Origin of the sequence: Morganella morganii H1r, from assembly GCF_000633515.1 — a bacterium.
Taxonomy (GTDB): Bacteria; Pseudomonadota; Gammaproteobacteria; order Enterobacterales; family Enterobacteriaceae; genus Morganella; species Morganella morganii_B.
This window is the reverse complement of sequence record NZ_AYMP01000029.1, coordinates 1-115,343: the sequence shown is the minus strand read 5'-3', so window position 1 is coordinate 115,343 and position 115,343 is coordinate 1. Positions and strand designations below refer to the sequence as shown.

The following is a 115,343-nucleotide window of genomic DNA, read 5'->3' as shown; positions in this document are numbered from 1 at the left end:
GCTATCTCCGCATACTGATTATCCGGTGCGGTACGGATAAGCCGTTCGCCGTTTTCCGGAGGGATTTGACAGTCATGACCACCCTGAATAATCAGTCCCGGAACGGTCACTTTTGCCAGCTCTTCTGCCGGGTCATACTGCATCCACGCCATAAAATAGCGTTGTAATTCCGGGGCGAACAGAATATTGAGAGACGGCGGCACATTCTCCGCGGTTTTCTCTGCTTTCAGCCGGTCAATCACATCGTTGATATAGGTCAGTGCTTCCGGCGGGAATGGCTGAGTACGCATTTGTTTTTTCAGGATAATATCGATGGTATATCCTGCGGGTGAAACCAGGATAATCCCTGCCGGTTTATGCTGTTGTGCCATCAGGGTGGCAAATAACGCCCCTTCGCTGTGGCCGAGCAGATACACCGGGGTGTCCGGATAGCGCTTTTGCAGAAAATCAAACCACGCCTGATAATCACTCAGATAACCGGCAAAGGTGATATCTGCCGGGTTAACGGCTGCCGCACCGGCACCCGTTCCGGCTTTGTCTGTCCGCAGTGTGATATAACCGGCATCACTCAGGGCATCGCCCAGCATCCGCAGATTATCGGTCTGACTGCCCGGGCTGTTACCGTCCCGGTCCACCGGGCCGGAACCGGCAATAAACAGGATGACACCTTTCGGCGTGCTGTTGTCCGGCAGTGTCAGTGTGCCTTTAAGGCCGTTTATTTCAGCCGGGATATCTTTCCCGGCGACAGCCGTTTGCAATGAAATAAAAATAATCAGCAGGGCGGTAAAACAATGGCGTAAAACAGCAGTCACGTTAATATCCTGATTAAGTTAGGGCGTGCTTTTAAATGTCATATGAATAATTTTCAGTCCGACCATACCGAGAATAATACCGGCGGTTTTATCAATCCAGAAGGCACAGCGATTAAATTGCTGACGTACTGCGGGACGGGTCAGAAGATACATAATCAGACTGTCCCAGATTAATACGGCCATCACCATCCAGAGTGCAATACCGGTTTTAAATAGTGCGGAATTATCCTGACTTTCCAGCACAACAGTAAACAAACTTAAATAGAATAATAAATTCTTGGGATTTAACAGGCCGGAGGATAAGCCGATCAGAAATTCTTTGGTGAACGTACTCTGCGGATGCGTATTTTTATCTTCTGCTGCCTGTGCCATCAGAAAACGGTAATCAGATTTCCTGGCCTGTAATGCCTGCCATGCGATAAAGAGCAGGAATACTCCGCCAAACAATTTAATCAGAATCATCAGTGTGACAGATTGTGCGAGGATAGCGCCTGCTCCGGCCAGACAGAGTACAATATACAGCGCATTGGCAGTGGCAATACCGGAGACAACACCGAATGCCACCCGTCTGCTGTTACGCAGGGTACTTTTTATAATCAGCAGAAAATCAGGCCCGGGGCTTATCAGAGCGATAAAGTGAGCGAGCGCCACAGCAAAAAAAATTATCATGATGATTATCCGGCACAGAAATAAAGTAATAAAAAAAACATATCACTGAACCGGGGATTGTCATACAGAAATATTGTCAGGGTGCACATAATGCGCGATAACATCACCGGATGACGAATAGTTAAATATTAATAACGAATTAAAATAATCTGCTTTTTTACTATTCTTCTGTTTGTGACAGTAATAATGCAGATTGGTGATAATAAAAAAGAAACGTCGGAAAATACATGTTATTCCCCGGCCGTATAAATCATCATTCTGTTATTTTCCGGCTTTGCCTGATTATTGTGTTTTTCTGCCCCGGCGTTTGCCGGTAATTTATCCTATGCCGGGTAAATAAGGATTGATAACATCGGGACTGTGTTCAGAACAATATGATGAGACCGATTATGAAAACCGCATTAAAACTAAGTGTATTAGGTTCTGCCGTATTATTAATGGCCGCCTGTGACAGCCTGGATCCGGACAGCACGAAAAATGAATTCTGGTACAGCAACCCGGCTGACACCACACTGACCTTTAAAGTGGATGATAAAGAATACACCACCGAACCGGGTACCACCGGGAAACTGACATTATCACCGGGTATGCACAGCATTGAGAATGCGAAGGGTGAGAAACAGAATTTTATGGTGTATGACAATAACAGCGGCGGCATTATTAACCCGGATAATCACGTCTATTATATGCTGTCTGAGATCTATGCGGTGGAAGGGCAGAGCGATCGCTTTAAACCGGCGCTGTATGATGTCACCATTAACGGCCATGATTTGCAGATGCCGGTACGCAGCAGCAATGCCACCCTGATTGACCACAATCTGTTTAATTGCAGTTACCCTGTCGGTACGGCGTTCCCGGCAGAGATTACCACCAGTAACCGCCAGTCTGCCGGCAATATTAAAACCAAGTGTTTTGATAAAGCAGAACTGATGGCCTATATCGAATCGGATTACGGCGAAAAATTACAGCCGGTTGCGCCGGGTGATGAGCTGAAAGACTCGGTGAATATGACCTTCGATTACACTATTCCGGAGCCGCAGTTTAAAGATGCGGAAACGCAGAAACAGGCCCTGAAATTAACCGGGCTGCTGAAGCAGATTAAAGAATCGGATAATCCGGATATTCATGACGATCTGAAAAAAGAGATCCACCAGACCATGATGGATCTGGTGTCTGCTTCCGCCGGGTCCGCGTCATCCAATACGGTGGCGGAAAATGAATACTACAATACCTTTATCACACAGACCGGTAATTTCAGCGGTTTTGGTATTCAGCCGAAATAAGTGTTTTTTCACCGGAGATGTTAAAGGCGGCATGTGATGCCGCCTTTAACATTAATTTTTTTAATGAAAAATAATAAAGTGATGATTTTATCAGCAACAAAAAATTAAACAATAAAAGAGAGGGACATCAAATAAAAAAAGAGTATGATTTCAGGAGAGCCGTATTTTTCATCTGAAAACCGGCCGGTAGTATAAAAAAACAACATCATTGTTAATGTGATGTAAAAAATGGTTTAAAATACACTTTATTACGTAACATCTGTTACGGAATCCTTTATCTGCAACAAAGTAATGGCGGAATAATGTACGGTCCGCCCAGTAAAATAACACATCACTATGTCAATAGCGGTGTATTTTATTGTTCATTTTGTTAAAGGCAGATGTCAGTTTTGTTCTGAACTCCCTCACTTTCTGCTCATGATTTTTTCTGCGGCTGTCAGGCTCAGAAGAAATTAATCAGATTTTTTAAAGTCTCCGGGGGATTAAGTACATCAGCATTATGGAGATAGTATGAAGTCAAGAAGTTTAACAACCTGGATTGTGGCTGCGTTATTTATCGGGGTGATTGTCGGCTTTGCGCTGAATAAACTGGCCACACCCGGGTTTAATCAGCAATATTCCGCTGATATCTCAGTGGTGACGGATATTTTCCTGCGATTGATTAAAATGATTATCGCGCCGCTGATCGTCTCCACGCTGGTGGTGGGTATTGCGAAAATGGGGGATGCGCGGACACTCGGCCGGGTCTTCTCCAAGACACTGTTTTTGTTTGTCTGCGCTTCTTTTATTTCGATTACACTCGGGCTGGTGATTGTTAACCTGCTTAAACCGGGTGCGGGAATTAACTTTGTGGCACCGGCGGATACGGTGGTGGACAATGTGGCGACCGCCGCGTTTTCGGTGAAAAATTTTATCGCCCATCTGATCCCGACCAGTATCGTTGATGCTATGGCCCGTAATGAGATTTTGCAGATTGTTGTTTTCTCTATTTTTATGGGAATAGCGCTTTCCGCAATCGGTGAGAAAGGCAGACCGATTCTGACATTGCTGGAGTCCGTCGTCAGCCTGATGCTGAAACTGACCGGCTATGTCATGTTGTTTGCCCCGCTGACGGTGTTTGCCGCCATTTCCGGTATGATCGCCGAGCGCGGGCTGGTGGTGCTGCTGGAAGCCGGTATTTTTATGGGTGAATTCTACCTGACACTGGCAACATTATGGCTGGTGTTAATCGGCCTGGCGGTACTGATCACCGGGCGCTGTATTCTGCGGCTGACCAAAGGGATTACCGAACCGGCGCTGCTGGCATTTACCACCTCCAGTTCCGAAGCGGCTTTCCCGGGCACACTGAAGCAGCTCGAGCAGTTCGGTGTTTCCAATAAAATTGCCAGCTTTGTGCTGCCGATTGGTTATTCCTTTAACCTCGTCGGTTCTATGGCGTACTGCTCTTTCGCGGTTATCTTTATCGCCCAGGCCTGTAATATTGAGATTTCCATGGGGGATCAGATAACCATGCTGCTGATCCTGATGCTGACATCCAAAGGTATGGCCGGTGTGCCACGTGCCTCGCTGGTGGTGATTGCCGCCACACTGACACAGTTTAATATTCCGGAAGCCGGATTAATTCTGCTGATGGGCGTCGATCCGTTCCTCGATATGGGCCGCTCCGCAACTAACGTGATGAGTAACGCCATGGGCGCCGCGATTGTCGGACGCTGGGAAGGCGAACATTACGGGGAAGGTTGCCACGGAAAAGCGCCGGTAACGGTTGTTGATATGGCAGAGCCGGAGCTGCTGAAAAAAGCAGGCTGAAAACGTATTTCAGGTATGAAAAAAACACAGGTGCGGGTTTTCACCTGTGTTTTTTTATATCTGACGTTTGTATCTCATGACCCGCTTAACACTTTTACATTTTCATTGATCTGTATTTCTGTATTAAGATCTCACTTTTTATAAAATAAACTTTAGGTTTTTATTTTATAAATTTAATCCAATCATCAAATGTAACGACAATATGTTATTTTCTCATTTTAAAATCGTTAATTAATAGTTTATCTGGTTGTTTTGACATTGATTTTTTAATTGTTAAACAGTGGTGTTATACCGGTCTGTTCCTTCATGAAATTCACCAACTTCTTCATTTTAATCATTTGTTTTCGTGCACAATAAGCCACCATAATCGGGACAGGTAATTTTATTTTTTAAATTATGAGTCAATAGGTTCTTCATTTTTCTGATTTAATACGAGTGAATATAATGACAAATAAAACTTTTGAGTATCAGGAGCCATTCCCGTTATCGGAAGATAAAACGGACTATTATTTGCTGAGCAGGGAGCATGTTTCCACGGCGACATTTGAAGGCCGTGAGATGCTTAAGGTTGAACCTGAAGCGCTGACGCTGATTGCTCAGCAGGCCGTGCATGATGCTTCCTATTTCCTCCGTCCGGCACACCAGAAACAGGTGGCGCAGATTTTAAGCGATCCTGACGCCAGCGAAAACGACAAATATGTCGCGCTGCAACTGCTGCGCAATGCGGAAATTTCTGCCAAAGGGGTTCTGCCGAACTGTCAGGATACCGGTACCGCGACTATCGTGGCGAAAAAAGGCCAGCAGGTGTGGACCGGTGTCAATGATGCGGAATGCTTATCCCGTGGTATCTACAACACATTCCAGCGTGAGAACCTGCGTTACTCACAGAATGCGGCGCTGGATATGTACACGGAAGTGAATACCGGCACTAACTTACCGGCACAGATTGATATCCTGGCCACCGAAGGCGCGGAATATCACTTCCTGTTTATCAACAAAGGCGGCGGCTCTGCCAACAAAACCGCGCTGTATCAGGAAACCAAAGCGATTCTGGAACATGATCGCCTGAAAGCATTCCTGATCGACAAAATGAAGTATCTCGGCACCACTGCCTGCCCGCCGTACCATATTGCGTTCTGTATCGGCGGCACCTCACCGGAAATGAACCTGAAAACGGTGAAACTGGCATCAACCAAATATTATGACAATCTGCCGGATACCGGTAATGAGCTGGGACGTGCCTTCCGTGATCGTGAGCTGGAGCAGGAACTGCTGGAAGCCACCCGTGAGTTCGGTTTCGGTGCTCAGTTCGGCGGTAAATATTTTGCCCACGATATCCGTGTGATCCGCCTGCCGCGTCACGGCGGTTCCTGCCCGATTGGTCTGGCATTGTCCTGTTCGTCTGACCGTAATATCAAAGGGAAGATCACCAAAGACGGGATCTGGCTGGAGAAACTGGAATACAACCCGGCAAGCTACATTCCGGAATCGATGCGCAAAGAGAATGAAAGCGACATGGTCAGCATCGACCTGAACCGGCCGATGGCGGAAATCCTGAAAGAGCTGAGCAAATATCCGGTCTCCACCCGTGTCTCTCTCAGCGGCCCGCTCATCATTGCCCGTGATATCGCGCATATGAAACTGAAAGAGCGTCTGGACAGCGGACAGGGATTACCGCAGTATTTCAAAGATCATATGGTGTACTATGCAGGTCCGGCGAAAAAACCGGAAGACCTGGTTTCCGGCTCTCTCGGCCCGACCACCGGTAACCGGATGGATCCGTATGTGGACTTGTTCCAGTCGCAGGGCGGCAGTATGCTTATGCTGGCAAAAGGAAACCGCAGTCAGGCGGTGACCGATTCCTGTAAAGCACACGGCGGCTTCTATCTGGGCAGCATCGGCGGTTCTGCGGCGATTCTGGCTCAGGAATATGTGAAGAGCCTGGACATTCTGGAATACCCTGAACTGGGTATGGAAGCGGTCTGGAAAATGGAAGTGGAAGGGCTCCCGGCCTTTATCCTGGTGGATGATAAAGGGAACAACTTCTTCGAACAGGTTCAGACGAAAAAATGTGAGAAATGCGTGGCAGGCCAGCCTGCCTGAGCCAACACTTTCCCTGAGGAGTTTGCATGAGCGACGAACGTTATCAACAACGGCAACAGAAACTGAAAGAGCATGTCGACGGGCGCGTTGCCGCGGCTCAGAAGACCGGCGGGGTCCTGATGGTCTTCACCGGTAACGGGAAAGGGAAATCCACAGCGGCCTTTGGTACCGCGACACGCGCCGCCGGACACGGTATGAAAGTGGGCGTGGTGCAGTTTATCAAAGGCCAGTGGGAGTGCGGCGAGCGCAATGTGCTGGAAAAACTGGGGGTTGAATTTCATATTATGGCCACCGGTTTTACCTGGAACACGCAGGATAAAGAAGGCGACACCAAAGCGGCACAGGAAGTATGGCAGTTCGGTAAAGCAATGTTACAGGATCCGTCTTATGACCTTGTGGTGCTGGACGAACTGACTTATATGGTGCGCTACGGTTATATCGACCTGGATGAGATTATCAGTTACCTGAAAAACCGCCCTGAAAACCAGAGCGTGATTATTACCGGCCGGGGATGTCACCGGGATATCACAGATCTGGCAGACACCGTCAGTGAACTGCGTCCGGTTAAACACGCATTTGACAGCGGCATTCAGGCACAGAAAGGTATCGACTGGTAATTCATCCCGTAAATACAGTTTGTCATTACAATCGCTCCGTTGATACGGGGCGATTTTTTTTGCCGGTACGGCAGTGTTATGGCTGTTTTTCAGAATAGACTGCTGGTGCCGGATAAACCTGTATTGATATTTTCAAAGGCAGGAGATATACCCTGTAAAAAACGGAAACGAATATAATGAAATTAAAGACACTCTCTGCTCTCGCGGTATCTGCTGTTGTTCTGGCCGGTTGCCAGAATATGAATTACGACTCGCTGGCACAGTCCGGTGGTCAGTTATTTCAGGCCGCAACCCTGACCGATGCGGATATGGTGAAACTGACTGACGGCGCCTGTAAAGAGATGGATGCCCAAAACCAGGTCGCACCGGCATCAAGCCAGTATACTGCCCGTATGAATAAAATTGCCAAATCATTGGGCTCTGACGTTAACGGCACCAAAGTGAATTACAAAGTGTATATGACCAATGAGCCGAATGCCTGGGCGATGGCGAACGGCTGTGTCCGTGTTTACAGCGGCCTGATGGACATGATGAATGACAATGAAATCGAAGGTGTTCTCGGGCATGAATTAGGACATGTCGGTCTCGGCCATACTAAGAAAGCCATGCAGGTGGCTTATGCTGCCGTGGCGGCAAAAACCGCAGCAGGTTCAGCGGGCGGTATTGCATCCCAGCTGAGTAATTCTCAGTTTGCTGATATGGGGGTAAAACTGGTGAATGCCCAGTTCTCTCAGCATCAGGAAACGGAGGCCGACAATTACTCTTATGATTTGCTGAAAAAACGCGGCATTTCCACTGAAGGTCTGGCGACCAGTTTTGAAAAACTCGCGAAAATGGATAAAGGGCAGAACAGCATGTTTGATTCTCACCCGCCGACCACAGAGCGCGCAGAGAATATCCGTAAGCGTATCGCGGAAGATAAAAAGTAATTATTCCTCATAATAAAGACGTGATACTGTTTGGTATCACGTCTTCACAAAATAAGATTCCGGTTAATCATAAATATCGCCGCGCCAGCCAACTTTTACTATTAAAACAACAAGTTCATCATCAATAATATCATATATGGCACGGATATCTCCCATCCGGTAACGATAGCGGTTAGTTGTTCCCTGCATTGATTTTATATTAGGTCCTGAACGCGGACTCTCTTTTAAAAGAACTAATTTGTTTAACAGCCGCTTCCGGTATACATTATCCAGTTTTTTTAATTCTTTTTCAGCTTTCGGGGAGAATTTAACGTTATACATTATTTATTCTCCTCTAATAACTGCTCCAGCGTTTTAAAATTTTTGATACTTTGTCTGGTAAAACTCAGCCTTTCCATTTCGGCCTGCTCTGCCAGTTTTTTATCAATTTCGTTGTCGTTGCGTTCATCCGTAAACTCAGGGTTATCCATTGTTATTCCTTTAATAGATCATCCAGTGATATGGTGTCTGAATCATGGCTGTAACTGACAGCACTATCTTCAGCATCTTCAATTTCGTTTATCTTATTAATGATAAACTGATAAAGTTTGGGTTGGATTATGACACCCGCTAACTCATTATTATCATCATAAATAAGGATATCCTCACCTTCTGATAAATCCGGATTTTTTATCATTGAAATGATGTTTTGATTAAAATTGTTTATGCTGACTTTCATGTTTGCCTCGTAAAATAATGTGATATGAGATAAGTATATCAGATTGTCAGTTTGGCAATGAAATAAATAATGATAAAAACAGGCTTGTACATAATTTATCTGCGCGGGTAATATAGCAGGCGATATATGACGGGTTCAAATATATCTTTTTGTGAAGTATTTATATTTATTTTGATATTATATTTTTATATTAAAAAACAGAGGTGACGTATTGTTATCCGGATAATGCAGACAACAAAAAGCACGCCCTCTGTATCAGCAGAGGACGTATTGATTAAGACAAAATCAGTTCTTTTTCCCGTGATTTCTCATGGATCCAGTCACTGAATTTCCGCAGATTGAGTGATCCTTTTTTGTCCTCTTTATAAGTAAGGACAAAGCGGTTACCGGTACTCATCGGCAGGTCGCACGGGATCACCAGATCGCCGTTTTCCAGATCTTTCTGGATAGCAAAACGCGGCAGTAATGCCACGCCGAGATTTGAGCGGATAGCGGAGATCAGCATCGAAAGCAGATCAAAGCGCGGGCCGACCCGGGTTTTCGGATTGTGAATGCCGGAGAGCTGGAACCAGTCACTCCAGGCATCGAGGCGGGTGGTCTGATGCAGCAGGGTAAACTCTTCCAGCACCTGGCTGGTGGTGAGTTTGATACTGTCATCCCGCCACAGCATGCGGCTGCAGACCGGTACCAGCTCTTCCTCAAACAGATATTCAAAATCCGGCCACGGATTACAGAAATCCTCACGCATGATCGCCGCATCGTATTTCAGGCTGGTAAAGTCTGCCGGGGTGGTTAATGCGCTGATACTTAATGCGATTTCCGGGTGTTTCTCCCGGAAGCTTTGTAAGTTCGGGATCAGCCAGTGTGTACTGAAGGTCGGCGTTACCGCCAGTTCAAACAGCTGCTGTGATGACTGCCAGGACATAATATCCCGGGTGTCTTTCTCCAGCTTATCCAGCGTGTCATGCACCAGTCCGAGGTAATGTTTTCCGGCATCACTGAGGAAAATGCGTTTGCGGACATGATGAAACAGCGACACATTCAGAAATTCTTCCAGCGCGGCTATCTGACGGAAAACCGCGCTCTGGGTCAGTGATAACTCTTCCGCTGCCCGGGTGTAGCTCTCATACTGTGCAACAGCTTCGAAGGTGATCAGTAAATCCGTTTTCGGGATCTTCTTTCGCATGGCGTTTTACTCCCTAAAAATATAATCCATTTTACCGGGTGGGGGATGGCGGCAGAGTGAAACCACTCCCGGCCTGATGCCCCATATGACAATACATGCTGCATGCGGCATTAATAACGGACATGGCTAATGCCGCACCGCTGCCTTCACCCAGCCGGAGATCCAAATATAAGAAAGGTTTCAGACCGAGCTGTTCAAGCGCGATACCCGCGCCTTTCTCGGCAGAAAAGTGGGACGGGATCAGATAGTCCCGGACAGCAGGCGCCAGACGGCAGGCCGCGATGGCGCAGGCGTAAGATAAAAAGCCGTCGAGCACGACAGGAATACCGCAGACGGCGGCACCCAGAATCACACCGGTCATGCCGGTCAGATCATACCCGCCGACTTTGGCAAGCACATCAATAGCATCTGCAGGATCCGGCTTGTTCACCGCGATAGCCTGTCTGACGATCGCTTCTTTGTGCGAGACGCGATCCAGCGGCAGATTGGCGCCGATACCGACGGTATCATGCGGATCAAGCCCGCACAGGACGCTGATCATCGCAGACGCCGGGGTGGTATTGGCGATCCCCAGTTCCCCGGTGCCGACAACGCGGATCCCGGCGGCAACCCGCTGTTTTACCAGCTCTGCACTGGCAACCAGCAGATGCTCTGCATCGGCATAAGACATTGCCGGGCCTTTGGCGATATTGCCGCAGCCGCGTGCCAGTTTCAGGGAAATCATGTTATCGATCGGATCGCAGTCAATGCCGATATCCACCGGCAGTACGCTGGTGCCGCTGCTGCGGGCAACCGCGCAGACACCGGTCAGCTGTTTCTGGATATTGCGCGCCTGGATAGCAGTGACTTCCTGCGGGGTAACGGCGACACCTTCTGCAAATACGCCGTGATCCGCACACATTACAATAATTTCTTTCGGCAGATTATCCGGATGGTCAATCCCCGGCATGCCGGCAAGATGCACCGCCAGATCTTCCAGGCGGCCGAGACTGCGCGGCGGCTTGGCCAACCCGTTGATATGCTGCTCTGCCGCCTGCATGGCCGCGTGATTCAGAGGCGGGATCGCGCGGATCAGGTCTTTCAGTGTTGTCATTGTTTTTATGCTCACATTCTGTTTTTATAATCAAACAACAGGCGTAAAACGTGATCGCCCGTTAAACACAGCTAACGTCATAAATCCGTCGCGGCATTCCGCCACACTGTAACTGTCCTGTTCACAGGGGAATTGCCACATGGCCTCTGCGGGCAGGCCGAACCAGCGGGTGATGATAAGCCCGAGCACGCCCTTGTGGGCGACAATCAGCCGGGTTGCCGGGGTGTCTGATGCCTCCCGGCGCAGTTCATCCGCCAGCGCCTGAACCCTCGCCGCAAACTGCGGGAACGGCTCGCCGCCGGTCGGCGCGGCATGCAGCCAGTCATTCATCCAGGTCTCCCAGTCCGCCGGGAAACGGGCGGCAATCTCACGGTAATGCTGCATTTCCCACTCGCCGAAGTGCATCTCATTGAGGCGCGGGTCGCAGTGATAGTGATGATTTTCCGGGGCGCGGATGTATTCCGCTGTCTGTCTTGCCCGCTGTAATTCACTGATCAGTATAGTATCTATATGAATATCATGCAGATAAGCGGCCACTGCGGCTGCCTGGCGGTGGCCGTGTTCCGTCAGCGGCAAATCGGTGCTGCCGTAGAACAAGCCGTCTTTGTTCCCGGCGGTTTCCCCGTGGCGGACAAGAATAAAGCGGCTGATACTCATCCGCTTACACCCAGAACAGCGCGAGCAGGAAGATAATTTCCCCGCACTCTTCAGCGGCACCAAGTGTGTCCCCGGTTTGTCCGCCGAGGTGGTGGCGGAAATAACGCCCCAGCCCGTAAATAATAAAGGCGGTGATAATCAGTGCGCCGAGGGCTTTCATTCCGCCTGCAACCGTGACAATCACCGCGCCGGTGGCGAGAGTGATGACAAACCGGTGCAGAGTGATACGGCCGATATAAATATTGCCCATGCCTTCCCCTTCACGGGCGTAGCGCTGGTTGTACATCACCAGTGACATACAGGTGCGGCCTGCGACCGGGGCGCAAATCAGCAATCCGGCAGCGGCGGTCAGGGAAAGGGAAGAGGAGGCGAGAAGCTCATACGCGGCAGCGGATTTCGCCATCAGGGCAAAAATCAGTGCCAGACAGCCATGTGTACCGATGCGGCTGTCGCGCATGATCTCCAGCATTCTTTCGCGTTTGCGGGCGGAGAAAATACCATCACAGGTATCTGCCAGGCCATCGAGGTGAAAACCGCCGGTGATCAGGATCAGTGCCAGTACATAGGCCAGCGCGGCGATCAGCGGACTGTGAGTCGCCTGCGCAATCCACACCGTCAGCAGTGTTGCAATGATCCCGGCAATCAGTCCGACCACCGGAAAAAACGGCACACCGCGGCCGTACTGCTGAAACTCCGTACCTTCACTCCAGCGCTGCGGCACCGGAATACGGGTAATAAACTGGAGTGTCGCCCACAGGTATTTCAGGTTCATTTGATCTGAACTCCGATCCCGGAGACCACCAGCCAGACCTGTTCGGCCTGACGGGCGAGTTTTTGGTTAATACGCCCGGCGATATCGACAAAATGGCGTGCCAGCCGGTTTTCCGGTGTGATGCTCATTCCCAGTTCGTTGGTGACGATATACACCGGGCATTCACTCTCTTTGCAGGCATCAATAATATGGTCGATTTCGCTGTTGATGCCGATCTCCAGTTTTGCATAATCCAGCGTGTCCGGGTCCGCACCGCCCGAGGCATCATAAAGCAGATTGGCAATCAGCGTGGTGATACATTCCAGCATCACCCCCTCGCCGGGTTTGCGTTCATAGCGGATAGCATGAGCAATGTTTTTAAAACCTTCCCTGGTGCGCCAGTGCTGCGGACGATCAGCCTGATGTCGCGCCACGCGGGCGGCCATTTCATCATCCGTGATAACGGACGTGGCGATATAGAGCGCACTGTGACAGCGGTTATCCACCAGTTCTTCGGCAAAACTGCTTTTACCGCTCCTGGCTCCGCCGGTGATTAAAATCATGCTGTTTTCTCCTTGTGTGCATACATCAGACGGCAGATTTCATCAATATTGAGGTGTTCCCGCATCTGCTGCGCCAGAATATTAAACTGCTGCTCTTTGTGCAATGCATAGTCAAAGATGCTTTCCGGCAGCGGCTCCAGCCCTTTCTTTTCCCGCAGCTGATTAAGCAGCGGACGGGTGAAATTGTTGCGGTCAAAAATACCGTGCAGATAAGAGCCCATCACACTGCCGTCCGGGCTGACCGCGCCGTCAGCATGGTTGCACGGCTCGCGGTTTTTCTCATGCATCTGTGCAAACGGGATGGCATCCGCACCGGTTTCGGACACACCCATGTGGATCTCGTAACCGCTGATCGGTTCACCCTGACAGGCAGACCAGATCCCCGGCAGTGCGCCGCACACGGTTCCGGCGGTTTGGGTGGTATTTTTTTCCGGTGAGAAGCGGGTGGTGATATCGAGCAGTCCCAGTCCCGGCAGATCGGATAATCCGGATTCGACATCATCATAAATATGTTTGCCGAGGATCTGATAGCCGCCGCAGATCCCGGCAACCGGTGTGCCCTGTGCATGGCGGGTGAGAATGGCTTTATCCATTCCTTTCTGGCGCAGCCACAGCAGGTCACCGAGGGTATTTTTGCTGCCGGGGATAATCAGCAGATCCGGCTCACCAACCAGCAGCGGATCGGATTCATAACGCAGACGGACATCCGGCTGGGCGGCAAGGGCATTGAAATCGGTAAAGTTGGCAATGTGCGGCAGCTGAACCACCACAATATCCAGCACTTCTTCGGTTTTGCCGTCATATTTGCCGACCTGTAACGCGACACCGTCCTCATCTTCCAGATCCACATCCAGCCACGGCAGCACGCCGAGCACCGGTACGCCGGTCAGATCTTCGATTTGTTTTATGCCCGGCATCAGCAGGGCGACATCACCGCGGAATTTATTGATGATCACGCCGATCACACGGGCGCGTTCGTCGTCTGTCAGCAGGGCGAGTGTGCCGTAAATGGAGGCGAACACACCACCGCGATCGATATCCGCTACCAGGATCACCGGCGCGTCTATCATCTCCGCCATGCCCATATTCACAATGTCGCCGTCGCGCAGATTGATCTCCGCCGGGCTGCCCGCGCCTTCCAGCACAATGATATCGTGCTCAGAAGCCAGGTCATTGTAAACATCGCGGATCATGGCTTTCAGCTGCGGTTTGTAGAGGTGATACTCCGCAGCATCCATATTCTGCGCGACTTTTCCCATCAAAATAACCTGGGATTTACGGTCAGAGGTCGGTTTGAGCAGAACCGGGTTCATGCGCACATCCGGTTCGGTACCGGCAGCTTCCGCCTGAAAGATCTGAGCACGGCCCATCTCTTTGCCGTCACGGGTGATCCCCGAGTTCAGTGCCATATTCTGTGATTTGAACGGCGCACAATGATACCCGTCCTGAGAAAAAATCCGGCAGAATCCGGCGACTAATACACTTTTTCCGACATCGGAAGCCGTACCCTGGATCATCAGTGAAAATGTCATGCCATTACCTCGTGTGTTCCGGCGGCGGGGGTTGTCTGCTGCTGCAATTGTGCAAACAGCGCCTGTTCAGTTTTGCACAGCGGCAGTCCGGTTTCGCAGTGGAGTTTGACCAGCCACGGCTGTTCCAGCCCGGCGGCAGTGATCATCTCTTTTTGCAGGAAAACGGATTCCGGCGTGCCGTGGCCGCACACTTCGCCGTGCGACATCACATAAATACCATCACAGACCTGATAAATCAGATCAATGTCATGGCTGGAAATCACAATGTGTTTACCGGCCGCGGCAATACGGGCCAGCAGATCGATCATCTGCTGACGTCCGGCCGGATCCAGCCCCGCCGTCGGTTCATCGAGCAGCAGATAGTCTGACTGCATCACCAGCGCCCCGGCAATTGCCACACGTTTTTTCTGACCGAAACTCAGGTGCTGCACCGGTTTGTCGCGGAAGGCGAGCGCATCCACCAGATGCAGTGCCTCATCGGTACGGCGTTTGATTTCATCCTCTTCCGCCCCGAGATTGCGCAGGGCGAAAGCGATATCACTGTCCACATCCGTATAGAAAATCTGCATATCCGGATCCTGAAAAACGGTCACCACATGCTGACGCAATTCCAGCAGGGATTTTTTGTCGTATTTCAGCGGATTACCCCGCCAGTTCACCTGACCGTCCTGCGGTTTCAGAATACCGGACAGGTTCATAAACAGGGTGGATTTTCCGCAGCCATTGGCACCGATAATCCCGGTGACCTGGTGTGCGCTGAAATCCATTGTCAGGTTTTTCAGGATATTATCGTCCTGATAGCGGAATGTGAGACCGCTGACTGATAATTGCGGGTGATGATTCATAGGTGGAAATCTCCCTGATAGAGCTTCACATTCAGTGCGACAGACATTTGCTGATAGCGCATCATCACGCGGGAAAACAGCATGGTGACCAGCATCGCCAGTGAGCGGTAGCCGGTGCGCAGGTTGCGGTAGCCGAAGCGCAGGGATTGTGCGTGGTAAATGGTGGCGGCTTCTTCCAGAAAGATAAAGATAAAGCGCCAGGTCAGCAGGATCTGCTCAATCAGCACCAGCGGCAGACGACCGCGTTTCATCAGTTTAATCAACTGCTCAAACGGCATATTGAGCATAAACCAGAAGGTGGCAGCGAGAGCCGCCATGCTGCGCCAGAAGGTCTGATTGGCGGTGGTGAGACCGGCGGGATCGAGGCCCACCCAGTAGTGACCAATCTGAACACCCCACAACAGCGTATCCGGTGTGCGGGCAAAAGAGATAATAATGGCCACCAGTCCCACCGCCAGAAAACTGAACGGGATCAGCAGCCATTTAAGATAGCGGAGCGGCGATACCCGCAGTAACCAGCAGGTAAACGCCGCAATACACAGCAACAAAGCCGCCTGGCCGGCTGGTGGCAGGCTCATCGCCAGAACCATCATCACGACCCAGAAGGCGAATTTCACCCCCGGGTCACGCTGACGCCAGCGGCTTTGATAACTCAGTGCATCAAGGCTTTGCATTTTTCCGGCCGCTGCGGTAGTAACCGAGCACGTAGAAAATCACTGCAGTGCCCAGACAGCCCTGTAATGTAAACAGCAGACTCTCGATTTCACCGCTGGCCGGTTCGTACAGAGACTCAAACCAGGGTTCATAATCCGGCGCGATAGCCAGGATCTGCTGTTCTGCCTGATCGTCTGAACCGCCGTATTCACCGCCATGATCGATAAAGAACGGGATGATAAAAATTGCGACAGTCAGAAACAGTAAAATCAGTGTCTTTTTCATGAATGCACCTCGTTACCCACCAGGTTACGTTTCACCAGCTGATCATAAACCAGTACCGTCAGCAGACCTTCCGCAATCGCAATCGGTACCTGGGTCAGACAGAAGATACCCATGAATTTCAGGATCGCTGCACCCATCCCCATCTGCGGATCCGGGAAAGCAACCCCGAGCTGTACTGAAGTGACAAAATAGGTGGTTAAATCCGCTATCACCGCGACAAGGAAGACGCAGATATCCTTACGCCAGCCCAGTTTGGTGGTAAAACGCCAGACCAGATAACCGGCGATCGGTCCGATAACCGCCATCGACATGCCGTTGGCACCGAGGGTGGTCAGGCCGCCGTGTGCCAGCAGTAACGCCTGGAACAGCAGCACGATGGAGCCGAGCACAGCCACCACGGATGGCCCGAACAGGATCACCGCCAGCGCCACCCCGGTAGGATGAGAGCAGCTGCCGGTCACTGACGGGATCTTCAGCGCGGAAAGTACAAAGATAAAGGCGCCGCACAGTGCCAGCAGAACTTTCTGGTTGGCATCTTCCTGAACAATCGCTTTAAGGCGGACAATCCCCGCGCCGAGGAACGGCAGGAAAATCAGCCACCAGGCAATCGCCCACATCGGCGGTAAAAAGCCCTCCATGATATGCATGGCAAAGGCTTCCTGGGGTGCAATCATCAGCAGAATAGTGACGGCGGCACCGGTTAACGAGAACTGCGTGAGTTTCTGTTGCATAACAACCTCACCGAATTATTTCCGGGTTTTATTAATTAATACCGTTGAGAAATAAGGCAGTGTCTGTTCGTCGTCGATCTCATCCAGGCGCCGCCAGCACTGTTCAGTTTCCAGTGTGGCATCGGCCATCAGGATGGCATGATCAAACAAATCATGGCGGCGGAGCAGATCGCGTACCTGTTGTAAACGACCATAGACTTTCATTAACACAATGCATTCATGATGTGTAATCGCATGTTCCAGCTCTTCAGGAGATGCGGTACACGACATGACAGCAAGGCTCTGGTTTTCCATTGCCAGCGGGACAACGGCCCGTGACGCGATAGCCGCAAACGAGGTCACGCCCGGAATCACTTCCAGCCATGGCTGATTGCCGATACGCTCCAGCAGGGAAACCCAGGTACTGAACAGCATGGAATCCCCCAGGGTGATAAAGCCGACTTTTTTACCGTCAGCCACATCCTCCTGAATCGCTTGTGCGACGTCATCCCAGACTGCTTCTTTCGCTTCCTGCGAGGCTTTCATCAGGAAGTGATAGGTTTTCACCGTAGTGTTACCGGTGATATACGGGGTGACAATGGTATGCGCCAGGCTCGGGGCATCTTTTTTACCGGCCGGGGCATACAGGATATCCAGCTCACTGATAATCCGTGCACCGCGCACCGTGATAAGATCGCTTGCGCCGGGACCGGTGCCGATAGCGTAAAGTCTGCCCTGTGGTTTTTCTGTTTGCTGACTCATGTGCGGATCTTACTCCCCGTTATCCATTGTCTGCGCCAGGTGTTCGACAAACATCTGACGGATCATATTGTTTTCACCCATGCCCTGTAACCACGTGGTGGTTTCAATACCGGCCCGTTCCAGCTGTGTTTTCCAGGAATCTTCCTCATCGGAGGCCATATCATTGATGGCATGATCACCGGCGACCAGCATCAGCGGCATCAGGTGTACTTTGCGGATGTTTTCGGCTTTCAGGCCTTTAATAATCAGGTCGATTTCCGGATAACTTTCCACCGCACCGACACGTCCCGGGAAGTCGCTGTTGGTCATCATGTGATCCAGACAGGCATAGGCAGAGAAGGCGTGGTGAGTGGCGCCGTGACCCATAAAGACCACACGCTCGCCGGCTTTCAGTTCCGGCATCTGGAAGTGCAGGGCATCAATCAGCTGTGAGTAATCCTCAAAACTGCTCAGCAGCGGCTTGCCCACGCGCAGATAGCGGAAGAACGGACGGTATTTTTCGACCTGGCTGACGATCTTTTCGTACTCGTCCCCGTTAATCACATGCAGTGACTGGATAGCCACATCCTCATAACCCTGCTCGTGCAGATGGCGTAATGCCTCTTCCGGGTTACTGATATGCAGGTTATCGCGCTCTTTTAACCTGCGGATAATCATGCCGGAGGTGAAGGCGCGGAAAAAATCACGGCCGGGGAACGCTGCCGCAAGCTGCTTTTCACAGCTTTCGATATTTTTTTCACGGGTTTCCGCGTAACTGGTGCCGAAACTAATCACTAATAACGCTTTTTTCATCTCATAACCTCAGTAAATCAACAGACAGAAAAACGGGATGCCAGATACTGCTCTATCCCGCAAAGATCCTGCAATTCAGTCACATCACCGGACACCCGGGTCTGCGGGCGTACCACGACAATGCAGGGAATTCCCAGCGCCAGACAGGGGGCGACTTTCTCACTGAATCCGCCCCGGGTGCCGGACTCTTTGGTGATCACCACATCCGCACCGCAGTAGCGGTAAAACGCTTCATTAAACTCCGCCGGAAAGGGCCCTTTGAGGGCAAAAATCTGGTCAATGGTCATCCCGTAAGATTCGCACTGCGCCAGCACCTCCTGTGTCGGCAGTACCCGCGCCAGCACGGTTTTTCCCGGCAGACGGGCAAGATAATCCGCCAGCTGTTTGCTGCCGGTGGTCAGCAGGATACGCTGACCGAGTGTCATGGCAATCTCACAGGCGCTGTCGATGGAGTCCGTTTTGTAAATCAGCGGGTTATCAACCGCATCAATATCACTCGGACGGTTATAACGCACCAGCGGAATACCCAGCTCACGCTGCACCTGCAAAATAGTGTCGCTGAGCACGGCGGCGTAAGGATGCGAGAGATCCGCCAGCAGGCGGATCCCGTGGCGGCGGCAGTATTCCGCCATCGCCTGTGCATCCATGCGGCCTTCCCGGATCTCACCCTGTAATCCGGCTGCCTGCTGACGGCCTGCAGCGGTGGCGACCGAGAGCCGGTAGCGGACTCCCTGTGCATCCAGGCGCTCACAAAGCAGACGGGCATCACTGGTCCCGCCGAAAATCAGCAGTCTGCCGTCATTCACAGTTTATATCCCCGCGGTGTGATCATCAGGTCATCACTGATATAGGTGGATTTATTACCGACAATCACCAGGCTGGTCATATCGACACGCTCATATTCCATCTCACCGAAGGTGGTGATCCATTTCTCTTCTTTTTTACGGGCAGCGGCTTTCACCACGCCGACCGGGGTGGTGGCGGCTTTGAACGGTGCCATCAGTTCAAAGGCACGGGCCAGATGACCTTCGCGGCCCAGGCTGCGCGGGTTATAGAAACAGATAACAAAATCGGCTTCGGCGGCGGCTTTGATGCGTTTCTCAATCACTTCCCACGGCGTGAGCAGGTCGCTCAGGCTGATGTGGCAGAAGTCGTGCATCAGCGGGGCACCCAGCAGGGAGGCGGCGGCGATACTGGCGGTAATGCCCGGCACCACACGCACCTGAATATCGCGCTTCTCTTTGGTGACGATTTCGAGGATAAGCCCGGCCATACCGTAAATCCCGGCATCACCGCTGCACACCATCGCCACGTTTTTACCTTCCTGTGCAAGCTCAATGGCCAGATGGCAGCGTTCGATCTCTTTGCGCATACCGGTTTTGATGACTTCTTTGTCGCCCACCAGAGGTTTCACCAGATGGGTATAGGTTTTATACCCGACGACCACTTCCGCTTCTTTCAGTGCGGTGACGGCTTCTTCGGTCATCATGGCTTCACTGCCGGGGCCAATGCCTATAACGGTTAACATACTGTTTCTGCTCCTAACGTAATGGTGATCCCCCGGGTCTTACAGGTTTGCCCTATCAGACAGCCTTTGCTCATCAGCCAGGCGACCGGCCGGGAGACACTCCCGACACCCGTGGTTTTTTTAACAAATTCCGATTCCGGGAACTGTGCCGCCACAGGGGCCAGCTCCTCAGCACTGAATACGGTAAACGGCACCTGATAACGGGCAGCGAGCGCCAGCAGGGCGGGCTCCTGCGCTTTCAGGGTAATACTGCCGATAGCACGGACGGCTTCCGGCAGCAGATTGTTCTCAGCCAGTTGTTCAGCAAACAACTGCTGAACCTCGTCTGCCCCGGTATCTCTGCGGCAGCCCATACCGGCAATAATCCGGCGCGGGATCAGTTTATACACCGGCACCGGCAGCATAATTTCCTCGCGGCGGTAACTGACACACACCAGCGCATCCAGTTCCGGCAGAGTACGCAGATCCGCCACCGGGATAAGTCCCGGTAAGGCGTATTTATCCTGCTCCGCCGCCATATCCGGATGCCACCAGATGCCGATACGATCCCCGCTGACCATCATCTGGTTCAGGGTTTTGACAGTAGCGCGGAAATTGGTGAACGTGGCATTCATCTCCTGCGCCAGCAGATCAAAACTGGTGACCTGATTGACATCGGTGGCGGTGGTGATCACCGCCTGACCGCCGATCCGGCCCGCCAGCCAGGTGGCCAGTTCATTAGCCCCGCCGAGATGGCCGGAGAGCAGACTGATCACATGCTGTCCTTTCTCATCCATCACGATCACGGCCGGGTCACTCATTTTGTCCTGAATCACCGGTGCCAGTACCCGCACGGTAATGCCGGTTGCGCCGATGACAATCAGAGCGTCATTCTCTGCAAATGCCTGCTGTAAGGTGGCGGCAAAGCCGTCACGGAACGGTTCAAAGCCGTCGGACACCAGTTTTTCACTGGTGTAACAGGTCACCGGCAGCAACGGGCGGATTTTTTCCGCCAGCGCTTTGCCGCCCGGTGTCAGGCAAAACAGCGCAATGCGCTTACCGCGAGGCTTTGCGGTACTCATGGCTGAAGCCTGCGTCATACAGTTTTGAATAGTGATACTCGCCGCCGAGGAACGGCCCGACCAGAATCAGCGCGGTTTTGCGGATTTTTGCTTCGCGCACGGCGACGGTGATCTCCGCCAGTGTGCTGCGCAGCACCTGACAATCCGGCCAGGTCGCCTTATACACCACGGCGACCGGGGTGGTTTCCGGATATCCGCCTTCGGTCAGTTGTTCCACCACGCCTTTGATATCCTGAACTGACAGGAAAATCGCCATTGAGGTCTGGTGAGCGGCAAAGCTGCGCAGACTCTCTTTCGGCGGCATCGGCGTACGGCCTTCGATACGGGTGATGATCAGGCTCTGGGATACTTCCGGTACGGTGTATTCCACGCCCAGTTCGGCTGCGGCACCGAGGAAGGAACTGACGCCCGGGATCGCGCTGAAGCCGATATTGTGTTCCGCCAGTACTTCGCCCTGTTCACGGATAGAGCCGTACAGGGAGAGGTCGCCGGTCTGCAGGCGAACCACCAGTTTGTGGCTTTTCACGCCGTCAACCATCACAGTGATGATGTCGTCGAGGGTCATGGCGGCGCTGTCGTAGCTTTCGACACCGTCTTTGCAGTAGTCCAGCAGATCAGTATTGATAAGCGAACCGGCATAAATGACGATGTCAGCCTGTTGTAAAATACGGTAGCCTTTCAGGGTGATAAGACTGATATCCCCGGGACCGGCTCCGACAAACCAGACTTTCTGACGGTCAAACTGTTCAGCCACAACGCGCCTCCTTACGGCAGGAAATAAGATAGGTAGGATTATTCGGTTTAAAATAATAACTGTGTCCCAGCGCGGTCATATTTCCGGCCTGTAATTCACAGCAGTCCAGTTCGCTCACCGCACACTGTTTCAGGTGCGCAATGGCTTGTGTCAGGTTATCCAGCAGGATAAAGGTCATCACCAGGGTGCCGTCGCTGTGCAGATGATCGAGAGACCAGTCGATAATCTCCGTGAGATTGCCGCCGGTGCCGCCGACAAACACGGCATCTGCTTTTCCGGCCAGTTCCACCGGCGCATATGCGTCAATCACGCGGATCTGCGGGCAGCGGAAATGGAGGCAGTTCTCTTTGATAAGCGCAATCGCTTCCGGTTTTTTCTCAATGGCGATAATCTCAAGCGCCGGGTGGCTGAGTGCCGCCTCAATTGAAACACTGCCGGTGCCCGCACCCACATCAATCAGGCGCTGTGCGCCCTGTAAATCCAGCCGCGACAGGGCAAGTGCCCGCACCGGTTCTTTGGTCATCGGGATCTGTTGTCCGCGCAGAAACAGTTCGTCTTTCATCAGGCCACACTGCCTTGTTTATCAATTAACACCACATTCATGTCGTAATCCCCGCTGACATCGTCCGCATTGAGGATGGTGATCCGTTCATTGCGGCCGGAGAGGTTTTCTCCGATGATCATCCGCCGGGTCTGGCCGCGCTGACGGATTTCGGCGGCGATTTCTTTCGGGCCGATCTTACTGTCCGTCACCATGCCGATACGCTCATGGGCGAGCAGCCAGTCAAAATCCGGGCTGCGGTTGTGGCTGCTGGTGAGATAAATATCATTCATATCCATCCCTGCCCGGGAACACAGATATTGTACGGAGCTGATGCCCGGCACTATCTGAACCTGATCCGGGGCGAAGGTTTCACTGATGCGTTTGCCGATACCGAAAAACATCGGGTCACCGGAAGCCAGAATGACAATGCGGCGATCAAGACGCTCTGCTATCCAGTTCATCAGGCCGCTGATATCCGCATCAATAACACGGGTTTCGGTGGTCAGCCCGGCAAATTCATCCAGATGGCGCTGACCGCCGATTAAAATGTCTGCGCCGGAAATCACATCCGCTGCCCGCCGGGTCAGATACGCTTCTGAGCCGGGGCCCACACCGGTCACATAAATCATCGGAATCCCTCCGTTATGGCGCTGAGCGGCCGGTTGGTCCCCAGCACCTGATTATCAAACGAGAACAGAATGGCATCACAGTGCGGCGGCTCATCGGAGAAACGCAGCATCTGATTAATCCGGTCACAGATTTTTTCCGCGATCCGCGGATAGACCGCCTGCCAGCCCTGCGCATTGATCAGTTCAATCGCCGCTTCGGTGGTGGTGCAGCCGTCCACTTCCTGTAATAAGGAGAGCGGGGCGCCGATCAGGGCCAGATTGGCGATCAGGGTTTCCATCCGTGCATCCGCAATATGGCTGTGGGTATGGAAAATGCCTGCCGCGATTTTTACCAGCTTGCCGAAGTGCCCGAGGATCACCACCTGCTCAAACTTCAGCCGCGTGGCCTCCTGTAACATATAGCCGACAAAGTTACTCATGGTGACGACATAGGAGCCGTCCAGCCCGAGCTGTTCGCTGACAAACCGTTCGCCGTGGTTGCCCGGCACCAGGAAAACGCGGGTCATGCCCAGGGCGCGTTTCATTTCCAGTTCGATGGACAGGGAGCGTTTCCAGCTCTCTTCCGACATCGGCGTGACAATACCGCTGGTACCGATTACGGAAATCCCGCCGAGAATACCGAGACGACCGTTATAGGTTTTCTTCGCCCGCTCTTCCCCTTCCGGGGCAAAGATGGTGATATCCGCCCCCCGGTTCGGGCCGATGACTTCGCGGACCGCCGCTTCAATGGTCTGACGCGGCGTTTTGTTGATCGCCGCGTCACCGATCGGCAGGCCAACACCAACCTTCGTCACCCGGCCGACACCTTCGCCGCCGTCAAGGGTGATAATGCCGCTGTCATTGACCGCGACACGGGCGAAAATCAGCATGCCGTGGGTGGCATCAATATCATCCCCGCCATCTTTGCGGATGGCAGCGGTGGCGGATTGTCCGCAAATCAGCGGCTCTTCCACATTCAGGTTCAGTGTCACGCCGGACGGCGTGACAATCGAAACCTGCTGAATCACTTCCTGACGCAACACCATCAGCGCAGCCACTTTGGCGGCGGCAGTGGCACAGGAGCCGGTGGTATACCCCTTTCTCAGTGCTTTGCCTTTGTGCCAGACGACGCCGGTGCCGTTATCGTCAGGTGCTGTGGTGTTTTCCTGCGTCATGATTACGCCTCCGGCATCCGGTAGAGGATGGCGTTAATAATCGCGGCGGCCACGTTACTGCCGCCTTTGCGGCCGAGTGCGGCGATACACGGCAGAGAACTCTCCGCCAGGGCATCTTTGGATTCTGCCGCGCCGACAAAACCGACCGGCACACCGACAACAGCAACCGGTTTTTCAGTATGTTCCAGCACACGGAACAGGGCTGTCGGCGCATTCCCGAAAACAAAAATTTTCTCACCCGGCTCCTGCATGGCGATATCCACAGCGGCCATAGAGCGGGTCATCTGCTGTTCTTTGGCGGCAGCGACCACTCGCGGGTCACTGACATAGCAGCGGCACTCTGAGCCGTATTTCGCCAGGCGGGTTTTGTTAATCCCGGACAGTGCCATCGTGGTATCGGTATAAATGGTGCAGCCGCGCAGAATGCCGTCACGGAGGATTTCAATCACACCGTCAGAAAAATGCAGGATATCCAGCCAGTCAAAATCGGCAGTGGTATGAATAGCGCGTTTGATAATCGCCGCGTGATCATCACTGGCGAAACGGTATTCCGGCCGCGTTTCGCGGATAATGTCATCAATGATCAGAAAACTGTTTTTTTCGATTTCCTGCGGCTGTTGTATGTAACTCATAATTTTCCCTTACAAAATCCACTGTGCCAGAAGATGAATGACGGCAAATAACGCCAGTGCGGCTGAAGAGGCAACCCACATCAGCCGGATGGTGCTGAGAATATCGTCTGTATTGATGTCGCGGGTGTTGTCACCGATCCACGGTTTATCAACCAGCTGCCCGAAATAGGTATTCGGTCCGCCCAGCTGCACACCGAGTGCCCCGGCGACCGTCGCTTCGGACCAGCCGCTGTTCGGGCTGCGGTGATTGGCGTGATCACGTAACCCGGTGCGGAAAGCGTCCCGGTAACGGTATTTCAGAACAAAGGCGGCGAAGGTGAACAGCAGCCAGCTCAGACGCGCCGGAATATAGTTGGCAACATCATCCGCACGGGCGGAAAACATGCCGATATCGCCGTACTTTTCATTTTTATAGCCGACCATCGAGTCCAGGGTATTCACCGCTTTATAGGCCATTGCCAGCGGCGCACCGCCCAGTAATAAAAAGAACAGCGGGGCGATGACCCCGTCGGTGGTATTTTCCGCCACGGTTTCGGTTACCGCGCGGGTGATTTGCGGTGGCGTCAGCTCCCGGGTATCACGCCCGACGATCCACGATAATTTTTCACGGCTCTCAGCCGGATCATTCGCTTTCAGCGCGTCATATACCCGCATTGCCGCATCCTGCAAACAGCGGGTGGCAAGAACGGTGTAGGTCATCCAGATGGTGACGAGCCAGCCGAGACTGGTTTCCAGATAAAACGCCAGCGCCAGCACACCGTAACTTACCGCCCAGGTGCCGCCGACGATCACTATCCACAACACGGCTCCGCCCCAGCGCAATGCCGCACCGCTCTGACAGCGGCGGCGGATCACGCCTTCGGTTTTGCGGATGGCGTTGCCAATCCAGCGGATCGGGTGCGGCCAGTGCTCCGGGTCACCGAGGCGCCAGTCAAGCAGGAAAGCTGCCAGCCAGCTGAGCAGTGTCATAACACACTCCGTGCAAGGGCAAACCAGTGATCCAGTAATCCCGGACGCTGGGCAAAATGCACATGCAGATAACCGGCAAAGGTGTTACCGATCTGATAACCGCCGTGCCAGCGTTTGAGGATTTCGCCGTCGCGCTCTTTGATAAACTCAAAAGCAGGCGGCAGATCAGTGGCAAAATCAGAATAATGAAACTCATGGCCGCGCAGGCGTTCACCGGCACAAACCAGTGTGGTGTCTGTCAGTGCGGTGCCCTCACAGTAGCCAAAGCGTTTCAGGCGGTTACCCATAGTGCTGTGCCCGGCAATGATGCCGGTCATCGGGAAGGTGTTGCCGCTGCTGTCTGTCAGGGTTTCACCGAGATACATCAGCCCGCCGCACTCCGCATAAACAGGAACACCGCGCTGATGCGCCGCCAGCAGTGCGTCCCGCATCGCGGTGTTAAATGAAAGTTTTTCAGCATAGACTTCCGGATAACCGCCGCCGATGTAAATCATATGGCACGGATCCGGCAGGGTGCTGTCATTGAGCGGGCTGAATGTGGCAATCTCCGCGCCGCTCCGGCGCAGTAAATCGAGATTATCGGGATAATAGAAGTTAAAAGCGGCATCATCCGCTACGGCGACAGTCAGCCCGCGTCCGGCACCCGGTGTGGCGAGCTGTATTGGAGTGCTGTCTGCCGGCGCCTGCCAGTGTGTCAGAGAAAGCAGCTTATCCACATCAACGGTTTTTTCTATCTGATCAGCCAGATGCTGCCAGCGTTCTGTTTGTTGTGCCTGCTCCTGCGGCGGGATCAGTCCCAGATGACGGGAAGGAAGTTCAATATCGTTCATTACCGGCACGTAACCGATTACCGGCACATGGCAGTAGTGTTCAATGGCGTGTTTCAGGAGCTGAAAATGGCTGTCACTGTTAACACGGTTAATCAGTACCCCGGCGATATTCAGTGACGGATCAAAATGCTGAAATCCCATCACCGTGGCAGCAACAGAAGTGGACACCGCTTTACCGTCGACCAGCATAATGACCGGGCAGTCCAGCTGTTTTGCCATCGCTGCGGTGCTGCAATAGTGCAGGTCGGTGCCGAAGCCGTCATACAGTCCCATCACGCCCTCAATCACACCGGCGTCCTTGTCCTGCATATAATGGCGGAATTGCGGGGTCAGAACAGACTCCGGCAGCATAAAGGCATCCAGGTTACGGGAAGGTACGCCGGTGACGGCGGTATGCCAGCTGCTGTCGAGGTAATCAGGGCCGACTTTGCAGGGCTGGACACGCAATCCGCGGGCACTGAGTGCCCGCATGATCCCGAGGGTGATGGTGGTTTTTCCGCAGCCGCTGCTGGTGCCCGCGACCACGAAGACCTGTTTTTGTGCCTTATCCATACGCTACCTTTGACACGGTGTTGTTGCCAAAAAAACGTCCTGATACCAGGAAAGCAAAAAAGGTTAAATAAATTAACCCGGTGAACTGTCTTTTTATTTTCATGATCATAAGCAATACGGAATATTGCTGAACAGCGATGTAAAAATGTAATGATCATTTAATTAACATTGCCGATTTTTGATATAGTGATTTTTTTACGGCTATTTATATTCAGGTTTAATAAAACATAAAATGCTGTTTTTATATATCTGCTTATTACAATTTGTGATTCTCTTCACACAAATACTTGATTTGTGATCAAGATGAATAAAATGCAACTATTTTATTTTTATAAACATATGCAAATATGTTAATTAAATGATCTTGTTTTTATTATTTGTTAATGATAATTTCATAAATAACAGCTGTTTTGTTGATTATAATGACCTGTTTTTATGAGGTGAATGTAAAAATCCATTTATTTCAGTTGTTTGAAAGTGTATGATCTACTTGATTTTTTTTCATGAACTCTTCCGTTGTGTGAACGTATTATTGAGATATTAGTCATATATTTTTTCCTGTGATTATTTAATAATACAAAATATTAAACAGAATTGTCTTTATTACGCATTTATCGTGAATAGATCAAAGAATAAAGTTCACGGGTAATTAATACTGCTGTCCAACTACAAAACATCATTAATAAATAGTATTTTTTATCGCCACCAGGTGTTGTGCATAACGAATAAAATGATGTGATTTTTTCATGTTGATTAATCTGATTGATAAGGCAATAAAATGAGCAAAGGTAAAGTATGGCTGGTCGGAGCCGGGCCCGGAGATGCATCATTAATTACCGTAAAGGGACTTCACTGTATACGTCATGCCGAAGTGCTGGTGCATGACCGTCTTGTCAATCCTGAGCTGATCGCCTGTGCCCCGGCGGACTGCAAAATCATCAATGTCGGTAAAACACCGAATCACCATCCGGTGCCGCAGGAAGAAATCAATGTCATCCTGGTGAAATATGCCGCAGAAGGTAAAAATGTGGTGCGCCTGAAAGGCGGGGATCCGTATGTGTTCGGGCGCGGCGGCGAAGAAGCGGAATCCCTGGCACAGAACGGCCTCGATTTTGAGGTTATCCCGGGGATCAGTTCCTCTATCGGCGGGCTGGCGTATGCGGGGATCCCGGTGACTCACCGTGATCACGCATCAAGCTTCCATGTGGTCACCGGCCATATGTGCCAGGGGAATGAGCCGCAGAACTGGAATGCGCTGGCTGCCCTTAACGGCACGCTGGTGATACTGATGGGGATGACCCGTCTGGCTGAAATCAGTCAGTTACTGATCGACGGCGGAAAATCACCGGATACCCCGGCTGCCGTGGTTATGTATGCCAGCCAGCAGCGCCAGCAGGTGGTTACCGCCACCCTTGCCACCTTACCGGAAGAGGCTGCGCGTCATAAATTACATCCGCCGGCATTGATTGTCGTCGGTAATGTGGTGAATCTGCACCAGATTCTGGCATTTGCTGCCACACAAATTGATATTACGCAGGAAGCGCCATCAGAAGCTGCGTCATAGTATTATCCTTAAAATAATAAGCATCCGGCTGTATGCAGGTGATACTGTGTGCAGCCCTTACATTTGGAGGAGGCTATGAGCGAACACGGTGGTAATGTGGTAGAGGTGGCTGAGCTCCTCGGCATCTCACCTGCATCTATCTTCGATTTCAGTGCCAATATTAACCCGCTGGGGCCGCCCGAGCGGGTTAAAGCCATCATCCGCGATAACCTGTCTGTTATTGAACGCTACCCGGATATTGAATACCGCTATCTGCATGCCGCACTGGCTAAAGGTGCCGGTTGTGAGCTGGGGCAGGTTATTGCCGGTAACGGGGAGACGGAACTGATTTACGCGCTGGTGCGCCATCTCAATCCTCACAGCGCATTACTGTTAACCCCCGGATTTGCCGAATACCGCAGAGCACTGGAACAGCAGGGCTGCGATATCATCGAACACCCGCTGACGGAAGAGAATGATTTCCAGCCGGATGAATCCCTGCTGGCGGATATTGAAGCCCGCCGTCCGGACTGTGTGTTTATCGCCACGCCGAATAATCCGACCGGCCTGATGCCGGATACCGCGCTGCTGCACAAACTGGTGTCCCTGTGTGAATCCCGCCATATTCATCTGATTGTCGACGAAGCATTTATTGATTTTTTGCCGGAGGGATCACCGCTGACAGCGCGTCTGCCGGAAACCCGCTACCTTTATCTGCTGCGGTCGCTGACAAAATTCTTTGCCATTCCCGGTCTGCGCCTCGGCTATCTGCTGTGCGGTGACAGTCATATCATCAGCAACCTGAAAGCCTGGCGTGAACCGTGGACGATCAACGGCCTGGCGGCGCTGGTGGGTGAGGTGTTGCTGGATGATGAAAACTATATCCGCAAAACACAGGATTTTATTGCCGCCCAGCGGGAATACCTGTGCAATGAACTGCGTCAGTTTCCGTTGCTGAAAATCCGGCAGCCGTCGGCAAACTACATCTTTATCCGCTGCCTGAACGGTGTGGAACTTCAGTCCGCGCTGCTGAAATATAAGCTGCTGATCCGCCGCTGTCAGAACTACCCGGGGCTGGATGGCTCTTATTACCGGATCGCAGTCCGCAGCCAGGCGGAAAACCGTCATCTTATCGGCGCATTAAAACAGGTATTTCAACATGGCTGAGGCACATTGTCCGGCATCCTGCGGAGAATTGTTGCAGGGATGGATCCTCGGGGGCGAAAAACTGGTTTCCTGCCCCATCAACTGGTACAGCTATGTTTCGGTGGAAGAGGGTGTTCCGCTGGGGCTGGAACGGCCCCGCATGCGCCAGATGCTCGAGCAGGTACTGAAACACCTGGATATTGTCCCGGAAGCCACCGGCATGCTGCGGATTGAATATGAATCCACCATCCCCGTCGGTAAAGGACTGGCCAGCAGCACGGCAGATATTGCCGCCACCGCTCAGGCCACCGCGCGTTTTTACGGCCATGAATTATCACCGGAAACCCTCGCAGAACTGTGTGTGGCGGTTGAACCGACAGACAGTACCCTTTTTTCCTCTCTGACTCTGTTTGATCACCAGGCGGCACAGACACAAATATCACTCGGCTGGGCACCGGATCTGAAACTGCTGCTGCTGGAAAGTCCGGATGTGGTACTGACGGAAGATTTCCACAAGCGCGACCGCCGGGCGACACTGCTGGCGCGGGAACCTCTGCTGGCTCAGGCCTGGAAACTGCTTACCGCCGCCTGTGAACAGCAGGATCCGCAGCGCCTGGGCGAAGCAGCTACTCTGAGTGCGATCGCCAGCCAGGATCTGCTGCCCAAACCCGGCTTCAGTGAGCTGCATGCCCTTGCAGATAAAGGAAAGATTTACGGCCTGAATGTTGCCCACAGCGGCAGCGTCGCCGGGCTTATCTATGATGATACACTGCACGACAAAGATTTTATTTATGACTGGATCCAGCGGCATCAGCTGGACAGATTTTACCCTCAGGTGCATGAGGTGAGTATGGCACCCGGCGGGGTCCGCTAATCCTCCTCCATCCGCGTCATTCTTCAATCCGCAGCTGTGTTGGCTGCACTCAATAAACCGGGTCACATACTGATGTATGCTCCCCGGTTTCTTTCGTTTGCCGCCTTGCTGCAAATTGAATAATTTAGCGGATGACCTCCTGAGTTTATTTTTATTTAACGTCCTGACTCCTGTGGAATGATATTGAATATCCACGGTTTTTTATCATGCCAAAATAAAAGGCAGATAACCGGCAGAGAAACGAAAAGCATGCGCGTCACGGATGACGGGGCTGAGCATTCCCCCTCAATTTAACGCGCTGCCCCACAAAGTACGTTCCGCTTTGCTGCGTCCCGGCAACGGGCAGGATATGATTCAGACAACTGATTCTGACGCTGTCCGCAAAGGAGACACTATGCTGCGTTATCCGCTTTTTTGTGATTTACAGGGAAAGACCTGCCTGATCGTGGGCGGCGGGGAAGTCGCCGTCCATAAATGCCGCGCACTGTTACAGGCAGGGGCGCATGTTACGGTGATTGCGCGCTGGTTCCGCAGCGATTTCACCGCTCTGGCGCAAAACCCGCATCTGACGCTGACAGAAGCGGATTTTGATGCCGCACTGTGGCCGCAAGGCTGCTGGCTGGCCTTTGCCGCGACGGACTCGCCGGAGGTGAATCAGCAGGTGCTGGAACAGGCCAATGCCCGCCACTGCTTCTGTAATGTCACTGACGCGCCGGAAAGTGCCTCATTTATCTCCCCGGCCACCATTGATGTCCCGCCGGTTCAGGTCGCGCTGACCTGCGGCGGAAACCCGGTCTATACACAGTTCCTGAAACACCGTGTCATGCAGGCAATTCCGGCGGATGCGCCGGTGAAACTGCGTGCCGCCGCACGACTGCGTGAGCAGGTAAAAGCCACTAATGCTTCCCGCGATGCCAAACGGCAGTTTTGGCAGACGTTTTTTACCGATACTGCCCTGGAACAACTTCTGCCGCTGGAAGATGATGAACTGCTGACTGACTATCTCAATTACCTGCTGGCTCAGTTTACCGAAGAACACGGAACGCACTGAAAAAATAAAACCCCGGCACCGAAATAGTGGTTCCGGGGTAATTATGTGAGCTGAATGGTTTATTTCAGCCACGGGATAACAAAAACAGAACAGTGTTTTTATCATATTAATAATAAAATTTTTACTTTTTTGCATCATTCATTTTTTTATTTCTTTATGACATTCTGTTCTGTGTTTTAATAAGATATCCGTCACACTATTTCGTCATTATTTATCAAAACATATTCACGTAAAATATACTATAAAATATAGTTTAAACATTAAAATTTAATTGCTATTTACGGTGATTTCAATAATATAACGACGATCACAAAATCAGGATTGATTTATTCGCTATTAGGTTTAAATAATTGTTAATTAAAGTTTTTGTTTGTTGTTTTTAATGGTATCCATATGATTTATATGAAAATTTAATTGTGATCTGCATCTTGTTTTATCTCCCACTGAAAACCATTCCATTTTTGCAAGATATCCTTACTTTATATCAATTGTTTTTAAATCCCCTGAATTGCACATTATCATCAGTGGAAAGTTAAGGAATTAAATAGGGATGAATACCAGATTTGTACTTAGATACTTTCTTAATTAATACCAAACGGATTTAACCGGTTTTGTTTTAACTTTAATTCCGAACATTCAGTTTATTTAGAGGTATATCATGCAGAAGCCTACCATTGTTATTGGTGTAATTGGTGCCGATTGCCATGCCGTCGGTAACAAAGTTTTAGATCGCGTGTTTTCCCAGCACAATTTTAATGTGATTAACCTGGGTGTCATGGTCAGCCAGGACGAATATATCGATGCCGCTATTGAAACCGGCGCACAGGCAATCGTTGTTTCCTCTATTTACGGTCACGGCGAAGTGGACTGTTTAGGTATGCGTGAGCGCTGTATCGAACGCGGTCTGGGCGAAATTCTGCTGTATGTCGGTGGTAACCTGGTTATCGGTAAACAGGAACCGGCTGAAATCGAGAAAAAATTCAGCGACATGGGCTTTAACCGCGTGTTCTTCCCGAGCACAGACCTGGAATACGTCTGCGATGTCATGAAAAAAGACATTGAAAAAAGCCCGGCCCGCAAAGAAGGAATGACCGCGTAATGATCAACGTCTCGATAGATATCGGTTCAACCTGGACAAAAGGTGCCGTGTTCGACGTGGGAAGTGATGATCATATTGAATTAAAGAATTATGCCCTGACCCCCACGACGATTGACCATCTGGCAGACGGATTTTTCACTGTACTGAATAAAATCCTCAATGTGTCTGATGCGCGTCCTTTACTGGAAGCCGGGAAAGTTAACATTAACTATTCCTCTTCCGCCAAAGGCGGGTTAGCGGTAGCGGCACTGGGTCTGGTTCCGACAATCACCCTTGAGTCAGCAAAAGTCACTGCTCACTCAGCGGGCGCAAAAGTGTCTCAGCACTTTGCGTACAAGCTCAACCGGACTGATATCCGCAAACTCGAACAGACACCCCCGGATATTTTCCTGTTCACCGGCGGAACGGATGGCGGTGACGTCGGATACGGATTACAAAACGCGAAAATGCTGGCGGAATCCGATCTGAACTGCTCCATCATTTATGCGGGTAACCGTGATATTCAGGACGATATTGCTGAGATCCTCGGCCATAAAGAACTGACTGTCGTTAACAACATTTTACCGAGTCTGGATAGTCCGAACCCGTTTGATGCGCGTAAAGCTATCTGTGACATCTTTCTGAAAAAGATTGTGAAGGGCAAGGGACTGGACGTCATTGTTGAACAGACCGGCGAAGAGCCGCGTCCGACACCATTCTCTGTCTTTGAGTTAGTACAGCAAATCCGTGACAACGTTCCCGGCTGGGAAGAGTTTGTGCTGTTGGATATGGGTGGCGCAACGACGGATATTTATTCGTCCTGCAACAACAGTTTACTGCCGGATACCATTTTACACGGGATCCCGGAGCCGAAAGTGAAACGGACTGTGGAAGGTGACCTTGGCATGCGTGTATCGGCGGTGATCGCCGGTGAGGCAGGCCGCGAATTAGCCGAAGCGCAGTTTGTAAATCATCCGGAGCAGCTGGATGCCTTTTACCGCTACACCCGTTATGTCAATGAGCACCCTGATTATCTGCCTCAGACGGACGAAGAACGTGTTTATGACCATCTGTTAGCCGGTATTTGTGTCGCACTGGGAACTGAACGCCATGCGGGCACAAAACAGCAGGTGACCACCTGCGCAGGGACGGTGGATTTACAGATTGGCCGTGATTTATCACGGGTCAGCAAAATCATCGGTACCGGCGGCTGGTTGTCGCGGACTGCGGATTTTGACATCAGACAGTATATGCGGTACCGCAAATTCGATAACAAAGGCCGTCAGATTTTGCTGCCGGACGAATTTGAGTACTACCGGGATTCACAAGGGTTATTTCCTCTGTTAGCCAACGTCGCCTGCCGGTATCCGAAAGCAGCAGCTCAGACCGGCGTGCAGATTTTGACCAGATAGCAAGATTATTGGAGCCATTAAATGGAACTGAAGAATAAAAAAATTGCAATCGACGACTTCATGGCCGAGCGCAAAGACGTATTAAAGACCTGGGTGACAGGGAAAGACGTGGAAAACTTTGAAGATGGCGTCAAATATCAGGCGACTATCTCTGAAGATAAAAACTTTGCCAAAAAATTATTCGAAGCTGACCGTGACGGCATCACATTAAGCCAGCCGCGTGCAGGTGTTGCCTTAATCGAAGAGCACATCGAGCTGCTGAAAAAACTGCAGAAAGAGTGTGACCTGCTGCCGACCACTATCGATGCGTATACCCGTCTGAACCGTTATGAAGAAGCGGCGGTCGGTATTCAGAAATCTGTTGAGGCCGGTACATCCAAACTGAACGGCCTGCCGGTGGTTAACCACGGTGTTGCAGCCTGCCGTCACATCACTGAATCCCTGGATAAACCACTGCAGATCCGTCACGGGACGCCGGATGCACGTCTGCTGTGTGAAATCTCCATGGCGAGTGGTTTCACCAGTTACGAAGGCGGTGGCATCTCCTATAACATCCCTTACGCAAAACGTGTCACCCTGGAAAAATCCATCCGTGACTGGCAGTACTGCGACCGCGTCATCGGTTTATATGAAGAAAACGGTATCCGTATCAACCGCGAACCATTCGGTCCGTTAACCGGTACGCTGATCCCGCCATTCATTTCTCACACTGTGGCAATTATCGAAGGTCTGGTGGCGCTGGAGCAGGGCGTTAAATCCATCACCGTCGGTTACGGCCAGGTCGGTAACTTAGTGCAGGATATCGCGGCAATCCGCTCCCTGCGTGAACTGTCTCATGAATACTTCCGCGCTTACGGCTACGAAGATTATGAGCTGAGTACCGTATTCCACCAGTGGATGGGCGGTTTCCCGGAAGATGAATCCCGTGCGGCAGCCGTTATCTCCTGGGGTGCGGCGGTTGCCGGTATGTCCGGTGCAACCAAAGTGATCACAAAGTCTCCGCATGAAGCATTCGGTATCCCGACTGCGGAAGCGAACTGCCAGGGTCTGCGTGCCTCCAACCAGATGCTGAACATGGTCCGCGATCAGAAATTCCCGCCGTGCAAAGACGTGGATCTGGAAGTGGAACTGATTAAACGCGAAGTCCGCGCAGTGATGAAGAAAGTTCTTGAACTGGGTAACGGCGACATTGCCGTCGGTACTGTCCGCGCATTCGAAGCCGGTGTTCTGGATATTCCGTTCGCTCCTGCGATGTGTAACTCCGGCAAGATGATGCCTATCCGCGATAACAACGGCGCAATCCGTGTGTTCGACGCAGGCGCGGTTCCGCTGCCGGATGACGTTCTGTCCATGCACCATGATTTCGTTGCTGAGCGTGCCCGCGAAGAGGGTCGTGAAGCTTCATTCCAGATGATTATTGATGATATTAACGCAGTATCTCACAGTAAATTAGTAGGAAGACCATAATGAAAATTAAACAGGCATTGTTCACGGCGGGTAACTCATCCTTCTATTTTGACGACCAGCAGGCTATCAAAGACGGCGCAGGTCACGACGGTTTCGTTTACACCGGTAAGCCGGTCACTCCGGGCTTTACCGCAGTGCGTCAGGCGGGTGAGTGTGTGTCAGTCCAGTTAATCCTGGAAAACGGTTCAGTGGCAATGGGTGATTGTGCCGCGGTTCAGTACTCCGGTGCGGGTGGTCGTGACCCGTTATTCCTGGCGGAAAACTTCATTCCGTTCCTGGAAAAACACATCAAACCGCTGCTGGAAGGCCGTGATGTCAGTGAGTTCCGCAACAACGCTAAGTTCTTCGATGAACTGAAAGTGGAAGGCAAACAACTGCATACCGCTATCCGTTATGGTCTGTCCCAGGCTCTGCTGGACGCTGCAGCACTGGCAAGCAACCGTCTGAAAGCTGAAGTTGTGTGCGACGAGTGGCACTTGCCGGTTGTGGCTGAGCCGATTCCTCTGTTTGGTCAGAGTGGTGATGACCGCTACAACGCTGTGGACAAAATGATCCTCAAACACGTTGACGTTCTGCCGCACGGCCTTATCAACAACGTGGATGAAAAACTGGGCCGCCAGGGTGAAAAACTGCGCGCTTATGTTGAATGGCTGGCCAAGCGTATCGTTGAGTTACGCACAGAAGACACTTACAAGCCATCACTGCATATCGACGTTTACGGCACTATCGGTTTAATTTTCGACAAAGATCCGATTCGTTGTGCGGAATATATCGCAAGTCTGCAGGAGCAGGCCGGTGATCTGGAACTGTACATCGAAGGTCCGGTTGACGCAGGAAACAAACCAGACCAGATCCGCCTGATGAAAGGCATTATGGATCACCTGAAAAAACTGGGTTCCAAAGTCAAAATCGTTGCTGACGAATGGTGTAACACCTGTCAGGACATCATCGACTTCACGGATGCCGGCTGCTGTGACATGGTTCAGATCAAAACGCCTGACCTGGGTTCTGTTCACAACATCGCTGACGCGGTGCTGTACTGCCAGAAACACGGTATGGAAGCATACCAGGGCGGTACCTGTAACGAAACCGACGTCAGTGCGCGTACCTGTGTGCATATCGCGATTGCAACACGCCCGATGCGTATGCTGATCAAGCCGGGTATGGGCTTCGATGAAGGTATGAACATCGTTCATAACGAAATGAACCGCACACTGGCTGTACTGAAAGCGAAAGCATAAGGAAGCATTATGTCCAGGACATTTAAAATCCTGTCCCCTACTGCCATCCTGGGGTACGGATTTCCGGAAGAGAGTTTTATGAAGGCGATGGAAGAATCGCCGGATCTTATCGCCGTCGACGCCGGGTCTTCTGACCCGGGTCCTCACTACCTCGGTTCCGGTAAAGCCTTTACTGACCGTGCCGGGGTAAAACGCGACCTGCGTTATATGCTGAAAGCCGGTGTGAAAAACAATATTCCGGTTGTCATCGGTACTGCCGGTGGTTCAGGTGCACAGCCTCATCTGGAATGGTGCCGTGAAATCATTCTGGAACTGGCGAAGGAAGAAGGACTGTCATTCAGGATGGCCCTGATCCCGGCGGATGTTGAGAAGAAAACCGTTCACGAAGCGCTGGATGCAGGCAAAATCACGCCGCTGGCGTTCGTGCCTGAACTGACGCATGAAGTGATCGACGAAAGTACCTATATCGTTGCTCAGATGGGTGTCGAGCCGTTCCAGGAAGCACTGGCAGCCGGTGCTCAGGTTGTGCTGGCCGGCCGTTCCTATGACCCGTGCTGCTTCGCGGCTCTGCCGATTATGAAAGGGTTCGACGAAGGCCTGGCACTGCACTGCGGTAAGATTCTGGAGTGTGCGGCAATCGCAGCCACCCCGGGTTCCGGCTCCGACTGTGCAATGGGTATTATCGACGAAACCGGTTTCACCCTGAAAGCATTCAACCCGATCCGCAAGTTTACGGACACCTCAGCAGCGGCTCACACCCTGTATGAGAAATCCAACCCGTATGTATTACCGGGACCGGGCGGTGTGCTGGATCTGAAAGAGTGTAAGTTTGAAGATCTGGGTAACGGGCAGGTTCGTGTAACCGGTTCACGCCATGTATCAACACCGTATACCGTTAAACTGGAAGCGGCACGTCCGGTCGGTTACCGCACCATCACGATCGCCGGTACGCATGACCCTATCATGATCGCCGGTATGGATAAGATTCTGGCGGAAGTGCGTAAAAGTGTTGAGAAAAACCTCAGCATCGACCCTGATACCGTGAAAATGAATTTCCATCTGTACGGTAAAAACGGTGTGATGGGTGATGCAGAACCTGAAACTGTCACCAGGAGTTATGAGCTGGGTATTTTACTGGATGTTGTTGCGCCTACCCAGGAGCAGGCGGACAGTATCTGTTCCCTGGCACGTTCCACTATGCTGCACTACGGGTATGATGGCCGTATCGCCACCGCAGGCAACTTAGCCTTCCCGTTCTCTCCGTCGGATATCCGTGCCGGTAAAGTGTATGAGTTCTCCATCTATCATCTGATGGAATACACCCCGGATATTAAATTCACATTCCGTATGGAGAATGTAACACCTGAAGGAGTGGCGAAATGAAAAAGTCAATTTTAGAATTAGCCAAAGTTGTGCGTTCTAAAAACTCCGGTCCGTATGAAATTGTGATGGATATTTTATTCAAGGATAAAGAAACGTATACCGCGGTAAAAAATTCAAAACAATTTAATAAAGACGTAGTTGCCGGTCTGTACTGTGTGAAACCTGACTTTATCGATAATATTGTCTGGTTCGACCCGGCGAATGCTGTAAAAATTGTAATGCCGAGACATATTGTTTCTGGTGCTGTCGGAGATACCGATGTTTATGGTGCCCAGCAACATGCGCCTTTATTAAAAATGGAATTTGATATTTAACAATATCAGTCATTCAATATCTCATTAGTACGACAACTCGGTGTGGCGTACGGGGTTTCCCTGTACTCCGCATCGATTTCAGAAACAGAAATCGTCATTTTTCTCAGTGTGTTGTATAAATTTATTTAATATTTAAAGCCACGGAAGGCTGGGTAAAAATAACTGAAATAAAATTTCAGAGGATATTAAGTAAGTTGAGAATAAATGCGACCCAACACAGAATGGAATTATTATGAAATCGAAGAGTTTAACCACTTGGATAGTCATTGGTCTTATTGTCGGTGTGATTGTCGGCTTTAGCTTTAATGAAATGGCATCTGCTGAATTTAATAAGGTCTATGCAAAAGATATCTCTATTATTACCGATATCTTCTTACGTCTGATTAAAATGATTATCGCCCCATTGATTATATCAACACTGGTTGTTGGTATCGCGAAAATGGGTGATGCGAAAACGTTAGGTCGTGTTTTCTCCAAAACACTGTTCTTATTTATCTGCGCATCCTTTATCTCAATCCTGTTAGGTCTGGTTATTGTTAACCTGTTCCAGCCGGGCGCGGGTATTAACTTCGTTGCAGACACTGCCGGTGCGGTTGAAGGCATGGTGGAACCGGTTCCTTTCTCCTTCAAAACCTTTATTGCGCATGCGATTCCGACCAGTATCGTTGACGCGATGGCGCGTAACGAAATTCTGCAAATCGTTGTATTTTCCATCTTTATGGGTATCAGTCTCTCCGCTATCGGTGAGAAAGGTATGCCGATCATCAACGTACTGGAATCCCTCGTCAGCCTGATGCTGAAATTAACCGGTTACGTGATGCTGTTTGCGCCGCTGACAGTCTTTGCCGCTATCTCCGGTATGATCGCAGAACGCGGCCTGGGTGTACTGGTCAGCGCCGGTATCTTCATGGGTGAATTCTATTTCACACTGGCGATGCTGTGGGTGATTCTGATTGGTCTGGCTGCACTGGTTGTCGGCCGCTGTATCTTCCGTCTGACCAAAGGTATCACTGAGCCTGCACTGCTGGCATTCACCACATCAAGTTCTGAAGCGGCATTCCCGGGGACTCTGGAAAAACTGGAAGAGTTCGGTGTTTCCAACAAGATCGCCAGCTTCGTACTGCCAATCGGTTATTCCTTTAACCTGGTCGGTTCAATGGCTTACTGTTCATTTGCAGTTATCTTTATCGCTCAGGCATGTAACATCACCCTGTCTATGGGTGAGCAGGTTACCATGCTGCTGATTCTGATGCTGACCTCGAAAGGGATGGCCGGTGTACCGCGTGCGTCTCTGGTGGTTATCGCGGCGACCCTGAACCAGTTCAACATTCCGGAAGCGGGGCTGATTCTGCTGATGGGTGTGGATCCGTTCCTTGATATGGGCCGCTCTGCCACTAACGTGATGAGTAACGCTATCGGGGCTGCAATGGTCGGCCGCTGGGAAGGCGAGCACTACGGTGAAGGCTGCCGCGGAAAACCAAAGTCAGTTATTGAACCTCCGGTGTCACAGGCAACATCAGCCTGACCGGGCGTTCAGAAGAAACAAGACAGGCGCGGTACAGGGGATACCGGTACCGCGCCGCAATAAAAAACCGTTTTATGTGTCATGTATTAAGCGCAAAATACCCTCAGTTATTTTGCGCTTTTTTTTGTGTAAGATTATTGAGATACCGCTGAAACACTCACTGTGCCATCCGTCACCTTAACCGCAAAGGCGGCGACGGAATAGGCGGCGTCTTCCGCACACAGCCCGTCCGTCAGCCGGAAACGCTGTTTTTTCAGCGGGCTGACAATCCACAGTTCATTGTTGTGTTCCGCAATTAATCCGCGCGACAGCACGCTGGCCTGCGCAAAGGGATCGATATTGCTCAGAGCAAAAATACGATCGTCCGGATAAGGGCGAAACAGTGCCACCTGAGCATCCCCGACCAGCGCACATACGCCGGTTCCCGGCGTGATATCACTGACCTGACAAACCGTAATCCATTGACTCATGATTATTCCTCCCCGATCAGAGTGACAGCAATCCGCTCTTCCGGGCGGGCCGGACGATGTTGTAAGCGCTCACTTACCATTTGAACATCCGGATCCGGCAGCGGGCTGTTAATAAAGTGACTGAAGCGCTTGCGGGCATGCGGGTTGTTTACCGTTTCCTGCCACTCACAGGTCACTTTTTCGCGCAGTTGTGTCAGTTCCTGCTCCAGCTGAGCATTCAGCCCCAGTTTGTCGCTGACAATCACATCCCGCAGGTAATCAATCCCGCCCTCGAGGCTTTCCAGCCAGGTGGATGTCCGGCTGAGTTTGTCGGCGGTACGGATGTAAAACATCATAAAGCGGTCGATATAGCGTATCAGAGTCTCTTTATCGAGGTCAGCCATCAGCAGATCGCCGTGGCGCGGTTTCATGCCGCCGTTTCCGCAGACATACAGGTTCCAGCCTTTGTCAGTGGCGATAATCCCGATATCTTTGCCCTGCGCCTCTGAACACTCGCGGGTACAGCCCGAGATGCCGAACTTCATTTTATGCGGGGTGCGGATGCCTTTATAACGGTGTTCCAGCTCAACGCCCAGCGCGGTGCTGTCACCGACCCCGAACCGGCACCATGCCGTGCCGACACAGGTTTTCGCCATCCGCAGTGCTTTGGCATAGGCGTGCCCGGTTTCAAATCCGGCGGTGATCAGTTTTTCCCAGATAGCCGGTAAATCCTGCTTTTGCGCCCCGAACATAGCAATGCGCTGTGAGCCGGTAATCTTGGTATACAGATGATATTCCTGCGCAACCGCACCGATGGTCAGTAAACCTTCAGGGGTGATTTCGCCGCCCGGCGAACGCGGGATCACCGAATAGGTACCGTCTTTCTGCATATTAGCGAGGAAATTATCGTTGGTATCCTGTAGCGGTACCAGGTCGTCGCGCAGAATATAGTCATTCCGGCAGGATGCGAGCAGGGAACCGATAGTGGGTTTGCATACTTCACAGCCGTAACCTTCACCATAGCGGCCCAGCAACTCATCAAAGGTCGTGATTTTTTCCACGCGGATCAGGTGATACAGCTCCTGGCGTGAATAGGCAAAATGTTCACAGAGGTGATGATTCACCTCAATACCCAGATTGGTCAGTTCGGCATTCAGTACCTGTGTGATCAGCGGAACACATCCGCCGCAGCCGGTTCCGGCTTTGGTTTCCGCTTTGATATCCGCCACCGTCTGGCAGCCGTTATGAATGGCCTGAATAATGTCCCCTTTGGTGACATCAAAACAGGAGCAGATTTGCGCGCTGTCCGGCAGGGACTCCACGCCGATTGCCGGTTTACTGCCGGCGTGGGCGGGCAGGATCAGAACATCCGGGTTTTCCGGCAGTTCGATGCGGTTCAGTGCCAGTTGCAGCAGATTACCGTAATCTTCGGTATCCCCGACCAGCACCGCACCCAGCAGATATTTATTATCATCACTGACAATCAGCCGCTTATAAACCTCATTGGCTTCATCGAGATAAATATAACTGTGGCAGCCGTCGTCTGTCGCATGTGTATTGCCGATACCACCGACATCCACACCCAGCAATTTCAGTTTTGCGCTCATATCCGCGCCGGTAAACTGATTCTCCTGCCCCAGCAGATGATCCGCCGCCACCTGCGCCATTTTGTAGCCCGGTGCCACCAGTCCGTAAGTTCTGCCGTGCCATGATGCGCATTCCCCGATAGCATACACATCCGGGTCAGATGTCTGACACTGGTCGTTAATCACCAGACCGCCGCGCTCCGACACGGCCAGTCCGCACTGGCGGGCAAGCCGGTCGCGCGGGCGGATCCCGGTGGAGAAAACGACAAAATCAGTCTCCAGCGACGAACCATCGGCAAAATGCAGCACTTTGCGGCTCTCTCCGCTGCCGGACTCTGTAATTTCCGTGGTGTTTTTGCCGGTATGTACCGTTACACCCATCCGCTCAATTTTTTGCTTCAGTTGTTCGCCGCCGAGCGCATCAAGCTGTTCCGCCATTAATACCGGCGAAAATTCAATAACATGCGTTTCAATACCCAGATTTTTCAGGGCCCCTGCGGCTTCCAGTCCCAGCAGACCGCCGCCGATTACCACACCTTTACGGCTGCGGCGGGCACAGGCCTCGATGGCATTGAGATCTTCAATCGTGCGGTAAACAAAGCAGTCGCGGGTATCACTGCCTTTAATCGGCGGAACCCACGGATAAGAGCCGGTCGCCATCACCAGTTTGTCGTAATGCACGGTGCGGCCGGTATTGGTGTGCAGCACCTTTTCCTGACGGTTAACGGTGATCACCCGTTCATTGGTTAATACCGTAATATTATGTTTCTCATGGAAACCGGGTTTGACCAGCGATAATTCTTCTGCCGTATGATGGGAAAAATAGGAGGAAAGATGCACGCGGTCATAAGCGACACGCGGCTCTTCACAGAATACGGTGATATCGAACTGTCCGGCGTCCGCTTTATCGGTAAGCTCTTCGGTAAAGCGATGACCGACCATGCCGTTACCGATGATTGCTAACTTGACGTTGCTCATTTCAGCCTCAGATTTTGTGTGGGTTAAGGCTAAAAATACGGCGATCCCGGTTTTTCTCATTGATGTATATCAAATGCAGCTTAATCAATTCAGCTTATGTAAATAGTTGCTTTAAATAATTTTTGTCAATACTCCTGAAGAGGTATCTGTATGTGGGGGGCTCCGTTATATTATCTGTCTTTATATATTAATTGACATATTATTTTTTAAACCGGTTATTTTTACTCATTTAATGGTGAACAAATATTTCATAATATATCGTACGGGTTCCGGATTGAAATTAAATGTCATTAATAACAGATAATGGTATATTTAACGAAAGTAAAGGGAACAGTTTAAGAGGAACGGATACCCCATGCATGATGAAAAAATCGTTTTCAGTGATATCGTTGTTGACAAAGATGATGAAATTCATGATGTGAAATTTCACGGAAAATCCGGAGAGTATTTCAAAATATGGATAGTTAATCTGTTCCTGACAGTCCTTACTCTCGGGATATATTCTGCCTGGGCGGCGGTCAGAAAACGCCGTTATTTTTACGGTAATACTGATATCGGCGGGTCACACTTTGATTATCATGCCGTACCGCTGAATCTTCTGATGAGCCGGATTATTGTTATTGCGTTTATACTCTTTTATGTTTTGTCAGGTTTAATTCACCCGATATTACAGCTTGGTATTCTGCTGATTTTATTTATTTTATCACCGTATTTTATTTTACGGGCCTGGCGGTTTAATACCCTGATGTCTTCATTCCGGAATATCCGTTTCAATTATCATTGCCGCTTTGCTCAGGGGTACTGGGTAATACTGGTTATGCCATTTTTATTAATCACTATGCTGGTTATTGCCGTTATTGCAGGCGGAACAAGTGCCACCCTTATGCGGTGCTCCGGGCCCGGCGGGTGTGATGCGACAGCAGGTTTCATACAGGGCATTATCCAGATGATTATTATTCTGGCCGGTATGTTTCTGGTATTTGCCGTACAGGCCAAACGAATTTATGATCTGTTTTTCAATCAGTTATTCTATGGGAAACAGCCCTTTGCTATTCAGTCAGAACTCAAAAAATTTCTTCAGTTTTATGTGATTGCAGCGCTGATATTACTGCCTTTTCTCTGCTTAAGCGGAAGCATTATGTGGCAAATGATGATGACGGTAGCAATGGCAAATTATTATCAGATGACGGTTTCCCCGGTATCGTTTGCGGCGAATGTGGTATCCATGTATCTGATTTTTCTGTGCGGGCTTATTGTGACTTCCGCTTATCTGCGTGTTGCGGTTATCCGCTATGTCTCCGCGCATGTTTCTCTGGGTAACATGCTGCGTTTCCGGTCAGATATTTCGCTTTTTCCGTATCTTATGCTGATGTTCACCAACAGCCTGATGGTTATTTTTACGCTGGGATTTGCAACACCTGTCGCGCAAATCCGCCATGCCCGCTATATGGCCGAAAATATGAAAATTATTGGTGATATGTCACTGGCAGCGGTCAGCGCGCATGATGAAAATAAGGGCAGTGCGGTTCAGGATGAAATAGTGAGTGCCTTTGATATCGGGGTCTCTTTGTGAAAATAACCGGTGAGTTTACGTATGCGGGAAAGGCAGAGAAGCATGTTGCTTATCTTGAGGCTGATAATGAAAATACCCGGCTGAGAGTCACTGTAAACGGGCATACTCATGAGTATGCCTTTTCTGAAAGCCGTCTTTCTCAGCCGCTGGGCTCATTACCTGACTCACTCTTTTTCCCTGACGGGAATTGTTTTACCGCTCCCCGGAATGTTCCTCTGCACACGGTTGTCAGCAGTAAAAAAGTGTCCGGCGCTTTTATTCATGCCTTTGAGAAAAACAAAATTGCGCTGATTGGTTCCGTTACCGGCATCGTCTGTGTATTTCTGCTTTATTTTATGGTCTTTATCCCGGCCGCTTCATCGGCTATCACAAAAATCGTTCCTGATGATTTCAGTCTCTATCTCGGGAAATATTCACTGGAATTAATTGACGGGGAATATTTCACTAAAAGCCGGTTACCGGCAGAAAAACAGCAGGAAGTCACTGATCTGTTTTTATCGGTGATTCCGGATAAATTAAAGCAGGATAAGCTGCCGCTGAAAATCGTATTCCGTCACTCAGAAGACGGGGCGAATGCATTTACTCTGTCTGACGGCACTATCATTGTGACGGATGATCTGATTAAAATGATCGATCATGACGATGAACTGGCGGCCATATTACTGCATGAGATGGGGCATCATTATCACCGCCATGTTATGCGTTCTCTGGTTGAATCGTCAGTGCTGGCCATTACCTTTATGTGGTTCACGGGCGATGTCAGCGGGATTGAGGACACCCTGGTGCATTCCGGCGGTTCATTATTGGCTCTCAGTTATTCCCGTAATATGGAAACGGATGCGGATAAATTTGCCGCGCAAGAAATGAAGGCGCAGCATCGCTCACTGAAAATGATGATATCTGTTTTTACCAAATTATCAGATTCAGCAGATGATGACGAAAATTCATTTCTCAGTACACATCCGGGCTGGGAAAGCCGTATTAAGGCCATTGAGAATCAGGAATAATCATCCGGAGTATTTGTAACCATCTGTTTGCCGGTCTGTTTTCACGACAGCCCGGTCTCTGTGCTTTTGCCGCCGGATATATCACGTCCGGTAACCCGGGCAAGGCAATCCCCGTATTTTGCGTATTACCGCATCAGAAACAATCCTGTCACAAATAACAGATTCAATTCCCGTGCCTTTTTCCCGGGTGATCGTTGTTTGTTACCAAATTAACAATTCTGCCAATTAGTGATCTGTTTCAACATTTAATCGTGATTGCCGATTTTTGTTATCCCCTTTTTAAGAGTGTGACTAGGATTGAATCAATTCTTATGAGGAGAGTGACGAGGTAAGCACGATGGAAAAGGAACGTATCATCCAGGAATTTGTTCCCGGCAAACAGGTCACGCTGGCGCATCTGATTGCGCACCCGGGCAGTGATCTGGCGAAAAAAATCGGGGTTCCCGGTGCTGAAGCCATCGGCATTATGACACTGACACCCGGTGAAACCGCGATGATTGCGGGTGATCTTGCCACAAAGGCTGCCGGTGTGGATATCGGCTTTCTTGACCGTTTCACCGGTGCGCTCGTGATTTACGGCTCTGTCGGCGCAGTGGAAGAAGCATTGATCCAGACTGTTCGCGGGTTAAGCCAGCTCCTCAATTATGCCATTTGTGATATCACCCGCAGTTAGCCGGGTGCAGTTAAGGATGCCGTCTGAATGAAACGAATTGTGTTTGTGGGTGATGTGGGTGCAGGAAAAACGACATTATTCAATGCGTTGCAGGGGGATTTTGATCTTGCGCGGAAAACACAGGCGATTGAGTTCAATGATGAGGGCAGTGTTGATACACCGGGTGAATATTTCAGCCATCCCCGTCTCTACCATGCACTGATTAATACGCTGGCAGATTGTGATGTGCTGGTTTATGTCCACGCGGCAAATAACCCTGAGTGCCGGATCCCTGCCGGATTACTCGATATCTATCCCCGTATGCGCCGCTTTGCGGTTATCAGCAAAGCCGATGCACCGGATGCGGATGTACCCGCCGTGCGCGAGTTACTCTCCACGCGGGGATTTGAGGAACCGGTACTTGCCATCAACAGCCTTGATCCTGATGACGTCCTGAAAGTGAAACAGTTTTTGGCCACAGCCGACAGCCAATAAGAGGAATATCCGATGAAGAAACTAATAACGGCCAATGACATCCGGGAAGCACACGCAGCGGGTAAAACCCGTCTGGATGTGGTGCTGAAAGAGAGCATTGTCACGCCGGAAGCCCATGTTGTGGCTGAACAATTGGGCTTTGTGATTTGTGAGGTCGATGCCGCACAGAACAGTACACCGGCCTCTGCGCCGCCGGCCGCAACCGCCGGAACAGAACCCAATATTTCATCCGCAGAGCGTCAGAAAATCCGCGAGTGCATTATCGCTCAGCTGCCTGACGGCAATGTCACCGAAACCCTGATTGCACAACTGGTCGATAAAGTGGTGCAGGAGCGTATCGCGCAGATTAAAGCGAAAGTGGCGGCATTCAAACCGGCGGAAGAGAACACCGATACCCCGAATACCCAGAGCTATCGCAGTGTCACCGGCAAAGGCGGCATTAAAGTGGTCGACAGCAGCTCGGTGAAATTCGGTAATTTCGATGGTGCGGGTCCGCACCGTGTCGGGATTGCGGATCTGATCACCGCGCAGGACAACAGCAGCATGGCTGCCGGGTTTATGCAGTGGGAAAACGCATTCTTCCCGTGGACACTGAACTACGACGAAGTGGATCTGGTTCTGGAAGGCGAGCTGCATGTGCGCCATCAGGGCGAAACCATGATCGCGAAAGCCGGTGATGTGATGTTTATCCCGAAAGGTTCCGCGATTGAGTTCGGCACACCATCGACTGTCCGTTTCCTGTATGTGGCCTGGCCGGCTAACTGGCAGGATTGCTGAGGGGTATCGCCATGACCTTTATCACTGAAGACTGGCTGCGGGATAACTTTACGCTGAGCGAAGGCAGTGAAATTCATCTGCCTGCTGACAGCCGGATGACACCATCCGCCCGTGAGCTGATCGAAAGCCGCCGTTTACAGGTGAAATTTCAGGATAAACAAGGTCGTCTGTTTGTGGAAACGCCGGATGAGTCCGGTAAAACCGAAACGGCTGTCCCTGACCTGAAAGCGGTACACGGGTTAACCAGTAAGGATAAAGCGGATGTCGCGGCCTGCGAATTATGCCATCAGCCGGTGGCGAAAAAGCCGGACACGCTGACACACCTTAACGGCCACACCATGGTGGCAAAAAATGATCCGCGTCTGGCGTTCCGCGCCGCGCTGGATGCCACTATCGCCGAAGCCGTCTGGTTACAGACTGAATTTGCACAGATGCCGCTGAAAGGCTGGCTGGCGGATATCCGCTCTGTGCTCGGCAATATTATGCGCGCCGATGCGCTCAATGAACCGCTCGGTGAGCAGAGTATTGCGGATCTGAACGCGGATGAGCTGCACAAGCTGTCTCATAATCCGCTGAAATACCTGGGTCATGACCATATCGTTCCGGATGTGAGTCACGGCCGTGATGCGGCGGCACTGAACCTGCTGCGGACCAAAGTCCGTGAAACGGAAGTCAGTGCGGCACGCATTTATATCGATTGTTATTTTCAGGTCATCCGCCCTGACATTATGCAGGCGCTTAACCGCCTCTCCAGTGCGGTGTATGTCCTGATGGTGATGGTGGTGCGCGAAGGCGGCGTAATGACCGCACAGGCTCTGAAACAGGCTCTGATGCAAGGGGGAACACATGCTCATTGAACGATGCCGTCAGCAGGCAAAACTGAACCCGCCGCGGGTGGTTCTGCCGGATGCGCTGGATGAGCGCGTGATCCACGCCGCCCGTTATCTGAAACAAAATGGTCTGGCGGAGCCCGTTCTGCTGGCAAACCCGTTTGCGCTGCGTGATTTCTCGCTGCGTACCGGTGTCATTATGGACGGCCTGAGCACTATTGATCCGGACAGTGCGGATGAGTGGCGCGCAGAGTTTGCGGATGCCATCACCGCGCGCCTCGGCGAAAAAGCCCCGGAAGATGCGGATGAGGCCATGCGCCAGCCGCTGTGGTTCGGTGCCGCCATGGTTGCCGCCGGAAAAGCGGATTTATGTGTGGCGGGGAATATCTCGTCAACTGCCGCTGTTCTGCGGGCCGGGCTGAAAGTGATCGGCCTGAAGCCGGGCGTGAAAACATTATCATCTATTTTCATCATGTTGCCGCCGGGAACGGAAGGCAATGTGCTGGGTTTCGCGGATTGCAGTGTCGTACCTCAACCCACTTCTGCACAGCTGGCGGATATTGCGCTGAGCAGTGCGGAAACCTTCACGGCAATCACCGGTGAAACCGCGCGTGTGGCGATGTTGTCTTTTTCAACAGCAGGCAGCGCGAAACATCCTAATGTGGCGATGGTGCAGCAGGCGGTGGAAATTATTCATGCACGCGCCCCGCAGTTACAGGCGGATGGTGAACTGCAGTTTGACGCGGCATTTGTGCCAAGTGTCGCTGCACAAAAAGCCCCGAACAGTGAGTTAAAGGGGCGGGCAAATGTCATGGTCTTTCCGTCACTGGAAGCAGGCAATATCGGTTACAAGATTGCCCAGCGTCTCGGCGGTTACCGGGCACTCGGCCCGCTGATTCAGGGATTAAATGCACCGGTGCATGATTTGTCACGCGGCTGTAATGCCCGCGACATTATTGAACTGGTGCTGGTAGCACAAACACAGTTAGCTCAGGCCGGACAACCTGTCCGCCGCACTGAAGCAGAAAGCGTTATTTAAACCGGTCCCTGATGGGATCTCAATGAGAGGAAAATATCATGGAAGCATTAGGACTGATCGAAACTAAGGGTCTGGTTGCATTAATCGAAGCATCCGATGCGATGGTCAAAGCAGCGCGCGTTAAATTAGTCGGTGTTAAACAAATCGGCGGTGGTCTGGTCACAGCCATGGTGCGCGGTGATGTTGCAGCATGTAAAGCAGCGACTGACGCAGGTGCGGCAGCAGCTCAGCGTATCGGTGAACTGGTCTCTGTACACGTTATTCCTCGTCCGCATGGCGATCTGGAAGAAGTGTTTCCTATCAAAATGTCCGGCGATAAATCAATCGATTAATCGTTGTTAGCGTGGCGTGCTTCTGACGCCACGCGATTTTAATCTCCCCGGTTTTTTTGCTGTCACTCAGACGGCAGGGGATTTTTTTACCTGAAATCCGTAGCCGGCTGTATTCAGGCTGCTGAAATATAAAGAGAGGTGAACATGAAACTGGCTGTCGTTATCGGACAAATCGTGTGCACCGTGCGTCATCCCGGACTGGAATCCGACAAATTACTGCTGGTGGAAATGATTGACCGCCAGGGGCGTCCTAACGGTGAGGTGGCCGTCGCAACCGACAGTATCGGTGCGGGTAATGGTGAATGGGTGCTGATCGTCAGCGGAAGTTCGGCGCGGCGTGCTCAGAGCAAAGAAGCGTCACCGGTCGATCTCAGCATCATCGGCATTGTGGATGAGGCCGTTATGGAAAGTCAGGTGATTTTTCATAAATAAATCGCCGCAACGAGTCACAGAAAGAGGCGTGGGTGAATATGGATCAGAAAGAAATTGAGAATGTGGTAAAAGCGGTTCTGGCCAGCATGAGTGCGGGCACACAACCGGCGGCTGCATCAGCGGCACCACAGCAGGCGGCAGCCTCACAGAATAACGGTTTCGGGGTGTTTGAATCCCTGGATGATGCCGTTCTTGCCGCCAAAGAAGCACAGAAATCATTAAAAACCGTTGAAATGCGTAATCTCTGTATCGGCGCAATCCGCCGTGCGGCAACAGAACATGCCCGTGAACTGGCGGTTCTGGCTGTTGAAGAGACCGGCATGGGCCGCGTGGAAGATAAACTCGCGAAGAACTTAGCACAGGCAAACGGCACCCCGGGTGTTGAGTGTCTGCGTCCTGAAGTGTTAACCGGCGACCACGGTTTAACCTTAATCGAAAATGCGGCATGGGGTGTTATCGCCTCTGTCACACCATCCACTAACCCGGCAGCGACGGCAATCAACAATGCCATCAGCATGATCGCCGGGGGTAACAGTGTGATTTTCGCGCCGCATCCGGCAGCGAAAAAAGTCTCACAGCGCACTATCACCGTTCTGAATGAAGCCATTGTTGCCGCAGGCGGCCCGAACAACCTGCTGGTGACGGTTGCCAAACCGGATATCGAAACCGCACAGCGTTTATTCAAATATCCGGGGATCGGCCTGCTGGTCGTGACCGGGGGTGATGCGGTGGTGGAATCCGCCCGCAAACACACCAACAAACGTCTGATTGCGGCCGGTGCCGGTAACCCGCCGGTCGTGGTCGATGAAACGGCCGATATCGAGCGCGCGGCGAAAGCCATTGTTCACGGTGCATCATTCGATAACAACATCATTTGTGCGGATGAAAAAGTGCTGATCGCGGTTGACTGCATTGCAGACAAACTGATCACCGAAATGCAGCGTAATCACGCGGTATTACTGACCCGCGAACAGAGCGAGAAGCTGATCCCGGTTCTGCTGAAAAATGTTGATGAAACCGGCCACGGCACTGTCAGCCGCGACTGGGTCGGCCGTGATGCAGCGAAAATTGCCGCCGCTATCGGTATGACTGTCCCGGCGGATACCCGTCTTCTGATCGCAGAAACTGACTGCAAACATCCGTTTGCTGTCACGGAGCTGATGATGCCGGTTCTGCCGATCATCCGCGTGAAAGATGTGGATCAGGCGATTGACCTGGCGGTGAAACTGGAAGGCGGCTGCCACCATACCGCAGCGATGCATTCCAATAACATCAGCAACCTGAACCGCATGGCGAATGCCATCGACACCAGTATTTTCGTGAAAAACGGACCGTGTATTGCCGGTCTGGGACTGGGCGGCGAAGGCTGGACAACCATGACGATCACCACACCGACCGGTGAAGGTGTGACCTGTGCGCGGACGTTCGTCCGTCTGCGCCGCTGCACCATGGTGGATTCATTCCGCATCGTGTAAGCCGCTGCGGTGGGGCCTGCGGGCTTCACCGCTTTTTTCCCGGTTAGTGTGAGTTGTTCACGTTAACCCTGACGTTATGTTTTAAACCGGAGGAACCGATGGTTCAACGCAATCAGGAATGGCTGGCATCGCGCTTACAGCGGGCAGCGGAAATCTGTAATCAGCCGCAGGCGGGTGATCACAAAGATGCGCCGTTGTGGCTGGGGATCGATCTCGGTACCTGTGATGTGGTGTCCATGGTGGTCAATGCGGAAGGACAGCCGGTCGCGGTGTGCCTCGACTGGGCAGATGTGGTGCGCGACGGTGTGGTCTGGGATTTCTTCGGTGCGGTAAAAATCGTTAATAAACATCTGGATGCGCTGGAAAAACAGTTCGGTTTCCGGTTTGAGGTGGCGGCAACGTCATTCCCGCCGGGAACAGACCCGCGTATCTCCGTGAATGTGCTGGAATCCGCCGGTCTGGTGGTCGCCAGAGTGCTGGATGAACCTTCTGCGGTCGCTGACATGATGGGGCTGGATAAAGCCGCTGTTGTGGATATCGGCGGCGGTACCACCGGGATCGCGATTGTGCAGAAGGGCGAAGTGACCCGCTCCGGCGACGAAGCCACCGGCGGTCATCATATTTCCCTGACCCTGGCGGGCAACCAGCGCATTGAGCTGGAAGATGCCGAGCAGATGAAGCGTGAGCGCGGTGAAAGCATCTGGCCGGTTATTCGTCCGGTATACGAAAAAATGACGGATATCGTCGACGATCATATTCGCGGTGAGGACGTGACCGAACTGTGGCTGGCGGGCGGCTCCTGTATGCAGCCCGGCGTGCAGCCGCTGTTTCAGGCACGTTTCCCGCATCTTACCGTGGTACTGCCACAGCATTCTATTTTTATGACGCCGCTGGCGATTGCCGTCTGCGGTGTGTCTCAGGGAGAAAACCGTCATGCCGGATAATCGTTTACCCGCGGCTGAGGTTCAGTCCGCTATCTATCAGGCGCTTGATTTGGTGAATGCCCGTCAGGTGCGTGAGTTTTCTGTCCCACCGACCACATTAATCGGCCCGGGTGCTGTCGGCCGCAGCGGGGATGTGCTCGCGGAGCGCGGAATTAAGCACGTTTTTATTATGGTGGACAGCATGCTGTTACAGGCCGGTCTGACCGATGTGCTGGAGCGCAATCTGAGCCGCAGCGGCATTGCGTATGAAATCTGGCCGTGCCCGCCGGGCGAGCCGATGGATAAAGATGTGTTCCGTACCGTTGAGCATCTGCTGAGTGTGCAGTGTGACGGTATTATCGCTCTCGGCGGCGGGTCGGTGCTGGATGCGGCGAAAGCCGTGGCGGTGCTGGCTGCCAATCCGGATCTGCCGCTGGCGGATATGATGCCGGGTGCGGCGCTCAATCCGCGTCTGCCGTTTATCGCTATCCCGACCACTGCCGGTACCGGCTCTGAAGCAACCAATGTTTCCGTGATTATTACTGCGGAAAACCATATCAAACTGGTGCTGGCACACAGCCAGTTACTGCCTGATCTCGCCATTATTGATGCCTGTCTGACACTCGGTGTTCCGCCGCATGTGACGGCAATGACCGGTATCGATGCCTTAACACATGCGATTGAAGCGTATGTGGCGAGCAACGTCACGCCGCTGACACAGGCGCTGGCACTGCGGGCGATCTCCATGATCAGCCACGCGCTGCCGATCGCTGTCGGTCAGGGGCATGATATCAAAGCCCGTGAGGACATGATGCTGGCTTCCTATATGGCCGGGATGGCGTTCTCCAATGCCGGTCTGGGGCTGTGCCACGCGATGGCGCATCAGATTGGCGCGGCATACAACATTCCGCACGGCAAGGCGAATGCCGTCATGCTGCCGCAGGTAATGCGTTTTAACCGCCTGGTCTGCAAACAGGCGTACAGCGAAATTGGTCATGCGCTGACTCAGCGGCCGATGACCGACATGGAGGCCATTGAGGCCGTGGAACAACTGATCAGTGACGTGGAACTTGCGCAGACGCTGCCATCCCTGGGCGGAAAACGTGAGGATTTCGAGGGGTTTGCCAAAGCGGCGTTGCAGGATATCTGCATCAAAACCAATCCGCGCACGGTCACAGCGGCTCAGATAACGGCGATTTACGGGTCAGCCTGAGTCAATCAATAAGAACAGCCTGCGCGACAGGCACGGAAGGAGAAGGGTATGGGCATTAATGAAATCATCATGTACATCATGATGAGTTTTATGCTGATAGCAGCCGTGGATCGTATCTTCAGCCAGTTCGGTGGCTCAGAGGCAATCCTCGGTAAAATCGGCCTGGGTAAAGTCGGGAAAGGCATTGCCGGTTCCGGTGAACAGTTCGAAGAAGGCTTTATGGCAATGGGTGCGCTGGGTCTGGCAATGGTCGGTATGACCGCGCTGGCACCGGTGATCGCCATGCTGCTGGGGCCGGTGATTATTCCTGTGTATGAAATGCTGGGTGCGAACCCGTCAGTGTTTGCGGGCAGTATTCTGGCTATCGATATGGGCGGCTTCTTCCTCGCGAAAGAGCTGGCAGGCGGTGATGTGGCAGCGTGGTTATATTCCGGCGTGCTGCTGGCATCCATGATGGGTGCGACCATGGTGTTCTCCATCCCTGTTGCGCTGGGCATTATCGAGAAGAAAGATCGCCGTTTCCTGGCTCTCGGTGTGCTGGCCGGTATCGTGACCATTCCGGTCGGCTGTATTGCCGGTGGTCTGGTGGCGAAATTCTCCGGGGTGGAAATTGACGGTCAGGTGGTGGACTTCAGCATGACCATGCTGCTGGTCAATATGATCCCGGTGATCATCGTGGCGGCACTGGTATGCCTCGGCCTGAAATTCATTCCTGAGAAAATGATCAACGGCTTCCAGATCTTCGCCAAAATCCTTGTCGGTATCATCACTATCGGCCTGGCGGCTGCAGTAGCGAAGTTCACGGTGGGCTGGAACCTGATCCCGGGACTGGATCCGATTTTTATGACAGAAGGTGATGTGCCGGGCCAGGTGATGCGCGCCATCGAAGTTATCGGTTCTATTTCTGCGGTGCTGTTAGGGGCGTACCCGATGGTGCTGCTGCTGACCCGCTGGTTTGAAAAATCCTTTATGAAGATCGGCAGCCTGCTGAAAATCAACAACATGGCGGCGGGCGGTATGATCGCGACTCTCGCGAACAACATCCCGATGTTCGGCATGATGAAGAAAATGGATACCCGCGGCAAAATCATCAACTGTGCATTCTCCGTGTCCGCTGCCTTCGCACTGGGTGACCACCTGGGCTTTGTGGCCGCCAACATGGCACCGATGATCTTCCCGATGATTGCCGGGAAAATTATCGGCGGTATCACTGCGATTTTCGTTGCCATCATGATGATGCCGAAAAATATTGAGCAGGAAGATGCGGCTGCGGCGGCTGAAGACGCGGCTGAAAGTGTCGCGGAGGAGAAATAAGCATGAAAACCCTCGAACTCTTAAGTGTCGGTATTGACGTGGGCACCACCACCACACAGGTGATTTTCTCCCGTCTCGCTCTGGTAAACCGCGCGGCGGTGTCACAGGTGCCGCGTTATGAGTTTGTGGATCGCAAAATTATCTGGCAGAGCCCGGTGCTGTTCACGCCGGTGGATAAAGATGGCCACCTGCGTGAGGAAGAGCTGCTGGCACTGGTGCTGGAGCAGTACGCCGCCGCCGGGATGGACCCGGCGACGATCGACTCCGGTGCCATCATCATTACCGGTGAAACCGCCAAAACCCGCAATGCACGTCCGGCAGTGGTCGCGTTATCCCAGAAACTCGGGGATTTCGTGGTCGCCACCGCCGGTCCGCACCTGGAATCGGTGATTGCCGGTTTCGGATCCGGTGCCCAGACACTCTCTGAGCAGAAGATGGCGCGGGTACTGAATATTGATATCGGCGGCGGCACAGCAAACTACGTGCTGTTTGAAGCCGGTCATGTGATCAGTTCCGCCTGTCTGAATGTCGGCGGCCGTCTGTTCGAAACAGACAGCAGCGGACGTGTCACTTATGTGCATGCGCCGGGCCGTCTTATCGCCCGTGACTGCTTTGGTGAGCAGACCGATCCGATGTCCCTGACACCGGCACAGCTGAATACTATTGCCGACCGTATGAGTGAGTTGCTGTATGAAGTGATCAGCGGCAACCTCACCCCGCTCGGGCGTGAGCTGCTGATGACAGACGGTCTGCCTGCGGAAAGCAGCTTTTATGCGGTCACACTGTCCGGCGGTGTCGGGGAGTGTTACAGCAATCCGGAAAGCGGCAATGATTTCCGTTTCGGCGATATCGGGCCGCTGCTGGCACAGGCGATTCACCGCAATGCGGATTTCAGCGCGTTACCGATGCAGACCCCGGCACAGACTGTCCGTGCCACGGTGATCGGCGCCGGTGCGCATACGTTATCCCTGTCCGGCAGCACCATCTGGCTGGACAGTATCACGCTGCCGATCCGCAATATTCCGGTGGTACATCCGGCGCTGGGCCGCGCGGATGATGAAGATCTGGTGAATACCTGGAGCCGTGCCCTGACGCAGATGGATCTTAATCCGCAGCAGGATCTGTATGCGCTGGCCTTACCGGAATCACTGCCGACTAACTACGCTTCGGTACAAAGCTGTATCGATGCCCTGGAACGCTTTACCAAAACATACCCGAACACCATGCCGCTGCTGGTGATCGCGGGACAGGATTTCGGTAAGGCACTGGGCATGCTGCTGCGTCCGCTGATGAACGGCCGCGAACTGGCTGTTATCGACGAAGTTATCACGCACACAGGCGACTATATCGACATCGGCACGTCGTTATTCAGCGGCTCTGTCGTCCCTGTTACTGTTAAATCACTCGCATTTCCTTCCTGAGGGAACGTAATATGAAATTGAAAACCACGCTGTTTGGTCAGACCTACCAGTTCCGGGACGTGAAAGACGTTCTCGCGAAAGCTAACGAACTCCGTTCCGGGGACATCCTGGCGGGTGTCGCGGCAAGTAACGCACAGGAACGTGTGGCAGCAAAACAAGTGCTGTCTGAACTGACTATCGCGGATGTCCGCAACAACCCTGTCGTTCCGTATGAAGAAGACTGCGTAACCCGTCTGATCCAGGACGATATCAATGAAACCGAATATAACCGGATCAAAAACTGGACTATCGGTGAGCTGCGTGAGCATGTTCTGAGCGACACCACCTCTCTTGATAACATCAATCTGCTGCGCAAAGGCCTGACTTCAGAAGTCATCGCCGGGGTGGCAAAAATCTGCTCTAACGCAGACCTGATTTACGGTGCGAAGAAAATTCCTGTCGTGAAACGTGCGAATAACACCATGGGTCTGCCGGGTCACTTCAGCGGCCGCTTACAGCCGAACGATACCCGTGACGAAGTGCAGAGTATCGTGGCGCAGATTTATGAAGGCCTTTCTTACGGCTGCGGTGATGCGGTTATCGGTGTCAACCCGGTAACGGACGATGTGGATAACCTCAGCCGCGTGCTGGATGCTATCTACGGCATCATTGATAAATACGATATCCCGACTCAGGGTTGTGTGCTGGCACACGTCACCACACAGATGGAAGCCATCAAACGCGGTGCGCCCGGCGGCCTGATTTTCCAGAGCATCTGCGGCAGTGAAAAAGGTCTGCGCGAGTTCGGTGTTGAGCTGGAAATGCTGGACGAAGCCCGCCACGTCGGTGCGCAATACAACCGTATCGCTGGTCCTAACTGCCTGTACTTTGAAACAGGACAGGGCTCCGCACTGTCAGCGGGCGCTCACTACGGTGCTGACCAGGTGACCATGGAAGCCCGTAACTACGGCCTGGCACGTCACTATGATCCGTTTATGGTGAACACCGTTGTCGGCTTTATCGGACCTGAATATCTCTATAACGACCGCCAGATCATCCGCGCCGGTCTTGAAGATCACTTCATGGGCAAACTGAGCGGTATCTCCATGGGCTGTGACTGCTGTTACACCAACCATGCGGATGCGGATCAGAACCTTAACGAAAACCTGATGATCCTGCTGGCCTCTGCGGGCTGTAACTTCATCATCGGTATGCCGCTGGGTGATGACATCATGCTCAACTACCAGACCACTGCGTTCCATGACATCGCGACTGTCCGTCAGTTACTCGGCCTGCGCCCTGCGCCGGAATTCGAAGCCTGGCTGGAAAAAATGGGTCTGATGGAAAACGGGCATCTTACCAATCGTGCCGGCGATCCGTCACTGTTCTTCTGATTTTCGGGGTAAATCACCATGGATCAAAAACAAATTAATGACATCGTACGCAGCGTGATGGCTCAGATGGGACACACGGGCGAAAACGTACAGGCGGTTGCTGCGGCAACGCAGGCTGTGCTGAATCAGGGTAATACGTCCGCTGAATCCGTTGAGTGGGATCTCGGTTCACCGGAAGCGAAACAGTGGATCGGCGTGCAGAACCCGCACCGTGCGGAAGTGTTACAGGAACTGCGTAACAGCACCGGTTCCCGTGTCTGCTCCGGCCGTGCCGGTGTGCGTCCGCGCACCCAGAGTCTGCTGCGCTTCCTGGCTGACCACTCGCGATCCAAAGATACCGTACTGAAAGAAGTCCCGGCGGAATGGGTGAAAAAACAGAACCTGCTGGAGTTACAGTCTGAAATCACAGACAAAAACCAGTATCTGACCCGTCCGGATATGGGCCGTATTCTGAATAAAGAATCCATCGAACTGCTGAAAACCAAGTGTGTGCAGGCGCCGGATGTGCAGGTCATTATCTCTGATGGTCTGTCCACCGATGCGATTACTGCAAACTACGACGAAATTCTGCCTCCGCTGATGAAAGGCCTGGAGCAGTCCGGTCTGAAAGTGGGTACGCCGTTCTTTGTCCGTTACGGCCGCGTGAAAATTGAAGACCAGGCCGGTGAAATGCTCGGCGCGAAAGTGGTTATCCTGCTGGTGGGCGAACGTCCGGGGCTGGGTCAGTCTGAAAGCCTCTCCTGCTACGCGGTGTACTCACCGACAGTGGCGGGTACCGTGGAAGCAGATCGTACCTGTATCTCGAACATTCACCGCGCAGGGACACCGCCGGTGGAAGCCGCCGCTGTTATCGTCGATTTAGCCAAACGCATGCTGGAGCAGAAAGCGTCCGGTATCAACATGAACCGTTAACGGGGAACTGAATATGCCTGCATTAGATCTTATCCGGCCGAGCGTGACAGCGATGCGTCTTATCGCCAATGCACACGAAGATTTCTGCCGTGAACTGAAATTACCGAAACACATCCGCAGCCTCGGTCTTATCACCGCAGACTCCGATGATGTTGCTTACATTGCCGCTGACGAAGCCACCAAACAAGCCCTTGTGGAAGTGGTTTACGGACGTTCCCTGTATGCAGGGGCGTCAAACTCACCATCACCGACCTCCGGTGAAGTGATGATTATCCTCGGTGGCCCGAACCCGGCAGAAGTCCGCGCGGGTCTGGATGCCATGGTCGCCAATATCGAATCCGGCGCGGCATTCCGGTGGGCGAATGACAAAGAAGATACCGCATTCCTGGCACATCTGGTCTCCCGTACCGGTTCTTACCTGTCTGATGGTGACAAAGTTAAACACGGTGACCCGATTGCCTATCTGGTGGCACCGCCGCTGGAAGCCACATTCGGGATCGATGCCGCACTGAAAGCCGCAGATGTGCAGCTGGCTACCTACGTGCCGCCTCCGTCAGAAACCAACTACTCAGCAGCCTTCCTGACCGGCAGCCAGGCAGCATGTAAAGCAGCATGTGATGCCTTTACCGAAGCCGTTCTGGATATCGCGCGCAATCCGGTTCAGCGCGCCTGAGCAGTGCAGTCAGTCGTCAGTTCAGTCATTAACACAGGAGAAAGGTCATGATCGATTCACTGGGATTACTTGAGGTATACGGCCTGGTGTCCGGCATTGATGCGGCGGATGCGATGCTGAAGTCGGCCAATGTCCGCATCCTTAACTATGAAATGGTGATCCCGGGGATGGTGACGCTTGTTGTTGAGGGCGATCTGGCGGCGTGCCGTGCGGCGGTGGATGCGGGCATTGCAGCCGCAAACCGCACCGGTAAGGTGATCGGCCATAAGGTCATCGGTCGTCCGGATGGTGATACCGAGTGGCTGGTCACCGGTTTCAGCGGTGTGCCGGTGAAGGTAAAACCACAGTCTCCGGCACCGGCTCCGGCAGCGACAGCAGTGTCTGCCGCCGCCCCGGATGCGGATGCCATGATGATCTTTGCCGCTGAAGCCAAACACCGCCACGGCGTGACCGCCGGAGAAGCGGCCATGCATTTCAGCTGCCTGATAGAGGACAGCCGTGATGTGCTGGAAGACCTGTTTAAACAGGGCAAACTGCGCAAGCGCGGCAGCCGCTACCGGGTAAAACAGGAGGGAAACCGCGATGAGTAATCTGATGCCGGGTCTGCATGAGTGCGGGCCCGAAATCATTCGTCAGCGTGTGCAGGATGCAGGGGTTGTCGGTGCGGGCGGGGCAGGTTTCCCGACCCACGTCAAACTGGCGGCACAGGCGGAAATCTATCTGGTCAATGCGGCGGAATGTGAGCCGCTTTTGCAGGTGGATCAGCAGCTGGCTGTCCGTGAAGCGGATGCGATGATCCGCGGTTTGCTCTATGCGATGCGGGCCACCGGCGCGAAAGAGGGCATTATCGCCATCAAAGGCAAGCATCAGGCTGCCATTGATATCCTGAATGCCCGTGTGCCGGATTCTGTCCGTCTGCATATCCTGCCGGATGTTTATCCGGCCGGTGATGAAGTGATCACCATCTGGCTGGCGACCGGCCGCCGTGTGCCGCCTGCGGCACTGCCGCTGTCTGTCGGCGTGGTGGTCAGCAATGTGCAGACCCTGATCAATGTCGCGTATGCCGTTGAACAGGAACAGGCCGTGATACACCGTGTCCTGACGGTGAACGGCGCGGTTCATCATCCTGTTACCGTTTCCGTCCCGGTCGGCACCACACTGCGTGAAGTGCTGGCGCTGGCAGGCGGATCCACCATCAGTAACCCGGCGTATATCAACGGCGGGCCGATGATGGGCAAATTACAGACATCCCTTGATGATGCTGTGACCAAAACCACCGGCGGCTTATTAGTCCTGCCGGATGACCATATTTTAATTCAGCGCCGGACCCGTTCGGAGCGCACGGTGATCAACCAGGCGCGTACTGTATGTGAACAGTGCGGCATGTGTACCGAGCTCTGCCCGCGTCATATGATCGGCCACGAACTGCCGCCGCACCTGATTGTCCGCGCGGTCGGTTATGAACAGATCTCTGCGCCGTCAGCCGTCGTTGCGGCACTGACCTGTTCGGAATGTGCGATTTGCGAAGCCTGGTCCTGCCCGGTGGAAATCTCGCCGATGCGCCTCAATCAGATGCTGAAAGTGAAGCTGCGCGAAGAAGGGATCCGCTATGAAGGTGAACTGCGCCCGGAAGATCCGATGGCTCAGCACCGCATGCTGCCGGTCAAACGCCTTGTCCGCCGTCTGGAACTGACGGAATTTATGCACAAAGCGCCGATGACTGATGAGATCTACGCGCCGCAGCAGGTGATTATCCCGTTACGCCAGCATATCGGTGCCCCGGCGGTACCGGTTGTCAGCGAAGGGGATAACGTCACGGCGGGCATGCTGATCGCCGCTGTCCCGGAAAAAGCACTGGGTGCGCCGGTTCACGCCAGTATCAGCGGTGTGGTTCGCCATATTGACAGCATGGCTGTCACGATAGAGAAGGAATAACTATGCACAGTGCAATTGCGATGGTGGAACTGTCCAGTATCGCCAAAGGGATGGAAGTCACTGATTTTATGCTCAAAAGTGCGGAAGTCACCCTGCTGATGGGCAAAACTGTGTGTCCCGGCAAATATGTGGTGATGGTCGGCGGTGATGTTGCCGCCGCACAGCAGGCAATGCGCTGCGGTGTGGAAAAAGGCGGAGCCCAGGTGGTGGATGAGTTTCTGCTCAGTAATATCCACCCGGATGTACTCCCGGCTATCGGCGGTGTCACCGATGTGAATGCCCGCGAAGCCGTCGGGGTGGTGGAAACCTTTAGTGTCGCGACCTGCATTGAGGCGGCGGATTTTGCTGTTAAAGCAGCCGGCGTCACGTTAATCCGTCTTCATATGGCGTATGGTATCGGGGGTAAATGTTACTTTGTGATGAGCGGCGATGTTGCAGACGTCGAAACCGCCAAAAAAGCCGCATCACAGGTCGCCGCAGATAAAGGTGCGCTGGTTTACAGCATGGTCGTACCGAATCCTCATCCCGATTTCTGGCAGCAATTGGTCGCTGGTTAACATTTATGGCGGCCGTTCATTTTGGGGAAAAAATAATGATGAAAAAAATCACACCCGATTTACATCACCTTAATGATGAAGTGCCGCATGACCGCGATCTCAGCCCTATCGTGATCGAGCAGAATTTTACACAGCGTTATACGCATGATGCTTACGAACAGGCCTGTTCCATCACCGCCTGGCAGCAGCTGTATGATCAGCTGACGCCGGGCCGGTTTGAAGGGGAACTGACCGAAACCCTGTTTGACGGCCTTCAGGTGTTCCACGAATACACCAACCTGTCTCTGCGCCAGTCCTGTATGGTCTGGCCGAATGCCTTCTGGTTCGGCATTCCCGGGGAGCAGCAGAATACCGGTTATATCGGCAATCAGATGCTGTGCCGCCAGAAAATCGCCGTGCGTCCGGGCGGGAAAGAATTTGAACTGAGCACGCCGGATGACTATCACATTCAGGGACTGGTGATTTCTCACGATATCCTAAAAAAACACTCAGTGGTGCTGCAAAACCCGGAGCGGCTGATGAATCTGCTCAGCGAAAACCCGGCTGTGGGCGTGAACCCCTTCAAAAAAGAGGCGATCTGGCAGTATATCCGCCATGCCCTCTGGCACTCCAAAATTGAGCAGGAACGCAACCGTACTGTCAGTCGTGTCCTGAGCCACAATCTGCTGACCGCATTTCTCGGGTTACTGGAAGATGCCAGCACCGTGGCGGATGAGCACTACACCAACCGTGTGAACTATCTGAAACTGGTCTCCAAAGCCCGTGAATATCTGTTTGAGAACGCCACCGAACCGGTGACCGTACTGGAATTGTGTAATGAGCTGTATGTCAGCCGCCGCACGCTGCAGAATGCCTTCCAGCAGGTGCTGGGGATCGGCCCGAATGCCTACCTGAAAACTATCCGCCTGAACGCGGTGCGCCGTGAACTGGTCAGCCCGTATTCAAAACAGACTACCGTCAAAGACGCGGCAATGCAGTGGGGGTTCTGGCACCTGGGGCAGTTTGCCACCGACTATCAGCGTCTGTTTAATGAAAAACCGTCGGAGACGCTGAGCCGTCGTCTGATGTGATTGTTGTTCTGCTTCCGCTTTCTGACCTGCATCGTGTTTTCTTTCCGGCAGGTCAGAACGGCTTCTTCTGAGTCATCGTTGTAAAATCCCGCTTCTGATCTCATTTTCAGCATCTTGCTGTGAATATTTTCTGTAAGGAGAATTTAAATATCTAATTAGTTCTATATTTATTAATTGGCTATTTATAATTCTACTGAGCAACGGAGTATTCAGGTATGAAAAACCGCAACAAGATTCTGCTGTCCGCGTTGATATCTCTATTTATGACCCCGGCGTTTGCACTTCCTTCCGTGACGGTTCTGGCCACCGGCGGCACCATTGCCGGGGGCGGGGAATCGTCGGTTTCGTCCGGTTATCAGGCCGGAAAGGTAGGCGTCGATGCGCTGATTGATGCCGTACCGGAAGTCAAAGCACTGGCAGATCTCAGTGGTGAGCAGATTGTGAATATCGGTTCACAGGATATGAATGACAAGGTGTGGCTGACGCTGGCAAAAGAAATCAACCGGACCTGTGATAAAACGGACGGATTTGTTATCACTCACGGCACCGATACGCTGGAAGAAACCGCGTATTTTCTTGACCTGACAGTATCATGCCATAAACCGGTTGTACTGGTGGGGGCAATGCGTCCGTCTACGGCGCTGGGCGCGGACGGCCCGCTGAATCTCTATAATGCGGTGGTTTTGGCAACGGATAAATCGGCAGCCGATCGCGGTGTTCTGATGGTGATGAATGATAAGGTGGTCAGCGGGCGGGATGTGGTCAAAATGAATACCACGGAAGTGCAGGCGTTTGAAGCGGTGAATGCCGGCGATACCGGATTTATCCATAACGGCAAAGTGACCTATTATCAGGTTGCACCGCCGCGTCAGGCCGGTGCGGTGTTTGATATCAGTAACCTCAGCGAACTGCCGAAAGTCGGTATTGTTTATAATTATGCCAATGCGTCAGATGCACCGGTAAAAGCCCTGCGGGACGAGGGAAACGCCGGGATTGTCAGTGCCGGGGTGGGTAACGGCAATATGTATAAAGGCGTTTTTGATGCATTAGCGGCGGCAGCCAAAGAGGGTGTGGTGGTTGTCCGTGCCAGCAGGGTGCCAACGGGCTATACAACACGCAACGCGGAAGTGGATGATGATGCTTACGGTTTTGTGGCTTCCGGCAGACTGAACCCGCAAAAAGCCAGAGTATTGCTGCAACTTGCTCTGACACAAACGAATGATCCGCAAAAAATTCAGTCATTCTTCGAAAAATATTAATTAAATTGCTTTCAGACCGCAGTCTCTCTCATAAGTGGCTGCGGTTTTTTATTATCGGATCGGTTCTCATGTTTTTGTTGTTATGTTATAACATAACAATTAATGAGCTCCGGGTGATAGTTGTCTTTAATGAGAATTAACAAATAAAACAAAAAAGACACAGCTGCCTACAGGAATTTAAAGAAAAAAGGGGCTGAATCTGTCCGTATTCACAAAGCGGGAAAAAGAACGCTTCTCATATTTACCCATTGAATTCATTCAGTATATTGTCTGTTTCTGAGTCAGGGAGACTCTGTCTTCACGGCATGTATCACAACAAAATAATAAAAGAGAAAGGTATGAAATCAGTTAAGTTTGCATTGGCACCATTATCCGCCATGGTGTTGTTATCGTTCTGCGCACACGCCGGAACTCAGGGGAATAATGACGACACAATTATTGTTAAATCCTCGACCATAGAATCCACCACCGTTAATGAACTGGCTGATTACGGGAACAAATTACAGGTTATTACCCGTGAGGAAATTCAGCGTTCCGGGCCGTCATCCGATTTAAACCAGGTATTACAGCAATATGTGCCGGGATTATATGTTTCGATGGGACAAGGGGCTTACGGCTACGGGAAATATTCCTTTATGGGCGGCCGTCCGGATGACACCTTAATTCTGATTGACGGTGTTCGTCTGAACAACCGCCTGTTCGGCGGGATCTATCTCGATACTCTGCCGCTGATTGCGATTGACCGCATTGAAGTGTTACAGGGGGCGCAGAGTCTCTCTTTCGGTACTCAGGCGATCAGCGGTGTGATTAACATCGTTACCAAAAAACCGACCTCAGAGGTGTTGTCCGGTGAATTCAGTGTCGGTGCGGATACGGACAAAGGCCGTTACGGTGAAGGGTATATCGAGAAAGCGTTTGATAACGATATCGGCAAAACTGGTCTGATGGCGTGGGTAACCCGCAGTAAATCAGATGGTTACCAACCATACCGTGACAGTGATTACAACGGCACGATCGGTCAGAAAAAGCGTGGCTATGACGTGACATCTGTTGGTGTCCAGGTCACCCAGACTATTGCGGATGCCGCACAATTGCAGGGATTCTACCAGTACACGCAGGCCGATCTGGATATGGTGTCCCCGAACCATCACCGCCAGGCGATGAACAAACGTGATCACCATCTGGCGACGGTTTCCTTTGAGCATTTCCTGAGTGCGGACACCAGCTACGCCATCCGTGCACATCTTAATGACTGGAATACCCGTTATGACCGCAGCCGCTATCTGGCGGACGGCTCCGTAGATATCCAGAATGACGATTCTTACTGGGGATTCCGGGACTACGGCGTTCAGGCACAGATCAAATCTTACCTGTTCGGGGATAACGAGTTTGTCCTCGGGACGGATAACCAGTGGTACAAAGGTAAAGATGAGGTCATGAAGATCGAAACGGATACCGCGAAAGCCAATGCCCTGTATTTACAGGTACGGCCGGATATCCCTGTCTTACCTGAGCTGAAACCTAGCCTCGGCGTGCGTTATGAACGCTTTGAAGGCGGTCAGGATGCGACTGTCTGGATGGCAAGCACCAAATATGAGGTGAATGAAAAGCTCAGTTTACGTGGCCAGGCGGGAACGGCATTTAAACTGCCGAACGCTGAACAGTTGTTTGTGAATGATGAAAGCAAGCAAACCATCGGTGATGCCAATCTGAAAGCGGAAACCAGCAAAAACATCGAAGCTGGTTTTGATTATCTGACGAAGTGGGAAAACGGTGGTGCATGGCAGTTCGGTGCAACGGCTTACGCCCGTGAAATCAATGATCTGATCACGACAGTGAAAGTCGGTAAATACGACAAATGGGTGAACGGTGATGGTGAAATCCGCACCAAAGGCGTGGTGCTCTCCACAAAACTGAACTTTGATGAATCCTGGTATGTCTCCGGGGATATCACCCGTAACTGGCTGGATACCAAAAACGGCGCGACACTCAACGATATCCCGGAACTCTTTACCCGCGGCCGCATCGGTTATGACGCTCCGGCGAAACAGTGGGGTGCGGAACTGGCTGCCCGCTATGTGGGTGAGCTGAAATCCGGCAATGATACCTACGGCCATTACACCGTGTTTGATGCCAGCGCGTATCTGTATGTGGATCATGCGCAGCAGCATAAGCTCACGCTGCTGGTGGAAAACCTGCTTGACCGCGATTATCCGGCGGGACTGACCAGCAACGGCCTTGAAAAAGTGGATAACCTCGGCCGTCCGTTAACCGCTGAACTGCGTTACACCTACCGTTTCTGAGGACACTGAGCTATGGGAAAGAATGTCACACTGTATCTGAACACATTGCAGAATGGGGCGTGCTTATCTGCGGATTTCTGGCTGTCGCTCAGTGAGAAGGGCTTTCCCGGTGATACCGCCTGCTGTGCGGACAGCGGGGCGGTATTGCATCAGCTGAAGGAAACGATCACACCGGATACCCGCTGTGTCCTGCTGATGGTGCTGACCGACCCGGCACAACCCGCTGAAAAACTGATGTCTCTGACCCCGGCGCTGGAGCAGGAAATAGCAGCGCATTACCCGCAGTTACGGGTATTCCGGAGTTTGTGTGTACTTACCGGGGCGGACGCGGCGGCGGATGCCAAACAGGCCGGTGAGGTGATGACGGAACTGGAAAAGCAGTCGAACAGCCGTGAGCCGAAAGCGGAATCCAACCCGAACTGGGAAAAAACACCGCCGTACCGCTATCACCTTTTCTTCTGTATGGGACCGCGCTGTGTTTGTCGCGGTGCCAAATCCCTGCTGATGCAGCTGCGCCATCAGCTTGCGGCACGTAACCTGTTTGAAAATGAAAACGGCGTGCTGCTGACCCGCTCTCACTGTCAGTATCCCTGCAATCAGGGGCCGCTGGTAACGGTCTATCCGGATAATTTATGGTACCGGCTGACCACACCGGAAGAGATCCACCTGTTTGTGTCTGAACAGATAGAACAGGGAAGAGTGGTGCCGTCATTGCTGGCGGAGCATAAATAAAATGAAGATTGCCCGGTATGCTGTCAGTGTGGTCCTTTTGCTGCTGTCTGCAGGGGCTGCGGCGGGAAATAAATGCGATCCGCTGTGGGATAAACCCGCGCCGCCGCAGCATATCATTGCCATGAATCAGCACGCTGCGGATATGGTGCTGGCGCTGGATGCCGGGCCGCAGATGCTGGGCGTGAGCTATATTGATGATTCAGCCGAGGCACTGAAATCAGGGCGCTATCACGGCATTCCGGTTTTTTCAGCCAAATACCCCGCCACCGAGAAATTGATCGCCTCCGGGGCGGATTTTGTCGTGGCCGGGTTTTCCTCTGCCTTTATGGCATCGATGGGCGGGCAGGATGATCTGCAACGTGCCGGTATCGGCAGCTATCTGATGGCATTTGCCTGCGAACGTCAGGCATACAGCGGATTTGACAGTATTAAAATGGATTTGCAGCGCCTGGGGCGGGTCCTCGGGCGGGAAAAAGAGGCGGATGCCGCCGTTGCCCGTATCGATGCCACGCTGGCGCAGGTAAAATCCCTGCCGCCGCTGCCCCGGAAACCGGTGATTTTTTATCTCGACAGCCAGAGTGACACCCTGATGTCACAGGGAAAGAAAGGGTTTATGACCGAAGTTATCACCCTGGCCGGGGGCGAAAATGTGTTTATCAACATGCCGGTGGCAGGTATTCACGTCTCCCCGGAAACCCTGCTGGATAAACAGCCGGATTATATCATCCTCGCCGATGCGGTCTGGTCACCGGCAGAAAAGAAGAAAGCCTGGCTGGCGAATCATCCGGCGCTGTCTCACCTCGATGCGGTTAAAAATAAGCGCTATATTGTTATCCCGTTCAGCGGCGTTTATCCCAATGTGAAAAGTCCGGATGTGCTGCTGACGATCGCGGAGGCGGTCAGACAGTAATACCGGCGGAACCCGGTGTTATTCTTCGTCTGTCTCCAGATTACGGATAAAACGGTAATCAGCCGACGACGGTTTCAGGCGGTACAGCGCCGCCGGACGTCCACGCTCCGCCCGTTTTTCACCGGTATCGATCAGCAGATCGGCCTGTTCGAGACGGCGGCGGAATGATTTTTTCTGAATCGGCTGACCAATCAGAATTTCATGAACGTGCTGTAATTCCGGCAGGGTAAAGGTTTCCGGCAGGGCAAATCCCGGCACAACGGAATAGAGCGATTTCTGGCGCAGCCGCGCTCTGGCCTGACGGATAAGTAACTGGTGATCAAACGCCAGTGTCATATTCTCTGCTTCATCCAGCGGTATCCATCTGACTGAATTCACCGTATTAATCTGTTTTTCGCACGCCTGCATGGCAATCAGCGCGGTATAGCAGACGGTGACTGACCAGCCGCGTTTGTCCCGCTTATCATTGCCGACCGTACATAACTGCTCAATGTACGGTGGTGTCACACCGGTTTTTTCCCGCAGTTTGCGCAGTACGGTATCTTCCAGCGTCTTATCCTGTGCCTCATCCACAAAACCACCGGGCAATCCCCATTTGCCTTTCTCCGGATGTTCCGCGCGTTCGGCCAGCAGCACATGCAGGGTTTCATTGTGATAAGTGAAAAGCACAGCATCAGCGGTCACCAGGGGCGACAAAAAATCACGGCGCTGATAACCGGCGAGGTAAGTTTGTTCATCCATTTGCGTCACATCCTGAAATCGGGATAAGTTATTCTATTGTAAGGAGAGAAATCCGGATTGCAAATTAAATGTCATTCAGACACTAATTCAGCTTGACACTAATAGTGTCAATAAGTCACTATATAGTTATTGTCATAACGACACTAATGAGGTGATACTATGTTTAATTTAAAATTCTTTAAAGCTGACCCGTCCACATTTGTTATCCGTTCCGTGAACGGTCATGTCAAAAGTCAGGGACAAGGGCTGAGCTTCTGGTACAACAGTGCGACCACATCGATCGCCGCCCTGCCGTTAAGTGCGCAGGAAACCCCGTTTATTTTTAATTTCCAGACAGCAGATTTCCAGAGTCTCCGCGTTCAGGGACAACTCTCTTTTCAGGTCAGTGTGCCGGAAAAAACGGCCGGGGTACTTAACTTTGTGCTCAGCCGGGACGGAAAAACCTACGCGACCGACGACCCGATGAAACTGAATGACCGGATTGTCCGTGCGGCACAAACCATTATTCAGGCGGAGATCCAATCCACGCCGCTGCGCCGCGCATTATTGTTAAGCCAGTCGCTGGTGGCGCTGGTGCAGTCACGTCTGTCACAGCAGGCGGCGGTTGAGGCGCTGGGGATCACCATTCTGGATTTCTCTGTCACCGCGATTACCCCGACACCGGAAACGGCCCGCGCACTTGAGGCGGAAGCCCGGGAATCCCTGCTGAAAGAGGCGGATGATGCGATTTATGCGCGGCGTAAATCCTCCGTTGAACAGGAGCGCACGATCAAAGAAGCGGAGCTGGAGACCGATCTCTCTGTGCAGAAAAAAGAGCAGCAGATAGAGGAATCCCGGCTGGAAAACGAACGCACACTGCTGCGCGAACAGGCGGCAATGGCACAGGAGCGTCTGGCGGCGGAGATTGGTGAGGAGCAGCAGCGTCAGACACTGGTTTCTCTCAGTGCGGATAATCAGCGCGTTCAGTCCGACGCCGATGCGTATGCCATTGAAACCAAAATGAAAGCGTACCGTGAGCTGCCGGTGGAGAATCTCAAAGCCCTGGCACTGAGCCGGATGGCGCCGGAGCAGCTGATGGCGATGGCCTTTGAGTCACTGGCACAGAATGCCGGAAAAATCGGTGAGCTGAATATTGCACCGGATATGTTCAGCCAGATGATGAAAAAAGGGAGCAAAGCATGAGCCGCCGGGATGAGGTACGGTTTGTTCTGGTCACACAGAAAACCCGGCTGCAGGAGCTGATCGCCCGTTTCAATACCTGGCCGCAGGCGAAGTTTTATCTGGAGCATAACGGTATCTCCGTGAGTGATTATCTCGCGGAGCATGATCGCTACCAGGCGCAGCTGACAGAGGCGAAACGTATTTTGCTGCAGGCAGGACAGGTACAGGTTCCGGATCGCACGCTGCTGCCGGGGTATCAGTTTTCTGACCGCGATATTGTTGTGATTATCGGCCGCGACGGGCTGGTGGCGAATACCCTGAAATACCTGAACGGCCAGCCGGTGATTGCGGTTAATCCTGATCCGGAACGCTGGGACGGCATACTGCTGCCTTTTGAGCTGCCGCAGCTGGAATCGGTGGTGACGCGGACACTGAACCGGGATATGCCGTCGAAAGCCCTGAGTTTCGCACAGGCGGTCACCAATGACGGACAGAAGATGCTGGCGGTCAATGATCTGTTTATCGGGCCGAAAAGTCACACATCGGCCCGCTATATTCTCAGTCACGGCGGGCAGGCGGAAACGCAGTCTTCCTCCGGGGTGATTGTTTCTACAGGGCTCGGCTCGACAGGCTGGCTGCAGTCGGTTCTGGCCGGTGCGCTGGGGGTGACCGGCGGCAGTTCACATCCGCTGCGTGCCGGGATCGCCTGGGATGAAAAGCGGCTGCAATACAGTGTGCGCGAGCCTTTCCCGGGGCGGACATCCGGAACCTCACTGGTTTTCGGGGCGGTCGATAATACGATGACATTACAGCTTGAATCACAGATGCCGGAAAACGGGGTTATTTTTTCTGACGGGATAGAGTCCGATTTTCTGCATTTCAATGCAGGATGTATTGTCACAATCGGTATTGCGGATATACAGGGAAGGCTGATGTATGAATAACAAACTCATGCACCGCCGGGCGGCGGATAACAGAACGGGGCACATCATGTGCCCCGCAGGGAAATAAACCGTATTTACTGAATGATCAGATAGCCCAGCCACCCGCATAGAACGCGACTAACACGATGGCAATAATTACCGTGCCGGTGTTGAGTTTGCGCCACTCTTTTGCGACCAGACGACCAATCACCAGGGTGACATAGCCCAGCATAATCCCGGTGACGATATTACAGGTCAGTACGATAAATACCGCACACACCAGCCCGGACATGGCATCGACAGAGTCGTCGAAATCCAGTTTTGCCACATTACTCAGCATCAGCAGGCCGACATACATCAGCGCCGGTGCGGTTGCATACCCCGGGATCAGGTAAGAGAGCGGTGAGAAGAACAGGATCAGCAGGAACAGTACGCCGACGGTCACGGCAGTCAGCCCGGTTTTCCCGCCTGCGGCTGTCCCCGCCGCAGATTCAATATATACCGCCGCCGGGGAAGCACCCACCGCACCGGAGATAATGGAGCTGACGGAGTCCACGGTCAGCGCTTTGCCGCCGTTGATAATCTGATTGTCTTTGTCCAGCAGGTTGGCCTGTCCGGCGACGGCGCGGATGGTGCCGGTGGCATCAAACACTGCCGTCATCACCAGCGCCAGCACACTCGGCAGAACGGCAGTTTGCAGCGCACCCATAATATCCATGCTGAAGATCAGGGATTTACCGTCCGCGCCACTCAGTGACGGCATGGCGATCAGCCCCTGGTAGGTGACGTTCGGGTCAACAATCAGGCCGATAACCGAAATCCCGATAATCACCAGCAGGATCCCGCCCGGCACGTGCATTTTTTCCAGGCTGACAATCACCGCCAGCCCGATCAGCGACATCGCCACCGGGAAGGAGGTAAATGCCCCCATTGCCACCGGCAGACCTTCCAGCGGGTTTTTGATCACCAGGCCGACACCGTTGGCGGCAATCAGCAGTAAGAACAGACCGATACCAATCCCGGTGCCGTGGGCTATCCCCATCGGCAGGTTGCGCAGGATCCAGTTTCGCACCCCGGTAACGGAAATCAGGGTAAAAATCACCCCCATCAGGAAAACCGCGCCGAGTGCAACCGGAATACTGATTTGCTGCCCGAGCACCAGGCTGAACGCGGTAAAGGCGGTGAGTGAGATAGCACAGCCGATAGCCATCGGCAGGTTTGCCCACAGTCCCATCATCAGAGAACCGATACTGGCGACGAGACAGGTGGCGACAAAAATAGCGCCCGGCGGAAACCCGGCTTTACCGAGCATGGACGGGACGACGATGACAGAATAGACCATGGCGAGGAAAGTGGTGACCCCGGCCAGGATCTCCCGTTTGACGCTGCTGCCGCGGGCGGAGATTTTAAAGTACGCATCAAGTGCGCCTTTTGCTGCCGCCCCGGTGTTATCCGGTGTTGTATTATCAGACATAATTGCAGACCCCGAGAATGAAATGAAAATGTGTTTTAATCACAGCATTGGTGTGCGTCAGGTCCGTTCATAGACCAGGCGTCCATCGATGTAAGTCCGGTAAATCGTGCGGTCATCACCAAGCGCAATCATCACAAACAGTTTCTCCGCCAGCGTGCGTGAGTTGTCATAACGCAACTGCTGGAGCGGGGTTGCGGTCGGTTCAAGTACCACAAAATCCGCTTCTTTGCCGGCGGCAAAGTTACCGATACAGTTATCCAGTCCTAATGAATGTGCCCCGCCGAGGGTGGCGAGATAAAAGGCTTCAAAGGCGGTTAAACAGGTTTTCTGCAACTGCATCACCTTGTAGGCTTCACTCAGTGTCTGCAGCATGTTAAAGGTCGTTCCGGCACCGACATCGGTACCGATCCCGACTTTCACTTTTTTCGCCAGCGCCTTTTTCAGGTTAAACAGGCCGCTGCCGAGATAAAGGTTTGATGTCGGACAAAATGCCACCGCCGAGCCGGTATCGTGCAGGCAGTCCCACTCTTCTTCCTCAAGGTGGATACAGTGCGCAAACACGCTGCGTTCGCCGGTCAGTCCGTAGTGGTGATAGACATCCAGGTAGTTTTTACTGTCCGGATAGAGCTCTTTTACCCACTCAATTTCTGCTTTATTTTCATTAAGATGAGTGTGAACCCACGTGTCCGGATACTCTTCGCGCAGCCGCTGACATACTGCCAGCTGTTCCGGGCTGGAGGTCGGCGCAAAACGCGGGGTGATGGCGTAGAGCAGACGCCCTTTTTTATGCCAGCGTTCGATCAGTGACTTACACTCTTCGTAGCTGCTTTCCGGTGTGTCGGTAAGATAGTCCGGTGCGTTTCTGTCCATCATCACTTTACCGGTGATGAGACGCATATTGAGCTGGCTCGCCGCATCAAACAGGGCATTGACCGATTCCGGGTGAACAGTACTGAAAACCAGCGCGGTCGTGGTGCCGTTACGCAGCAGTTGTTTGATAAAAAACGCCGACATTTCACGGGCGTAATCAATATCCTGATACAGTTTTTCGGTCGGGAACACATGGCGGTTGAGCCATTCGAGTAACTGCTCGCCGTGAGCGCCGATCATTTCGCTCTGCGGATAGTGAACGTGGGTATCAATAAAGCCCGGCACCACCAGTTTCCCGGTGTAATCGCGGACACGGACGGTTTCCGGTATCAGATGCTTCCCGTCTTCCCACTGTCCGAACCACTCTATTTTTCCGTGCCGGATTAGCATCAGGCCGTCATCAATCAGGCGGACTGCATCGGGCAGATCGTCCATCGAGGTCACTACGCGGGTGATATCCAGGAACTTCCCGCGTACCGCTTTGACGGTATGTTCAGACGACATAGCTGACTCCTCTGCTTACAAAAAGCCCTCACCGGAACCGGCGAGGGCAGGGTTGATTTAATTATATTTTGCTCAGGCCGCGCAGGATTTTTTCCGGCGTGAAGTGCCATTCACGCAGCCAGACGCCGCAGGCATCATGAATTGCAGTGGCGATAGCCGGTGCCGCACCGTTAACCGCGATTTCCGAGATGGATTTTGCGCCGTACGGGCCGACCTGGTCATCACTCGGCACCAGGAAGGCACGGAAGTCACGCGGGATATCGCCGATCTTCGGTGCGCCGTAGGTTTTCAGATCGCGGGTCAGTGGTACACCTTTGGCATCGTAGCGGATCTCTTCTGACATACTGTGGCCGATGGCCCGCATGGAGGCACCGTAAATCTGACCCAGGGCCAGATCCGGGTTCACCGGCGTACCGCAGTCGAGCAGGGCGTAGAATTTATCCAGACGGATTTCACCGGTACGGGTGTTCACCGCCACTTCGGCAAAGTTTGCCCCGTACGGGAAGGCAAAGTCGGGTGTGATATAACTGGCACTGGCCACCAGCACACCAAACCCGGTACCGCCCTCGGCAGCGTGTGCCAGATCCCCGAACGTGATTTCGCCTTTCTTACCGCGCACCACACCCGGTGCCGCCAGGGTGACATCCTCCACCGGTTCGCCGATTTTCGCCGCGCCGTGGAACAGGATTTTTTTGCGCAGATTCTCTGCCGCCATTTTCGCCGCGTTACCGGAGAAGCAGGTGCCGGAGGAGGCATAAGCCCCTTTATCGAACAGCGCGTGGTCAGTATCCCCGGAGATAACATGAACATCATCCGGGCAGCAGCACAGTACTTCGGCGGTCAGTTTTTTGACCACGGTATCGAGGCCGGTTCCGATATCAGCCCCACCGGAGTGGACGATAAAGGTACCGTCAGATTCCAGTTTGACCATACAGTTTGCCTGGTCGATATCCGGAATCCCTGATTTCTGCATGATGATGGCCACACCGCGTCCGGTTTTCCAGTCACCGTTTTGTTTGCGCGGGGAATCCCAGTCGATAAGTTCACGGCCTTTTTTCAGGATCGGGCCGAGGGCACAGCTGGCGGCAGTCGGTACCGAGGTCGGCATTTTCCCTTCCCCGATAGCGCCGAGGATCTTCAGTTCCTGGCCTTCATGCACGCGGTTGGTTTCAATCAGATCCAGCAGGTCGATATTCAGTTCTTTTGCCAGTTCAGCCAGGATCATGGTCAGGGCGAAGTTGCCTTTCGGTGCCCCGTAACCCTGATATGCGCCGGTCGGACAGATGTTGGAGTAGTAAGTGGTCACCTGAAAATCGACGTTGTCACACGGATAGAGCGGCAGTGACAACGCCGGGCCGTTACTCGGTACCGTCAGTGAGTGGTTACCGTAAGGGCCGGTGTTCGCCAGGAATTCCATATTGATGGCGGTGATTTTCCCGTCTTTTTTCGCGCCCAGTTTGATTTTTACTTTTGCCACATGGCGGCTGGTGTTCGCGATAAACTCTTCTTCACGGGTGTAGCGGAATGAGACCGGACGGCCGGTAACATACGTCGCCCACGCGCAGACTTCTTCCAGCAGGATATCCTGCTTGGAGCCGAAGCCGCCGCCGACACGCTCTTTAATCACATGCACTTTGTTCTGTTTCAGACCGAGAATACGCGCCACCTGGCGGCGTAAGTGCCACGGTACCTGAGTGGAGGCGTGGATCACCAGACGGTCACCGTTCATGTAGGTGTAGCAGATATGCGGTTCGGTCGGGCACTGCTGAACCTGGCGGGATTCATAGGTGCGCTCGATAACGGTATCCGCTTCCGCAAAGCCTTTATCCAGATCCCCGATATGGCCGTGAACACCCGCAGCAATGTTTTTGCACGGTTTTGCGCCGATCGGGAAGTTAATCTGTAAATGCTCGCCGCGATCTGCCGCATTCTTATTTTGCTCTGCCAGGTCAGCCGGCGCGCCGTTAACATAAATTACCGGCTCATCATGTACCAGTGGTGCGTCGTCAGCTTTGGCTTCATCGATAGACATCACCGGCTTCAGCACATCATAGCTGACTTCAATCAGGGATAAGGCTTTCAGTGCGATCGCTTCGTTTTCTGCCACCACAGCGGCCACGCGGTCACCGACGTGGCGGAGTTTTTTACCGAACATGCGGCGGTCAAGCGGAGACGGCTCCGGCGCACTCTGTCCGCCCGGGGTGTAATACACATCCGGACAGTTTTTGTGGGTGATCACATGCACCACGCCCGGCAGCGCTTCTGCTTTACTGACATCCAGACGGGTGATCAGCGCGTGAGCGTGCGGGCTGCGCAGCATTTTGATAACACAGGTATTGGCCGGAATGCGGTCTTCCACATAGCACGGTTTTGCCTGCACCATCACGGCAGCATCGGTTTTCGGCGTGACTTTCCCGACAACGGTCAGGTCATCACGGAACGCCGGGGCATTATCGGCTTTGTAGTGCGGATCTTTGCGGCGTTTTACCAGCAGATCAATGACTTCATAGAACTGCTGATAACCGGCGTCACGGCTGAACAGTCCGGAAAGGGCATCATCAATCTGGTCGCGATCAGGCTCCGGAATACGTTTGATAAGATCAGTCAGGATCAGGGCAGCCGCCGGGTCGTTATAACCGGACTGGATCACCCCCACATCGACCATCGCCTGCTGAACATCACTTAATTCATTCCATTTACCGAGTGATTCGGCGGTTTCAATCACGGCGCCTTCCAGCTGGGCGGCGATCAGCAGTGATGCGTTGACAATACGGCCGTTGAATAAAATGGCATCAGAGCCTGCGAAGCCATAGCCGTCATCACTGTTACGTACAGAGTGCATACCCAGGCTGAACAGAATGTTGCGGACGTTTTCGCCCGGAATGCAATCGGGTGAATGCGGGGTGCCGTTAAGTATAAAATGGACGTTCATGTCTTATTCCTCCCCCATTTGCCGGCAGTCTGTCAGCAGGTCTGAAACTAAAATTCCGGTGATATAGCGTTTATATTCTTCGCTGCCCAGTAAATCCGCTTTCGGATTCACCGCCTGACTGACGGCTTTCTCCAGCGCTTCCCCGCTGAGATTTTTCGCCTCAACCTGCGGCAGACGGCTGATGCCGCAACCGGCACCGTCAACGGCGATCCGCTGTTCATTATTGCCGGTCAGTGCGACAGCGGCAGTGACCACCGCCCAGCCGTCAGCGGTTTCGCGGACAGTACGGGTGGCACAGCGGCGGAACGGATCCTGTAAAATCAGATGGGTGATCAGGCGGTCATCCGGTGCGGCGAGATAACTTTCCAGCGGGATCACATCATTGCTGGCCAGCTGAACCTGAGCATCCAGCACCAGCAGCACCGGCAGCAGCGCATGCTCGCGCTGACAGGCGGCGATCTCCCCGCCGATGGTGGCCTGGTTACGGATATGGCGTGAATAGACAAAACCGAGCGCGTCATACAGCGCACGCGGGATCAGCGGGCTTTCACGCAGTGCTTCCAGCGTGACAACCGCGCCGATACGCAGAATACCGTCCTGCCATTCGATGGATTTCAGCGGCAACAGTGACAGTGAAATAGCGACGGTGCAGTCAGTTTTGGTCGGTACCGCATTCAGTTTACTGCCGCCTGCAAACCAGACAGCGTTTTCCTGAAAGCGTTGTTTCAGCTCAGTTGCCTGCGTTAAGGTGGCAGGGCGGAAAAATTGTTCGATCATGGGTTACCCCTACATTGCTCTTCAGACCTGCGGCAGTGCCGCAGGTCATGGTTTTTTTATTACAGTGCGTCCATCCGGGCCCACATCTTTTTCGCGGCTTTGCGTGCTTCTGCAAAGAGCGGTCCGGTATCGAACGGGAACTGACGGTTTTCATACACCATCACACCATCCACCATCACGCTGCTGACACTGTTGGATCCCAGACCGAAGGCCAGATGGCCCGGCAGATTATCCCCGGCGAATGGTGTCGGTGGTGTGTAATCACAGATGGTCAGGTCAGCCTGATAGCCGGTTTCCACGCGGCCGAACTGTTTGCCGAAGTTGCGCGCCAGTAAGCGGTTACCGTTCCACAGGAAGCGGGTGAAGCTGTCCGGCCACATAGCGCCGCCTGCATCACGGTGTTTGAAGAAGGCAAACTTCATTTCTTCTAACATATCGGAGCCGATACCGTCCGTGCCGAGCACCACGTTGTTGTAGTCACCCAGGCGGTGGTTGTAGCCGACATGGTTGTTCATATTGGAGCGGGCGTTGTGAACCAGGAAGCCATCTTTTTTATTCAGCAGCTCAATATCTGCGGAAGAAAGATACAGGCCGTGGGCGATCAGGGTTTTTTCATCAATCAGATCAAACTCACCCAGGCGGATCAGCAGGTCCTTGCCGTATTTGTCGTGGCTGAAAGAGACGTCATAACTGTCTTCCGCCGCATGGATATGCAGGCCGCGACCGGTTTTCTTAATCGCCTCGCGCAGCATTTTCAGACCTTCATCTGCCACGGTAAACGGTGCGTGTGCCCCGATGTGTGCTTCCACCAGATAGCGGGATTTACCGCTTTTGCGTTCGCTGTCGATAAGCTCCGCGAAGGCGATATTCTCTTCCACCCCGGCTTCCAGCTCTTTCAGGCCGCCGTTGCGGTCAGTGGTTTCGTAGCAGGTCATGCCGCGCAGACCGGCTTTCAGGAAGCCGTCGCGCAGGGTTTTCAGGGAACCGGCGATATAGTTTGGTGAGGCATGGTGATCAATCACCGAGGTACAGCCGCTCTTAATCGCTTCGAGAGAGCAGATAAGGCCGCTGTAATAAAGGGATTCTTCATCCAGCGCGCGGTCGAGCCGCCACCACAGGTTTTTCAGGGTGGAGATAAAATCCGGGCTCGGCGCAATATTCGCCATGATGCCGCGTGACAGGCCGGAATAGAAATGGTTATGGGAGCAGACGATCCCCGGCATCACCAGTTTGCCGTTCATCTCTTTGACTTCCGCGCCCGGGTAACGGGAATGAAGCCCGTTACCCACAGCCGCAATTTTGTCACCCTCAATGGCGATATCGGTACCTTCGCGGATCCCCGCCGGTTCGAACTCAGTGATGGTGGCGTTTTTCAGAATCAGCATAATTATTTCTCCACCCGGCCTAACAGATAATGATAGTGTTTATGGACGTGGCTCATGATGCGGCACATCTCTTCCAGCTCCTGAGGAACCTGACTGAATTCCCCGTCAGCACCCAATTGTAATTTGCTGACTTTGCCATCGAGGCGGACAGTAAAGGTGCTGCCGTCGGCCAGGAAGCCCGGGTTGGTGCTGTTTTCGAAATCTTCCGGCAGACTGAAGATAGTGACTTTGTCTTTGTACGGCTTGCCCTGCCACGGACAGAACTGGGCACAGTTGCCGCACTCGTTACACATCGCATCCAGGTGCAGGGTCTGATAACGGTTACGGAAGCCCGGAATCGCCACTGAAATGTTGGCGCGGTTCGGGCACACATCGACACACTTCGCACAGATGTAGTTACATTCCAGGCAGCGCTCTGCTTCCTGTTTCACGAACGCCTCGCGGTCGTCGCTGTTCACCATCTGCACGGCGATAGCGCCTTTGCGGTCAGTGATATCCTGCGGATCGACATTGAGCCAGTATTTACCGCTGTAGTGAGAGAGGATATTTTCACGCGCCAGAATGGCATCCGTTGCACGACCCGCATCACCGATAGCCGCCACGATAGAGGACGGGCCGCTCTGCACATCACCAATCAGGAACACATTGGCACGAGTGGTTTCACCGCTGTTGCGGTACACTGCCGGCCAGCCGTCCTCACCCATCGGCACGCCGATTTGTGACAGCACTTCGCAGTCCTGCTGCTCGCCGATAGCGGTGATCACGCTGTCGATGTTCAGGGTGACGGTCTCTTCGGTCGCCACCGGACGGCGGCGGCCTGACTCATCCGGTTCACCCAGCTTCATGGTACGAACCAGCAGGGTACCGTCAGCATTGAACTGCTCCGGGTTGTGCAGGAACATGAATTTCACATCATCTTCAACCGCTTCTTCATACTCTTCCGGCCAGGCGGGCATTTCTGCCTGAGAGCGGCGGTAAATAACGGTCACATCTTCCACACCGGCAATCCGTTTGGCGGCGCGGGCGCAGTCCATCGCGGTGTTACCGGCACCGATAACGGCAACATGTTTGCCCATTTTCAGCGGCGCATTGTTGTTGTAATCATGCAGGAACGGCAGGGATTTATAGACGTTGCGGTTGTCACCGGCGAGTTTCACGCCGCTGTTTTTATCTGTCCCGATCCCGACCAGCACATAGGTGAAACCCTGTTTCAGCAGTTTATCGACGGTCAGACGCGGGTCACAGCCGTATTCAAATTTCACGCCGTGGTCGGCGACGAACTGAATATCATGTTCGATGGTTTCACGCGGGATACGGAAGTGCGGGATGATATTCGCCACCACACCACCGGCATTGGCTTCTTTCTCAAATACCGTCACCGGATGACCGGCACGGGCGAGGAAATACCCGGCCGCCAGACCGGCAGGACCGGCACCAATCACCGCGACCGGGTTTTTATCACCGGAACCGGCCGGTTTGTGCCAGCGGGCTTTGTACTCTTTCCAGCCTTTTTCCACCGCCACTTTTTTCAGTTCGCGGATATTCAGCGCACTTTCATAATCCAGGCGGGTACAGTTGTACTGGCACTGGTGATCACAGATATGACCGGTAATGGCAGGCAGGGCGTTGCGCTGGTAAATCAGTTCCAGTGCATCCGCATAGCGGCCTTCGCCCAGCAGACGGATATATTCAGGAATGTCCTGTTTGATGGCACAGGCGGTCACACACGGCGCGACATAACAGTCGGTCAGCGGCAGCGGGCCGCCCGCGTCGATTTCCTGGTCTGATTTCCAGTGTTTCTGGGTATATTCCATGCTGACGGCGCGTTCTGCCAGCGCATTCAGTTTACCCGTATCAATCTGCGTCATGCCCCACGCACCGGACTTATCCAGCTCACGCAGACATTCGGTCTGACGCATATAACCGCCCGGTTTCAGCAGGTCAGTCGCCATGGTGATCGGGCGGATACCGGATTCAAAAATATCGCGGATATTGAACTTGCTGGCACCGCCGGAATAGGAAATCGGCAGTTTGCCGTCAAAATGACGGGAGAGCAGCGCGGCAACGTTGATGGAGAGCGGGAACAGTGCGCGGCCTGACATATACATCTCGCCGCCCGGCAGACGCCCTTTGTTATTGATGGTACCGAGGGTGTTGGTCAGTTTGACCCCGAAACCGCGATCCACTTCCTTCGCCAGATCCATCAGACGCTGTAACATTTCCAGGGCGCGATCCAGTTTCAGGTCATGAGAGAACGATTCCTCACTCAGGCCGATGTAATCAAAGCCGCAGGTATCGAGAATTTCACGGACACGCGGGAAGCCGAGCAGTGTCGGGTTCAGCTTCACATAGGTATTGATATGCTTCTCTTCCAGCATGTAGCGGCAGATAGCCTCAATCTCATCCGGCGGGCAGCCGTGCATGGTGGAGAGGGTCACGCCTTTGGATAAATCGCCCGGTATACGGTCAGTCATGGCCAGAAGATCGGCTTTGCGATCGTCAAGACCCAGCGCTTTCAGGAAGCCCGGACGGGAAATAAAGGCTTTCATCTCTTCGCGGTATTTCGTGAAGACCGGCAGTTGTGAGGAATCCATCATGGCGTGGATGTACTGCTGCATGCGCGGCTGTTTAATCCCTTCCAGGTTATAACCGACACTCATATTAAAGATGAAGGATTTGGCCTCGCCTTTGGTGCGCGGGTCAAAAATCGCTTCTAATAAATGAAGGGCAAACCAGGCTTTGAGGTATTCGTCGTGGGCTTTCGGCAGGGTAAATTCGGTGGACCATTCGGTGTTGAAACATTCGTCCTGAGCATCGATACACGGTTTTTCGAGCTCAAGTTCATCGAGGATCTGAACGGTTTTTACCTCGATAAAACGGCCGCCGGTCAGCCAGGAAACCACAATATTCTGAGCAAGCTGAGTATGGGGACCAGCCGCAGGGCCGATCGGCGTCTCGCAGGTTTCACCGAAGACAGACATCAGAGGATGCTGATGTTCTCTGCGGTAAAACTGCCGTTCATTGATACCAAAAATGGAACGGCTCGCCTTATATTCTTCAAAGATCCGGTTCAGAAGTTCGCCGAACGGGACGGGACGCATTATATCTCCCATAAAACTCTCCTTGCTGCAATATGAGGGGGCATGCCGGTGGAGCGGGACATGCAACTGTATGCACTCACAGTTGCAACAATTACGCCAGGATTGTTTAAGGCTGCGGATTTCGCGTTCAGAGAAATAAAAAAATGTGAGTCAAATCTAATCTTAATGTCAAAGTGTGAAACAGCTCGCACAGCGCTAAATGAGAATATGAATCAATAAAAAAGATCTTGATTACCATGGGATTAACATGTGAATAAGATTCTCAAAAAAAGAAAAAATGTATCACATTGATAATAGAAAAATTGCGTTAACAATTAATGTTATTAATGGGATGGGTGTAATAGTGTACATCCGGATTACCCGCGATAATGCTGATAAGCCTCCGGGGTATCGATGTCGGTAATCACGGCATCACTCTGCATAGTCAGAAAACGGTGAGGACCGGCCAGCAGCCGTTTTTTCATGGTATTGCCCGCCGGGTGTGACAGTGCGGCGAGCAGACATGCGCGGGAGAGCAGCACGGGGTGGCCCGGAACTTGCTTGTAACAGGGAAGGAGTGCGGCATCACCGCGCTCTGTCCACAGAGTCTGCCAGATCTCAGGGGTGAGAAACGGCACATCACCGTGGGTGAGAAAACAGTATTCGCTGGTCACCGCCTGTGCGGCCAGGCGCTGCGAGGAGAGCAGACCGGTTTCATAGTCCGGGTTATACAGAATCTGAATGCGTTTTACTGACTGATAGCGCGCAGCCAGTTCCGCACCGCGAAAGCCGGTCACCAGCAGGACCCGGTGACAAAAGCGCAGCGCATTCGACAGACTGGTATCCAGTAAGGTTGTGCCGCCGCTGCCCCACGGCAGCATCATTTTCCACTCACCCATCCGTGAGGAGAGCCCGGCCGCCGTCATTATGCAGTCCGTTTCCTGCGGACAGAGCGGCTTCCGGACTGATAAACAGGATAAAATGGTATCGGCTGAGGTCGGGTGAGACGGCATAATGGGTATAACCTCCGCTGATCAATATTGAAAGTGACTGATATTCAAAGGATTCGGTAATGACGATGACAACGGCTCTCAATACACAGATCCCTGTCCGAAGTTGCGCCACTATACCTGAACCGCTGCGCCGGTTATGTGATACACATCCGGGCGGACACGCAATGGTGATCAGTATTGTCGGGGCGGGCGGTAAAACCAGCTGCCTGTTCTGGCTGGCGCGGGCTTTTTCTCAGTCAGGGAAAAAGGTGATGATCACCACCACCACCCATATGTTTCTGCCGGGGGAAGGATTTCCGGTCATTCTCGCCTGTCACCCGGTCCGCCTGCCTGATGCGGTGACAAACCGCGGCTCATTTGCCTGTTATACCGGCTGGAACCCGCAGAATAACAAGGTGCGCGGCTTTTCTGCCGCTGATATTAACGCCCTGGCGGAACAAAATGCCGTTGATGTTATTTTAGCCGAAGCTGACGGAGCTCGCGGTTTTGGCATAAAAGCGCCGGCTGAGCATGAACCTTGCATACCTGATTACAGTGATTGTGTTATTGCTGTGACGGATGGCCGGCTTCTGGGGGCGCCCGTCGGGCCTGATAATGTTCACCGGTGGTCACATTTTTCTGCCGTTACCGGCTTAAACAGCGGTGATACGCTGGATTTGGCGGCGATAAGCCGCCTGATCCGGCATCCGCAGGGGATGTGGAAATCAGCACCACCGCACGCATTACGGATCTGGCTGATAAACCGCTTTTCTCAAAATGAGAATTTTTCGCCGGATATACTGGCAGACTGGATCCGCGGCACTCCGCTGAACGCTGTATGGTTCGGTGCCGTCAGGGAAGATCCCGCAATTACACACATATTGCAGCGACAATAATATCAATGATAAATGCAGGGATATCCATTGAGGTCTGTTTATGAAAATTTTTACCGAAGCAGCGAAGTTGGTTGAGAAGAATTGCCCGTTTGCCATGGCAGAAATTATTGAATGTTCAGGCAGTACCCCCCGCCACAGTGCGCAAATGCTGGTGCTGGGAGACGGAAAAACCATCGGTACCATCGGTGGCGGCATGGTGGAGCGTAAAGTGATTGAAGAGGCGATCGACGCACTGCATGAAGGGCGATCCCGCATGTTCCACGGCCGGATGGCCCGCAACGGGCAGCATGCTGTCGGCTCTGACTGCGGCGGCGCGATGTCGGTGTATATCGCGGTACACGGTGTGCGTCCGCGTCTGATCCTGCTCGGCGGCGGTCACGTCAACCGTGCCATTGCACAGCTGGCGGCTTTTCTGAATATCGATATTCATGTGGCGGATGTGTATGCCGGTAGTCTTGAGCCGGATCTGTTCCCGCCGTCAACCCGCCTGTGGCACGTGCCTTCATTTACCGATGCCGTTAACCAGCTGGATCCGCAGCCGGAAGATTATGTGATAATCGCCACCAACAGCCAGGATCTGGAATCCCTCAACTGCCTTATCGGCAAACCGTTAAAATACCTCGGATTACTCGGCAGCCGCCGCAAAGTACAGACATTCACCAGACAATTAAGCGAATCCGGGGTATCTGATGCACAGCTCTCCCGGCTTCATGCGCCGGTTGGCTATGATATCGGTGCGGAAACGCCGCATGAAATCGCGGTCAGTATTCTGGCCGAGTTGTTGCAGGTCATGAATGATGCGCCGGGCGGGGCAATGAAACAGAACCCGGCGGAAATACGCAGAGCAAAACGGGTGGTGATCCGCGGTGCGGGTGACCTGGCAACCGGCGTGGCATTACGTCTGTATCACAGCGGTTTTGACGTGGTGATGCTGGATGTCTGTAAACCGACCGTGATCCGCTGTACGGTCTCTTTCGCCCAGGCGCTCTATGACGGCGAAAGCTGCGTGGAAGGGGTCTGTGCCCGCTATGCCCATGATATTGATGAAGTAAACCGCTATCTGAAAGAAGGCACTATTCCGGTGCTGGCGGACGAACACGGCGAACTGTTACCGGCGCTGCACCCGGATGTGGTGGTGGATGCCATTATCGCCAAACGCAACGTTGCCGGTACCCACCGCAAAATGGCGCCCTGCACCATTGCCCTCGGGCCGGGCTTTGAGGCCGGTGTCGACTGTGATGCGGTGATTGAAACTCAGCGGGGCCATCACCTCGGACGGGTGATCACTCACGGCAGCGCGGCACCTAACACCGGTATTCCGGGCAATATCAACGGTAAAACCACTGAACGGGTGTTACGCGCACCGCACAGCGGCATGATGACCCGTCATGTGAATATCGGCGACCTGGTACACGAAGGGGATGTGATTGCCCGTATCGGTGATACTGAGATTCTCTCGCCGATGGACGGCATGGTACGCGGCCTGCTCAATGAAGGGCTGTGTGTGCCGGAAGGGTTTAAAATCGCTGACGTTGACCCGCGCGGCGCACTGGCGGACTTCCGTTCGGTCTCTGACAAAGCCCGTGCTATCGGCGGCGGCGTGCTGGAAGCCATCATGACGCGGCTGAATAAAATGGACAGCGCCCTGAAATGCTGATCACGGATTTTCCGGGTACGGCACCGTACCCGGATTATTCATGCACGGAACAGCATCCCGCCTACTTCCCGGATCAACTGTAAATTGAGTATCACCAGCACCACAGCGGAAACCGTTCCGAGTATGATCGTCAGCCGCGAGTTCACAAACACCCCCATGATTTTTTTGCTCGAGGTCATCAGCAGCAGCGGGATCATTGAGAACGGCAGGGCGATACTCAGAAACACCTGGGTGTAAATCAGCAGACTTTCCACCACATCCTCGCGATCTCCCCACAGGTAAATACAGATAATCACCGGGATCACCGCCAGACCACGGGTGATCACCCGGCGCAGCCACACCGGCAGGCGCAGATGAATAAATCCTTCCATCACAATCTGCCCGGTCAGTGTACCGGTGATCGTGGCGTTCTGCCCGGAGGCGAGCAGCGCCACCGCGAACAGTGTGGAGAGTGTGGCGCTGGCGATACCGCCGACGATGCCCGGATTCTGCAGCGCGTCATACAGCTGGGTGAAACGCCCGAGGTCAGACGGGTCATGACCAAAAAACAGTGCCGCACCCAGAACAAGCAGCAAACAGTTGATAATAAATGAAAATCCGAGCTGGATGTTGGAATCAATTGTCGCAAAGCGGATCGCCTCGCGCAGCCCGGCTTCACTGCTGCGGTCATACTGGCGGCTCTGCACAATAGAAGAGTGAAGATAGAGGTTGTGCGGCATCACGGTGGCACCGACAATCCCCAGTCCAATCAGCAGGGCTGAATCCTGCCCGGCCAGTGTGGCGGTAAAGATTTTCTCCGACGGAATAAAGCCGCGCAGAACCGCGCCCATGTCCGGGTCCGACAGCATCACCTCGTAGGCAAAAATCAGGAAAATCGTTAAGATCAGGACAAACACAAAGGCTTCGATTTTGCGGAAACCGAGTTTCATCAGCACCAGCAGCAGAAACACATCCAGCACGGTCAGCAGCACACCGGCCATCAGCGGAATGCCGAACAGCAGGTTCAGTGCCACCGCACTGCCGATCACCTCCGCAATTTCAGTCGCCATAATTGCCAGTTCAGTGGTGATCCACAACAGCGCAGCCAGTTTCGGCCCGACCCTCGCCCGGGTAGCCTGTGCCAGATCCCGGCCGGTGACGATCCCGAGTTTTGCGCACATTGCCTGTAACAGCATCGCAATCAGGCTGGACAGCAAAATCACCGACAGCAGCAGATAGCTGTACAGCGCCCCGCCCTGAATCGAGGTGATCCAGTTACCGGGATCCATATACCCCACCGCCACCAGCGCACCCGGGCCGGAAAAGGCAAACAGTTTACGCAGAAAACCGGACTTTGCCCCGGCAACCGGCACGGTATTATTGATTTCAGCCAGACTGAGTTGCGGTGTATTCAGCATGATAAATCCATCCGTGATCGTAATGAGAATTATTATCAATATATCCCTTATCACGATGCGGGATTATCACAATTGTGCGATCGTCACAACGGGCGGATTTCGGATGAAACCGGGTACAGGACTTCCCGTAATGCGCTACCCTCTCCGCACAGGCTCTGTGCAAAAGGAAGAAACATGAAAATCGGCAAATACACGGTTTATGCCCCGTTTCTGGCGGATGATAAACCCAGTGAGGCGGAAGTCTGGGGGGCATCAGTCTGGTTATGGATGCTCTCCCCCCGCCACAGCAAAACACCGCTGCGTGCGCTGGCAAAGCTGCTGCTGCCGCTTATCAAACAAAAACAGTATGTTCTGGTACTGGAAAACAGCCAGCCCTGTTTTTTCCTGAGCTGGGGGGCGCTGAGTGCGGAAACGGAACAGCGCTATCTGGCGGGATGTGATGAGTCTGAGTTGTATCAGCAGTTGCGCAGCGGTAACCGCATCTGGTTATTTGACTGGATAGCCCCTTCTGATGAGGAAAATGAGATGGCTGAGCTTATTATGAGCACGATTTTTCCGGCGCAGTGTTTTCGCATGCTGCGCCTGAATGAAAGCGAAAAAAGTATCAGAATCATCGAATTCAAAGGCCATAAACTCAGCGAAAAACAGGCGGCTGAATGGCGGGCCGCCCATCCGGTGATGTATCCGCAGAAAGCACAACAGAATTCACAGGAGCAGAAATGAAAAGAATCGCCCCGGCGGTCATTATGTTATTGGCGGCAGGATGTGCCGATGAAAATATTTATCCTGCCTATACGCCGGATTCCCTGAAAATGCATGCACAGGCTGCGATTAACCGCGATTTTCAGGCGGGGGATCTTGCAGATCTCACTATCAGCAATATTAAAGAAAATCCGCCGTCCGTTACCGGTAAGCGGAGTATTGATTTTACGGTATCCTCTGCCGCAACAAACCGGGTTTATCACTGTATCCGCACTGATTATTCTGTCCGCCGCTTCGGCACCCGCGATCTGAATCCGGAATCACCGGGGCATATGGTCTGTGAGCTGCAGAATAAATCCTGAATTTCCCGCCGGCAATAACCGGTGCCTGATATCACCCGTAATCAAACACACATATTTTACCTGTGTCAGACTCTATTGCTGATATTTTGATGTATGCTGTGAGATATGATGGAAAAATTATCTGAATTATATGATTTTATTACCGCGAGCGCCGTTTTATCGGCGGTGATTCTGGTGGTTATTCTGCTGGTCACCTGGTTTCTCGGGCGGCTCATATTTCTGCGCGTGGCAAAACGTTTGCTGTCGTTATTTACCAACCTGACTGACGACAGCATGATCCACAGTATTGCCAAGAAAAGTGCCTCTGTCGTGGCGGTCACGCTGGTACTGTATATTAATAAGATGCTGCCGACCTTTTCGGCAGAAATGAATATTCTGTTTAATACCGTATGCAGCGCATTCCTGATTATTAATCTGGCTTCACTGGTCAATGACGGGCTGGATATCTTTATTCTGCGCCACACCGGGCGTTCATCGTACCGTAACAGCTCAATAAAGGGGTATATTGAGATCGCCAAAATCGGGGTGTGGATTGTTTCCTTTATCCTGATTATTGCGTTAATGACCTCGCAGTCGCCGCTGATTATTATTTCCGGTTTCGGTGCCGTTGCGGCGGTGCTGATGTTTGTCTTTCAGCACACCTTATTATCCTTTGTCGCCAATATTCTGGTCTCCAACGGTAAAGTACTGAAACTGTATGACTGGATAGAATTACCCGGCAGCAATATCAGCGGTGAAGTGATTGATATTGCACTGCATACCATTACTGTCCGCAACTGGGATAATACGATCTCAAGGATCCCGACAAAAGATTTCCTGACCGAAAAATACACCAACTGGCAGCCGATGTTCTCTTCCGGCGGCCGCCGTATTAAACGCAGTTTTTATATTGATCAGTCCTCAGTATCGTTTGCCGATGAAACGTTATTAGCAGAGCTGCGGAATCAGGAGCCGTTTCGTCAGTCTCTGGATGAAATACTGGCGGAAAATACCGGTTACGATGATGTAAAAGAGTGGATGGCCGCAAAAGGCGTGACTAATTTACAGCTGTTCCGCAAATATCTTCTTAACTGGATCAAAATGCGCGGTGATGTGCGGGAGGATATGTATCTGGTGATCAGAGCCATGTCGCCGACCCCGGAGGGATTGCCGGTTGAAATATACTGTTTTACCCGCTCCACCACCTGGGTTGATTATGAGGAAACCCAGTCACAGATATTTGAATATGTGAATGCGTCGGCAAAATATTTCCGGCTGGATATTTACCAGCAACCATCCGGTCACGACCTGGCAAATCTGCGTTACCGGGCCGGCCGATAATGGTTTTTGTATTTTTGATGACGGTTTGCGATAACGGAAAAGGAAACGAAAAGCATGCGCGTCATGGATGTATTTACAGCGGCTTTTCGTTTTTTTCGTTATCAGCAACTCCCCGGTGCTGATGTAAGTTGCACCTCAAACCCCAGAATCAGGCTCTCCAGGCCGTGCAGAAAGGCCTGCTCACCATCATCACTGTCCATAATGTGAAGCGCTTCCCGCAATAACGGCGGCAGGTGTTCGTCCGGTGCCGCCGGGCGATCGGTCAGAGCGGCAGTATGCTCCTGCTGCTCCAGCACGGCACCAAGTGTGAAATGACTGACCGCCGAAATCGCATACAGCCCGTCACGCAGTGAAAAGCCGTTTTCGGTCATAAAGCGTAACTGTGTTTCCACCGTGTCATACTGTTTTTCATTAGGGCGTGTACCGAGATGCACTTTTGCCCCGTCACGGTAACGCAGCAGCGCCCGGCGGAAACTCATCGCATTGTTGCGCAGAAATGACTGCCAGGATTCCCCCGCCGCAGGCAGTGAATAATCATGATGACGCGCCAGAATTTCCACCGCCAGCGCATCCAGCAGTGCCCGCTTATTTTTCACATGCCAGTAAAGTGTCGGCTGTTCTATGCCCAGTTTCTGCGCCAGTTTGCGGGTTGTCAGCCCGTCAATTCCCGTCTCATTCAGCAGTTCCAGTGCCGCACTAATAACCGATTCTCTGTTCAGCCGTGCCATGACCGTCTCCTCTGATTTTCAGATTGACACTCTATCACTGATAGATATACATTCAAACTCTATCAATGATAGAGAATTAACACAGGATCTGAAAAATGAATAAACCCGCTGTTATCGCGCTGGTGATTACACTGCTGGACGCGATGGGAATTGGCCTGATCATGCCGGTATTACCGTCACTGCTGCGGGAATATCTCCCGGAAGCGGATGTGGCAAATCATTACGGCATTCTGCTGGCGCTGTATGCGGTGATGCAGGTCTGTTTTGCACCGCTGCTGGGCAGATGGTCAGATAAGCTGGGGCGCAGACCGGTGCTGCTGTTATCCCTTGCGGGGGCTGCGTTTGATTACACGCTGCTGGCGCTGTCTGGTGTGCTGTGGATGCTGTATCTCGGGCGGATTATCTCCGGGATCACCGGTGCCACCGGCGCGGTTGCAGCTTCGGTAGTGGCAGACAGTACGGCGGTCAGTGAACGCACCGCCTGGTTCGGTCGTCTCGGTGCGGCTTTTGGTGCCGGGCTGATCGCCGGGCCCGCTGTCGGCGGGCTGGCCGGGGATATCTCACCGCATCTGCCGTTTGTGATTGCGGCAATGCTGAATGCCTGCACCTTTCTGATGGTCTTTTTTCTCTTTAAACCGGCGGTACAGGCAGACGAAAAACCGGCGGAGCAGAAAGCGGAAAGCGCAGGTATCCGCTTTATCACACTGCTAAAACCGCTGGCATTACTGCTGTTTGTCTTTTTTACCGCACAGCTTATCGGGCAGATTCCGGCCACCGTCTGGGTATTGTTCACAGAGAGCCGCTTTGCCTGGGACAGTGCGGCGGTCGGTTTTTCACTGGCGGGACTCGGGGCGATGCATGCACTGTTTCAGGCGGTGGTTGCCGGGGCGCTGGCAACACGGCTGAGTGAGAAAACCATCATTTTTGCCGGGTTTATTGCTGATGCCACCGCGTTTTTACTGATGTCTGCCATTACTTCCGGATGGATGGCATATCCGGTTCTGATCCTGCTGGCGGGAGGCGGGATTGCACTGCCTGCATTGCAGGGAATTATCTCCGCCGGGGCATCGGCGGCAAATCAGGGCAAATTACAGGGCGTGCTGGTCAGCCTGACTAATCTGACCGGTGTGGCGGGCCCGCTGCTGTTTGCCTTTATTTTCAGTCAGACACAGCAGAGTGCGGACGGCACGGTATGGCTGATTGGCACGGCACTGTACGGTCTGCTGCTGGCAATCTGTCTGCTGATCAGAAAACCGGCACAGGTGGCGGTCACCTGCTGACCGGTGCTATACAGGCAGCGCTGTTGTGCGGTATGGTGGACGGCATTCGCGCTTATCGCCTGCCATGATAAGCCTCAGACACAGAGGAACCGTTATGAAATCACGCGCAGCAGTCGCCTTCGGGCCGGGTTTACCCCTTGAAATTGTTGAAATTGATGTGGCACCGCCGAAGAAAGGTGAAGTGCTGGTGAAAATCAGTCACACCGGGGTATGCCATACCGATGCCTATACGCTTTCCGGTGATGATCCGGAAGGTCTGTTCCCGGTGGTGCTCGGTCATGAAGGTGCCGGGGTGGTGGTTGAGGTCGGCGAGGGCGTGACCAGTGTGAAACCGGGCGATCATGTGATCCCGCTGTACACCGCCGAGTGCGGCGAGTGTGATTTCTGTATCTCCGGTAAAACCAACCTCTGTGTCGCGGTCCGCGAAACCCAGGGCAAAGGCGTGATGCCGGACGGCACCAGCCGTTTTTCGTATAACGGTCAGCCGCTCTATCACTATATGGGCTGTTCAACATTCAGCGAATACACCGTTGTGGCGGAAGTCTCACTGGCGAAAATCAATCCGCAGGCCAATGCGGAGCAGGTTTGTCTGCTCGGCTGCGGCGTGACCACCGGGATCGGCGCGGTACACAATACCGCGAAGGTACAGGAAGGGGATTCTGTCGCAGTATTCGGCCTCGGCGGTATCGGGCTGGCCGTGGTGCAGGGCGCACGTCAGGCGAAAGCCGGACGCATCTTTGCCATTGATACCAATCCGTCCAAGTTTGAGCTGGCAAAACAGTTCGGCGCCACAGACTGCATCAACCCGAATGATTATGACAAACCTATTCAGCAGGTACTGGTCGAAATGACCAAATGGGGTGTGGATCATACCTTTGAATGTATCGGTAATGTCAATGTGATGCGGTCGGCGCTGGAAAGTGCGCACCGGGGCTGGGGACAGTCAGTGATTATCGGGGTGGCGGGTGCCGGAAAAGAGATTTCAACCCGTCCGTTCCAGCTGGTCACCGGCCGGGTCTGGAAAGGCACGGCGTTCGGCGGTGTGAAAGGGCGTACCCAGTTGCCGGGAATGGTGGAAGATGCCATGAACGGCAAAATCGAACTGGCACCGTTTGTCACCCACACCATGGAACTGGATAAAATCAATGAAGCTTTTGATTTGATGCACGACGGTAAATCCATCCGCACCGTCATTCATTACTGATAACGTATTCAGGGAGATACTATGGAACGGATTGAACATCACGTCTGTTTCGGCGGCAGCCAGGAAGTCTGGCGTCACCATTCTGCGGTGACCGGTACGCCGATGACGTTTTCGGTGTTTCTGCCGCCGCAGGCAAAAACAGAGAAATGTCCGGTGCTGTACTGGCTTTCCGGGCTGACCTGCAACGAGCAGAATTTTATCACCAAAGCCGGCGCGCAGCGTTATGCGGCGGAGCACGGTCTGGTGATTGTCGCGCCGGATACCAGTCCGCGCGGCAGTCAGGTGGCGGATGATAAAGAGTACGATCTCGGGCAGGGTGCCGGGTTTTATGTCAATGCCACACAGGAACCGTGGAAAGCGCATTATCAGATGTACGATTACATTCTGGATGAGCTGCACACCCTGGTGAGCGGGCATTTCGGCACATCGGAAAAACGCGGTATCTGCGGGCACTCGATGGGCGGGCACGGCGCACTGGTGCTGGCACTGCGTAATCCGGAGGCGTTCCTCAGCGTGTCGGCATTCGCGCCGATTGTGTCACCGTCACAGGTGCCGTGGGGCGAAAAAGCCTTCTCTGCCTATCTGGGAGAGGATAAAGCGGCGTGGGAACAGTATGATGCGGTGAAACTGATTGAATCCGGCCACCGGGTGACGGATGTGCTGGTTGATCAGGGGCTTGCGGATACCTTCTTCAGTAAGCAGCTGAAAACCGGGTTACTGAAATCGGCCTGTGAAACGCACAATATCCCGCATACCATCCGTGTGCATGCCGGTTATGATCACAGCTATTACTTCATTGCGAGTTTTATCGCCGATCATATCGCGTGGCATGCAGCACGTCTCAGCGCATAAACCCGGTCAGCCGGGTTTCTTCTGAGACAGGTATTTAATCGGGACATGCGGCGTCAGCCAGACGCCGTTATCCGCCAGATAAAACGGATAACCGGTTTTATGCATCTCCCCGGCGGCAATGGTCAGCACCACCGGTTTGCCGTGACGGGCACCGACAGCCAGTGCGGTATCTTCATCCGCGCTGAGGTGGACATAGTGCCGTGATCCGGCAATTAATCCCAGTTCACAGATATCACTGATAAACCGGATAGCCGTGCCGTGATACAGACTATCCGGCGGTGTCTGCGGCGGGTAATCGATCGCTACCTGTCCGGCGGAATGCCCCTGCGCCGCACGGATATACATGCCGTCGGATGAGATCGTAAACCGTTTTTTGTCGTTGGTCTCCACCACCTTTTCCAGCGTTTCACGGTCAAACGGTGTGCCGTGAGCAGCAGCCTGACACAGCAGTACAGCGATATCTGTCCAGCCTTCATTATCGAGGCGGATGCCGATGGACGCCGGCTGGTGCCGCAGGACATAACTCAGAAATTTACTGATTTTATCGTATTGATTCATTTTCTTTTTACGGTTTTTACCGGTGATCCGGCAGTGACATCATGGCGGAATTATACGCGCCTGTTGCGGTAAAGGGGAGGAATGACAGCGATAACTATGCGCTGCATCAGACTCTGACGGCGGAATAACCGCCGTCAGGATGGGTTTAAATGGTACTGAGTTCGCGGTTACGGGTTTCCGCGCCGAGGAAAATGACCGCAAGAATGGCGATAACCACCGCTGCACTGAAGATCAGGAAAATGGTGCTGACAGCAAACTGATACTGAATCAGGTACCCGGCCAGCAGAGGGCCGAGGATCCCGCCTATCCGCCCGATTGCGGTGGCGGTTCCCGCGCCGGTGGCGCGGACACTGTCGGGATACTGCTCCGGCGTGTAGGCGTAGAGCGCGCCCCAGGCACCGAGGTTAAAGAATGAGAGCAGCATGCCCGAAATGACCAGTGCCGTGGCGGTTTCCGCGCAACTGAACCCGTAAGCACTGATTGCTGTTCCGGCGAGATAGGTGACCAGCACGAATTTGCGGCCGTAACGTTCAATCAGCCAGGCGGCACTGAAATAGCCGGGCAGCTGGGCGAGTGTCATGATCAGCACATACTGGAAGCTTTTTATCAGGCTGAATCCCTTGAGGATCGCCACGCCCGGCAGCCAGAGAAAAATACCGTAATAGGAAAACACCACACAGAACCACAGGATCCACAGCATCAGGGTGGCGCGGCGGTACTGCGGCGACCAGATCAGCGCCATCGATTGTGCAATGGTGAGTTTCGGGCGCTCCTGCGCGGTATAGCGGGATACCGGCTCCGGCAGTTTTGCCCGCAGCCACAGGGCATACAGCGCAGGCAGGGCACTGAGCAGCATCGCCGTGCGCCAGCCGTAATCCGGGATAACATAATAGGCAATCAGTGCCGCAATCAGCCAGCCCACGGCCCAGAAGCTTTCCAGCAGCACAACCACGCGGCCGCGTTCGTGAGGAGCCACGCTCTCACTGACCAGTGTGGAGGCTACCGGCAGCTCCCCGCCCAGCCCCATACCGATGAAAAAGCGCAGCACCAGCACTACGGCCAGCGAACCGGCGACAGCCGTCAGTCCGGATCCCAGACTGAACAGCAGCAGGGTGAGAATAAACACCGGTTTGCGGCCTTTTCTGTCTGCCATCAGACCGAAAACAAAGGCACCGACTGCCATCCCGGCGGCATTGAGACTGCCGATCCAGCCGAGCTGTGCGGCACTCAGCCCCCAGTCTGCCTGCAGGGCGGCCAGCAGAAACGCCAGCAGCCCGACATCCATGGCGTCAAATGTCCAGCCCATCCCGGCTATCCATAACAGCTTGTTGCGTGAAGTGGCAGACGCTGCCGTGTGTGTCCGGAGTGTCGTCATAGTTGCGGCCTTTTTTATCCGTCAGAAGAAAATATGTTTAGTATACTAAACAATTAACGTGCAAATGTTAATCATAAAATACGGTTTTAAAGAGGCCGTAACATATAAAAAGCCCGGTAAACGGCGGACAGCCGTGCTTTTAAGGTTATTCCGTTATCTTCGTTACGGCAGCTGTTTTACTATGGTGTGTTATGGTGCACACAGCGGCCTGCCGGTATGCGGTGCCGGAATCGTGATGATAATAATCAGGGAGTTACGTAATGGCATTAACCTTTGGCGTTAAAAGTACCCTGCTGATCGCCGGTATGGCGGTAACTGCGGCGGCGGCGGGCAAACCGAATGTCATTGTTCAGGATGTAAAACTTAACAAAGCCACGATTTTCCTGCGCGGGGCAGAGCTGAGTAACAGTGCAACACTGAATCTGCCTGCCGGTGACAGTGATGTGATCCTGACTAATGTGGCCGGAAATATTAATCCGGGCAGCTTATCCGTTATGCTGAATAATGATGATGTCATTATTCAGTCCGTCAATCTGCGCAGCGAAATTGAAAAGCCGGTGTATTCAGACGACATCAATGCCATGAAGGCGCAGATTGAGGAGCAGGATCGGGCGATTCAGCAGCTGAATATGCAGACGGAAGTGAATAACGAACAGCTGGGTCTGCTGCGGGATCAAAATTTCTTCGGCACCGGCGGTGCGCCGCTGACACAGGAACAATCTGTTCAGAAACTGGATTTTATCCGCAGTCAGATGGCAAAAATCTATGCGGAGCAACTGGAATATCACCGGCAAATCAACGAAAAAAACGAAGCACTGGCACTGCTGAAAGCGCAGTATGAAGAGAAAGTCACACAGTTTAAGGCGCGCCGCACACAGCTGGTGCTGAATGTGTCCGCGAAAAAAGCGGTGACAGCGGATCTGGATATCGACTATATCACGCCGGATGCAGCCTGGGCGCCGTCCTATGATATCCGCAGCGCCGGTATGGATAAGCCGGTGACACTGACCTACAAAGCGGATGTGATACAGAACACCGGTATCGACTGGGATCAGGTGGAACTGGTGCTGTCATCCGCTGACCCGGTACAGAGTATTGCCCCGCCGCAGCTTTATCCGCAGTATCTGTCACTGATCAATGAGTATGCCGTGATGGGTGAAATGGCGCCTGCCCCGGTAGCCATGATGGCGGAGGACAAGGATTACAGCCGTAACCGCTCAGTGAAAAAAGCCCCTGCCGGCGGGATCTCGTCGTTTGTTACCGCAGAAAGTAACGGTATCAGCCTGACATACCGCATTGATAAACCGTATTCCCTGCCGTCCGTTCCGGAATCCCGTTCCCTGACCATCAAACAGACGGCGCTGGACGGAAAATACCGTTATATCACACGACCGAAGATAGACGAACATGTGTATTTACAGGCGGTTGTGGAAAATGCACCGGCGCTGAATCTGCTCAGCGGTAAGGCGAATATCTATTTTGATAACCGTTATATCGGGCAGACCTATCTCGATTCCGGCCTGATCACTAATGAGCTGGAACTGCCGTTCGGCATGAATAAAGATATTCAGGTCAGCCGTAAGGTCGACAGTAAGCTGACAAAACAGCCGGGTATTCTGGGCTCTGCGGTTGAACAGAGCGAAGGCTATATGATTACCTTATCCTCTTTTGCCAAAGCGCCGCTGGTGGTAACGGTTTATGACCAGATTCCGGTCAGTCAGGACAGCAATATCCTGGTGAAAGATGTTAAAACCGGAGCAGGAACTGTCAATAAACAGACCGGTGAAGTGGAATGGAAAGCGGAACTGAAGCCGCAGCAGGTAATGGAACTGCCGCTGAGTTATACACTGAAATACCCGAAAGAAAAACCTATCAGCGGTTTATAATTATCGCAGCAGAAAAACGGCCGGGAAGCCCGGCCGTTATATCAAAAAAAGAAGATTAATCGCCGATAACCGTACCGGTTTTACCCTCAATACCGTCTTTGGCTTTATTCAGTAATGTAATCAGCGCTTTGCGGCCTTTTTTACTGCGGCTGAAGGAGAGGGCGGCTTCCACTTTCGGTAACATCGAACCCGGCGCAAAATGTTCCTCATCGATATAGCGCTGTGCATCCGCAGACGTCAGTTTATCCAGCCACTGCTCATTTGGTTTGCCGAAATTGATGGCAATCTTTTCCACGGCGGTCAGGATAATCAGCATATCCGCATCGATCATCTCCGCCAGTTTGGCGCTTGCCCAGTCTTTGTCGATAACCGCATTGGCACCGTGCAGTTTGTTACCGTCGCGGATCACCGGAATACCGCCGCCGCCGGCTGTGATCACCAGCTGATCCGCATCCAGCATGGCTTTGACGGTCTCTTTTTCAATAATATCAACCGGTTTTGGGGATGATACTACGCGGCGGTAACCACGGCCCGCATCTTCGCGCATCTCAAACCCTTTTTTGCTCAGGGCTTCCGCTTCTTCTTTGCTGTAGAACGCGCCGATAGGTTTGGTCGGGTTTTTAAATGACGGATCCGCCGCATCCACTTCCACCTGTGTCACGATGGTGGCAACCGGCTTATTGATACCCCGGTTCAGCAGCTCTTCACGCAGTGCATTCTGCAAATCGTAACCGATATATCCCTGGCTCAGTGCCACACAGACTGACATCGGCAGAACCGGTGATTTGGCTTCGGTTTTGCTGGCAGCCTCAAAGGCACCGGTTATCATCCCCACCTGCGGGCCGTTACCGTGTGTGACCACAACGCGGTATCCCTGAGCAATCAGGTCGGCAATCACGACAGAGGTGGTTTTGACGGCAGCCATCTGTCCCGGAAGATCATTTCCCAGTGCGTTGCCGCCCAGTGCTAATACGATTGTTTTTTTCATCCTTTTTTACCCGTAATAAATGAGTTGAAACGATAATCGGAAAAAATTAATAACACCGGTGCGGAGCCTTAAACGGACGGCGTTTCAGGAAACGACCGCGGCCGGGTTCAGCCGTAAATTCGCCGTCACGGTAAACAATATCACCGCGTGACAATGTGCAGCGGACAGCACCCTGTACGGTCATACCCTCGTAGGGGCTGTAATCTGCGTTATCGTGCAGATCCGCGTGGCGGATCGTGGTTTCCTGCGCCGGGTCGATAATGGTGATATCACCGTCTGCACCCGGGCGGATCACGCCTTTTTCCGGCCAGATACCAAACAGTTTTGCCGGCATCGCACTGGTCAGGGAAACAAAGTGTTCCGGTGAAATCCGTCCCTGCATCACGCCTGCGGAAAACAGCAGTAACATACGGTTTTCAACTCCCGGCAGGCCGTTCGGACAGCGGGTGAAATTCCCGCCGGACAGCGCCAGACGCTGCTGATACGGGAAGGTGCAGTGGTCAGTGGCGACCACATCAATCGCGCCGTCATCAATACCCAGCCATAGGGCATCGGCTTCCCGGCGGTTACGCAGCGGCGGGCTGAGAATAAATTTCAGGCCGTCATCACGCTCATAACAGCGCTCATCAAGGAACAGATACTGCGGACAGGTTTCTATCCAGACCGGCTGGTGGCGGGCTTTCGCCATCTTCAGGTAATCGAGACCCAATCCGTTGGAAAGGTGAACGATATAGAGCGGCGCATTGCCGCAGATATGCGCCAGATTAATCATCCGGCCTATCGCTTCCGCCTCACATTCCGCCGGGCGGCTCAGGGCATGGAAAATCGGCGAGGTTTGTCCTTTCTTCACAAACTCTGCCTTGCGCTGCGCTATCACCGCATCATTTTCCGGATGCACGGTGGTCAGCGCCCCGGCGTGGTTAAGCTGTTGCAGAGCACGTAAAATATCCGGATCATCCAGCTTGTACTGATAGGTCAGATAGAGTTTGAAGCTGCTGATCCCGTCCGCCACCATCAGCGGAATTTCCTTTAAAATATCGTCGTTGATATGCTGGATCACGCCGTGAAAACTGTAATCGATAACGGCGCGTCCTTTGGCGTAGCGGTGATAATTCTCAAGCTGGTGGTGCAGTGAACAACCCGCCGGACCAAATCCCATATGATCGATAATCGTGGTGGTTCCGCCGCAGGCTGCCGCACGTGTGCCGGTGTAAAAATCATCACAGCTGCGGGCAAGGCCGACATCAATATTAAAGTGGGTGTGAACATCAATACCGCCCGGAAAAACATAACATCCCTGTGCATCAATAACGCGGTCATCTGTCTCCGGGGCAATGTCCGGTGCAACCTGTGAGATCAGGCCGTTTTCAATCAGAACATCCTGCCGGTATTGTCCGTCCGCATTGGCAACAGTGCCGTTGATAATCAGTGTGCGCATAGGGGGTACTCCTGAAAAAGCCCCGCACATCAGTACGGGGCCGGTAAGACAAGATTATTTTTTCAGTTCAGCCATGTAGCTTAACGGAATGGCCGCATACATTGCCGCACAGGTCACCAGGTGATCTTTCCAGGTTTTTTCGTTTGGTGCGTGAGCTTCAGGCTCTTTGCCCGGACCAAAACCGATAACCGGAATGCCGTGACGACCCATGATAGAAACACCGTTGGTGGAGAAAGTCCACTTATCAACAACCGGCTCTTTGTTGAACAGGCCGCGGTATGCGCGATCCAGTGTCTTCACGGTGAAGTGATCTTCTTCCACTTTCCAGGTCGGGAAGTAGCACTCTGTCGGATAAACCAGACCGGTCCAGGAAGCACGCTCATAGGTGTACATAGAGACCACGCCTTTCGCGGCTTTGACAGCCGGTAATGCGCGGATTTCTTCCAGTGCGCCTTCCCAGGTTTCGCCCCAGGTCAGACGGCGGTCGATGGAGACTGCGCAGCTGTCAGCAACCGCACAGCGGCTTGGTGAGGTGTAGAAAATTTCAGAAACCGTCAGTGTGCCCTGGCCGAGGAAATCGTCGTGTGCCAGACGTTTTGACAGCTCCTGCAGTTCGCCCAGAATCGGACCCATTTTGAAGATTGCGTTATCACCGCGCTCCGGTGCGGAGCCGTGGCAGCTGATCCCCGGCACATCAATGCGGATCTCCATCCGGCCGCGCTGGCCGCGGTAAATCTGACAATCTGTCGGTTCGGTACTGACCACGAATTCCGGTCTGATTTTGTCCTGCTCGATGATGTACTGCCAGCACAGACCATCACAGTCTTCTTCCTGAACAGTCCCGGTCACCAGCAGGGTGTACTGATCTTCCAGACCTAAATCTTTGATGATTTTACCCGCATAGACCATAGAGGCCATGCCGCCTTCCTGGTCAGAGGTACCGCGTCCGCCGATGATTTCGTCGTTTTCCATACCTTCGTACGGGTCGAATTCCCAGTTCTTGATGTTACCGATACCCACGGTATCGATGTGCGCATCCATCGCGATCAGGTGCGGACCGTGACCGATATAACCCAGAATGTTACCCATCGGGTCGATATCCACTTTATCAAAGCCGACTTTTTCCATCTCTTCTTTGATGCGGTGGATCACACGTTTTTCGTCGCAGCTTTCGCTGGGAATTGCCACCATATCGCGCAGAAAACGGGTCATGTCTTTTTTATAGTGTTCAGCTTTTTTGACAATTTCTTCAAACGGGATTTGCTTAGCCATGTTTCAATACTCCAATTAGTTAATATTTCTGCGCCGGGTTTTTACCTTCCCAGACAACTTCACGGTAATGTTTGGTATCGGTGTCACCTTCGGTGTTGATCACGAGGATGACGGAATCACTGTTCAGGCCGAGTCTTTCCATCAGTTCCGCACGTTCCGGATGATAGTTAACCGCCGCCAGCACACCGAGACCGACTGCGCCGGATTCACCGGAAATCACGCGGCTGTCTTTGCCGTACGGGTTACCGAGGACACGCATGCCGAGAGCAGCCACCGCATCTTCACAGGAGATAAACTGTGTCGCGCAGTTACGCATCAGATCCCAGCCGATAGGGTTCGGCTCGCCGCAGGCCAGACCGGCCATGATGGTGGCCATATCACCGCCGACATTGACGATTTCGCCTTTCAGGCTGGAGCGGTAGAGGCAGTCAGCCAGATCCGGCTCGACAATAATGGAATGCAGATCTTTTGCCCCGAACTCATCGACCAGATAGCCCAGCACACCGCCGGCCATCGCACCCACGCCGGCCTGTAACAGCACGTGGGTCGGACGCTGAATCTTCATCTCTTTCATCTGGGCAACGGCTTCGGCAGCCAGTGTGGTGTAGCCCTGCATAATCCAGGTCGGGATCTTGGTGTAGCCTTCGCAGGCGGTATCCTGAACCACGATCCAGCCGTGTTTTTTGGCATTTTCCATGGTGAGACGGACGGTATCGTCGTAGTTCATATCTGTGACGATACACTCCGCCCCGAGGCCGGTAATGTGATTCACACGTTCCTGTGCGGAGCCTTTCGGCATGTACACCACCGCTTTCTGACCGAGTGCGCGTGCTGCCCAGGCCACACCGCGGCCGTGGTTGCCGTCAGTGGTGGTGGCGAACGTCATTTTTTCAGTCAGGGTGCTTTTGAGTTTCTCGAAAGAGAAATCGTTAATATCCATGTTGTACTTTTCGCACAACAGGTGGGCGATAGCATAAGAGCCGCCCAGAATTTTGAATGCATTCAGATCAAAACGCTGTGACTCATCTTTCACCAGGATATGACGCACGCCGAACAGGGCGGCGAGATCTTTCATGTCATACAGTGGTGTCGGATGGTAACCCGTAATTTTCTCATGAAACGTCAGCGCTTTATGTGCTTCTTCACGGGAAAAAAGCGGGGAGTGTTTGCCGTTGAAATAACGGTTATCTGAAATATCTAACTTCAGTGAGAAGACAGACATAGAGCCTCACCTCATATCATCGGGAAAAGAACCCGGCCGGTGACGGCCGGGATCCGGATTTATAAAATACGTTTACGTGCGTTTTTCAGCAGTTGCTCAAGAACCGGGGCAGGCTGCGGGAATTTGCGGGCCAGAATCATGGCGGAGATGATATATGGCTTCCAGCTGGCTTCTTTGTAAGTGGCGATACGGTATTTCTCGAATACAGCCTCTTCCACTTCCCCTTCCTTACAGGAAACACCGGTGATATCCGCAGGCAGACAGTGCATGTACAGCGCTTCGCCGCCTTTGGTCAGCTTCATCATCTCTTCAGTACAATGCCAGTCTTTGTGGTTGGCGTTCTGAGCCAGGCAGCGCTGCTCAAGGGCTTTCAGGCCGTCATGGTCATTGGCACGCAGCAGTTCGGTACGCTGTTCCATGACTTTGTACGGTGCCCAGGATTTCGGATACACAATATCCGCATCTTTGAACGCGTCTTCCATCGACGTCACCTGCTTAAAGCTGCCGCCGGACTGTCTGGCATTGTTTTTCGCCACATCGATAACGTCAGGGATCAGGTCATAACCTTCCGGATGCGCAAGCGTCACGTCCATACCGTAGCGGGTCATCAGACCGATGATGCCCTGCGGTACAGAGAGCGGTTTACCGTAGCTTGGTGAATACGCCCAGGTCATGGCGATTTTTTTGCCTTTCAGGTTTTCCAGTGAACCGAAGTGTTCACGTAACCAGGCCAGGTCAGCCATAGATTGAGTCGGGTGGTCGATATCACACTGCAGGTTAACCAGCGCAGGACGTTGCGGCAGAACGCCTTCCTCAAAACCTTCATCCAGTGCCGCACCCACTTCACGCATATAGGCGTTACCGGCGCCGAGGTACATATCGTCACGGATACCGATGGCATCCGCACAGAATGAAATCATGTTGGCCGTTTCACGCACGGTTTCGCCGTGAGCAATCTGAGACTTACCTTCGTCGAGATCCTGCTGGGCCAGGCCGAGCATATTCAGTGCAGAGGCATAAGAGAAACGGGTACGGGTGGAGTTGTCACGGAAAACAGAGATACCAAGGCCATTTGTGAATACGTTGGTTGCGATGTTATCGGCACGCAGCCCTTTCAGTGCGGCTGCAATATCAAGCACCATCGTCAGTTCATCCTGACTCTGTTCCCAGGTAAGTAAAAAATCCTTTTGATGAAGATTCGATTTCAGTCTGGCGATATCTTTCAATAATTCATTAACATTTTTCATCTTTAAATCCTATATGAAATGGCCGGTGACAATTGAATATGCAGTGAGAAGAAGACATTTCTGCATGTGTACTGTGACTATTAACAATAAGCATGCCAAATCAGCCGGAATGATCTTCCGGAGGTGAAATGCAGGGTGAAATCGGGATGATGATCACAATTATCAGGGGCTGATGGCCGGGTTATGTGTGATAAATGCGAATAAAAGTTATTTTCAGTAAGGGTGAAAAGTCACCGGAATCAGACCGGTGAGAGGACGGAACGGCCGGAACCGGGGCCAGAATGATAAACACCCCGGCGGATTTATCATATTGATAAAATAGAGTGACGGCGCTTCCAGTTTCATTATCAAATCTGAATAAAAGTGTGATTTTTGTACATGCGTTGGAGTTTCGGTGATAAAACTCTGGCAATCTTGTGCTATTAACGGGTGATAATTCAGCCTGTTGATAAATAACTATAATAAAATCATAAATTTGTCGCGTTATGTACTTTCTTTTAGATATGTCGTTTTAAGAGCATAGGAAGTCGTAAGCATGATCACTGAAAAATCACCATCTGTGCTGATGCAGATACAGCCGACAATTGTTCACTTCAGCAAAATGCTCGCCAGTGTGTTACAGCTTGATGTTGAAATCGTTGATGACAAACTGACAAGGATTGCCGGAACAGGGCTGTTTAACCAGCATCTCGGACACCGTCTGACCAATAATTCCCAGCTGCTCCGTTATGTGCTGGATACCAAAAAAGAAAAGATAGTCACGCACTCCTGTTTTGATCCGCTCTGCCTCAATTGCGCGGATAAAGATAACTGTAAGGAGAAAGCGTTTATCGGTACACCGATCATCTTTCAGGATCGCTGTATCGGGGTTATCAGCCTGGTGGCTGTCACCTCTGAACAGCAGGAGCGCATCCGGGATAACATCCATGACTTCTCGGATTATGTGCAGCATATTTCCACTATTTTTGTGGCTAAACTGCTGGATGAACAGGAAGGCCGTAATGCCGCACAAAAGGTATTACTGAGCCTGATAGAGTTTATGGATCAGGGTGTTCTGATCCTGGATGAGGCAAATCACCTGAAATTTGCCAATCCGCATGCTCTTAAGATCCTCAATGTCCCGCATGAAAAGATTTCCGGCAAAACCATTACCATCCGTCCGCTGACCTATTTCAAGAGTCTGAACCGCGGGCATTTACAGCATATTGTCTCCTGGGAAGGGGAGAGCAATATTATTATCGGGCAGCTTCATGTGGTTAACGGCTGTCAGATGTTCCTGATGGCGTTCCATCAGTCTCACGCGGCGATTGATATGAATGAAGTGCGCCGTGATGAAAACGGATTGCTGATTGAACATCTGGTCGGGGAGTCCGAACCTATCCGTCAGCTGAAACACCTGATTTCCCGCGTGGCGCCGAGCCCGTCGAGTATTCTGGTCACCGGCGAGAGCGGCACCGGTAAAGAAGTGGTGGCGCGGGCTATCCATAAACTGAGTAACCGCAGTGAAAAACCGTTTATTGCCATCAACTGTGCGGCGATACCGGAGCAGTTACTGGAAAGTGAATTATTCGGCTATGTGAAAGGCGCGTTTACCGGCGCGTCAGCCAACGGAAAACAGGGTCTGATTCAGGCGGCGGATAAAGGCACGCTGTTCCTGGATGAAATCGGCGATATGCCGCTGATTGTTCAGGCGAAATTATTGCGTGCGATAGAATCACGCGAAGTGCAGCCGATTGGCTCAAGCCGGACCATCCCGGTCGATATCCGGATTGTGTCCGCGACCAACCAGAACCTGGAGCAGTTTGTCAGTGAAGGCAAATTCCGTGAGGATCTCTATTACCGCCTCAATGTTATCCCGATTGCTTTACCGCCGCTGCGTGAGCGTTACGGTGACGTGGAACTGCTGGTGCATCATTTCCTCAATGTGCATACCAAACGTCTTGGTCTGGTGTATCCGGGCATTTCGGATGAGGTGATGGCGGTCATTAATGCATGGCCGTGGCCGGGCAACCTGCGTGAGCTGAGTAACCTGGTGGAATATCTGGTCAACGTGGTGCCGCCGGGTGAGGTGATTGATATCTCACTGCTGCCACCGAACTTTGCCAGACATGCGGCGCAGATGGTAGGCGGCACTGCCGCACCGGTTCAGAATACCGGGGATATTCACCGCAGTGAAATTACCATTCCGGTCAGAAGTGTACCTGCGGCAGCAGCGGATGAGGATCCGGCACTGCACGGGGAAACCATGCTGGAAGAGATGGAAAAACAGATGATCCGCGAAGCACTGCAGCGTTATGACAACAAACGTCAGGCGGCAGAGGAGCTGGGGATCGGCATTGCCACGCTGTACCGGAAGATTAAGAAGTACGAGTTATCCGCCGGGTAGCGGAAGAAAATGTGTGCCAAAGCCGCACGGATGTTGCCGGTCCGTGCGGCTTTTTCGTATCAGATAACGGTTATGATCTGCTCTTCCGGCAGACGGGATTTCGGCAGTGCAGCGTTAAAGTCATCCTCTTTGCGGTAACCGAGGGACACAACGGCCACCGGTGCCAGCCCTTTGGCGGATAAACCAAATTCTGTATCCAGGGTATTAAAATCCATCCCTTCCATCGGAACAGCATCCACACCCAGTGCGGACGCACCCAGCAGTAATGTCCCCATGTTCAGGAAAACCTGTTTTGCCGCCCAGTGCGGCAGATCACCGAGTGTCTCTTTATGGAGATTAACAAAGAAAGTCCGGCCGCTGTTGTTCATTGCTTTGTGCTCCGGCGTGGCGTAACGGCCGTCTTTGTCTTCCTGGTCCAGCACGCTGTTCATGTAGGCTTCATCAACATCTGTTTTTGCGCACAGCAGCACAACATGTGAGGCATCGGTGATTTTTGCGGTATTAAACTCAAAGCCCGGATGGGTGGATGCGGCGATCCGGTTTTTCCCTTCCTCACTGGCCGCAATAATGAAGTGCCACGGCTGGATATTGACGCTGGACGGGCTGTAGCGCAGCAATGTTTTGATACTGTTCATCACCTCATCACTGATTTTTTTCGCCGGATCAAAGGATTTGGTGGAATAACGCTGCATTACAGCCTGAGTGATGGTCATGATGACGTCCTTATAAGGTAATTTACATTAACCGGCGCAATGATAAACTATGATATGTTTTTAACAAGTACGTACATTTTTGGTATATAGGTACAAAATGGATACTGTCAGAAAGACGCGCTATGAATCGTATGCCTATGAAGCCTGTCCGGTTGAGGCAACACTGGAAATGATGGGCGGGAAGGGCAAGGGAATGATCCTTTACCATCTGATAAGCGGTACCAAACGCTTTAACGAACTGAAACGGCTCCTGATGTTTATTACCCCTCGTATGCTGACAAAACAGTTACGGGAGCTTGAGATGGCGGGGCTTGTCCACCGTAAGGTCTATGCAGAGGTGCCGCCGAAAGTGGAATACAGTCTGACGGACGCCGGGCAGTCGCTGGTACCGATCTTACTGATGCTGAAAAGCTGGGGGGAAGAACATGCCCTGCCGGTACTTTTACAGCAGCAGACACCGCCGTCCTGAAGACCGGTGGTATCTGCTTTCTGCGGTTTACTGGTTACGCTGGAGTTTATCCGTTGCATTGGCAACCATCTGATAACCGGTGCAACGGCACAGGTTACCGGCCAGGCCGTGGCGGATCTGACGGATAGTCAGGGTCTGCCCTTTGTGTTTTTCCAGCAGGGCGGTGGTCATCATAATCAGGCCGGGGGTGCAGAACCCGCACTGTACCGCGCCGCTGTCGGCATAAGCCTGCTGAACCGCAGACGGTTTACCGTGCTTCATCTCACCTTCGGCGGTACGGATCTGCTTACCGTCCGCCCAGACTGCCAGATAGAGACAGGTATCCACCGCGATACCGTCGATAAGTACCGTGCAGGCACCGCACTCGCCGACCGAGCAGCCGTGTTTGACACTGATAAGCCCCTGTTCACGCAGGACATCGGACAACCGGGCTGCCGGTGACACCGTCAGTTCCCGTACCTGTCCGTTGAGTGTGCAGCTGATGGTTTTCCATTCTTTGATATTCATGCGATTTTTTCTCCCGTACGTTCAGCCGCCGCGCGGATCACCCGTTCGCTCAGGACACGGATCAGGTGTAAACGGAACTCTTTTTCTGCCCGCCATGACGTGCGCGGGGCCACATCCTGTTCAATAGCCTGACTGACGGCTTTCAGGGTGTCTGCGGTGACCGGTTTTCCGAGCGCAGCCGCTTCCGCGTGTTCACAGCGGACCGGTGTCGGTGCGGCAACCCCGAAGGCGAGGCGCAGTTCCTCAAAACGTCCTTCTCTGATATCACACAGTGCCGCGCAGTTAATGGTGGCGATATCCATCGCGCCGCGCATGGCATATTTGTAAGCGGCGGAGCCTTTACCGCGGTAATTCTCCGGGGAGAAATGAAACGCAATCAGCAATTCGCCCGGTTCAAAGGCCACTTTGCCCGGGCCGGTATGAAAGCCGCGCAGTGGTCTGCGGCGGATGCCGTCCGGGGTGGCGATCTCCAGCTCTGCCTGATAAACCAGAGACGGACAGGCGGAGTCGCCGCTGGTGGCACCGTTACAGATATTGCCGCCGTAAGTGGCAACATTGCGGATCTGCGGTCCGGCAATGGTGGCTGCCGCTTCACTCAGTGCGGGCAGACATTTATTGATCACCGGGCTGTCAATCAGTTCGGAGAAGGTGGTCGCGGAGCCGATACGGATATGCCCCGCATCATCACAGCTGATCCCGCGTAATTCCGGCAAATCATGAATATCCACAATACGGCGGAAACGTTCATTGAGGTGATGAAGCTGGATCAGCACATCCGTTCCGCCCGCCAGTAATCTGGCCTGCGGATCCGCCGTCAGCAGTGAGACTGCATGTGCGACACTCTCCGCGCGGTGATACGTTTCAAAATCATACATGGCAGTTACCCCCTGATAAGCCCGGCATTAACAAATTCCCGGTACAGCCGTTTTGGTGTCAGCGGGATAGTATTGACAGAAATACCCGTCGCCATACGCACGGCGTTACGGATAGCGGCAGCCGGTGCAATAATCGGCGGTTCCCCCAGGGATTTGTGGCCGTAAGCGGACTGCGGCTCGTAGGTTTCGACAAACCCGCACTCCAGATCCGGCAGGTCAACCATGGTCGGCATTTTGTAGTCGAGCAGGTTCGGATTATGAACAACCCCGGATTTCCCGTTAATCAGCATCTCTTCAAACAGCGCCCAGCCGATCCCCATTCCCATCCCGCCGTGGACCTGGCCTTCCGCCAGCTGCGGGTTCAGGATCCGGCCGGAATCATGCATATTGATGATCCGGTTAATGGTTACCTGACACATCGGAATATCCACGGTGACATCGACAAAAGTACAGCCGAAAGCCGGCGGGTTGGTTTGTGTTTTATGAGAGGATTCAGCAGAGAGCTGGCCGCCGATCTCCTGATGATAAAAACTGTGCATTGCCACTTCCGCGACAGTGGTGACAACCACATCCGGCTGCGCTTCAAGCACGACATTGCCGTCGAGAATGGTCATATTAAACGCGGCCTGATGTGTCATCAGCGAAGCGTGATCGAGGATTTTCTGCCGCAGTGACAGCGCCGCTTCTTTCAGCGCCGGTGCGGTGACATAACTCTGCCGTGAGGCGAACGCGCCGGGGTCAAACGGGGTGATATCCGTATCCTGGGTGGAGATCATCTGAATGGTACTGACGGGGACACAGAGGGTTTCCGCCACCATCTGCGAGAACACGGTATCCGAGCCCTGGCCGATTTCTGTTGCGCCGACCTGCACATTGATATTACCGTCCTGGTTCATCAGCAGACGGGCACTGGCAATTTCCACACCGACCGGATAGGTGTTGGATGAATAGCTGAAACAGGCCACGCCGACACCCCGGCGGATATCCCCGCGTGTTGCCAGCGCTTCTGCTTTACGTTCATCCCAGCCGAACAGTGCTTTACCGCGCTTCAGGCATTCAATCAGCCCCGCACTGTAAATGGTTTTCTTGTTGACCGGGTTGCAGTCACCGGATCGCGCCGCATTGCGCAGACGGATATCCACCGGGTCAATATTCAGCTGTGCGGCGGCATCATCCATCAGGCATTCAAGGGCGAACGTGACCTGTGGTGCCCCGTAGCCGCGCATTGCGCCCGCTGACGGGTAGTTGGTATAGACGGTGGCGGCGGAATAGCCGTAATCGCAGCGCGGATACAGGTACGGGATTTTGTTCCCGCCCGCTGCCGCGATGGAGTGCCCGTGAGAGGCATAGCCGCCGGTATTGGACAGAACATCAAGATGATAGCCGTTCAGTGTGCCGTCGGCGGTCAGCCCCATCTCCGCATCAATATGGAAGGCGTGACGGGTGCGCGAGGCAAAGAAACACTCTTCGCGGCTCAGCTCCACTTTCACCGGAATACCGCCGAGTTTCAGGGTCAGCCAGGCGGCCATCGGCTCTTCCAGCACATCCTGTTTATTGCCGAAACCGCCGCCGATATACGGCTTAATCACCCGGATATGCGACCAGGGAATATCCAGCGCCTGGCCTGTCACACGGCGGACGATATGCGGGATCTGGGTGCTCGATACCACGGAAATCTTATTATCCGCTTCCTGCCAGGCGTAGCAGGTAACGCCTTCCATATGACAGTGCTGAACCACCGGAGTATCAAAATGACCACGGAACTGAAACGGCGACCGGCTGACTGTTGCTCTGGCACTTTCCGCATTGATTGCGGTGCGCTTCAGCAGGTTACCGCTGCTGTGGATTTGCGGGGCATCTGCGGCCAGTGCCGCTTCCGGTGAGGTGATAACCGGAAATTCGTCATAAGTGACGCTGACGAGTGCCGCCGCTTTTTCGGCGGTCAGTTCGTCACGGGCAACCACAATCGCCACACCGTCGCCGTGGTGGCGCACATGGCGGTTCAGCAGCAGGCGGTCTGCCACGTCGCGTTTAGCCGGTTCCAGAGACCAGGCGTGACCGGCAGTGGCGAACGGGATCTGCGGCACATCGTCACAGGTGAATACCGCGACCACGCCCGGCATGGCAAGCGCCCGTGATATATCCACAGAAGTTACCATTCCGTGGGCAATCGTGCTGCGGACATATTTGGCGTAATGCATACCCGGCATCGGCAGATCATCCGTATAGCGCGCCCGCCCTGATGTTTTGCTCAGAGCATCAACGCGCAGGTAAGGTGTACCCAGCGCGCGTTTTCCGACTGCTTCAGACATTATTATTTCTCCGGCTTCAGGAAAAAGTAAGCATGCAGAAAAACAAGCAATAAATACGCCAGCAGAGAGAAAAACAGCAATTTATCGGGGAATTTGTGACTGAGGTAAAAAAAATAAGGGCATCCGGCAGGAAACGGCGAAGTTTTCTGTCCTGCTTTCTCTCAATATGAGAGAAAAATGTGTCGGTATTGATAATTCAGGGATACCACAGAAGCAGAATGATAATGTACAGTTTGATAGCGTTACTAATCATATAATGCGTAATAAACCTGATAAATTCTGTCACTTTTAAATTATAAGAATATAATAGATTACAACGAAAATAATGATAATAATCAGTCCGGAAAAAGGAACGGAATCCCGGTCGCATAATTGAAAAAAAGAGAATCCATAACGGGACTATTGATTTATACTGCCGTGAATCATCCGGGATAACAGGTGGTTATGTATTTGTTCTGTATCTGTCGTTTTATTTTCATATTTACAGAATGGTCGTCTGCGGCGGTTAATCGATTTTATTCGTGAATAAGATATAATGCCGCTTCAGGTACAACTGTGCTTATATTTTTTTATGGTGAACAGATACCGGGTGATACTTATTTTTAAAACTTGTTACAAAATGTCCGGCAAATATCCCGGTACGGTTTTGTAAAGCAAACTGACTAATTTATGTTCTCGCCTGTGATAAACAGAGCAGCAGAGCAGAATAATAACGATGCCAAACCATTGACGCTGACAAGCGTGGAAATTCAGATTGTGCGGCTGCAGTAAGGTGTCCGGATAACAAAAAACAAATAGTTCAGACTTGCCCGTGACGTAGTGTATGTTACATAAGGCTGAGTTGTGACACGTCAGAGTTTATTTTCCCCGGCTCTGGCTATACAATTGGTGCCTATTTTTGCACAACGCAGCAGTGGCCAAATTATTTCTCTAAGGTGAAACTATGTTATCCAAGACAGCACTGAACAAAATGGCGGGGATACTCCTGTTAGGAGGCGTTGTAACCCTGTCAGGTTGTTCATTAACGACACCCTCTGCGCCGAAGCCTGCGGCACAACCGGTTCAGCCGGCGGAGCAGGAGCCGGTGAGAACGACAGCACCTTTGCCAAAACCTGAATTGCAGCAACCCTCCGGACTGATTTCGCCTGAGCTGAGTATGTGTGTCAAAGAACTCGACTCACTAAAAACGATCTCTCCGAAAGATTACAGTCAGATGGTCGCCGGTTTCAGTGAAATCAGCCAGATCAACAAACTGTATCGTCAGCTCGAAAGAACCGCCAGTCCGGATACGCTTAAATTACTGAAGATGTCGATTGAAGCGAAAACCAAAGTGATGTGCGCCCAGGTTCGTTATTATTCTGTTCTGTCTATTGAGAATACCCTGGAGAAGGTTAACGGGTTATGAGACTGAACATCAGGTTGTGTATTACTGTCGCATTGTTTGCGGCAGTGCAACCGGCAACTGCATCTGAATTTAATCAGGTTATTGAAGATTTTGACCGTTATATTCAGACTGAAAAAGCATCAGGCAATTTTCCGGTATCAGTACAGCAACCTGACCGGTATCCCGCAAAGCGGGTTACCCCGCCGGTAAACACGGCGGGTAAGGCCACTCAGTCACAGCGTCAGGGCACACGTAAAGCTGCCCGTACAAAAAAACGCGCTGTTTCGTCCGCGCAGGAAGGCCGGACACAAACAGCTGCTGTACAGAAAACGGACACAACAACCCCGGTACCCGCTGTACCGGCACAATGTGACAATATTGTGGTCAGGGAACCGGTTGTTGTGACAAATCCGGTTCCGATCGGATACCCGCAGTGGTCTCCGGCATATCTGGTCCGTGACAGCCAGAAGTGGAGCGGGAACCACGGCGGATTTGTGTTCTCACCCGTTCCTTCCCGCATGACCTCCTCACTGACTCTTACACCGGAAGTCCTGTTTACCGTTTTGGGTGAACCTTTCCGTTCAATGACGTATTTCTCTGATCTGCCGCTGACGGTTGGCCGTGTGCTGAAACCGGAAACCTGGTTTACGCCGTCGGATCCGCAGAAACAGCTGCATCTCACCCGCCTGACATTACAGGATGTGAAACGCGAACTGGCGTCACTGAACGAAAAGTACCGGAATGTTCAGCGTGATTATGAACAGGTGCTGGCGGATATTGCGAAAAAAGAGACAGAACTGAAAAACCTGACTCTGGCAAATAATGAGTTACAGGCTGCGGCAAAAGGCGATAACGCCAAACTGACCGCAGAGCTGGAACAGAACCGCAAAACGATTGATTCACTCAATCAGCAGATAAGCGAAAACCTGGCCCGTTTTGGCCGGGCTGAAAGTCAGGTTACGGCCCTGACAGCAGAAAAAGCCGATCTTGAAAAACAGATTGCGGCACTGAATAAAGAAAAAGCGATATCAGATAAAAACGTCGCGTTGCTGGAAACCAAAAATGCCGATATGGCAAAAATTACGCAGAAGCTGGCTGAGCTGGAAAAACAGCTGGCTCAGCGGGATGCGGAAAAACAGCAGCTGAGTGACAACATCCTCGCGCTGACCGGTGAAAACAGTAAACAGCGTGATGTACTGAAAAAAGATCTGGACGCACTGACAGCAGAAAAAGCCGCGCTGGAAAAACAGGTAGCCGGACTGAAATCTGATAATGCACAGGCGGAAAAAAATCTCGCCCTGTTGCAGGATAAAAATGCCGATATGGCAAAAGTCACGCAGAAGCTGGCTGAGCTGCAAAAACAGCTGGCTCAGCGGGATGCGGAAAAACAGCAGCTGAGTGACAACATCCTCGCGCTGACCGGTGAAAACAGTAAACAGCGTGATGTACTGAAAAAAGATCTGGACGCACTGACAGCAGAAAAAACCGCGCTGGAAAAACAGGTAGCCGGACTGAAATCTGATAATGCACAGGCGGAAAAAAATCTCGCCCTGTTGCAGGATAAAAATGCCGGTATGGCAAAAATCGCGCAGCAGCAGGCTGAGCTGGAAAAACAACTGCAGGCTCAGGATGCCGAAAAACAGCGCCTGGCAGCAAAACTGCAATCTCAGGAAACCGAAAACGGCAAACAGTCAGCTGATTTGGAAAAACGGATCACCGCGCTGACTGCGGATAAATCCGCGCTTGAAAAACAGGTTGCACAGCTGAATTCAGAGAAGCGCCGGGCAGAAGAGAGCGTTGCACTGCTCAGCAGTAAAAATGCCGATCTCACAAAAATTACGCAACAGCTGACAGCAACAGAAAGTCAGCTGAAACAAAGTGATACCGAAAAACTGGCACTGACCGCGCAGCTGGCGGAGCAGGGCAGCAAAAGTGTGAAACAGAGTGAAGCGCTGAAAAAATCCCTCGGGGATCTGACGGCAGAAAAAGCGGCACTGGAAAAACAGATCACCGCACTGACCGCAGACAAAAGCAGTGCTTCAGCCAAAAACAGCGAACTGCTGAATGCAAAAACAGCGGAAATGGAGAAAACCGCCGCACAGGTAGCGGAGCTGGAAAAACAGCTGAAAGCAAGTGCTGCAGAAAAACAGCTTATTGCGCTTGAATTACTGCAGAAAACCACTGATAACCAGCAGCTGAATGCGCGGCTGCAAAAAGATCTGACAGCACTGACCGCCGATAAAGTGGCGCTGACCGGGCAAATCACCCGTCTGACCGAAGAGCAGGCACAGGCCGAAAAAAATATCGCGCAGCTGAGTGATAAAAATGCTGATCTGGCAAAAGTCACCCGCAGCCTGACGGATACTGAGCAGAAGCTGAAAAATGCCGAGGCAGAAAAGCAGAAACTGGCGGATCAGCTGGTCAGTCAGGATAAAGCCGCCGCAGCACAGGGCGATAAGCTGAAAAAAGAACTCAGCACCCTGGCAGCGGATAAAACCGCCCTGGAAAAACAGATTGCACAGCTGACAGCGGATAAAGCACAGTCTGAGAAAAATGCGGCGCTGCTGAGCGATAAAAATGCCGATCTGGCAAAAATCACCCGCAGCCTGACGGATACTGAGCAGAAGCTGAAAAATGCCGAGGCAGAAAAGCAGAAACTGGCGGATCAGCTGGTCAGTCAGGATAAAGCCGCCGCAGCACAGGGCGATAAGCTGAAAAAAGAACTCAGCACCCTGGCAGCGGATAAAACCGCCCTGGAAAAACAGATTGCACAGCTGACAGCGGATAAAGCACAGTC

Annotated in this window: 106 protein-coding genes (1 of these 106 running past the window's edge); 56 read left to right on the top strand and 50 right to left on the bottom strand. The window is 52.7% G+C overall.

Annotated elements, in window-relative coordinates; genetic code table 11:
- Together U868_RS0117105 and U868_RS0117100 are read right to left on the bottom strand one after the other, a co-directional pair.
- Positions 1-812 carry the 5' portion of an alpha/beta hydrolase gene (locus tag U868_RS0117105; protein ID WP_025154357.1) on the bottom strand. The gene continues 130 nt to the left of window position 1, outside the view, so only the first 812 of its 942 coding nucleotides appear in the window; the start codon lies at positions 810-812; its stop codon lies off the left edge, out of view.
- Between the two features lie 18 nt (positions 813-830).
- Positions 831-1,481, bottom strand: a complete 651-nt coding sequence (locus U868_RS0117100) for a LysE family translocator (protein ID WP_029991256.1) — start codon at positions 1,479-1,481, stop codon at positions 831-833.
- Between the two features lie 389 nt (positions 1,482-1,870).
- Here U868_RS0117100 and U868_RS0117095 point away from each other — a divergent pair, with 389 nt between their 5' ends.
- The 5 genes from U868_RS0117095 (at position 1,871) to U868_RS0117075 (ending at position 8,222) form a co-directional block, all read left to right on the top strand.
- Positions 1,871-2,764, top strand: a complete 894-nt coding sequence (locus U868_RS0117095) for a hypothetical protein (RefSeq protein ID WP_025154355.1) — start codon at positions 1,871-1,873, stop codon at positions 2,762-2,764.
- Positions 2,765-3,274: 510 nt separating this feature from the next.
- Complete coding sequence (locus U868_RS0117090) at positions 3,275-4,573, top strand: dicarboxylate/amino acid:cation symporter (protein ID WP_025154354.1); 1,299 nt, start codon at positions 3,275-3,277, stop codon at positions 4,571-4,573.
- A gap of 444 nt (positions 4,574-5,017) precedes the next feature.
- The gene (locus U868_RS0117085; RefSeq protein ID WP_025154353.1) at positions 5,018-6,676 is read left to right on the top strand and encodes a fumarate hydratase; all 1,659 of its coding nucleotides are present in this window, start codon (positions 5,018-5,020) and stop codon (positions 6,674-6,676) included.
- Between the two features lie 26 nt (positions 6,677-6,702).
- Entirely contained in the window at positions 6,703-7,293 is a 591-nt protein-coding gene (gene cobO / locus U868_RS0117080) for a cob(I)yrinic acid a,c-diamide adenosyltransferase (RefSeq protein WP_024472838.1), read from the top strand.
- Positions 7,294-7,469: 176 nt separating this feature from the next.
- Positions 7,470-8,222, top strand: a complete 753-nt coding sequence (locus tag U868_RS0117075) for a M48 family metalloprotease (protein WP_025154352.1) — start codon at positions 7,470-7,472, stop codon at positions 8,220-8,222.
- A 63-nt stretch (positions 8,223-8,285) separates the two neighbouring features.
- On the opposite strand, the gene U868_RS0117070 is transcribed toward U868_RS0117075, so the two are convergent.
- The 25 genes from U868_RS0117070 to U868_RS0116950 all read right to left on the bottom strand — a co-directional run bounded on the left by U868_RS0117070 (position 8,286) and on the right by U868_RS0116950 (position 27,423).
- Positions 8,286-8,543, bottom strand: coding sequence for a type II toxin-antitoxin system RelE family toxin (locus U868_RS0117070; RefSeq protein ID WP_029991253.1), 258 nt, complete (start codon positions 8,541-8,543; stop codon positions 8,286-8,288).
- Positions 8,543-8,692: a hypothetical protein gene (locus tag U868_RS25575; RefSeq protein WP_162817250.1), complete on the bottom strand. Its 150-nt coding sequence runs from the start codon at positions 8,690-8,692 to the stop codon at positions 8,543-8,545. Before U868_RS25575 ends, U868_RS0117070 begins: the two co-directional genes overlap by 1 nt.
- Before the next feature lie 2 nt (positions 8,693-8,694).
- Complete coding sequence (locus tag U868_RS0117060) at positions 8,695-8,940, bottom strand: hypothetical protein (RefSeq protein WP_025154350.1); 246 nt, start codon at positions 8,938-8,940, stop codon at positions 8,695-8,697.
- A gap of 274 nt (positions 8,941-9,214) precedes the next feature.
- On the bottom strand, positions 9,215-10,126 hold the full coding sequence (locus U868_RS0117055) for a LysR substrate-binding domain-containing protein (protein WP_025154349.1): 912 nt from the start codon (positions 10,124-10,126) through the stop codon (positions 9,215-9,217).
- Between the two features lie 31 nt (positions 10,127-10,157).
- Positions 10,158-11,219, bottom strand: a complete 1,062-nt coding sequence (gene cobT, locus U868_RS0117050) for a nicotinate-nucleotide--dimethylbenzimidazole phosphoribosyltransferase (RefSeq protein ID WP_025154348.1) — start codon at positions 11,217-11,219, stop codon at positions 10,158-10,160.
- Positions 11,220-11,249: 30 nt separating this feature from the next.
- Positions 11,250-11,876, bottom strand: a complete 627-nt coding sequence (gene cobC, locus U868_RS0117045) for an alpha-ribazole phosphatase (RefSeq protein ID WP_025154347.1) — start codon at positions 11,874-11,876, stop codon at positions 11,250-11,252.
- A gap of 4 nt (positions 11,877-11,880) precedes the next feature.
- On the bottom strand, positions 11,881-12,648 hold the full coding sequence (gene cobS / locus U868_RS0117040) for an adenosylcobinamide-GDP ribazoletransferase (protein WP_025154346.1): 768 nt from the start codon (positions 12,646-12,648) through the stop codon (positions 11,881-11,883).
- Positions 12,645-13,190, bottom strand: coding sequence for a bifunctional adenosylcobinamide kinase/adenosylcobinamide-phosphate guanylyltransferase (cobU, locus tag U868_RS0117035; RefSeq protein ID WP_025154345.1), 546 nt, complete (start codon positions 13,188-13,190; stop codon positions 12,645-12,647). The genes cobS and cobU overlap by 4 nt, the downstream gene beginning before the upstream one ends.
- Positions 13,187-14,722, bottom strand: a complete 1,536-nt coding sequence (locus U868_RS0117030) for a cobyric acid synthase (protein ID WP_025154344.1) — start codon at positions 14,720-14,722, stop codon at positions 13,187-13,189. Before U868_RS0117030 ends, cobU begins: the two co-directional genes overlap by 4 nt.
- Positions 14,719-15,567, bottom strand: a complete 849-nt coding sequence (locus U868_RS0117025; protein ID WP_025154343.1) for an ATP-binding cassette domain-containing protein — start codon at positions 15,565-15,567, stop codon at positions 14,719-14,721. The genes U868_RS0117030 and U868_RS0117025 overlap by 4 nt, the downstream gene beginning before the upstream one ends.
- Entirely contained in the window at positions 15,564-16,241 is a 678-nt protein-coding gene (locus U868_RS0117020; protein ID WP_025154342.1) for an energy-coupling factor ABC transporter transmembrane protein, read from the bottom strand. The genes U868_RS0117025 and U868_RS0117020 overlap by 4 nt, the downstream gene beginning before the upstream one ends.
- The gene (locus U868_RS0117015; RefSeq protein WP_024472830.1) at positions 16,228-16,506 is read right to left on the bottom strand and encodes an energy-coupling factor ABC transporter substrate-binding protein; all 279 of its coding nucleotides are present in this window, start codon (positions 16,504-16,506) and stop codon (positions 16,228-16,230) included. Before U868_RS0117015 ends, U868_RS0117020 begins: the two co-directional genes overlap by 14 nt.
- Positions 16,503-17,237, bottom strand: a complete 735-nt coding sequence (locus U868_RS0117010; protein WP_025154341.1) for an energy-coupling factor ABC transporter permease — start codon at positions 17,235-17,237, stop codon at positions 16,503-16,505. Before U868_RS0117010 ends, U868_RS0117015 begins: the two co-directional genes overlap by 4 nt.
- Positions 17,238-17,252: 15 nt before the next feature.
- Positions 17,253-17,978: a cobalt-factor II C(20)-methyltransferase gene (locus tag U868_RS0117005; protein WP_025154340.1), complete on the bottom strand. Its 726-nt coding sequence runs from the start codon at positions 17,976-17,978 to the stop codon at positions 17,253-17,255.
- 9 nt (positions 17,979-17,987) lie between these two features.
- Positions 17,988-18,770, bottom strand: coding sequence for a sirohydrochlorin cobaltochelatase (gene cbiK / locus U868_RS0117000; protein ID WP_025154339.1), 783 nt, complete (start codon positions 18,768-18,770; stop codon positions 17,988-17,990).
- A gap of 17 nt (positions 18,771-18,787) precedes the next feature.
- Complete coding sequence (locus U868_RS0116995) at positions 18,788-19,576, bottom strand: cobalt-precorrin-6A reductase (RefSeq protein WP_025154338.1); 789 nt, start codon at positions 19,574-19,576, stop codon at positions 18,788-18,790.
- A complete protein-coding gene (locus U868_RS0116990; RefSeq protein ID WP_025154337.1) occupies positions 19,573-20,298 on the bottom strand; it encodes a precorrin-3B C(17)-methyltransferase in 726 nt (241 codons plus the stop codon). The genes U868_RS0116995 and U868_RS0116990 overlap by 4 nt, the downstream gene beginning before the upstream one ends.
- Entirely contained in the window at positions 20,292-21,359 is a 1,068-nt protein-coding gene (locus U868_RS0116985; protein ID WP_025154336.1) for a cobalt-precorrin 5A hydrolase, read from the bottom strand. The genes U868_RS0116990 and U868_RS0116985 overlap by 7 nt, the downstream gene beginning before the upstream one ends.
- A complete protein-coding gene (locus U868_RS0116980) occupies positions 21,334-22,113 on the bottom strand; it encodes a cobalt-precorrin-4 methyltransferase (RefSeq protein ID WP_025154335.1) in 780 nt (259 codons plus the stop codon). Before U868_RS0116980 ends, U868_RS0116985 begins: the two co-directional genes overlap by 26 nt.
- Positions 22,106-22,675 carry a decarboxylating cobalt-precorrin-6B (C(15))-methyltransferase gene (locus U868_RS0116975; RefSeq protein ID WP_025154334.1) on the bottom strand — a complete coding sequence of 190 codons (570 nt, stop codon included), beginning with the start codon at positions 22,673-22,675 and terminating at the stop codon, positions 22,106-22,108. The genes U868_RS0116980 and U868_RS0116975 overlap by 8 nt, the downstream gene beginning before the upstream one ends.
- Positions 22,675-23,286, bottom strand: a complete 612-nt coding sequence (locus U868_RS0116970) for a cobalt-precorrin-7 (C(5))-methyltransferase (RefSeq protein ID WP_025154333.1) — start codon at positions 23,284-23,286, stop codon at positions 22,675-22,677. The genes U868_RS0116975 and U868_RS0116970 overlap by 1 nt, the downstream gene beginning before the upstream one ends.
- On the bottom strand, positions 23,283-24,440 hold the full coding sequence (cbiD, locus tag U868_RS0116965) for a cobalt-precorrin-5B (C(1))-methyltransferase CbiD (RefSeq protein WP_025154332.1): 1,158 nt from the start codon (positions 24,438-24,440) through the stop codon (positions 23,283-23,285). The genes U868_RS0116970 and cbiD overlap by 4 nt, the downstream gene beginning before the upstream one ends.
- Positions 24,441-24,442: 2 nt before the next feature.
- Positions 24,443-25,072: a cobalt-precorrin-8 methylmutase gene (locus U868_RS0116960; RefSeq protein ID WP_025154331.1), complete on the bottom strand. Its 630-nt coding sequence runs from the start codon at positions 25,070-25,072 to the stop codon at positions 24,443-24,445.
- 9 nt (positions 25,073-25,081) lie between these two features.
- On the bottom strand, positions 25,082-26,041 hold the full coding sequence (cbiB, locus tag U868_RS0116955; protein WP_025154330.1) for an adenosylcobinamide-phosphate synthase CbiB: 960 nt from the start codon (positions 26,039-26,041) through the stop codon (positions 25,082-25,084).
- Entirely contained in the window at positions 26,038-27,423 is a 1,386-nt protein-coding gene (locus tag U868_RS0116950) for a cobyrinate a,c-diamide synthase (RefSeq protein WP_025154329.1), read from the bottom strand. Before U868_RS0116950 ends, cbiB begins: the two co-directional genes overlap by 4 nt.
- Before the next feature lie 778 nt (positions 27,424-28,201).
- Here U868_RS0116950 and cobA point away from each other — a divergent pair.
- The 11 genes from cobA to U868_RS0116890 all read left to right on the top strand — a co-directional run bounded on the left by cobA (position 28,202) and on the right by U868_RS0116890 (position 40,457).
- On the top strand, positions 28,202-28,987 hold the full coding sequence (cobA, locus tag U868_RS0116945) for a uroporphyrinogen-III C-methyltransferase (protein WP_025154328.1): 786 nt from the start codon (positions 28,202-28,204) through the stop codon (positions 28,985-28,987).
- A gap of 63 nt (positions 28,988-29,050) precedes the next feature.
- Positions 29,051-30,133 (top strand): threonine-phosphate decarboxylase CobD, encoded by a 1,083-nt coding sequence (gene cobD, locus U868_RS0116940; protein WP_275886627.1) that lies wholly within the window; start codon positions 29,051-29,053, stop codon positions 30,131-30,133.
- Positions 30,126-30,986, top strand: coding sequence for a GHMP kinase (locus U868_RS0116935; RefSeq protein WP_025154326.1), 861 nt, complete (start codon positions 30,126-30,128; stop codon positions 30,984-30,986). The genes cobD and U868_RS0116935 overlap by 8 nt, the downstream gene beginning before the upstream one ends.
- Positions 30,987-31,335: 349 nt before the next feature.
- The gene (locus U868_RS0116930) at positions 31,336-32,037 is read left to right on the top strand and encodes a precorrin-2 dehydrogenase/sirohydrochlorin ferrochelatase family protein (protein WP_240182735.1); all 702 of its coding nucleotides are present in this window, start codon (positions 31,336-31,338) and stop codon (positions 32,035-32,037) included.
- Between the two features lie 658 nt (positions 32,038-32,695).
- Positions 32,696-33,136 (top strand): methylaspartate mutase subunit S, encoded by a 441-nt coding sequence (gene glmS, locus U868_RS0116920; protein WP_004236129.1) that lies wholly within the window; start codon positions 32,696-32,698, stop codon positions 33,134-33,136.
- A complete protein-coding gene (glmL, locus tag U868_RS0116915; RefSeq protein ID WP_025154324.1) occupies positions 33,136-34,527 on the top strand; it encodes a methylaspartate mutase accessory protein GlmL in 1,392 nt (463 codons plus the stop codon). Before glmS ends, glmL begins: the two co-directional genes overlap by 1 nt.
- 21 nt (positions 34,528-34,548) lie before the next feature.
- On the top strand, positions 34,549-35,994 hold the full coding sequence (locus tag U868_RS0116910; RefSeq protein WP_004236125.1) for a methylaspartate mutase subunit E: 1,446 nt from the start codon (positions 34,549-34,551) through the stop codon (positions 35,992-35,994).
- Positions 35,994-37,235: a methylaspartate ammonia-lyase gene (locus U868_RS0116905; RefSeq protein WP_025154323.1), complete on the top strand. Its 1,242-nt coding sequence runs from the start codon at positions 35,994-35,996 to the stop codon at positions 37,233-37,235. Before U868_RS0116910 ends, U868_RS0116905 begins: the two co-directional genes overlap by 1 nt.
- 9 nt (positions 37,236-37,244) lie before the next feature.
- Positions 37,245-38,618, top strand: coding sequence for an acyclic terpene utilization AtuA family protein (locus tag U868_RS0116900; protein WP_025154322.1), 1,374 nt, complete (start codon positions 37,245-37,247; stop codon positions 38,616-38,618).
- Positions 38,615-38,932 carry a DUF4387 domain-containing protein gene (locus U868_RS0116895; protein WP_025154321.1) on the top strand — a complete coding sequence of 106 codons (318 nt, stop codon included), beginning with the start codon at positions 38,615-38,617 and terminating at the stop codon, positions 38,930-38,932. Before U868_RS0116900 ends, U868_RS0116895 begins: the two co-directional genes overlap by 4 nt.
- Before the next feature lie 232 nt (positions 38,933-39,164).
- The gene (locus U868_RS0116890; RefSeq protein WP_025154320.1) at positions 39,165-40,457 is read left to right on the top strand and encodes a dicarboxylate/amino acid:cation symporter; all 1,293 of its coding nucleotides are present in this window, start codon (positions 39,165-39,167) and stop codon (positions 40,455-40,457) included.
- 134 nt (positions 40,458-40,591) lie between these two features.
- On the opposite strand, the gene nirD is transcribed toward U868_RS0116890, so the two are convergent.
- The gene (gene nirD, locus U868_RS0116885; protein WP_025154319.1) at positions 40,592-40,927 is read right to left on the bottom strand and encodes a nitrite reductase small subunit NirD; all 336 of its coding nucleotides are present in this window, start codon (positions 40,925-40,927) and stop codon (positions 40,592-40,594) included.
- A gap of 2 nt (positions 40,928-40,929) precedes the next feature.
- Positions 40,930-43,470, bottom strand: a complete 2,541-nt coding sequence (nirB, locus tag U868_RS0116880) for a nitrite reductase large subunit NirB (protein WP_029991248.1) — start codon at positions 43,468-43,470, stop codon at positions 40,930-40,932.
- A 355-nt stretch (positions 43,471-43,825) separates the two neighbouring features.
- On the opposite strand from nirB, the gene U868_RS0116875 reads away from it, so the two are divergent.
- The 25 genes from U868_RS0116875 (at position 43,826) to U868_RS0116755 (ending at position 68,677) form a co-directional block, all read left to right on the top strand.
- Positions 43,826-45,043, top strand: a complete 1,218-nt coding sequence (locus U868_RS0116875; protein ID WP_025154318.1) for a YjgN family protein — start codon at positions 43,826-43,828, stop codon at positions 45,041-45,043.
- A complete protein-coding gene (locus tag U868_RS0116870; RefSeq protein WP_025154317.1) occupies positions 45,040-46,050 on the top strand; it encodes a M48 family metallopeptidase in 1,011 nt (336 codons plus the stop codon). Before U868_RS0116875 ends, U868_RS0116870 begins: the two co-directional genes overlap by 4 nt.
- 337 nt (positions 46,051-46,387) lie before the next feature.
- Positions 46,388-46,723 (top strand): ethanolamine utilization microcompartment protein EutS, encoded by a 336-nt coding sequence (eutS, locus tag U868_RS0116865; protein WP_025154316.1) that lies wholly within the window; start codon positions 46,388-46,390, stop codon positions 46,721-46,723.
- Between the two features lie 27 nt (positions 46,724-46,750).
- On the top strand, positions 46,751-47,197 hold the full coding sequence (gene eutP, locus U868_RS0116860; RefSeq protein ID WP_004236108.1) for a EutP/PduV family microcompartment system protein: 447 nt from the start codon (positions 46,751-46,753) through the stop codon (positions 47,195-47,197).
- A 12-nt stretch (positions 47,198-47,209) separates the two neighbouring features.
- Positions 47,210-47,974, top strand: coding sequence for an ethanolamine utilization acetate kinase EutQ (eutQ, locus tag U868_RS0116855; RefSeq protein WP_025154315.1), 765 nt, complete (start codon positions 47,210-47,212; stop codon positions 47,972-47,974).
- A gap of 11 nt (positions 47,975-47,985) precedes the next feature.
- Positions 47,986-48,831, top strand: a complete 846-nt coding sequence (gene eutT, locus U868_RS0116850) for an ethanolamine utilization cob(I)yrinic acid a,c-diamide adenosyltransferase EutT (RefSeq protein ID WP_025154314.1) — start codon at positions 47,986-47,988, stop codon at positions 48,829-48,831.
- Positions 48,821-49,843 (top strand): phosphate acetyltransferase, encoded by a 1,023-nt coding sequence (gene pta, locus U868_RS0116845; protein ID WP_025154313.1) that lies wholly within the window; start codon positions 48,821-48,823, stop codon positions 49,841-49,843. Before eutT ends, pta begins: the two co-directional genes overlap by 11 nt.
- Positions 49,844-49,881: 38 nt before the next feature.
- Positions 49,882-50,175, top strand: coding sequence for an ethanolamine utilization microcompartment protein EutM (gene eutM / locus U868_RS0116840; protein WP_004236103.1), 294 nt, complete (start codon positions 49,882-49,884; stop codon positions 50,173-50,175).
- Positions 50,176-50,319: 144 nt separating this feature from the next.
- Positions 50,320-50,607 carry an ethanolamine utilization microcompartment protein EutN gene (gene eutN, locus U868_RS0116835; RefSeq protein WP_004236102.1) on the top strand — a complete coding sequence of 96 codons (288 nt, stop codon included), beginning with the start codon at positions 50,320-50,322 and terminating at the stop codon, positions 50,605-50,607.
- A 38-nt stretch (positions 50,608-50,645) separates the two neighbouring features.
- Positions 50,646-52,082 carry an aldehyde dehydrogenase family protein gene (locus U868_RS0116830; protein WP_025154312.1) on the top strand — a complete coding sequence of 479 codons (1,437 nt, stop codon included), beginning with the start codon at positions 50,646-50,648 and terminating at the stop codon, positions 52,080-52,082.
- Between the two features lie 98 nt (positions 52,083-52,180).
- Positions 52,181-53,026: an ethanolamine utilization protein EutJ gene (gene eutJ, locus U868_RS0116825; RefSeq protein ID WP_025154311.1), complete on the top strand. Its 846-nt coding sequence runs from the start codon at positions 52,181-52,183 to the stop codon at positions 53,024-53,026.
- Complete coding sequence (locus U868_RS0116820) at positions 53,016-54,218, top strand: iron-containing alcohol dehydrogenase (protein WP_025154310.1); 1,203 nt, start codon at positions 53,016-53,018, stop codon at positions 54,216-54,218. Before eutJ ends, U868_RS0116820 begins: the two co-directional genes overlap by 11 nt.
- A 48-nt stretch (positions 54,219-54,266) precedes the next feature.
- Positions 54,267-55,532: an ethanolamine utilization protein EutH gene (gene eutH / locus U868_RS0116815; RefSeq protein ID WP_025154309.1), complete on the top strand. Its 1,266-nt coding sequence runs from the start codon at positions 54,267-54,269 to the stop codon at positions 55,530-55,532.
- A gap of 2 nt (positions 55,533-55,534) precedes the next feature.
- Complete coding sequence (eutA, locus tag U868_RS0116810) at positions 55,535-56,953, top strand: ethanolamine ammonia-lyase reactivating factor EutA (RefSeq protein WP_025154308.1); 1,419 nt, start codon at positions 55,535-55,537, stop codon at positions 56,951-56,953.
- 11 nt (positions 56,954-56,964) lie between these two features.
- Positions 56,965-58,326: an ethanolamine ammonia-lyase subunit EutB gene (locus U868_RS0116805; RefSeq protein WP_025154307.1), complete on the top strand. Its 1,362-nt coding sequence runs from the start codon at positions 56,965-56,967 to the stop codon at positions 58,324-58,326.
- Positions 58,327-58,344: 18 nt separating this feature from the next.
- Positions 58,345-59,238, top strand: a complete 894-nt coding sequence (eutC, locus tag U868_RS0116800) for an ethanolamine ammonia-lyase subunit EutC (RefSeq protein WP_025154306.1) — start codon at positions 58,345-58,347, stop codon at positions 59,236-59,238.
- Between the two features lie 13 nt (positions 59,239-59,251).
- Entirely contained in the window at positions 59,252-59,911 is a 660-nt protein-coding gene (eutL, locus tag U868_RS0116795; protein WP_025154305.1) for an ethanolamine utilization microcompartment protein EutL, read from the top strand.
- Between the two features lie 47 nt (positions 59,912-59,958).
- Positions 59,959-60,501 carry a BMC domain-containing protein gene (locus U868_RS0116790; protein WP_025154304.1) on the top strand — a complete coding sequence of 181 codons (543 nt, stop codon included), beginning with the start codon at positions 59,959-59,961 and terminating at the stop codon, positions 60,499-60,501.
- Complete coding sequence (locus tag U868_RS0116785) at positions 60,494-61,846, top strand: 4Fe-4S dicluster domain-containing protein (protein WP_025154303.1); 1,353 nt, start codon at positions 60,494-60,496, stop codon at positions 61,844-61,846. Before U868_RS0116790 ends, U868_RS0116785 begins: the two co-directional genes overlap by 8 nt.
- Positions 61,847-61,848: 2 nt before the next feature.
- On the top strand, positions 61,849-62,403 hold the full coding sequence (locus tag U868_RS0116780; protein WP_004236084.1) for a BMC domain-containing protein: 555 nt from the start codon (positions 61,849-61,851) through the stop codon (positions 62,401-62,403).
- Positions 62,404-62,438: 35 nt separating this feature from the next.
- Positions 62,439-63,473: an HTH-type transcriptional regulator EutR gene (gene eutR / locus U868_RS0116775; RefSeq protein ID WP_025154302.1), complete on the top strand. Its 1,035-nt coding sequence runs from the start codon at positions 62,439-62,441 to the stop codon at positions 63,471-63,473.
- 215 nt (positions 63,474-63,688) lie between these two features.
- The gene (ansB, locus tag U868_RS0116770) at positions 63,689-64,732 is read left to right on the top strand and encodes an L-asparaginase 2 (RefSeq protein WP_025154301.1); all 1,044 of its coding nucleotides are present in this window, start codon (positions 63,689-63,691) and stop codon (positions 64,730-64,732) included.
- Between the two features lie 338 nt (positions 64,733-65,070).
- On the top strand, positions 65,071-67,035 hold the full coding sequence (locus tag U868_RS0116765) for a TonB-dependent receptor plug domain-containing protein (RefSeq protein WP_240182734.1): 1,965 nt from the start codon (positions 65,071-65,073) through the stop codon (positions 67,033-67,035).
- A gap of 12 nt (positions 67,036-67,047) precedes the next feature.
- Positions 67,048-67,767: a (2Fe-2S) ferredoxin domain-containing protein gene (locus tag U868_RS0116760; RefSeq protein ID WP_025154299.1), complete on the top strand. Its 720-nt coding sequence runs from the start codon at positions 67,048-67,050 to the stop codon at positions 67,765-67,767.
- Position 67,768: 1 nt separating this feature from the next.
- On the top strand, positions 67,769-68,677 hold the full coding sequence (locus U868_RS0116755) for an ABC transporter substrate-binding protein (protein ID WP_025154298.1): 909 nt from the start codon (positions 67,769-67,771) through the stop codon (positions 68,675-68,677).
- Positions 68,678-68,695: 18 nt separating this feature from the next.
- Here U868_RS0116755 and U868_RS0116750 read toward each other — a convergent pair whose 3' ends face one another.
- Positions 68,696-69,418, bottom strand: coding sequence for an NUDIX hydrolase (locus tag U868_RS0116750; protein ID WP_025154297.1), 723 nt, complete (start codon positions 69,416-69,418; stop codon positions 68,696-68,698).
- 159 nt (positions 69,419-69,577) lie between these two features.
- On the opposite strand from U868_RS0116750, the gene U868_RS0116745 reads away from it, so the two are divergent.
- On the top strand, positions 69,578-70,600 hold the full coding sequence (locus tag U868_RS0116745; RefSeq protein ID WP_025154296.1) for an SPFH domain-containing protein: 1,023 nt from the start codon (positions 69,578-69,580) through the stop codon (positions 70,598-70,600).
- Complete coding sequence (locus U868_RS0116740) at positions 70,597-71,523, top strand: sugar kinase (protein WP_025154295.1); 927 nt, start codon at positions 70,597-70,599, stop codon at positions 71,521-71,523. The genes U868_RS0116745 and U868_RS0116740 overlap by 4 nt, the downstream gene beginning before the upstream one ends.
- Positions 71,524-71,608: 85 nt before the next feature.
- Here the strand turns inward: U868_RS0116740 and U868_RS0116735 are convergent, their stop codons facing one another.
- The 7 genes from U868_RS0116735 to U868_RS0116700 all read right to left on the bottom strand — a co-directional run bounded on the left by U868_RS0116735 (position 71,609) and on the right by U868_RS0116700 (position 83,450).
- The gene (locus U868_RS0116735) at positions 71,609-72,976 is read right to left on the bottom strand and encodes an NCS2 family permease (protein ID WP_025154294.1); all 1,368 of its coding nucleotides are present in this window, start codon (positions 72,974-72,976) and stop codon (positions 71,609-71,611) included.
- A gap of 57 nt (positions 72,977-73,033) precedes the next feature.
- Positions 73,034-74,350: a guanine deaminase gene (guaD, locus tag U868_RS0116730; protein ID WP_025154293.1), complete on the bottom strand. Its 1,317-nt coding sequence runs from the start codon at positions 74,348-74,350 to the stop codon at positions 73,034-73,036.
- A gap of 61 nt (positions 74,351-74,411) precedes the next feature.
- Positions 74,412-77,282: a molybdopterin-dependent oxidoreductase Mo/Fe-S-binding subunit gene (locus tag U868_RS0116725; RefSeq protein WP_025154292.1), complete on the bottom strand. Its 2,871-nt coding sequence runs from the start codon at positions 77,280-77,282 to the stop codon at positions 74,412-74,414.
- Between the two features lie 3 nt (positions 77,283-77,285).
- Entirely contained in the window at positions 77,286-78,059 is a 774-nt protein-coding gene (gene ygfM, locus U868_RS0116720) for a molybdopterin-dependent oxidoreductase FAD-binding subunit (RefSeq protein WP_025154291.1), read from the bottom strand.
- 59 nt (positions 78,060-78,118) lie between these two features.
- Positions 78,119-79,444, bottom strand: coding sequence for a putative aminohydrolase SsnA (ssnA, locus tag U868_RS0116715; RefSeq protein WP_025154290.1), 1,326 nt, complete (start codon positions 79,442-79,444; stop codon positions 78,119-78,121).
- A gap of 2 nt (positions 79,445-79,446) precedes the next feature.
- Positions 79,447-82,557, bottom strand: a complete 3,111-nt coding sequence (ygfK, locus tag U868_RS0116710; protein ID WP_025154289.1) for a putative selenate reductase subunit YgfK — start codon at positions 82,555-82,557, stop codon at positions 79,447-79,449.
- Between the two features lie 344 nt (positions 82,558-82,901).
- The gene (locus tag U868_RS0116700) at positions 82,902-83,450 is read right to left on the bottom strand and encodes an NTP transferase domain-containing protein (RefSeq protein WP_029991245.1); all 549 of its coding nucleotides are present in this window, start codon (positions 83,448-83,450) and stop codon (positions 82,902-82,904) included.
- A gap of 146 nt (positions 83,451-83,596) precedes the next feature.
- Between U868_RS0116700 and yqeC the strand changes: the two genes are divergently transcribed.
- Both yqeC and yqeB read left to right on the top strand, forming a co-directional pair.
- Complete coding sequence (gene yqeC, locus U868_RS0116695) at positions 83,597-84,412, top strand: selenium cofactor biosynthesis protein YqeC (protein WP_025154287.1); 816 nt, start codon at positions 83,597-83,599, stop codon at positions 84,410-84,412.
- A 40-nt stretch (positions 84,413-84,452) separates the two neighbouring features.
- Positions 84,453-86,069 (top strand): selenium-dependent molybdenum cofactor biosynthesis protein YqeB, encoded by a 1,617-nt coding sequence (gene yqeB, locus U868_RS0116690; protein ID WP_025154286.1) that lies wholly within the window; start codon positions 84,453-84,455, stop codon positions 86,067-86,069.
- Positions 86,070-86,107: 38 nt separating this feature from the next.
- Here yqeB and U868_RS0116685 read toward each other — a convergent pair whose 3' ends face one another.
- Positions 86,108-87,466 (bottom strand): Nramp family divalent metal transporter, encoded by a 1,359-nt coding sequence (locus U868_RS0116685; RefSeq protein ID WP_025154285.1) that lies wholly within the window; start codon positions 87,464-87,466, stop codon positions 86,108-86,110.
- Positions 87,467-87,640: 174 nt separating this feature from the next.
- On the opposite strand from U868_RS0116685, the gene U868_RS0116680 reads away from it, so the two are divergent.
- The 3 genes from U868_RS0116680 (at position 87,641) to U868_RS0116670 (ending at position 89,850) form a co-directional block, all read left to right on the top strand.
- Positions 87,641-88,189, top strand: coding sequence for a toxin-activating lysine-acyltransferase (locus tag U868_RS0116680; RefSeq protein WP_025154284.1), 549 nt, complete (start codon positions 87,641-87,643; stop codon positions 88,187-88,189).
- A complete protein-coding gene (locus U868_RS0116675) occupies positions 88,186-88,530 on the top strand; it encodes a hypothetical protein (protein ID WP_025154283.1) in 345 nt (114 codons plus the stop codon). Before U868_RS0116680 ends, U868_RS0116675 begins: the two co-directional genes overlap by 4 nt.
- A 108-nt stretch (positions 88,531-88,638) precedes the next feature.
- Complete coding sequence (locus tag U868_RS0116670) at positions 88,639-89,850, top strand: mechanosensitive ion channel family protein (protein WP_025154282.1); 1,212 nt, start codon at positions 88,639-88,641, stop codon at positions 89,848-89,850.
- Positions 89,851-89,951: 101 nt separating this feature from the next.
- On the opposite strand, the gene tetR(D) is transcribed toward U868_RS0116670, so the two are convergent.
- The gene (gene tetR(D), locus U868_RS0116665; RefSeq protein ID WP_025154281.1) at positions 89,952-90,578 is read right to left on the bottom strand and encodes a tetracycline resistance transcriptional repressor TetR(D); all 627 of its coding nucleotides are present in this window, start codon (positions 90,576-90,578) and stop codon (positions 89,952-89,954) included.
- Positions 90,579-90,673: 95 nt separating this feature from the next.
- Here tetR(D) and tet(D) point away from each other — a divergent pair, with 95 nt between their 5' ends.
- From tet(D) to fghA, 3 genes are all read left to right on the top strand, one after another.
- On the top strand, positions 90,674-91,858 hold the full coding sequence (tet(D), locus tag U868_RS0116660; protein ID WP_025154280.1) for a tetracycline efflux MFS transporter Tet(D): 1,185 nt from the start codon (positions 90,674-90,676) through the stop codon (positions 91,856-91,858).
- Positions 91,859-91,952: 94 nt separating this feature from the next.
- On the top strand, positions 91,953-93,062 hold the full coding sequence (locus tag U868_RS0116655; RefSeq protein ID WP_025154279.1) for an S-(hydroxymethyl)glutathione dehydrogenase/class III alcohol dehydrogenase: 1,110 nt from the start codon (positions 91,953-91,955) through the stop codon (positions 93,060-93,062).
- Between the two features lie 21 nt (positions 93,063-93,083).
- Positions 93,084-93,914: an S-formylglutathione hydrolase gene (gene fghA / locus U868_RS0116650; protein WP_025154278.1), complete on the top strand. Its 831-nt coding sequence runs from the start codon at positions 93,084-93,086 to the stop codon at positions 93,912-93,914.
- Between the two features lie 6 nt (positions 93,915-93,920).
- Here fghA and U868_RS0116645 read toward each other — a convergent pair whose 3' ends face one another.
- Both U868_RS0116645 and U868_RS0116635 read right to left on the bottom strand, forming a co-directional pair.
- On the bottom strand, positions 93,921-94,472 hold the full coding sequence (locus tag U868_RS0116645; RefSeq protein ID WP_025154277.1) for an RNA 2'-phosphotransferase: 552 nt from the start codon (positions 94,470-94,472) through the stop codon (positions 93,921-93,923).
- A 145-nt stretch (positions 94,473-94,617) separates the two neighbouring features.
- A complete protein-coding gene (locus U868_RS0116635; RefSeq protein ID WP_025154276.1) occupies positions 94,618-95,847 on the bottom strand; it encodes an MFS transporter in 1,230 nt (409 codons plus the stop codon).
- A gap of 260 nt (positions 95,848-96,107) precedes the next feature.
- Between U868_RS0116635 and U868_RS0116630 the strand changes: the two genes are divergently transcribed.
- Positions 96,108-97,733, top strand: coding sequence for a DUF4139 domain-containing protein (locus tag U868_RS0116630; protein ID WP_025154275.1), 1,626 nt, complete (start codon positions 96,108-96,110; stop codon positions 97,731-97,733).
- A gap of 55 nt (positions 97,734-97,788) precedes the next feature.
- Here U868_RS0116630 and arcC read toward each other — a convergent pair whose 3' ends face one another.
- Genes arcC through ygeW form a run of 5 tightly spaced genes read right to left on the bottom strand, consistent with a single transcriptional unit; the run spans position 97,789 to position 103,900 of the window.
- Positions 97,789-98,721 (bottom strand): carbamate kinase, encoded by a 933-nt coding sequence (gene arcC, locus U868_RS0116625; RefSeq protein ID WP_025154274.1) that lies wholly within the window; start codon positions 98,719-98,721, stop codon positions 97,789-97,791.
- Positions 98,722-98,767: 46 nt separating this feature from the next.
- Entirely contained in the window at positions 98,768-100,159 is a 1,392-nt protein-coding gene (hydA, locus tag U868_RS0116620; protein ID WP_025154273.1) for a dihydropyrimidinase, read from the bottom strand.
- Between the two features lie 54 nt (positions 100,160-100,213).
- On the bottom strand, positions 100,214-101,431 hold the full coding sequence (locus U868_RS0116615) for a YgeY family selenium metabolism-linked hydrolase (RefSeq protein ID WP_025154272.1): 1,218 nt from the start codon (positions 101,429-101,431) through the stop codon (positions 100,214-100,216).
- Positions 101,432-101,450: 19 nt separating this feature from the next.
- Positions 101,451-102,653 (bottom strand): diaminopropionate ammonia-lyase, encoded by a 1,203-nt coding sequence (gene dpaL / locus U868_RS0116610; RefSeq protein ID WP_025154271.1) that lies wholly within the window; start codon positions 102,651-102,653, stop codon positions 101,451-101,453.
- Positions 102,654-102,712: 59 nt separating this feature from the next.
- On the bottom strand, positions 102,713-103,900 hold the full coding sequence (gene ygeW, locus U868_RS0116605; protein WP_025154270.1) for a knotted carbamoyltransferase YgeW: 1,188 nt from the start codon (positions 103,898-103,900) through the stop codon (positions 102,713-102,715).
- Positions 103,901-104,435: 535 nt separating this feature from the next.
- On the opposite strand from ygeW, the gene U868_RS0116595 reads away from it, so the two are divergent.
- Positions 104,436-106,286 carry a sigma 54-interacting transcriptional regulator gene (locus U868_RS0116595; RefSeq protein ID WP_025154269.1) on the top strand — a complete coding sequence of 617 codons (1,851 nt, stop codon included), beginning with the start codon at positions 104,436-104,438 and terminating at the stop codon, positions 106,284-106,286.
- 59 nt (positions 106,287-106,345) lie between these two features.
- On the opposite strand, the gene U868_RS0116590 is transcribed toward U868_RS0116595, so the two are convergent.
- Complete coding sequence (locus tag U868_RS0116590) at positions 106,346-106,999, bottom strand: oxygen-insensitive NAD(P)H-dependent nitroreductase NfsB (protein WP_025154268.1); 654 nt, start codon at positions 106,997-106,999, stop codon at positions 106,346-106,348.
- Between the two features lie 97 nt (positions 107,000-107,096).
- Between U868_RS0116590 and U868_RS0116585 the strand changes: the two genes are divergently transcribed.
- Positions 107,097-107,468: a winged helix-turn-helix transcriptional regulator gene (locus U868_RS0116585; RefSeq protein WP_025154267.1), complete on the top strand. Its 372-nt coding sequence runs from the start codon at positions 107,097-107,099 to the stop codon at positions 107,466-107,468.
- A 27-nt stretch (positions 107,469-107,495) separates the two neighbouring features.
- Here U868_RS0116585 and xdhC read toward each other — a convergent pair whose 3' ends face one another.
- Genes xdhC through xdhA form a run of 3 tightly spaced genes read right to left on the bottom strand, consistent with a single transcriptional unit; the run spans position 107,496 to position 111,162 of the window.
- On the bottom strand, positions 107,496-107,975 hold the full coding sequence (xdhC, locus tag U868_RS0116580; RefSeq protein ID WP_025154266.1) for a xanthine dehydrogenase iron sulfur-binding subunit XdhC: 480 nt from the start codon (positions 107,973-107,975) through the stop codon (positions 107,496-107,498).
- On the bottom strand, positions 107,972-108,850 hold the full coding sequence (gene xdhB / locus U868_RS0116575) for a xanthine dehydrogenase FAD-binding subunit XdhB (protein WP_025154265.1): 879 nt from the start codon (positions 108,848-108,850) through the stop codon (positions 107,972-107,974). The genes xdhC and xdhB overlap by 4 nt, the downstream gene beginning before the upstream one ends.
- A 5-nt stretch (positions 108,851-108,855) precedes the next feature.
- A complete protein-coding gene (gene xdhA / locus U868_RS0116570) occupies positions 108,856-111,162 on the bottom strand; it encodes a xanthine dehydrogenase molybdenum-binding subunit XdhA (RefSeq protein ID WP_025154264.1) in 2,307 nt (768 codons plus the stop codon).
- 943 nt (positions 111,163-112,105) lie between these two features.
- Between xdhA and U868_RS0116565 the strand changes: the two genes are divergently transcribed.
- Positions 112,106-112,567, top strand: coding sequence for a hypothetical protein (locus tag U868_RS0116565; protein WP_025154263.1), 462 nt, complete (start codon positions 112,106-112,108; stop codon positions 112,565-112,567).
- Positions 112,564-115,343: hypothetical protein (locus U868_RS0116560; protein ID WP_025154262.1), on the top strand; the 2,780-nt coding region annotated here is incomplete at its 3' end. The genes U868_RS0116565 and U868_RS0116560, both read left to right, overlap by 4 nt.

What these genes read in the sequence shown, in the direction of transcription:
- cobU (WP_025154345.1), bottom strand. Translation starts at nt 13,190, where the DNA reads ATGATTTTAATCACCGGCGGAGCCAGGAGCGGTAAAAGCAGTTTTGCC.
- U868_RS0116805 (WP_025154307.1), top strand. Translation starts at nt 56,965, where the DNA reads ATGAAATTGAAAACCACGCTGTTTGGTCAGACCTACCAGTTCCGGGAC.
- U868_RS0116590 (WP_025154268.1), bottom strand. Translation starts at nt 106,999, where the DNA reads ATGACCATCACTCAGGCTGTAATGCAGCGTTATTCCACCAAATCCTTT.
- U868_RS0116615 (WP_025154272.1), bottom strand. Translation starts at nt 101,431, where the DNA reads ATGGCTAAGCAAATCCCGTTTGAAGAAATTGTCAAAAAAGCTGAACAC.
- U868_RS0117020 (WP_025154342.1), bottom strand. Translation starts at nt 16,241, where the DNA reads ATGCAAAGCCTTGATGCACTGAGTTATCAAAGCCGCTGGCGTCAGCGT.
- U868_RS0116990 (WP_025154337.1), bottom strand. Translation starts at nt 20,298, where the DNA reads ATGTTAACCGTTATAGGCATTGGCCCCGGCAGTGAAGCCATGATGACC.
- U868_RS0116595 (WP_025154269.1), top strand. Translation starts at nt 104,436, where the DNA reads ATGATCACTGAAAAATCACCATCTGTGCTGATGCAGATACAGCCGACA.
- U868_RS0116645 (WP_025154277.1), bottom strand. Translation starts at nt 94,472, where the DNA reads ATGAATCAATACGATAAAATCAGTAAATTTCTGAGTTATGTCCTGCGG.
- ssnA (WP_025154290.1), bottom strand. Translation starts at nt 79,444, where the DNA reads ATGCTGATTCTGAAAAACGCCACCATCACTGAGTTCGAACCGGCGGGG.
- U868_RS0116820 (WP_025154310.1), top strand. Translation starts at nt 53,016, where the DNA reads ATGCCGGATAATCGTTTACCCGCGGCTGAGGTTCAGTCCGCTATCTAT.
- U868_RS0116630 (WP_025154275.1), top strand. Translation starts at nt 96,108, where the DNA reads ATGGCATTAACCTTTGGCGTTAAAAGTACCCTGCTGATCGCCGGTATG.
- U868_RS0116895 (WP_025154321.1), top strand. Translation starts at nt 38,615, where the DNA reads ATGAAAAAGTCAATTTTAGAATTAGCCAAAGTTGTGCGTTCTAAAAAC.
- U868_RS0116565 (WP_025154263.1), top strand. Translation starts at nt 112,106, where the DNA reads ATGTTATCCAAGACAGCACTGAACAAAATGGCGGGGATACTCCTGTTA.
- U868_RS0116655 (WP_025154279.1), top strand. Translation starts at nt 91,953, where the DNA reads ATGAAATCACGCGCAGCAGTCGCCTTCGGGCCGGGTTTACCCCTTGAA.
- U868_RS0116750 (WP_025154297.1), bottom strand. Translation starts at nt 69,418, where the DNA reads ATGGATGAACAAACTTACCTCGCCGGTTATCAGCGCCGTGATTTTTTG.
- yqeC (WP_025154287.1), top strand. Translation starts at nt 83,597, where the DNA reads ATGACGATGACAACGGCTCTCAATACACAGATCCCTGTCCGAAGTTGC.
- nirD (WP_025154319.1), bottom strand. Translation starts at nt 40,927, where the DNA reads ATGAGTCAATGGATTACGGTTTGTCAGGTCAGTGATATCACGCCGGGA.
- ygfK (WP_025154289.1), bottom strand. Translation starts at nt 82,557, where the DNA reads ATGGGAGATATAATGCGTCCCGTCCCGTTCGGCGAACTTCTGAACCGG.
- U868_RS0117010 (WP_025154341.1), bottom strand. Translation starts at nt 17,237, where the DNA reads ATGCAACAGAAACTCACGCAGTTCTCGTTAACCGGTGCCGCCGTCACT.
- nirB (WP_029991248.1), bottom strand. Translation starts at nt 43,470, where the DNA reads ATGAGCAACGTCAAGTTAGCAATCATCGGTAACGGCATGGTCGGTCAT.
- U868_RS0116735 (WP_025154294.1), bottom strand. Translation starts at nt 72,976, where the DNA reads ATGTCTGATAATACAACACCGGATAACACCGGGGCGGCAGCAAAAGGC.
- eutJ (WP_025154311.1), top strand. Translation starts at nt 52,181, where the DNA reads ATGGTTCAACGCAATCAGGAATGGCTGGCATCGCGCTTACAGCGGGCA.
- eutL (WP_025154305.1), top strand. Translation starts at nt 59,252, where the DNA reads ATGCCTGCATTAGATCTTATCCGGCCGAGCGTGACAGCGATGCGTCTT.
- U868_RS0117085 (WP_025154353.1), top strand. Translation starts at nt 5,018, where the DNA reads ATGACAAATAAAACTTTTGAGTATCAGGAGCCATTCCCGTTATCGGAA.
- U868_RS0116760 (WP_025154299.1), top strand. Translation starts at nt 67,048, where the DNA reads ATGGGAAAGAATGTCACACTGTATCTGAACACATTGCAGAATGGGGCG.
- xdhC (WP_025154266.1), bottom strand. Translation starts at nt 107,975, where the DNA reads ATGAATATCAAAGAATGGAAAACCATCAGCTGCACACTCAACGGACAG.
- cobT (WP_025154348.1), bottom strand. Translation starts at nt 11,219, where the DNA reads ATGACAACACTGAAAGACCTGATCCGCGCGATCCCGCCTCTGAATCAC.
- cbiB (WP_025154330.1), bottom strand. Translation starts at nt 26,041, where the DNA reads ATGACACTGCTCAGCTGGCTGGCAGCTTTCCTGCTTGACTGGCGCCTC.
- U868_RS0117030 (WP_025154344.1), bottom strand. Translation starts at nt 14,722, where the DNA reads ATGACATTTTCACTGATGATCCAGGGTACGGCTTCCGATGTCGGAAAA.
- yqeB (WP_025154286.1), top strand. Translation starts at nt 84,453, where the DNA reads ATGAAAATTTTTACCGAAGCAGCGAAGTTGGTTGAGAAGAATTGCCCG.
- U868_RS0116910 (WP_004236125.1), top strand. Translation starts at nt 34,549, where the DNA reads ATGGAACTGAAGAATAAAAAAATTGCAATCGACGACTTCATGGCCGAG.
- eutQ (WP_025154315.1), top strand. Translation starts at nt 47,210, where the DNA reads ATGAAGAAACTAATAACGGCCAATGACATCCGGGAAGCACACGCAGCG.
- hydA (WP_025154273.1), bottom strand. Translation starts at nt 100,159, where the DNA reads ATGCGCACACTGATTATCAACGGCACTGTTGCCAATGCGGACGGACAA.
- U868_RS0116585 (WP_025154267.1), top strand. Translation starts at nt 107,097, where the DNA reads ATGGATACTGTCAGAAAGACGCGCTATGAATCGTATGCCTATGAAGCC.
- U868_RS0116970 (WP_025154333.1), bottom strand. Translation starts at nt 23,286, where the DNA reads ATGATTTATGTGACCGGTGTGGGCCCCGGCTCAGAAGCGTATCTGACC.
- U868_RS0116790 (WP_025154304.1), top strand. Translation starts at nt 59,959, where the DNA reads ATGATCGATTCACTGGGATTACTTGAGGTATACGGCCTGGTGTCCGGC.
- ygeW (WP_025154270.1), bottom strand. Translation starts at nt 103,900, where the DNA reads ATGAAAAATGTTAATGAATTATTGAAAGATATCGCCAGACTGAAATCG.
- guaD (WP_025154293.1), bottom strand. Translation starts at nt 74,350, where the DNA reads ATGTCGTCTGAACATACCGTCAAAGCGGTACGCGGGAAGTTCCTGGAT.
- ygfM (WP_025154291.1), bottom strand. Translation starts at nt 78,059, where the DNA reads ATGATCGAACAATTTTTCCGCCCTGCCACCTTAACGCAGGCAACTGAG.
- U868_RS0116680 (WP_025154284.1), top strand. Translation starts at nt 87,641, where the DNA reads ATGAAAATCGGCAAATACACGGTTTATGCCCCGTTTCTGGCGGATGAT.
- eutR (WP_025154302.1), top strand. Translation starts at nt 62,439, where the DNA reads ATGATGAAAAAAATCACACCCGATTTACATCACCTTAATGATGAAGTG.
- U868_RS0116875 (WP_025154318.1), top strand. Translation starts at nt 43,826, where the DNA reads ATGCATGATGAAAAAATCGTTTTCAGTGATATCGTTGTTGACAAAGAT.
- U868_RS0116935 (WP_025154326.1), top strand. Translation starts at nt 30,126, where the DNA reads ATGGCTGAGGCACATTGTCCGGCATCCTGCGGAGAATTGTTGCAGGGA.
- U868_RS0116785 (WP_025154303.1), top strand. Translation starts at nt 60,494, where the DNA reads ATGAGTAATCTGATGCCGGGTCTGCATGAGTGCGGGCCCGAAATCATT.
- U868_RS0117055 (WP_025154349.1), bottom strand. Translation starts at nt 10,126, where the DNA reads ATGCGAAAGAAGATCCCGAAAACGGATTTACTGATCACCTTCGAAGCT.
- U868_RS0117095 (WP_025154355.1), top strand. Translation starts at nt 1,871, where the DNA reads ATGAAAACCGCATTAAAACTAAGTGTATTAGGTTCTGCCGTATTATTA.
- arcC (WP_025154274.1), bottom strand. Translation starts at nt 98,721, where the DNA reads ATGAAAAAAACAATCGTATTAGCACTGGGCGGCAACGCACTGGGAAAT.
- eutN (WP_004236102.1), top strand. Translation starts at nt 50,320, where the DNA reads ATGAAACTGGCTGTCGTTATCGGACAAATCGTGTGCACCGTGCGTCAT.
- U868_RS0116950 (WP_025154329.1), bottom strand. Translation starts at nt 27,423, where the DNA reads ATGGATAAGGCACAAAAACAGGTCTTCGTGGTCGCGGGCACCAGCAGC.
- fghA (WP_025154278.1), top strand. Translation starts at nt 93,084, where the DNA reads ATGGAACGGATTGAACATCACGTCTGTTTCGGCGGCAGCCAGGAAGTC.
- dpaL (WP_025154271.1), bottom strand. Translation starts at nt 102,653, where the DNA reads ATGTCTGTCTTCTCACTGAAGTTAGATATTTCAGATAACCGTTATTTC.
- U868_RS0116975 (WP_025154334.1), bottom strand. Translation starts at nt 22,675, where the DNA reads ATGAAAGACGAACTGTTTCTGCGCGGACAACAGATCCCGATGACCAAA.
- U868_RS0117090 (WP_025154354.1), top strand. Translation starts at nt 3,275, where the DNA reads ATGAAGTCAAGAAGTTTAACAACCTGGATTGTGGCTGCGTTATTTATC.
- U868_RS0116780 (WP_004236084.1), top strand. Translation starts at nt 61,849, where the DNA reads ATGCACAGTGCAATTGCGATGGTGGAACTGTCCAGTATCGCCAAAGGG.
- U868_RS0117005 (WP_025154340.1), bottom strand. Translation starts at nt 17,978, where the DNA reads ATGAGTCAGCAAACAGAAAAACCACAGGGCAGACTTTACGCTATCGGC.
- U868_RS0116830 (WP_025154312.1), top strand. Translation starts at nt 50,646, where the DNA reads ATGGATCAGAAAGAAATTGAGAATGTGGTAAAAGCGGTTCTGGCCAGC.
- eutP (WP_004236108.1), top strand. Translation starts at nt 46,751, where the DNA reads ATGAAACGAATTGTGTTTGTGGGTGATGTGGGTGCAGGAAAAACGACA.
- U868_RS0116700 (WP_029991245.1), bottom strand. Translation starts at nt 83,450, where the DNA reads ATGACGGCGGCCGGGCTCTCCTCACGGATGGGTGAGTGGAAAATGATG.
- U868_RS0116985 (WP_025154336.1), bottom strand. Translation starts at nt 21,359, where the DNA reads ATGAGTACCGCAAAGCCTCGCGGTAAGCGCATTGCGCTGTTTTGCCTG.
- cbiK (WP_025154339.1), bottom strand. Translation starts at nt 18,770, where the DNA reads ATGAAAAAAGCGTTATTAGTGATTAGTTTCGGCACCAGTTACGCGGAA.
- U868_RS0116635 (WP_025154276.1), bottom strand. Translation starts at nt 95,847, where the DNA reads ATGACGACACTCCGGACACACACGGCAGCGTCTGCCACTTCACGCAAC.
- U868_RS0116930 (WP_240182735.1), top strand. Translation starts at nt 31,336, where the DNA reads ATGATTCAGACAACTGATTCTGACGCTGTCCGCAAAGGAGACACTATG.
- eutH (WP_025154309.1), top strand. Translation starts at nt 54,267, where the DNA reads ATGGGCATTAATGAAATCATCATGTACATCATGATGAGTTTTATGCTG.
- U868_RS0116675 (WP_025154283.1), top strand. Translation starts at nt 88,186, where the DNA reads ATGAAAAGAATCGCCCCGGCGGTCATTATGTTATTGGCGGCAGGATGT.
- U868_RS0116900 (WP_025154322.1), top strand. Translation starts at nt 37,245, where the DNA reads ATGTCCAGGACATTTAAAATCCTGTCCCCTACTGCCATCCTGGGGTAC.
- U868_RS0116740 (WP_025154295.1), top strand. Translation starts at nt 70,597, where the DNA reads ATGAGCCGCCGGGATGAGGTACGGTTTGTTCTGGTCACACAGAAAACC.
- U868_RS0116905 (WP_025154323.1), top strand. Translation starts at nt 35,994, where the DNA reads ATGAAAATTAAACAGGCATTGTTCACGGCGGGTAACTCATCCTTCTAT.
- eutC (WP_025154306.1), top strand. Translation starts at nt 58,345, where the DNA reads ATGGATCAAAAACAAATTAATGACATCGTACGCAGCGTGATGGCTCAG.
- eutT (WP_025154314.1), top strand. Translation starts at nt 47,986, where the DNA reads ATGACCTTTATCACTGAAGACTGGCTGCGGGATAACTTTACGCTGAGC.
- cobA (WP_025154328.1), top strand. Translation starts at nt 28,202, where the DNA reads ATGAGCAAAGGTAAAGTATGGCTGGTCGGAGCCGGGCCCGGAGATGCA.
- U868_RS0116745 (WP_025154296.1), top strand. Translation starts at nt 69,578, where the DNA reads ATGTTTAATTTAAAATTCTTTAAAGCTGACCCGTCCACATTTGTTATC.
- xdhA (WP_025154264.1), bottom strand. Translation starts at nt 111,162, where the DNA reads ATGTCTGAAGCAGTCGGAAAACGCGCGCTGGGTACACCTTACCTGCGC.
- U868_RS0116725 (WP_025154292.1), bottom strand. Translation starts at nt 77,282, where the DNA reads ATGAACGTCCATTTTATACTTAACGGCACCCCGCATTCACCCGATTGC.
- cbiD (WP_025154332.1), bottom strand. Translation starts at nt 24,440, where the DNA reads ATGACGCAGGAAAACACCACAGCACCTGACGATAACGGCACCGGCGTC.
- eutA (WP_025154308.1), top strand. Translation starts at nt 55,535, where the DNA reads ATGAAAACCCTCGAACTCTTAAGTGTCGGTATTGACGTGGGCACCACC.
- glmL (WP_025154324.1), top strand. Translation starts at nt 33,136, where the DNA reads ATGATCAACGTCTCGATAGATATCGGTTCAACCTGGACAAAAGGTGCC.
- U868_RS0116960 (WP_025154331.1), bottom strand. Translation starts at nt 25,072, where the DNA reads ATGAGTTACATACAACAGCCGCAGGAAATCGAAAAAAACAGTTTTCTG.
- cobC (WP_025154347.1), bottom strand. Translation starts at nt 11,876, where the DNA reads ATGAGTATCAGCCGCTTTATTCTTGTCCGCCACGGGGAAACCGCCGGG.
- U868_RS0117075 (WP_025154352.1), top strand. Translation starts at nt 7,470, where the DNA reads ATGAAATTAAAGACACTCTCTGCTCTCGCGGTATCTGCTGTTGTTCTG.
- pta (WP_025154313.1), top strand. Translation starts at nt 48,821, where the DNA reads ATGCTCATTGAACGATGCCGTCAGCAGGCAAAACTGAACCCGCCGCGG.
- U868_RS25575 (WP_162817250.1), bottom strand. Translation starts at nt 8,692, where the DNA reads ATGGATAACCCTGAGTTTACGGATGAACGCAACGACAACGAAATTGAT.
- eutM (WP_004236103.1), top strand. Translation starts at nt 49,882, where the DNA reads ATGGAAGCATTAGGACTGATCGAAACTAAGGGTCTGGTTGCATTAATC.
- U868_RS0117025 (WP_025154343.1), bottom strand. Translation starts at nt 15,567, where the DNA reads ATGAATCATCACCCGCAATTATCAGTCAGCGGTCTCACATTCCGCTAT.
- U868_RS0117060 (WP_025154350.1), bottom strand. Translation starts at nt 8,940, where the DNA reads ATGAAAGTCAGCATAAACAATTTTAATCAAAACATCATTTCAATGATA.
- U868_RS0117070 (WP_029991253.1), bottom strand. Translation starts at nt 8,543, where the DNA reads ATGTATAACGTTAAATTCTCCCCGAAAGCTGAAAAAGAATTAAAAAAA.
- U868_RS0116685 (WP_025154285.1), bottom strand. Translation starts at nt 87,466, where the DNA reads ATGCTGAATACACCGCAACTCAGTCTGGCTGAAATCAATAATACCGTG.
- U868_RS0117015 (WP_024472830.1), bottom strand. Translation starts at nt 16,506, where the DNA reads ATGAAAAAGACACTGATTTTACTGTTTCTGACTGTCGCAATTTTTATC.
- ansB (WP_025154301.1), top strand. Translation starts at nt 63,689, where the DNA reads ATGAAAAACCGCAACAAGATTCTGCTGTCCGCGTTGATATCTCTATTT.
- U868_RS0116765 (WP_240182734.1), top strand. Translation starts at nt 65,071, where the DNA reads ATGAAATCAGTTAAGTTTGCATTGGCACCATTATCCGCCATGGTGTTG.
- U868_RS0116670 (WP_025154282.1), top strand. Translation starts at nt 88,639, where the DNA reads ATGGAAAAATTATCTGAATTATATGATTTTATTACCGCGAGCGCCGTT.
- U868_RS0116755 (WP_025154298.1), top strand. Translation starts at nt 67,769, where the DNA reads ATGAAGATTGCCCGGTATGCTGTCAGTGTGGTCCTTTTGCTGCTGTCT.
- glmS (WP_004236129.1), top strand. Translation starts at nt 32,696, where the DNA reads ATGCAGAAGCCTACCATTGTTATTGGTGTAATTGGTGCCGATTGCCAT.
- U868_RS0117100 (WP_029991256.1), bottom strand. Translation starts at nt 1,481, where the DNA reads ATGATAATTTTTTTTGCTGTGGCGCTCGCTCACTTTATCGCTCTGATA.
- U868_RS0116890 (WP_025154320.1), top strand. Translation starts at nt 39,165, where the DNA reads ATGAAATCGAAGAGTTTAACCACTTGGATAGTCATTGGTCTTATTGTC.
- eutS (WP_025154316.1), top strand. Translation starts at nt 46,388, where the DNA reads ATGGAAAAGGAACGTATCATCCAGGAATTTGTTCCCGGCAAACAGGTC.
- xdhB (WP_025154265.1), bottom strand. Translation starts at nt 108,850, where the DNA reads ATGTATGATTTTGAAACGTATCACCGCGCGGAGAGTGTCGCACATGCA.
- cobO (WP_024472838.1), top strand. Translation starts at nt 6,703, where the DNA reads ATGAGCGACGAACGTTATCAACAACGGCAACAGAAACTGAAAGAGCAT.
- cobS (WP_025154346.1), bottom strand. Translation starts at nt 12,648, where the DNA reads ATGAACCTGAAATACCTGTGGGCGACACTCCAGTTTATTACCCGTATT.